Origin of the sequence: Brevundimonas sp. (genome assembly GCF_035626535.1) — a bacterium.
In the GTDB taxonomy this organism is placed as follows: domain Bacteria; phylum Pseudomonadota; class Alphaproteobacteria; order Caulobacterales; family Caulobacteraceae; genus Brevundimonas.
In genome coordinates this window covers 1-115,343 of sequence record NZ_DASPNO010000016.1, presented here as the reverse complement: position 1 = coordinate 115,343, position 115,343 = coordinate 1, and the positions used below count along the sequence as shown (strand labels likewise).

At 69.3% G+C, this 115,343-nt stretch carries 93 protein-coding genes, 2 tRNA genes and 1 other RNA gene (1 of these 96 running past the window's edge); 73 read left to right on the top strand and 23 right to left on the bottom strand.

Going from position 1 to position 115,343, the window contains the following annotated elements; all coding sequences use genetic code 11:
- A protein-coding gene (locus VEC04_RS02155; protein ID WP_324773385.1) for a TonB-dependent receptor crosses the window boundary here: on the bottom strand, nucleotides 1–2,698 show its 5' portion. 287 nt of this gene lie to the left of the window's left edge; the window shows 2,698 of its 2,985 coding nt (coding positions 1–2,698); the start codon lies at nucleotides 2,696–2,698; the stop codon falls past the left edge of the window.
- A gap of 230 nt (nucleotides 2,699–2,928) precedes the next feature.
- Here VEC04_RS02155 and VEC04_RS02150 point away from each other — a divergent pair, with 230 nt between their 5' ends.
- Nucleotides 2,929–4,233: a pectate lyase gene (locus VEC04_RS02150; protein WP_324773383.1), complete on the top strand. Its 1,305-nt coding sequence runs from the start codon at nucleotides 2,929–2,931 to the stop codon at nucleotides 4,231–4,233.
- Here VEC04_RS02150 and VEC04_RS02145 read toward each other — a convergent pair.
- The 6 genes from VEC04_RS02145 to VEC04_RS02120 form a co-directional block, all read right to left on the bottom strand.
- On the bottom strand, nucleotides 4,226–4,390 hold the full coding sequence (locus tag VEC04_RS02145) for a hypothetical protein (RefSeq protein WP_324773381.1): 165 nt from the start codon (nucleotides 4,388–4,390) through the stop codon (nucleotides 4,226–4,228). The two genes, VEC04_RS02150 and VEC04_RS02145, sit on opposite strands and share 8 nt — an antisense overlap.
- Before the next feature lie 82 nt (nucleotides 4,391–4,472).
- Nucleotides 4,473–5,228, bottom strand: coding sequence for a 2-dehydro-3-deoxy-D-gluconate 5-dehydrogenase KduD (gene kduD, locus VEC04_RS02140; RefSeq protein ID WP_324773379.1), 756 nt, complete (start codon nucleotides 5,226–5,228; stop codon nucleotides 4,473–4,475).
- Nucleotides 5,225–6,058, bottom strand: a complete 834-nt coding sequence (gene kduI / locus VEC04_RS02135) for a 5-dehydro-4-deoxy-D-glucuronate isomerase (protein ID WP_324773376.1) — start codon at nucleotides 6,056–6,058, stop codon at nucleotides 5,225–5,227. Before kduI ends, kduD begins: the two co-directional genes overlap by 4 nt.
- A 104-nt stretch (nucleotides 6,059–6,162) precedes the next feature.
- Nucleotides 6,163–9,222, bottom strand: a complete 3,060-nt coding sequence (locus tag VEC04_RS02130; protein ID WP_324773374.1) for a tetratricopeptide repeat protein — start codon at nucleotides 9,220–9,222, stop codon at nucleotides 6,163–6,165.
- A gap of 70 nt (nucleotides 9,223–9,292) precedes the next feature.
- The gene (locus VEC04_RS02125; RefSeq protein WP_324773372.1) at nucleotides 9,293–10,336 is read right to left on the bottom strand and encodes a LacI family DNA-binding transcriptional regulator; all 1,044 of its coding nucleotides are present in this window, start codon (nucleotides 10,334–10,336) and stop codon (nucleotides 9,293–9,295) included.
- 79 nt (nucleotides 10,337–10,415) lie between these two features.
- Entirely contained in the window at nucleotides 10,416–11,795 is a 1,380-nt protein-coding gene (locus tag VEC04_RS02120) for a pectate lyase (RefSeq protein ID WP_324773369.1), read from the bottom strand.
- A gap of 130 nt (nucleotides 11,796–11,925) precedes the next feature.
- Here VEC04_RS02120 and VEC04_RS02115 point away from each other — a divergent pair, with 130 nt between their 5' ends.
- The 5 genes from VEC04_RS02115 to VEC04_RS02095 are packed head-to-tail and all read left to right on the top strand — an operon-like array spanning nucleotide 11,926 to nucleotide 16,645.
- The gene (locus tag VEC04_RS02115; RefSeq protein WP_324773367.1) at nucleotides 11,926–12,738 is read left to right on the top strand and encodes a 2-keto-4-pentenoate hydratase; all 813 of its coding nucleotides are present in this window, start codon (nucleotides 11,926–11,928) and stop codon (nucleotides 12,736–12,738) included.
- Nucleotides 12,735–13,721, top strand: coding sequence for a TRAP transporter substrate-binding protein (locus VEC04_RS02110; RefSeq protein ID WP_324773365.1), 987 nt, complete (start codon nucleotides 12,735–12,737; stop codon nucleotides 13,719–13,721). The genes VEC04_RS02115 and VEC04_RS02110 overlap by 4 nt, the downstream gene beginning before the upstream one ends.
- A gap of 37 nt (nucleotides 13,722–13,758) precedes the next feature.
- Nucleotides 13,759–14,271 (top strand): TRAP transporter small permease, encoded by a 513-nt coding sequence (locus VEC04_RS02105; protein ID WP_324773363.1) that lies wholly within the window; start codon nucleotides 13,759–13,761, stop codon nucleotides 14,269–14,271.
- A gap of 2 nt (nucleotides 14,272–14,273) precedes the next feature.
- On the top strand, nucleotides 14,274–15,554 hold the full coding sequence (locus VEC04_RS02100; protein WP_324773361.1) for a TRAP transporter large permease: 1,281 nt from the start codon (nucleotides 14,274–14,276) through the stop codon (nucleotides 15,552–15,554).
- Nucleotides 15,530–16,645, top strand: coding sequence for a sugar kinase (locus tag VEC04_RS02095; RefSeq protein WP_324773359.1), 1,116 nt, complete (start codon nucleotides 15,530–15,532; stop codon nucleotides 16,643–16,645). The genes VEC04_RS02100 and VEC04_RS02095 overlap by 25 nt, the downstream gene beginning before the upstream one ends.
- A 471-nt stretch (nucleotides 16,646–17,116) precedes the next feature.
- On the opposite strand, the gene VEC04_RS02090 is transcribed toward VEC04_RS02095, so the two are convergent.
- Entirely contained in the window at nucleotides 17,117–23,392 is a 6,276-nt protein-coding gene (locus tag VEC04_RS02090) for a M10 family metallopeptidase C-terminal domain-containing protein (protein WP_324773357.1), read from the bottom strand.
- Between the two features lie 141 nt (nucleotides 23,393–23,533).
- Complete coding sequence (locus VEC04_RS02085; RefSeq protein WP_324773355.1) at nucleotides 23,534–24,820, bottom strand: cystathionine gamma-synthase family protein; 1,287 nt, start codon at nucleotides 24,818–24,820, stop codon at nucleotides 23,534–23,536.
- Nucleotides 24,821–25,071: 251 nt separating this feature from the next.
- On the opposite strand from VEC04_RS02085, the gene gmd reads away from it, so the two are divergent.
- The 24 genes from gmd (at nucleotide 25,072) to VEC04_RS01965 (ending at nucleotide 50,079) form a co-directional block, all read left to right on the top strand.
- Nucleotides 25,072–26,187: a GDP-mannose 4,6-dehydratase gene (gmd, locus tag VEC04_RS02080; RefSeq protein ID WP_324773353.1), complete on the top strand. Its 1,116-nt coding sequence runs from the start codon at nucleotides 25,072–25,074 to the stop codon at nucleotides 26,185–26,187.
- A gap of 3 nt (nucleotides 26,188–26,190) precedes the next feature.
- Nucleotides 26,191–26,667 (top strand): dTDP-4-dehydrorhamnose 3,5-epimerase family protein, encoded by a 477-nt coding sequence (locus tag VEC04_RS02075; protein WP_324773351.1) that lies wholly within the window; start codon nucleotides 26,191–26,193, stop codon nucleotides 26,665–26,667.
- Nucleotides 26,667–27,464 carry a glycosyltransferase family 2 protein gene (locus tag VEC04_RS02070; protein WP_324773349.1) on the top strand — a complete coding sequence of 266 codons (798 nt, stop codon included), beginning with the start codon at nucleotides 26,667–26,669 and terminating at the stop codon, nucleotides 27,462–27,464. Before VEC04_RS02075 ends, VEC04_RS02070 begins: the two co-directional genes overlap by 1 nt.
- On the top strand, nucleotides 27,461–28,213 hold the full coding sequence (locus VEC04_RS02065) for an acylneuraminate cytidylyltransferase family protein (protein ID WP_324773347.1): 753 nt from the start codon (nucleotides 27,461–27,463) through the stop codon (nucleotides 28,211–28,213). The genes VEC04_RS02070 and VEC04_RS02065 overlap by 4 nt, the downstream gene beginning before the upstream one ends.
- A gap of 3 nt (nucleotides 28,214–28,216) precedes the next feature.
- Nucleotides 28,217–29,389, top strand: coding sequence for an N-acetyl sugar amidotransferase (locus tag VEC04_RS02060; RefSeq protein ID WP_324773345.1), 1,173 nt, complete (start codon nucleotides 28,217–28,219; stop codon nucleotides 29,387–29,389).
- Between the two features lie 16 nt (nucleotides 29,390–29,405).
- Entirely contained in the window at nucleotides 29,406–30,026 is a 621-nt protein-coding gene (gene hisH, locus VEC04_RS02055) for an imidazole glycerol phosphate synthase subunit HisH (RefSeq protein ID WP_324773343.1), read from the top strand.
- Nucleotides 30,026–30,802, top strand: coding sequence for an imidazole glycerol phosphate synthase cyclase subunit (locus VEC04_RS02050; RefSeq protein ID WP_324773342.1), 777 nt, complete (start codon nucleotides 30,026–30,028; stop codon nucleotides 30,800–30,802). The genes hisH and VEC04_RS02050 overlap by 1 nt, the downstream gene beginning before the upstream one ends.
- 16 nt (nucleotides 30,803–30,818) lie before the next feature.
- Nucleotides 30,819–31,496 (top strand): hypothetical protein, encoded by a 678-nt coding sequence (locus VEC04_RS02045; RefSeq protein ID WP_324773340.1) that lies wholly within the window; start codon nucleotides 30,819–30,821, stop codon nucleotides 31,494–31,496.
- Nucleotides 31,496–32,431 carry a polysaccharide deacetylase family protein gene (locus tag VEC04_RS02040; protein ID WP_324773338.1) on the top strand — a complete coding sequence of 312 codons (936 nt, stop codon included), beginning with the start codon at nucleotides 31,496–31,498 and terminating at the stop codon, nucleotides 32,429–32,431. The genes VEC04_RS02045 and VEC04_RS02040 overlap by 1 nt, the downstream gene beginning before the upstream one ends.
- 187 nt (nucleotides 32,432–32,618) lie before the next feature.
- A complete protein-coding gene (locus tag VEC04_RS02035; RefSeq protein WP_324773336.1) occupies nucleotides 32,619–33,710 on the top strand; it encodes a GNAT family N-acetyltransferase in 1,092 nt (363 codons plus the stop codon).
- A 38-nt stretch (nucleotides 33,711–33,748) separates the two neighbouring features.
- Nucleotides 33,749–35,167, top strand: a complete 1,419-nt coding sequence (locus VEC04_RS02030) for a glutamate-1-semialdehyde 2,1-aminomutase (RefSeq protein WP_324773334.1) — start codon at nucleotides 33,749–33,751, stop codon at nucleotides 35,165–35,167.
- Nucleotides 35,167–35,967: an SDR family oxidoreductase gene (locus VEC04_RS02025; protein WP_324773332.1), complete on the top strand. Its 801-nt coding sequence runs from the start codon at nucleotides 35,167–35,169 to the stop codon at nucleotides 35,965–35,967. Before VEC04_RS02030 ends, VEC04_RS02025 begins: the two co-directional genes overlap by 1 nt.
- Nucleotides 35,964–37,226, top strand: coding sequence for a lipopolysaccharide biosynthesis protein (locus VEC04_RS02020; RefSeq protein ID WP_324773330.1), 1,263 nt, complete (start codon nucleotides 35,964–35,966; stop codon nucleotides 37,224–37,226). The genes VEC04_RS02025 and VEC04_RS02020 overlap by 4 nt, the downstream gene beginning before the upstream one ends.
- Nucleotides 37,223–38,206 (top strand): NAD(P)-dependent oxidoreductase, encoded by a 984-nt coding sequence (locus tag VEC04_RS02015; protein WP_324773328.1) that lies wholly within the window; start codon nucleotides 37,223–37,225, stop codon nucleotides 38,204–38,206. The genes VEC04_RS02020 and VEC04_RS02015 overlap by 4 nt, the downstream gene beginning before the upstream one ends.
- The gene (locus VEC04_RS02010; protein WP_324773326.1) at nucleotides 38,203–39,663 is read left to right on the top strand and encodes a hypothetical protein; all 1,461 of its coding nucleotides are present in this window, start codon (nucleotides 38,203–38,205) and stop codon (nucleotides 39,661–39,663) included. The genes VEC04_RS02015 and VEC04_RS02010 overlap by 4 nt, the downstream gene beginning before the upstream one ends.
- A gap of 39 nt (nucleotides 39,664–39,702) precedes the next feature.
- A complete protein-coding gene (locus VEC04_RS02005; protein ID WP_324773324.1) occupies nucleotides 39,703–40,881 on the top strand; it encodes a hypothetical protein in 1,179 nt (392 codons plus the stop codon).
- A gap of 40 nt (nucleotides 40,882–40,921) precedes the next feature.
- Nucleotides 40,922–42,274: a hypothetical protein gene (locus tag VEC04_RS02000; protein WP_324773321.1), complete on the top strand. Its 1,353-nt coding sequence runs from the start codon at nucleotides 40,922–40,924 to the stop codon at nucleotides 42,272–42,274.
- The gene (locus VEC04_RS01995) at nucleotides 42,274–44,277 is read left to right on the top strand and encodes an acyltransferase family protein (RefSeq protein WP_324773319.1); all 2,004 of its coding nucleotides are present in this window, start codon (nucleotides 42,274–42,276) and stop codon (nucleotides 44,275–44,277) included. The genes VEC04_RS02000 and VEC04_RS01995 overlap by 1 nt, the downstream gene beginning before the upstream one ends.
- Nucleotides 44,267–45,193: an NAD-dependent epimerase/dehydratase family protein gene (locus VEC04_RS01990; RefSeq protein ID WP_324773317.1), complete on the top strand. Its 927-nt coding sequence runs from the start codon at nucleotides 44,267–44,269 to the stop codon at nucleotides 45,191–45,193. The genes VEC04_RS01995 and VEC04_RS01990 overlap by 11 nt, the downstream gene beginning before the upstream one ends.
- Nucleotides 45,194–45,249: 56 nt before the next feature.
- Nucleotides 45,250–46,296 (top strand): N-acetylneuraminate synthase, encoded by a 1,047-nt coding sequence (neuB, locus tag VEC04_RS01985; protein ID WP_324773315.1) that lies wholly within the window; start codon nucleotides 45,250–45,252, stop codon nucleotides 46,294–46,296.
- A gap of 2 nt (nucleotides 46,297–46,298) precedes the next feature.
- Nucleotides 46,299–47,429, top strand: coding sequence for a UDP-N-acetylglucosamine 2-epimerase (neuC, locus tag VEC04_RS01980; protein ID WP_324773313.1), 1,131 nt, complete (start codon nucleotides 46,299–46,301; stop codon nucleotides 47,427–47,429).
- A 1-nt stretch (nucleotide 47,430) separates the two neighbouring features.
- Complete coding sequence (locus VEC04_RS01975; protein WP_324773311.1) at nucleotides 47,431–48,042, top strand: acetyltransferase; 612 nt, start codon at nucleotides 47,431–47,433, stop codon at nucleotides 48,040–48,042.
- Nucleotides 48,039–49,514, top strand: a complete 1,476-nt coding sequence (locus tag VEC04_RS01970) for an aminotransferase class I/II-fold pyridoxal phosphate-dependent enzyme (protein WP_324773309.1) — start codon at nucleotides 48,039–48,041, stop codon at nucleotides 49,512–49,514. The genes VEC04_RS01975 and VEC04_RS01970 overlap by 4 nt, the downstream gene beginning before the upstream one ends.
- Before the next feature lie 4 nt (nucleotides 49,515–49,518).
- Nucleotides 49,519–50,079 (top strand): sugar transferase, encoded by a 561-nt coding sequence (locus VEC04_RS01965; protein ID WP_324773307.1) that lies wholly within the window; start codon nucleotides 49,519–49,521, stop codon nucleotides 50,077–50,079.
- 17 nt (nucleotides 50,080–50,096) lie between these two features.
- On the opposite strand, the gene VEC04_RS01960 is transcribed toward VEC04_RS01965, so the two are convergent.
- Nucleotides 50,097–52,001, bottom strand: a complete 1,905-nt coding sequence (locus tag VEC04_RS01960; RefSeq protein ID WP_324773305.1) for a nucleoside-diphosphate sugar epimerase/dehydratase — start codon at nucleotides 51,999–52,001, stop codon at nucleotides 50,097–50,099.
- 446 nt (nucleotides 52,002–52,447) lie between these two features.
- On the opposite strand from VEC04_RS01960, the gene VEC04_RS01955 reads away from it, so the two are divergent.
- The 4 genes from VEC04_RS01955 to VEC04_RS01940 all read left to right on the top strand — a co-directional run bounded on the left by VEC04_RS01955 (nucleotide 52,448) and on the right by VEC04_RS01940 (nucleotide 57,301).
- Nucleotides 52,448–54,649 (top strand): AGE family epimerase/isomerase, encoded by a 2,202-nt coding sequence (locus VEC04_RS01955; protein ID WP_324773303.1) that lies wholly within the window; start codon nucleotides 52,448–52,450, stop codon nucleotides 54,647–54,649.
- Between the two features lie 117 nt (nucleotides 54,650–54,766).
- Nucleotides 54,767–55,561, top strand: a complete 795-nt coding sequence (locus tag VEC04_RS01950) for a tyrosine-protein phosphatase (protein WP_324773301.1) — start codon at nucleotides 54,767–54,769, stop codon at nucleotides 55,559–55,561.
- 20 nt (nucleotides 55,562–55,581) lie between these two features.
- The gene (locus tag VEC04_RS01945; protein WP_324773299.1) at nucleotides 55,582–56,280 is read left to right on the top strand and encodes a polysaccharide biosynthesis/export family protein; all 699 of its coding nucleotides are present in this window, start codon (nucleotides 55,582–55,584) and stop codon (nucleotides 56,278–56,280) included.
- A gap of 4 nt (nucleotides 56,281–56,284) precedes the next feature.
- Complete coding sequence (locus tag VEC04_RS01940) at nucleotides 56,285–57,301, top strand: M48 family metallopeptidase (RefSeq protein ID WP_324773297.1); 1,017 nt, start codon at nucleotides 56,285–56,287, stop codon at nucleotides 57,299–57,301.
- Here the strand turns inward: VEC04_RS01940 and VEC04_RS01935 are convergent.
- Entirely contained in the window at nucleotides 57,291–57,695 is a 405-nt protein-coding gene (locus VEC04_RS01935; RefSeq protein ID WP_324773295.1) for a hypothetical protein, read from the bottom strand. The two genes, VEC04_RS01940 and VEC04_RS01935, sit on opposite strands and share 11 nt — an antisense overlap.
- Nucleotides 57,696–58,090: 395 nt before the next feature.
- Between VEC04_RS01935 and VEC04_RS01930 the strand changes: the two genes are divergently transcribed.
- From VEC04_RS01930 to VEC04_RS01910, 5 genes are all read left to right on the top strand, one after another.
- A complete protein-coding gene (locus tag VEC04_RS01930) occupies nucleotides 58,091–60,361 on the top strand; it encodes a polysaccharide biosynthesis tyrosine autokinase (protein ID WP_324773293.1) in 2,271 nt (756 codons plus the stop codon).
- 50 nt (nucleotides 60,362–60,411) lie between these two features.
- The gene (locus VEC04_RS01925; RefSeq protein ID WP_324773291.1) at nucleotides 60,412–61,626 is read left to right on the top strand and encodes a hypothetical protein; all 1,215 of its coding nucleotides are present in this window, start codon (nucleotides 60,412–60,414) and stop codon (nucleotides 61,624–61,626) included.
- A 139-nt stretch (nucleotides 61,627–61,765) separates the two neighbouring features.
- Complete coding sequence (locus VEC04_RS01920; protein ID WP_324773289.1) at nucleotides 61,766–61,990, top strand: hypothetical protein; 225 nt, start codon at nucleotides 61,766–61,768, stop codon at nucleotides 61,988–61,990.
- A gap of 45 nt (nucleotides 61,991–62,035) precedes the next feature.
- Nucleotides 62,036–63,391, top strand: coding sequence for an O-antigen ligase family protein (locus VEC04_RS01915; protein WP_324773287.1), 1,356 nt, complete (start codon nucleotides 62,036–62,038; stop codon nucleotides 63,389–63,391).
- Between the two features lies 1 nt (nucleotide 63,392).
- On the top strand, nucleotides 63,393–64,904 hold the full coding sequence (locus VEC04_RS01910) for a tryptophan halogenase family protein (protein ID WP_324773285.1): 1,512 nt from the start codon (nucleotides 63,393–63,395) through the stop codon (nucleotides 64,902–64,904).
- Here VEC04_RS01910 and VEC04_RS01905 read toward each other — a convergent pair.
- The 3 genes from VEC04_RS01905 to VEC04_RS01895 form a co-directional block, all read right to left on the bottom strand.
- The gene (locus VEC04_RS01905; RefSeq protein WP_324773283.1) at nucleotides 64,901–65,530 is read right to left on the bottom strand and encodes a hypothetical protein; all 630 of its coding nucleotides are present in this window, start codon (nucleotides 65,528–65,530) and stop codon (nucleotides 64,901–64,903) included. The genes VEC04_RS01910 and VEC04_RS01905 overlap by 4 nt on opposite strands.
- A gap of 102 nt (nucleotides 65,531–65,632) precedes the next feature.
- Nucleotides 65,633–66,925, bottom strand: a complete 1,293-nt coding sequence (locus VEC04_RS01900; RefSeq protein WP_324773281.1) for a sugar MFS transporter — start codon at nucleotides 66,923–66,925, stop codon at nucleotides 65,633–65,635.
- A gap of 183 nt (nucleotides 66,926–67,108) precedes the next feature.
- Nucleotides 67,109–69,832: a TonB-dependent receptor gene (locus tag VEC04_RS01895; protein WP_324773279.1), complete on the bottom strand. Its 2,724-nt coding sequence runs from the start codon at nucleotides 69,830–69,832 to the stop codon at nucleotides 67,109–67,111.
- 290 nt (nucleotides 69,833–70,122) lie between these two features.
- Here VEC04_RS01895 and VEC04_RS01890 point away from each other — a divergent pair, with 290 nt between their 5' ends.
- Nucleotides 70,123–71,934: an alpha-amylase family glycosyl hydrolase gene (locus VEC04_RS01890; RefSeq protein ID WP_324773277.1), complete on the top strand. Its 1,812-nt coding sequence runs from the start codon at nucleotides 70,123–70,125 to the stop codon at nucleotides 71,932–71,934.
- A 2-nt stretch (nucleotides 71,935–71,936) separates the two neighbouring features.
- On the top strand, nucleotides 71,937–73,568 hold the full coding sequence (locus tag VEC04_RS01885) for an alpha-amylase family glycosyl hydrolase (protein ID WP_324773275.1): 1,632 nt from the start codon (nucleotides 71,937–71,939) through the stop codon (nucleotides 73,566–73,568).
- Nucleotides 73,569–73,570: 2 nt separating this feature from the next.
- On the opposite strand, the gene VEC04_RS01880 is transcribed toward VEC04_RS01885, so the two are convergent.
- A complete protein-coding gene (locus VEC04_RS01880) occupies nucleotides 73,571–74,602 on the bottom strand; it encodes a LacI family DNA-binding transcriptional regulator (protein ID WP_324773407.1) in 1,032 nt (343 codons plus the stop codon).
- A gap of 89 nt (nucleotides 74,603–74,691) precedes the next feature.
- Here VEC04_RS01880 and VEC04_RS01875 point away from each other — a divergent pair, with 89 nt between their 5' ends.
- The 5 genes from VEC04_RS01875 (at nucleotide 74,692) to VEC04_RS01855 (ending at nucleotide 82,871) form a co-directional block, all read left to right on the top strand.
- Nucleotides 74,692–76,767: a glycoside hydrolase family 97 protein gene (locus VEC04_RS01875; protein ID WP_324773273.1), complete on the top strand. Its 2,076-nt coding sequence runs from the start codon at nucleotides 74,692–74,694 to the stop codon at nucleotides 76,765–76,767.
- 74 nt (nucleotides 76,768–76,841) lie between these two features.
- Nucleotides 76,842–78,287 (top strand): MFS transporter, encoded by a 1,446-nt coding sequence (locus VEC04_RS01870; protein WP_324773405.1) that lies wholly within the window; start codon nucleotides 76,842–76,844, stop codon nucleotides 78,285–78,287.
- A complete protein-coding gene (locus VEC04_RS01865; protein WP_324773272.1) occupies nucleotides 78,284–79,219 on the top strand; it encodes an alpha/beta hydrolase in 936 nt (311 codons plus the stop codon). The genes VEC04_RS01870 and VEC04_RS01865 overlap by 4 nt, the downstream gene beginning before the upstream one ends.
- 11 nt (nucleotides 79,220–79,230) lie before the next feature.
- Complete coding sequence (locus VEC04_RS01860) at nucleotides 79,231–81,675, top strand: glucan 1,4-alpha-glucosidase (RefSeq protein WP_324773270.1); 2,445 nt, start codon at nucleotides 79,231–79,233, stop codon at nucleotides 81,673–81,675.
- A 176-nt stretch (nucleotides 81,676–81,851) separates the two neighbouring features.
- Nucleotides 81,852–82,871: an NAD-dependent epimerase/dehydratase family protein gene (locus VEC04_RS01855; protein ID WP_324773268.1), complete on the top strand. Its 1,020-nt coding sequence runs from the start codon at nucleotides 81,852–81,854 to the stop codon at nucleotides 82,869–82,871.
- A 59-nt stretch (nucleotides 82,872–82,930) separates the two neighbouring features.
- Here the strand turns inward: VEC04_RS01855 and VEC04_RS01850 are convergent, their stop codons facing one another.
- Both VEC04_RS01850 and VEC04_RS01845 read right to left on the bottom strand, forming a co-directional pair.
- Entirely contained in the window at nucleotides 82,931–85,741 is a 2,811-nt protein-coding gene (locus tag VEC04_RS01850) for a pitrilysin family protein (protein WP_324773267.1), read from the bottom strand.
- 175 nt (nucleotides 85,742–85,916) lie between these two features.
- Entirely contained in the window at nucleotides 85,917–86,669 is a 753-nt protein-coding gene (locus tag VEC04_RS01845) for a cytochrome c family protein (protein WP_324773265.1), read from the bottom strand.
- A 160-nt stretch (nucleotides 86,670–86,829) separates the two neighbouring features.
- Between VEC04_RS01845 and VEC04_RS01840 the strand changes: the two genes are divergently transcribed.
- Nucleotides 86,830–87,570 carry a 3-deoxy-manno-octulosonate cytidylyltransferase gene (locus VEC04_RS01840; protein WP_324773263.1) on the top strand — a complete coding sequence of 247 codons (741 nt, stop codon included), beginning with the start codon at nucleotides 86,830–86,832 and terminating at the stop codon, nucleotides 87,568–87,570.
- 62 nt (nucleotides 87,571–87,632) lie between these two features.
- Here the strand turns inward: VEC04_RS01840 and nudC are convergent, their stop codons facing one another.
- The gene (nudC, locus tag VEC04_RS01835; RefSeq protein WP_324773261.1) at nucleotides 87,633–88,562 is read right to left on the bottom strand and encodes an NAD(+) diphosphatase; all 930 of its coding nucleotides are present in this window, start codon (nucleotides 88,560–88,562) and stop codon (nucleotides 87,633–87,635) included.
- 54 nt (nucleotides 88,563–88,616) lie between these two features.
- Between nudC and ffs the strand changes: the two genes are divergently transcribed.
- The 3 genes from ffs (at nucleotide 88,617) to VEC04_RS01820 (ending at nucleotide 91,266) form a co-directional block, all read left to right on the top strand.
- Nucleotides 88,617–88,712, top strand: an RNA gene (gene ffs, locus VEC04_RS01830) — signal recognition particle sRNA small type.
- 194 nt (nucleotides 88,713–88,906) lie between these two features.
- Nucleotides 88,907–90,823 (top strand): DNA polymerase III subunit gamma/tau, encoded by a 1,917-nt coding sequence (locus VEC04_RS01825; protein ID WP_324773259.1) that lies wholly within the window; start codon nucleotides 88,907–88,909, stop codon nucleotides 90,821–90,823.
- A gap of 41 nt (nucleotides 90,824–90,864) precedes the next feature.
- Entirely contained in the window at nucleotides 90,865–91,266 is a 402-nt protein-coding gene (locus VEC04_RS01820; protein ID WP_324773256.1) for a cupin domain-containing protein, read from the top strand.
- On the opposite strand, the gene VEC04_RS01815 is transcribed toward VEC04_RS01820, so the two are convergent.
- Nucleotides 91,263–91,823 carry a GNAT family N-acetyltransferase gene (locus VEC04_RS01815; RefSeq protein ID WP_324773254.1) on the bottom strand — a complete coding sequence of 187 codons (561 nt, stop codon included), beginning with the start codon at nucleotides 91,821–91,823 and terminating at the stop codon, nucleotides 91,263–91,265. The genes VEC04_RS01820 and VEC04_RS01815 overlap by 4 nt on opposite strands.
- 128 nt (nucleotides 91,824–91,951) lie before the next feature.
- Nucleotides 91,952–92,566 (bottom strand): malonic semialdehyde reductase, encoded by a 615-nt coding sequence (locus VEC04_RS01810; protein ID WP_324773252.1) that lies wholly within the window; start codon nucleotides 92,564–92,566, stop codon nucleotides 91,952–91,954.
- A 158-nt stretch (nucleotides 92,567–92,724) separates the two neighbouring features.
- Between VEC04_RS01810 and VEC04_RS01805 the strand changes: the two genes are divergently transcribed.
- From VEC04_RS01805 to VEC04_RS01760, 10 genes are all read left to right on the top strand, one after another.
- Nucleotides 92,725–93,054: a YbaB/EbfC family nucleoid-associated protein gene (locus VEC04_RS01805; RefSeq protein ID WP_324773250.1), complete on the top strand. Its 330-nt coding sequence runs from the start codon at nucleotides 92,725–92,727 to the stop codon at nucleotides 93,052–93,054.
- Between the two features lie 13 nt (nucleotides 93,055–93,067).
- Complete coding sequence (gene recR / locus VEC04_RS01800; protein ID WP_324773248.1) at nucleotides 93,068–93,670, top strand: recombination mediator RecR; 603 nt, start codon at nucleotides 93,068–93,070, stop codon at nucleotides 93,668–93,670.
- Between the two features lie 72 nt (nucleotides 93,671–93,742).
- Nucleotides 93,743–93,967, top strand: a complete 225-nt coding sequence (locus VEC04_RS01795; protein ID WP_324773246.1) for a hypothetical protein — start codon at nucleotides 93,743–93,745, stop codon at nucleotides 93,965–93,967.
- Nucleotides 93,964–95,013, top strand: coding sequence for an SPFH domain-containing protein (locus VEC04_RS01790; protein WP_324773244.1), 1,050 nt, complete (start codon nucleotides 93,964–93,966; stop codon nucleotides 95,011–95,013). Before VEC04_RS01795 ends, VEC04_RS01790 begins: the two co-directional genes overlap by 4 nt.
- 138 nt (nucleotides 95,014–95,151) lie before the next feature.
- A complete protein-coding gene (locus tag VEC04_RS01785) occupies nucleotides 95,152–96,408 on the top strand; it encodes a DNA recombination protein RmuC (RefSeq protein WP_324773242.1) in 1,257 nt (418 codons plus the stop codon).
- A gap of 93 nt (nucleotides 96,409–96,501) precedes the next feature.
- A complete protein-coding gene (locus VEC04_RS01780) occupies nucleotides 96,502–96,948 on the top strand; it encodes a hypothetical protein (protein WP_324773240.1) in 447 nt (148 codons plus the stop codon).
- A gap of 10 nt (nucleotides 96,949–96,958) precedes the next feature.
- Complete coding sequence (locus VEC04_RS01775; RefSeq protein WP_324773239.1) at nucleotides 96,959–97,150, top strand: helix-turn-helix transcriptional regulator; 192 nt, start codon at nucleotides 96,959–96,961, stop codon at nucleotides 97,148–97,150.
- Between the two features lie 39 nt (nucleotides 97,151–97,189).
- Nucleotides 97,190–98,167 carry a TraB/GumN family protein gene (locus tag VEC04_RS01770; protein WP_324773237.1) on the top strand — a complete coding sequence of 326 codons (978 nt, stop codon included), beginning with the start codon at nucleotides 97,190–97,192 and terminating at the stop codon, nucleotides 98,165–98,167.
- A gap of 98 nt (nucleotides 98,168–98,265) precedes the next feature.
- Nucleotides 98,266–98,340, top strand: a tRNA-Gly gene (locus VEC04_RS01765).
- 114 nt (nucleotides 98,341–98,454) lie between these two features.
- Complete coding sequence (locus VEC04_RS01760; RefSeq protein WP_324773235.1) at nucleotides 98,455–100,554, top strand: TonB-dependent receptor; 2,100 nt, start codon at nucleotides 98,455–98,457, stop codon at nucleotides 100,552–100,554.
- Nucleotides 100,555–100,683: 129 nt separating this feature from the next.
- Here VEC04_RS01760 and VEC04_RS01755 read toward each other — a convergent pair whose 3' ends face one another.
- Nucleotides 100,684–102,630, bottom strand: coding sequence for an oligopeptide:H+ symporter (locus VEC04_RS01755; RefSeq protein WP_324773233.1), 1,947 nt, complete (start codon nucleotides 102,628–102,630; stop codon nucleotides 100,684–100,686).
- Nucleotides 102,631–102,862: 232 nt separating this feature from the next.
- Here VEC04_RS01755 and VEC04_RS01750 point away from each other — a divergent pair, with 232 nt between their 5' ends.
- From VEC04_RS01750 to VEC04_RS01700, 11 genes are all read left to right on the top strand, one after another.
- The gene (locus VEC04_RS01750) at nucleotides 102,863–103,819 is read left to right on the top strand and encodes a hypothetical protein (RefSeq protein ID WP_324773230.1); all 957 of its coding nucleotides are present in this window, start codon (nucleotides 102,863–102,865) and stop codon (nucleotides 103,817–103,819) included.
- Nucleotides 103,816–104,805, top strand: coding sequence for an iron ABC transporter permease (locus VEC04_RS01745; RefSeq protein ID WP_324773227.1), 990 nt, complete (start codon nucleotides 103,816–103,818; stop codon nucleotides 104,803–104,805). The genes VEC04_RS01750 and VEC04_RS01745 overlap by 4 nt, the downstream gene beginning before the upstream one ends.
- Nucleotides 104,802–105,533, top strand: a complete 732-nt coding sequence (locus VEC04_RS01740) for an ABC transporter ATP-binding protein (protein ID WP_324773225.1) — start codon at nucleotides 104,802–104,804, stop codon at nucleotides 105,531–105,533. The genes VEC04_RS01745 and VEC04_RS01740 overlap by 4 nt, the downstream gene beginning before the upstream one ends.
- Before the next feature lie 31 nt (nucleotides 105,534–105,564).
- Nucleotides 105,565–106,641: an isoaspartyl peptidase/L-asparaginase gene (locus VEC04_RS01735; RefSeq protein ID WP_324773403.1), complete on the top strand. Its 1,077-nt coding sequence runs from the start codon at nucleotides 105,565–105,567 to the stop codon at nucleotides 106,639–106,641.
- Entirely contained in the window at nucleotides 106,638–107,147 is a 510-nt protein-coding gene (locus tag VEC04_RS01730; RefSeq protein WP_324773223.1) for an isoprenylcysteine carboxylmethyltransferase family protein, read from the top strand. The genes VEC04_RS01735 and VEC04_RS01730 overlap by 4 nt, the downstream gene beginning before the upstream one ends.
- Nucleotides 107,138–107,410 carry a hypothetical protein gene (locus tag VEC04_RS01725; protein ID WP_324773221.1) on the top strand — a complete coding sequence of 91 codons (273 nt, stop codon included), beginning with the start codon at nucleotides 107,138–107,140 and terminating at the stop codon, nucleotides 107,408–107,410. The genes VEC04_RS01730 and VEC04_RS01725 overlap by 10 nt, the downstream gene beginning before the upstream one ends.
- Before the next feature lie 114 nt (nucleotides 107,411–107,524).
- Nucleotides 107,525–108,229, top strand: a complete 705-nt coding sequence (locus tag VEC04_RS01720) for a hypothetical protein (RefSeq protein WP_324773219.1) — start codon at nucleotides 107,525–107,527, stop codon at nucleotides 108,227–108,229.
- Between the two features lie 45 nt (nucleotides 108,230–108,274).
- Nucleotides 108,275–109,282: a fumarylacetoacetate hydrolase family protein gene (locus VEC04_RS01715; protein WP_324773217.1), complete on the top strand. Its 1,008-nt coding sequence runs from the start codon at nucleotides 108,275–108,277 to the stop codon at nucleotides 109,280–109,282.
- Nucleotides 109,282–110,094, top strand: a complete 813-nt coding sequence (locus VEC04_RS01710; RefSeq protein WP_324773215.1) for an energy transducer TonB — start codon at nucleotides 109,282–109,284, stop codon at nucleotides 110,092–110,094. Before VEC04_RS01715 ends, VEC04_RS01710 begins: the two co-directional genes overlap by 1 nt.
- 140 nt (nucleotides 110,095–110,234) lie before the next feature.
- A tRNA-Leu gene (locus VEC04_RS01705) sits at nucleotides 110,235–110,319 on the top strand.
- Between the two features lie 134 nt (nucleotides 110,320–110,453).
- Nucleotides 110,454–110,639: a hypothetical protein gene (locus tag VEC04_RS01700; RefSeq protein WP_324773213.1), complete on the top strand. Its 186-nt coding sequence runs from the start codon at nucleotides 110,454–110,456 to the stop codon at nucleotides 110,637–110,639.
- Nucleotides 110,640–110,734: 95 nt separating this feature from the next.
- On the opposite strand, the gene arsC is transcribed toward VEC04_RS01700, so the two are convergent.
- Complete coding sequence (gene arsC, locus VEC04_RS01695; RefSeq protein ID WP_324773210.1) at nucleotides 110,735–111,169, bottom strand: arsenate reductase (glutaredoxin); 435 nt, start codon at nucleotides 111,167–111,169, stop codon at nucleotides 110,735–110,737.
- Between the two features lie 53 nt (nucleotides 111,170–111,222).
- Nucleotides 111,223–111,648, bottom strand: a complete 426-nt coding sequence (locus VEC04_RS01690) for a hypothetical protein (RefSeq protein ID WP_324773208.1) — start codon at nucleotides 111,646–111,648, stop codon at nucleotides 111,223–111,225.
- A gap of 117 nt (nucleotides 111,649–111,765) precedes the next feature.
- Between VEC04_RS01690 and VEC04_RS01685 the strand changes: the two genes are divergently transcribed.
- Nucleotides 111,766–113,025 (top strand): multidrug effflux MFS transporter, encoded by a 1,260-nt coding sequence (locus tag VEC04_RS01685; RefSeq protein ID WP_324773206.1) that lies wholly within the window; start codon nucleotides 111,766–111,768, stop codon nucleotides 113,023–113,025.
- A gap of 76 nt (nucleotides 113,026–113,101) precedes the next feature.
- Entirely contained in the window at nucleotides 113,102–115,048 is a 1,947-nt protein-coding gene (locus VEC04_RS01680) for a M1 family metallopeptidase (protein ID WP_324773204.1), read from the top strand.
- Nucleotides 115,049–115,343: the final 295 nt, after the last annotated feature.

Here is a 115,343-nt window from a genome sequence, read left to right as displayed (position 1 = left end):
CATAATAGAGGGTGGCGTTCCAGGACTCGGGCGACAGGTTGATCAGGTCGGCGGTCTGGAAGGCCGTGCACAGGGCGTTGGCGCAGTAGTCGATCTCCGACTCCACGTGCGTGTAGTTCAGCTGCACGCCGGTGTTGCCGAGCGGGCCCGGCAGGAAGCGGAAGGGCTGCTGATAGCTGATCTCGAAGCCCTTCAGCGGACCGCCCTCGGTGTTCACCGCCGCAGTCAGCTGGAAGATCTGGCTGGGGGAGCAGGCGCCGGTGCAGTACTGCGGCGCGAAGGCCGACGGGTTCAGCGCGGTCAGGGCCGTATAGGGCAGGTCCTGGCGCAGGATCTGGATGTAGGTGTCGATGTCCTTGTAGAAATACGCGAAGGACAGCAGGCTTTCCTCGGCGAAATACCATTCGACGCTGAGGTCGTAGGTGTTGGCCCGGAACGGCTCCAGCTTCACGTTGCCGATGGTGGCTGTGAAGTTCGGACCGGTCGCCGCCAGTGAGGTGGTCGGCACCAGATAGTTCGTGCCGGCCAGGGTGTTGCCGATCTGCGGACGCGCCATGACCTTGGCCGCGCCGAAGCGGACGAGCAGGTCCTCCACGGGTTCGAAGGTCAGGTTCAGCGACGGCAGGGTGTCGGTGTATTCGTTCTCGCCGGTCACCAGGGTGCCGCCGCCGGTCGAGCTGTAGCCCTCCGCCTCAAGCCAGGTGGTGACGTGGCGGACGCCGAGGTTGCCGCGCACCGGCATGCTGAACAGCGTCGTGTCGAAGTCGCCCTGGAGATAGAAGGCCAGATCTTCCTCGTAGATCCGCCGGTTGCTGCCACGGGCGTTGCCGTTGGTGATGCTGGTCAGGCGGAAGTCGCCGCCGGGCACGCCGGTGTCGCAGTTGCAGTAGATGTTGAACAGCGACGCGATCGCGTTCAGGTCCGGGCGCAGCCAGGAACTGGCGGTGCCGTTCGGGATCAGATTGGATCCGTAGCCGGTCAGCAGGTTCGAGATGTCGGCGACGGTGACGCCCGGCGGCAGGGCCGGAACGACGGTTTCATCGGTGCGGCGGGATTCGAACGACACCGAGTCATAGGTCTTCCAGTTCACGCCGGCCTTGATCGTCAGCCAGTCCCGGGCGTCGTACTCGATGTCGGCCTGGGCGGAATCGAAGACCGTGTCGACGCCGTTCGGGCGCAGACGGATCTCGGAGCGGGGCACGGCGTTGCCGATCGCGCGCCATTCCCAGTTGGCCGGATCGGTGACGTCGAAGCCGTAGTCGATGACCGGCGCGTTCGGATTGCCGCGGAAGTCCCACGAATAGCCGTCAGTGTTCGAGCGATCGAGGGTGACCGTGGTCTGGATCGGGTTGTCGAAATTCGACTCCGCCCGGCCGAAATAATAGCGGCCGCGCAGGCGGTCGGAGAACTCGTGCTCGGCCGTCAGGCTGATCTGCAGGAATTCGGTCGACAGGACGTCGAAGCGGCTCTCCGAGCGGACGTCGACGTTGTCGAACAGGCCGTAGACCAGCATGCCGTTCTCGACCTCGGCGTCGAGGACGTGGACCTGGGGCTGGCCGCCGGCCGCGGCGTTGCGGCTGAACGACAGGGCCTCGAGGAAGTCCTCCTGACGGGTCGCGTCGAGCTTGGAATACAGCACGTCGAGCGAGAACAGGGTGCTGTCGGCGGGCCGCCACTGGAAGGCGCCGGTGACGCCGAGGCGTTCCTGGGTGTGGCTCAGACGGCCGTAGCGCGGCAGGCGCGGGATGAAGACGTCGGCCGAGTTGGCCAGTTGATAGGCGGCGATGTTGCCCGGCGTGTTGGCAGGACGGGGATTGCCCGTCGAGCAGTTGGCGGCGTTCGAGCCGTTGGCGCCACTGTTGCCCGGGTTCTGCGGGGCATAGCCGAACGGCGAGCAGAAGCCGCCGCTATTGCCGCTGCCGGGCGCGGCCGCGGGCGCCCAGCGGACCGAGCTGAAGCCCTCCTCGAGGGAGTCGCGCTCGCTCCAGGCCAGCGAGAGCAGGGCGCCGAACTCGTCGTTCGATCCGAAGGTGTCGCTGAGCAGGAAGGCCGTGCGCGGGCTCCAGCTTTCCGACAGGTCGTTGTAGCCGCCCTGAACCGAGGCGGCGGCGGTGAAGCCGCGGTAGTCGAAAGGCCGCGACGCCTGCAGGTCGACCGTGGCGCCCAGCGAGCCCTCCTCGGTCTCGGCGGCGGCGGTCTTGCGGACCGTGATGCTCTGGAAGAGCTCGGAGGCGAAGACGTTGAAGTCGAAGCCGCGGCCGCGGTTGGCGCCGCCCGAGGAGTCGGTGCCGCCGGCGGTGGCCTGGGCCTCCATGCCGTTGATGCGGGTGCGGGTGAAGTCGGCGCCGAGGCCGCGAACCGTGATCGAGCGGCCTTCGCCGGCGTCGCGGTCGATGGCCACGCCCGGCACCCGCTGGATCGACTCGGCCAGGTTCAGATCGGGGAAGTCGGCGATGTCCTCGGCGACGATGACGTCGACGACGTTGGCCTCGCGGCGCTTGGCGTCGAGACTGGCGCTCAGGCTGGCGCGGTAGCCGGTGACGACGACCTCGTCGACCTGGTCCGCCTGCGGATCCTGGGGCGCGGTCTGCGCGGCGGCGGCGCCGGCTCCCAGCGACAGGGCGACCGCGAGGCCCGAGGCGCCGGCGAACAGCGTACGACGCAGGGCGCGGGGCCCCGACTGAATGGCTTGCAACATATGCCTCCTCCCAATGGGCATACAGGACGCCGGAGTGACCCCGGTCTATCGATTTTTGCGGTTGGGCCCCGCTGAGTTCCGTGGGGCCATCCCGTTTGACACCGGTGTCATATTCGCATGGAATGCGTCCTGACACCGGTAGCAATCAAGAGCCTAACCCGATGATCCGCGTTTTCGCAAGGCCGGTTCGACACAAGGCGGTCACAAGCGCTGCGGTAACGGCGCTATGCGTGGCGTTCGGGGCACACCCGGCGGCGGCGCAGAAACCGGCGCTGGCCTTTCCGGGGGCGGAGGGGGCGGGCCGGCATGCGCTGGGCGGGCGAGGCGGCGCGATCTGGCGCGTCACCAACCTGAACGACAGCGGCCCCGGCAGCCTGCGGGCGGCGGTGGAGGCCGAGGGCCCGCGCACGGTGATTTTCGACATCGGGGGGACGATCCGCCTCGCGTCGCCCCTGACCATCCGGCGCGGACGCATCACACTGGCGGGGCAGACCGCGCCGGGAGGCGGCGTCACCCTGCGCGATCAGCCGCTGATCGTCGCCGCCGACGACGTGGTCATCCGCCATCTCCGCTCGCGGCTCGGCGACGAGAGCGGGGTCGAGGCCGACGCCATCTCGATCGAGCGCGGACGGCGCATCATCCTCGACCACGTCTCGGCCTCGTGGTCGGTCGACGAGACCCTGTCGGTCGGCAGCCGCTACGACCTGCCGGAGCGCGGAATCTACGATGTGACGGTGCAGTGGTCGGTGATCGCGGAATCGCTGAACGCCTCAGGCCACGGCAAGGGCGACCACGGCTACGGCTCGCTGATCCGGGGCGGCCATGGCGCGCGCATGACCTTCCATCACAATCTATGGGCGGCCCACCGGGCGCGCATGCCGCGGCCGGGCAACTATAATTCGCCCGCCGTCGATCCGGTCGGACCCCGTTTCGAGTTCCGCTCCAACGTCTTCCATGACTGGGGCGGGTCGCACGCCGGCTACAACGCCGACACGGAGAGCCTTTCGGCCTACGCCTTCATCGGCAACGCCTACCTGCCCGGGCCGGATTCCCGCGGCCGCTGGGCCTTCGAGGAGTCCAACCCTCTGGCCCGCGCGTGGTTCGAGGACAACGCCATGGCCGGGGTCGTTCCCGCCGATCCCTGGAGCCTGGTGCGGGACAGCGACCGGCCGGGCTACCGCCTGATTGCGCGGCCGGACTGGGCGGAGCCGGCCCGGGAGTCCCCGGACGAGGCGCTGGCCAGGGTGCTGGACCGCGCCGGAGCGGGACCGGTGAGAGACGCCGTCGATGCGCGGATCATAGCGGCGGTGCGCGAGCGTTCGGGCCGTATCATCGACAGTCAGGCACAGGTCGGCGGTTGGCCCGTATTGGACCCCGGCGAACCTTGGCGGGACGCCGACGGCGACGGGCTGCCTGACGACTGGGAGATCGCGCGGCGCCTGAACCCGTTGGACTCCGCTGACGGAGCGGCCGATCCCGACGGCGACGGCTTCACCAACCTCGAGGACTGGCTGAACGCCCTGGCGGCTAGTTGAGGATCTGGCCCGGCGGACGGCGGCGCGCCACCTCCATCCACTGATCGGCCAATTCGAGCAGCCCCTCCCTGCGATCACGGTCAGGCTCGCGCACGGCCTCGGCGATCAGATCCCTGACCTTCTGGCGGCATTGCTCGGCGGAACGGAGAGGGGTCATAAGTTGGGTTCGCGACATACCTGTCAGGCAAACCGCGGGTACGCCGGCCGGTTCCGTATGGCCCCGGTGTCAAAGTCCGCCGTTATCGGGCCAGCCAGCCGCCATCGACGGGCAGCACCGCCCCGTGCACGTAGGCCGAAGAGTCCGACGCCAGGAACACCGCCGCGCCCTTCAGATCGGCCGGATCGCCCCAGCGGCCCGCCGGAATGCGCGCGAGGATGTCGCGGTTGCGGCCCTCGTCGGCGCGCAGGGCCTCGGTGTTGTTGGTGGCGAAATAGCCCGGCGCGATGCCGTTGACGTTGATGCCCTTGCCCGCCCATTCGCAGGCCAGCAGACGGGTCAGCCCGGCCAGACCGCTCTTGGAGGCGGTGTAGGACGGCACGCGGATGCCGCCCTGGAAGCTGAGCATCGAGCAGATGTTGATGATCCTGCCGCCCCGCCCGGCCTCGACCCAGGTGCGCGCCACGGCCTGCGAGAGGAAGAAGGCCGACTTCAGATTGGTGTCCATCACCGCGTCCCAGTCCGCCTCGGTGAAGTCGAGGCTGTCGGCGCGACGGATGATGCCGGCGTTGTTGACCAGGATGTCGACGGCGCCGACCGCGCCCATCGCCTGGGCCACCACGTCCGCGATCGGGTCGATCGAGGACAGGTCGGCCGGTATGGCGTGCACGGCGCGTCCGGCCGCCTCGACCATCCGCGCGGTCTCCGTCGGAGCGGAGCGTCCGACGGCGACGATGTCGGCCCCCGCCTCGGCCAGGCCGACGGCGATGGCCTGCCCCAGGCCGGTGTTGGCGCCGGTGACGAGGGCCGTGCGGCCGGTGAGGTCGAAGGGGCTCATTTCAGCTGGCAGATGTCGAGGACGTGCATGTCGGTGTAGTCGAGATTCTCGCCGCCCATGGCCCAGATGAAGGTGTAGTTCGAGGTGCCCGCGCCCATGTGGATCGACCACGGCGGCGACACCACGGCCTCGCCGTCGGCGACCACGATATGCCGCTGCGCGTCCGGCTCGCCCATGAAGTGATAGACCCGGTCGTTCTCCGACAGGCCGAAGTAGAAATAGACCTCCGAGCGGCGGTCGTGCAGGTGGGGCGGCATGGTGTTCCACACGCTGCCGGTCTTGAGGATCGTCAGGCCCAGCAGCAGTTGGCACGACTGGCAGGTGGCCGGGACGATGTATTGGTAGATGGTCCGCTCGTTCGACGTCTCCAGCGCGCCCCTCTCCAGCGGCACGGCCTGCGCCAGCGAGATGTGCTTCGTCTCGTAGCGGGCGTGGGCGGGGGTCGAGGCGAGGTAGAAGCGGGTATCGCCGGCGAAGGTCACCGCCTTCGAGCCCATGGCGATGTAGAGGCCGTCATTGGCTTCCAGGGTGAAGGCCCGGCCGTCGACCGTGACCGTGCCGGTCGTCGCGCCGACATTGACCACGCCCAGTTCGCGGCGCTCGAGGAACGGGTGGCCCGCGGCCGAGGCCGGTTCGGTCTGGTCAGGCAGCTTCACCGTCGCGCCGCCCGGCTGGACGCCGCCGACCACAAAGCGTTCGTAATGGGTGTAGTTCAGCCGGATCTCGCCCGCCGCGAACAGGCCGTCGATCAGATAGCGATCACGCAGCTGGTCATTGGAGACCCCGTCCATCATGTCCGGATGGGTGGCGTGGTAGGTCTTGCAGTACATGAAACTCACCTTGTCGGGACCGGGCCGCCCCGTCTAGGTAACCGGTGTCATGACAAGCCGCAAGGCGCGGTCTGGCGTCCACGCGACGGCGCGAAGCCCCTCGCCTACTGCGCCCGCGCTTCGTAGGTCTCGAAGTCTTCCGCGATCCGCGCCGACAGCCGCACCGCCGCGGCCTTGTCCGCCGCCGCTTCCGCGGCCCGGCCGAGCGCCTGTTTGGCCAGACCCCGACCGTAGAGCGACGCCGCCTGCCGCGGCTCCAGCTCAAGAGCCCGGTCGTAGACTTCCAACGCCTCGGCGGGGCGTCCAAGATGCAGGAGCACGAGACCCCGGCTGTCCATGAAGCCCGCCACCTCGGGCCGCAACGCCAAGGCCGCGTCGCAGTCCTTAAGGGCCTGTTCGAGATCGACCCCCGCGACGGCCTGCGTCCAGCAGAGGTTGTTCAGAAGTCCGGCGCTTTCGCGGGCGATCGGCCGGACGACCGCCATATCCGCGCGTGCGCCCTCGAGATTCCCGCGCTGGAGGCGAATCGCGGCGCGGTCGAGAAGAAGGAGGGGGTGGTCGGGCTCCAGCGCGACGGCCCTGTCGAGCACAGCCTCGGCGCCGTCGAAGTCGTCCTTGCGCTGTAGAACCGAGGCCTGCAGCTGCATGACCTCCACGTCGGTCGGGTTCCGCTCCACGAGCCCGGCGGCCGCGGCGGCGGCCTCCTCGAGACGACCCGCCTCCGTCAGGATGGTGATCTCCTGGAGGTCGATTTCCTGGAGGTCGATTTCCGCCGACGCCGGCCTCAGCTCCCTGACCTTGCGCAGGTCGGCCAAAGCCTTCTCCCACTCGCCCATGTCGAGATAGGCCTGGCTGCGGACCCCGAGCACGAAGGGATCGTCGGGGTAGCTGCGAAGCGACATCGAGAACTCGACCACCGCGTCGAGGTGACGTTGCTCCGCGAGCGCGATCAGGCCCCGTCCGTTCATCGCGATGCGTTCGGCCGGATTGATCTCGCTGGCCTTGTCGAAGTCCTCGGCGGCGCCTCGGGCATCTCCCAGCCAGAAGCGGGTGATGCCCCGGTTGGCGTAAGCGTTCGCATCCGTCGGATCGAGCGCGATGGCGCGATCGAAGGCGGTGAGCGCTTCCTCCGACCGGCCGTTGCTGTTGAGCGCGAGGGCCCTGTTGACCCACTCCGAGGCGGTCCGGGGATCGTCGGACTCCAAGGCGGTTAGATCACTCGACGTCGCGTCATAGCTGTTCGGAGCGCGGACTTCCGCGACCGCACGGCTCAGCCGCTGAAGCGGTTCCTCAGCGGCGGCGCGTTCCGCCTCCGTCATCTCCGGGCGAAGGGTGAGCGTCTCGCGCTCCATGACGACCCGCGCGCCGTCCTTGGTCACCCGCCGGCGATGATGGTAGGCGGCCGCCTCCTCGTCGATGTCGACGGCGTCCACCACGAACCCTTCGCCGCCGTCGGGCAGAATGATCGTGGTGCGGAAGCGGCTGTAGAGCGGATAGTTGGTGACGATCGGAACGTCGCGGAACGGGCCCTCGTCGCGCCGTTCGCCGGCGTCCCACGACACCCGCGAGACCGGAATCTCGGCCCGTCGACTGCCGCGGGAGGCCCAGTCGATCGTCGTTTCGCCCGCCATGGTCAGACGGAATTCGTTGCGCTCGACGTCGTAGGCCGAGCCGACCTCCCGGATATCCACGTCGTCCAGCAGCGCCGGCCACATCGAGCGCATGTAGGCGTCGCGCTGTCCCTGCTGGGCGACTGAAAACTGGGACTGCAGGACGACGGCGGAATCGCCCCGGAGCAGAATCTCCCCGGTGACGGGCGCCTTGCCATAGAGGCCTTTGCTGAGATCGATTTCGAGCGAGGTTTCGCGCAGGGGCTGGCCCGGCGGCTGGCGCGGCATGCGAACCAGCGCCGCTCCGGCGCTCTCGACCGGAAGCACCCAGCCGTAGTCGAGCGCCGGCAGGGTGACGAGCGAGCGGTCGCCCGAACGGGTCCCGTCGAGCCAGACCGTCTGCCCGTCCACCTCGGCCTGGACGATCACGTGATCGAAGGAGGCGACGGTAGGCAGGCGCGTGTCGAGCCCATCGTTGAATGAATTGACGAGCACCGGTCGGGCTGCGACGCCCAGCTCACGCAACAGGGCGAGAAGCAGGACGGTCTTGCCCTTGCAGTCGCCGAGACGCCGGTTCCAGGTGTCGTCGGCGGTCGCCGGGACGAGGCCGCCCTCGCCCATGGCCAGCGCCAGGTAGCGCACCTCGTCCTGCACCAGACGGAGCGCGGCCAGCACCTGATCGGCCGGGGTGGGATTGGCGGCGCGGATGCGCTCGACCTCGGCCCTGAGCGGAGAGTCGGCCGCGAGCATCGAGGCCTCGGCATAGAGCGGGGCGAAGACGGCAGCGAGGTCGGCCCACGACCGGTAGTCCGTCCCTTCGAGCAGGCGGACCTGATGAAAGCGCAAGGGAGCGGTGTCCGGGACCAGCACAGGCTCCAGCCCGTTGAGGAGCACCTCGAACTCGGAACGGTCGCCTTGGCGCCGGACGGCGGGCGCGGCCCAGTCGTCGGAGGCCTGGATGCGCAGGCCGATCGCGGTCGGCCACGACCCGCGCAGATAGAACTGATCGGCCTTCGTTGGCACGGCCCCGCTGGCCACGAATTCCGCATGCGAGCCGAGAACGGGAATCCGGGTCGTGACGGAGTAGGCGAACTCCAGCCGGTCTCCGACGCGAAGGTCGTCCAGCTGGAGGGTCGCCGTGAGCACGCCGTCGACGATGGCGGCCTCGAGGTTGGCCTCGCGCCGCAGGATGGCGAACTCCTTGCCGGCGAGGGCGTCGATCCTTTCGCCGCCGCGGATGATGTCGAGGGTGTGCACCGTCACGTCCTGGCTGGCCGGGTTCCACGGCAGGGCGACAGTGCCGAAACCTGCGAGGGCCTGGGGCGCCAGGACGGCGGCCCGGGTGCGGATGTAGGTGTGCGTGCCCGCCTCGTCGAAGCGGAACTGCTGTTCGAAAAGCTCGATCCGGAAGGCGTCGCCGGCTGAAGGGCCGGCGGGCGTTGCGGCCGGAACCGCCTTGACCCAGGCCGGAGCCGGTCCGCGGGCGATGGTGTCGCCGGCATGCGCCACGGACGCGGCGAACAGTGCGAACAGAACTATCAGGATCGTACGCATGGTCCCCCGACCTCAATCTACGCGAGCGTGCCTTGTAGCACCTGAATCGCGCACGATGGGAATCGACCGCCTAACGCCCCGGCGCCGCGGTCGAGTCCCGGACCACCAGCGAGGGGTCGACCTCGGGCTGCACCAGCGTCGCCGGGTCCAGGCCGCGGCTGCGGGCGGTCAGCTTCTCGGCCGCCATCCGGCCCATGTCGCGGATCGGCAGGCGCACGGTGGTGAGGTTGGGCCAGACGCGCGAGGCCATCGGCAGGTCATCGAAACCGACGATCGACAGGTCTCGCGGCACGTCGAGGCCGGCGTCGCGCGCGGCCTTCATCACCCCGATGGCCATCTCGTCGTTGCCGGCGAAGATGGCGGTCGGCGGCTCGGACATCGACAGCAGGCTCTGCGCCGCCTCGACGCCGGACTCGAAGGTGTAGGCGCCCTGCCGCACATAGCGGTCGTCCAGCGACAGGCCGTGCTCGGCCAGGCCCTCGCGGAACCCGCTGCCCCGCTCGTGCGACGAGCGGAAGCTGTCCGGGCCAGAGATGAAGGCGACTCGTCGATGGCCGAGTTCGGCGAGATGCCGCGCCGCCTGGGCCGCGCCGCGGCTGTCGTGAGTGACCACCATGTTGGCCGGCTCGTCCAGCGACACCGAGGCGATCCGCACATAGGGGCAGTCCGCCTCCTTGAGGATGGCCACGACCCGGTCGTCCTCGGACACCGAAGGCGGCATGACCACGCCGAACAGCTTCTGACGCACGACGAAGGCGCGCACCTCGCTGAGGAAGCTGTCGGCGGCGCGGTTGCAGGGGTGGACGACCAGTTCGAGGCCCGAGCCGCGCACCGCGTCGAGCACGCCCTGCTGCATGTTGACGACATAGTTCGGGCTGGGGTTGTCGTAGATCATCCCCACCAGGAACGACCGCCGGAAGGCCAGGCCGCGCGCCTGGGGATCGGGTGTGAAGCCGTGCTCGGCGATGATCGCCTCGACCCGCTTGCGCGTCTCTTCCTTGACGAAGGGCGAGTTGTTGATGACCCGCGACACGGTCTTCTTCGACACCTCCGCCAGGCGGGCGATGTCGTTGATGGTCGCGGGCTTGCCGCCAGTCCGTCTGGGCTCGTTCACGCGTCTGGGTCTCTCTGGCCGAACACTGTCCTTAGGACAAAAACCCGGGCTTGTGCATTCCCCCGCGCTCGCGCGCCGATCAGGTCCCGCGGCGCCGGGCCGGACGGTCGAGGACGTCGTCGCGCAGCGGCGTCATGAAGCGCAGATCCCAGTCGGCCGGATTGAACGGCTTGCGGGTGGCCTCGACCACCGCGGGATAGCCGCCGACCTGGCGCTCGTGGTCGATGATCTCGCCGCGCCCCTCGGCCACCTCGGCGATCAGCAGCACGTCGCGCATGTCGCGGTCCCACGGCCGGGCGCCGACTTGCGACAGCACCGAGACCTGGACCTGTTCGGCGGGGATGGGCGAGAGCCCCTCCCACCAGACGGGCGGGCGGCGCATTTCGATGATCCGGGCGGGAGCGGTCGTGTAGCGGCCGAACATGCGCAGCGGCTCGCCGACCTGGTCCACCGCGATGTTGTCGCGGCCGTAGTATTCCACGTCGCCCGCGCCGCCGATCATCATGAAGGCCAGATGGTCGGTCGGCGTCGAGGGGCCGGCGCGCAGGACGTTCCCGACGACGGTCATCTTGCCGACCTCGAACGGCGTCGTCCCCCACTCCTCCGGGGCAAGGTTGTAGTGGATGGCGCGCGGGCCGGGATTGTAGATCAGGTTGTTGGCGATGATGCCGTGGACGCCGCCCTTGAACAGCGGGCTGCGCTCGTAGTTGTGGGCGTACAGATTGCCGACGATCAGCAGGTTGGTGACGTTGTCGTGGATCAGCGAGCCCTTGGAGTGCTCGCCCTTCGAATGGGTTGAATAGGCCAGGCTCTCGCCGACCAGATTGTTCGAGAAGGTGATGTCGTGGCTGGTGCCGGCGCGCCACTCTTCCGGCGTCGAACCGGTGAAGCGGGGACCGGAGGCCGACAGGTTCTCGTCCGTTGCCCAGGTCAGGCTGCAGTGGTCGATGATGACGTTGTGGGCGCCGACGGTGGCGATCGAATCCTCGTCCCATCCGCTCATCCACTCGCCGCCGGCCGAGCCGGGGCGGATGCGGATGTGCTGCACGATGACGTCGTGGGCGGTGATGTCCATGCCGCCCCGGATCAGGGTGACGCCCGGGGACGGCGCCGTCTGGCCGGCGATGGTGATGAAGGGGTTCTGCAGCTTCAGCGTCTTCTTGCCGAGATCGATGACGCCGCCGACCTCGAACACCACGATGCGCGGCCCCTCCGCCTCGATGGCGGCGCGCAGGGAGCCCGGCCCCTCGCTGTTCAGGTTGGTGACCCGGATGATCTCGCCGCCGCGTCCCCCGGGAGTTCGCGAGGCCCAGCCCAGCGCGCCGGGGAAGGCCGGCAGGGCCGCCTCGGTGGAGGACGGCGCGGCCGTCTGGCCGTTGGTCTGGGCGGCCGCGGCGGCCGGAGCCGTCAACGGCAGGACGAGGGCGGCCGCGACGGCGGCGATGCGGGCGAGCGTCATGTTTCCATCCTGTCACAGGGTCGCCTGTGGCCGCGACCTTCATCATCGGCGCCGCCGTGCAAGGCGTCGCCGGATTCAAATTGACACCGGTTTCCTTCCTGCGCAATGTCTGCCGCAACAGGGAGGCGGCGTGAGCCACGCACACGACAGTTCAAGCGGTTCGCAAGTCGCGCGGGCCTTCGTGGACGCGCGGCGGACAGGCCGGGCGCTGCCGTTCTATCCGGGCGCGGAGCCCGGATCTCTGGAGGCCGCCTACGCGATCCAGGACGAGGCCATCGCCGCCTGGCCGGACCGCATAGCGGGCTGGAAGCTGGGCCGGATCAATCCGCCGCATGACGTCCGCTTCGGGGCCGGTCGGTTGGCCGGGCCGATCTTCTCGCGCGCCGTCTGGACCGCCGGCTTCCTGCCCACCCCGTTCGGCGTCATCGAGGGCGGCTTCGCGGCGGTCGAGGCCGAATATGTCGTGGAGCTCGGCGACACGGCGCCGGATCGCGGCAACTGGAGCCCGGTCACCGTGGAGCCGCTCGTCTCGCGTGTCTTCATCGGCGTCGAGATCGCCGGCAGCCCCTTCGCCGGCATCAACGATCATGGTCCGGCAGTGACGGCGTCCGACTTCGGCAACAACGCCGGCCTGATCCTCGGCGCCGAGATCTCGAGCTGGCGCGAGCGTCTTCCCCTCCTGACCTGCGCCGTAACCATAGACGGGGTTGAGGTCGGCCGGGGCGGGGCGGCTGCGATTCCCGGCGGCCCGCTCGATTCCCTCGCCTTCCTGCTCAACCTGCTGCACCGTCGCGGGCGGCGGCTGGAGGCGGGGCAGCTGGTCTCGACCGGGGCCGCCACCGGGGTGCACGACATCGTCGCCGGCCAGGCGGCGGTCGCGGACTTCGGCGCCGATGGCCGTATCGAATGTCTCGCGGTTCCTGCAACGGGAGAAGCGCCGTGACCCTGACGCGCCGAACACTCGGTCTGGCCGGGCTCGCCGGTCTGGCGGCCTGCGCGCCCCGCACAAGCACCGGCGGGCGGACGGTGTTCGACGCCGTCGATGTCCATCCGGGCGATTTCCCCACCGTCACGGCGGTCAAATGGATGGGCGAGGAGTTGGGCCGGCTGACCGACGGCCGCCTCGGCATCCGCCAGTTCCCCTCCGGCCAACTGGGGTCGGAAGACGACTCGATCGGCCTCGCCCGCTTCGGCGCCGTGGACATGTGCCGCGTCGCCGTGGCGGCCCTGAACAACGCCTTCTCCGAGACCCGGCTGCTGGCCCTGCCCTATGTCTATCGCGACGTGGCCCACGTCCGCGCCGTCGTCGACGGGCCGATCGGCACCGAGCTGCTCAATGTGTTCGAGCACCGCGGTCTCGTGGGGCTGGCCTATTACGACGCCGCCCCGCGCTGCTTCTACAATGTGCGCCATCCGGTCAGCGAACCCGGCCAGCTGCGCGGCCTGAAGATCCGCGCGCCGCAGTCGGACATCTATCTCGACGCGATCCGGGCCATGGGCGCCAATCCGACGCCCCTGTCTTTCGGGGCGGTGTTCTCATCGCTGCAGACCCATCTGATCGACGGGGCCGAGAACAACTGGCCAGCCTACCAGTCGAGCCGCCAGTTCGAGGTGGCCCGCTACTGGAGCCAGACCGAGCACTCGTTCTCGCCCGACGCCCTGCTGATGTCGAAGTCCGCCTTCGACGCCCTGACGCCCGCCGACCGCGAACTGGTCCGGGACGTGGCAAGGCGCTCGGTGCAGGTGATGCGGACCGACTGGGACCGGCGCGAGGCCGAGGCCCGCGCCACCGTCATCGCCGGAGGCGTACAGGTGACCGAGGTGGACAAGGCCGCCTTCGCCGCCACCGTCCGCCCCGTGCTGGACAAATATCTTGCCGAGCCGCGCCTGCGCGCGCTCCACGAACGTATCGCAGCGGTCGCCTGAACGGCCGCGCAAACCTCGGCGCTCAGGGAGGGCCCGAATGTCTGAACCCCGACGCGGCTCCGTCCGCGCCCTCGATGGTCTGGCCAGCCTCGCCATAGGCCTGGCCGGCGCGGCTCTCGTGGGCATGGCCCTGGTCCAGGCCTGGCAGGTCTTCGCCCGCTATGTGCTCAACGACAGCCCCGGCTGGACCGAACCGCTGGCGCTGCTGCTGATGAGTTTCGCCGTGATGTTCGGGGCCGCCGTGGCGGTGCGGCGCGAGACCCATTTCGCTTTCCAGACCTTCCGCGACGCCGCCCCAAGGCGGGCGCAGTGGCTGCTCAAGTCCATCTCGCGTCTCATCGCGGCCGCGTCCGGGGCCGGCCTGATGGCGCTGGGCGGGATGCTGATGGTCGACGAATGGCCGGTGGCCATGGCCGGCGCGCCCCTGCCCTCGGGGCTGAAATTCGCCGGCCTGTGCATCGGCGGGGCGCTGATCCTGCTGTTCGCCCTCGAGCGGCTGCTGACCGGCGACTACCGCGCGCCCGAAGCGCCGACCGGGGCGGAGACCTGAGCATGGAATACCTCATCCTCTTCGGCCTGCTGGCCATCCTGCTGGCCATCGGCGTGCCGGTCGCCTTCTCCCTGCTGGCGGCGACGCTGGCGACGGTGCTCTACCTCGCCCTGCCGCCGATCGTGGTGTTCCAGCAGATGGGCTCCGACATCACCTCGGTGGCCCTGCTGGCCATTCCGCTGTTCATCTTCACCGGCGAGCTGATGATGAAGGGCGGCCTTTCCGACCGGATGATCGCCCTCGCCTCGTCGATGGTCGGCCATGTGCGCGGCGGGCTGGGCCAGGTCACCGTCGTCGGCTCGACCCTGTTCGGCGGCGTCTCGGGCAGCGCCATCGCCGACGTCTCGGCGATCGGCGGCACCATGATCCCGCAGATGCAGAAGCGGGGCTACGACGCGGACTACGCCGTCAACGTCACCATCTCGGCGGCGCTGGTGGCCCTGCTGGTGCCGCCCTCGCACAACATGATCCTGTATTCGGCCGCGGCGGGCGGCGGGGTCTCGATCTCGGACCTGTTCGCGGCCGGCATCGTTCCGGCCCTGCTGCTGGCGTCCGTGCTGATGGTCACCTCCTACGTCGTGGCCCGCCGGCGCGGCTATGCGGCGGAGGCCTTCCCCGGATTCCGCGCCGTGGCGGTTCGTCTGGTCGCCGCCATTCCCGGCCTGCTGCTGGTCGGCATCATCTTCGGCGGCATCCGGGCCGGCGTCTTCACCGCCGTGGAGAGCGCGTCGATCGCCGTGGTCTATGCGACCGTGGTGACCGGCCTGGTCTACCGCCACATGACCTGGGCCGCCTTCAAGGCCGCCTGCGTCGGCGCCGCCCGCACCTCCGGCATGGTGCTGTTCATCATCGGTTGCGCCGGGGCGTTCGGCTGGCTGATGGCCTTCCTGCAGGTGCCCAGCATGATGGTCAGCCTGCTGCAGACCCTGACCGACAACCCCATCCTGATTCTGCTGCTGATCAACGTCATCCTGCTGATCCTCGGTACCTTCATGGACATGGCGCCCCTGATCATCATCTGCACCCCGATCTTCCTGCCGGTGGCCAAGGCCTTCGATGTCGACCCGGTCCAGTTCGGCGTCATCCTGCTGCTCAACTGCGGCATCGGCTTGATCACGCCGCCGGTCGGATCGGTGCTGTTCGTGGGCAGCGCCATCGCCGGCATACCGATGACGCGGGCGCTGAAGACCATCTGGCCGTTCTGGCTGGCTTGCGCCGCGGTGCTGATGCTGGTCACCTTCATCCCGGCGCTTTCGCTGTGGCTGCCTTCGCTGATGAAATGACCGATCCGCTGGCGCTCCGCAGCGCCGAAGACTGCCGCTGGGACTGCGTCGCGCTCGGCGAGGTCATGCTGCGCCTCGATCCCCGCGAAGGCCGCATCCGCACCGCGCGCAGCTTTCAGGTCTGGGAAGGCGGCGGCGAGTACAATGTCGCGCGCGGCCTGAGGAAGACTTTTGGCCTGCGCACCTCGGTGGTCACCGCCCTGCCCCGAAGCGAGACCGGCGCGCTGGTCGACGACCTGATCCTGCAGGGCGGCGTCGACACGTCCCATATCCTGTGGCGCGAGGCCGACGGCATCGGCCGCAACACCCGCGTGGGGCTGAATTTCACCGAGCGCGGCTTCGGCGTGCGCGGCGCGCTGGGGGCCTCCGACCGGGCCAATTCGGCGGCCTCGCAGATGCGGCCGGACGAGGTTGACTGGGACGGCCTGTTCGGGGGCGAGGGCGTCCGCTGGCTGCACACCGGCGGCATCTTCGCGGCCCTTTCGGAGAGCACGGCGGAGACGGCGCTGGCCGCGATCCGGGCCGCGAAGCGACACGGCGTCGTGGTCAGCTATGACCTCAACTACCGCGCCAGCCTGTGGTCCAGTCATCCGGATCCGGACGCCGCGCGGCGGGTCAACCGCGAGATCGCCGGCCTCGTCGACGTGCTGATCGGCGACGAATACGCCTGGGCCTCCTGCCTTGGCGTCGAGACGGCGGAGGTCCGCGCCGATCCCTGCGACAGCGGGCCGTTCGACCGGCTCGTGGGGCGGATCGCGGGCGACTTCCCGAACGTGAAGGTCTTCGCCGCCACCCTGCGGGATCCGCTGTCCGCCTCGGTCAACCGCTGGGGGGCGGTCCTGTGGTCGGGCGGTCAGCGCTACGAAACCCCGGCGCGGGAGATCGCCGTGCTGGACCGCGTCGGCGGCGGCGACGGCTTCGTCTCGGGCATGGCCTGGGCCTTGCTGAACGGGCGCGGGCCGCAGATGGCGGTCGACTACGGAACCGCTCATGGCGCCTTGTCCATGACCACGCCGGGCGACAACGCCATGACCTCCCTGGCCGAGGTCGAGGCGCTGGTCGGCGGGCGGGGCGCCGCCGCGGTCCGCTAGGACATCAGGATCGTTCCACCGCCGGCGAACGTGCTACAGTGGGATGAGATGTCCCGTGTTTGTTCGAGATAGCGGTGGGATGATGTCGCGCCCGAGAAGCGTAGCCGGCGCCCGTCTCTGCGTTCATTGCCTCGATGCGGCGGCACAGGGCGACTACTGCCACGAGTGCGGCCCGGCCTTCCGGAGCCTGAGTTCGTGGGGCTATTTCAGGATGCCCGACGAGACAGGAGTGGTCCCCCCGCAGGAACGCGACGCCTATGGCGATTTCGGAGGCGGCGCGACCTTCCGCCCGCGATTCCGCCGCCAGCCGGACGGGACTCTCGCAGACAGCGGCGCGCAGGCCGTCGGCGCGGAGGATGAACGAACCCGGCTTTCGTCGGTCTGACGACCCCGCCGACGCCTTGAAGGCAGGAGCCCGGGGAGGCCGCCGGGGTCCGGCCCGCAGACCGCACCCCAGCAAGCTTCCAGCGCTTAGGCCCAGGGATCGAGGAGGTCGCGGACCTGTTCGAAGCCGTGACCCGTCGGGTCGAACCCGCCGGCGAAGGCCGGGAGGCTGTCCGACGAGGCCAGCAGGTGCTCGAGCACCAGCAGGGTCTCCTCTTCGCCCGATCCCGGCAGGACCTGGACGTCGTCCCAGTCCTTGGCTACGGCGCCTTCGAAGGCGTCTGTCGGGAGCAGGAAGTCGTCGTCGGAGACGGGCAGGACCTCCAACTCCAACCCCTTGACCGCGGCTCCGTCGAAGGGCCTCGGCGCGGGCAGGAGATCCTCGGAGACGGGCAGGACCTGGACGTCCTCCCAGCCCTTGTCCAACGCCCCCTCGGCGGAGATCAGGAAGTCGTCGTCGGCGAGCGGCAGGACCTGCACCTCGTCCTGACCCTTGGCCACGACGGCGTCTTCCGCCCACGGAACCACGAGCGGGGCGACGTCGTCGGTTTCCGCGGGCGACACCAGCGCCTGGTCATCCTTGCTCTCAGCCTCGGCTCCGGCCGGGGCCGCGGGGCCGGACAGCACCGTGGTGGTGTTGCCGGTCAGGAAGCGCAGCACCTCGACGCTCTCGACGTAGGTGGAGCCGTCGCGGCCCGCCACGCTGTCGACGACGCGCCAGCCGGCCCCTTCGGCGGTGACGGTGTACTGGGCCTTGGCGCCGCGCAGCTGCACCTCGTCGGTCCCGAGGCCGCCGTACAGGCTGTCGTTGCCGCCGCCGCCGCGCAGCATGTCGTTGAGGGCGCCGCCGGTGATGACGTTGTTGAGCGCATTGCCCGCGCCGACGAAACTGCCCGGCCCGGTGTAGAGCAGGTTCTCGAGGTGCGCGCCCAGGGTGTAGGTCCCGACCCGGGCCTCCACCGTGTCGATCCCTTCGCCGGCGTATTCGATGCAGCTGTCGAAGGCGTCGAGCACGTACCAGTCGTTGCCGGTCCCGCCGAACAGCTGGTTGTTCATCCCGCCCGAGCCGCCCATCAGGATGTCGTCGCCGCCGAAGCCGGCCAGCACGTCGGAGCCGCCCGCGCCCATCAGGAGGTTCGCCGTCCCGTCGCCGTAGATCACGTCGTTGAAGTTCGAGCCGGTGGCGTTCTCGATCGAGGTGAAGGTGTCCGTCGCCCCGTCGCCGTCGTTGGTGGCGCGTTGCAGGTCGAGGCGGACCGTCACCGCCGCGGCGGCCAGGCCGTAGTCGGCCGTGTCGATCCCCGAGCCGCCGTTCAGCGTGTCGACCCCGCCGCGGCCGCGCAGGGTGTCCGCCCCGGTTCCGCCGGTGATGACGTTGGCGGCCGCGTTGCCGGTGCCGGCGAAGGCCCCGGTCCCGCCGAAGATCAGGTTCTCGACGTTGTTGGCCAGCACATAGGTGTTGATGCGGGCATCGACCGTGTCTGTCCCCTCGCTGGAGAACTCGACGATGCTGTCGGCGGCCTCCAGCACATAGGTGTCGTCGCCCAGACCGCCCTGGAGGGTGTTCAGGGCTCCGGCCCCGCCCCAGATCACGTCGTTCCCGGCCAGACCCAGCAGGGTGTCGGCGCCCAGGCCGCCCCTGAGGACGTTGGCGTTGGCGTCGCCGATCAGGGTGTCGTTGAAGGCCGAGCCGGTCAGGTTCTCGATCCCGGAGAAGGTGTCGGTGCCGCCGTCGCCGTCGTTGCTCGAGGCGTTGGAGTTCAGCTGGGCCCACATGCCCGCGGCGGCCAGGCTGTAGTCGGCCGTGTCGATGCCACCGCCGCCGTTGAGCACGTCGACGCCCGCGCCGCCGACCAGCACGTCGTCGCCGTTCAGGCCGTCGAGGGTGTCGTTCCCGGCGCCGCCCGACAGGCCATTGTTCCCGCCATTGCCGGCCAGGACGTCGTTGAAGGCAGAGCCGATCAGGGTCTCGATCGACGAGAACGAATCCGTTCCGCCGTCGCCGTCGTTCGAGGCGATGCCCGTAGTCAGGCTCGCCGTGACCGCCCCCGCGGCGGCGGAGTAGTCCGCCGCGTCGAGCCCGCCGCCGCCGATCAGGGCGTCGGTCCCGGCTCCGCCGCGCAAGACGTCGTCGCCGAGGCCGCCGTCCAGGGTGTCGCCGCCGGCGCTCCCGCGCAGCACGTCATTGCCGCCGAGGCCCTCGAAATCGACCGAGAACGAGCCGTCGTTGCCGAGCGCGCCGACGTCAAAGCGGTTGTCGGCGCTGTTGCCGTCGACCGAGCGTAGGCCGGCGCCCACGCCTTCCACGGTGACGTTCTCGGTGGAGAAGATGCTGACCGCGGTGGAGCCCACCGTGCCGGTCCCCGTGGCCAGGTTGATCGAAAGCGAGGCGCCGCGCAGCACGGCGGTGTCCGTCCCCGCGCCGCCGGAGATCAGCGAAGCTGTCGCCGCCGCCGATCCCGTGAAGATGAGAACGTCGTCGCCGTTCTCCCCCTCCAGCTGGTCGCCGGCGTCGCCCTCGATCTGGTCCGCCCCGTCGCCGCCGAACATCTGGTCCGCGCCCGTTCCGCCGATCAGGGTGTCGGCGCCCAGCGCGCCGGTCAGCACGTCATCGCCGCCGCGACCGTCGAACATGACGCCGAACGCGGAACCCGCCGCGGCTGTCAGCCGGTTGGCGCCGCTGCTGCCCAGAAGCGTGCGGACGGCCGCGCCGGCGCCCTCGACCGTGACGTTCTCGGTCGTGAACACCGAGACGGCGGTGGACTCGGCCAGTCCGGTCCCGGCGGCCAGATCCAGGGAGGCGGAGGTCCCCCGCAGGATCAGGGTGTCCGTTCCGGCCCCACCGGAGACGAACACGCCCGCCGCGGTGGCCGATCCCTGGACGACGAGGGTGTCGTTGTCGTCGTCGCCCCACAGCTGGTCGCCGGTATCGCCTTCCAGCCGGTCCGCGCCCGCGCCGCCGAACAGCTGGTCGATGCCGCCGCCGGCGGTCACGGTGTCGTTTCCGTCGCCGCCGCGGACGACGTCATTGCCGGCCAAGGCGTTGATCGTGTCGTTGCCGCCGGCGCCTTCGATCTCGTCGCTGAAGACGGTGGCGTTGATGGTGTCGGCCCCGGCCGTGCCGGCGAAATACTGGCCGCCCCCGGCGCCCACGATCAGGGTGACGTCGTCGAAGCGCAGCCGCTCGACCGTGGTCAGGGTGTCGGTCCCGGCCGGGCCACTGACCGTCGTCGTGCCGCCCGACGTCGTCACCGTATAGGCCGAACGGAGTCCGGCGAAGACCGCCGTGTCGATCCCGGCGCCGCCGCTGATCGTGTCGTCGGACGCGTTGCCGGTGATGACGTCATCGCCGTCACCGCCGCTGATGTTGTCGAACCCGGAGGTGCCGACCAGGTTGTCGTTGCCGGACGTGCCGTTGATCGGGTTGAGGATCGGAGCGCCGGCGATGGTGTAGAGCCCGTCGGCGAACTGCAGCCGCTCGACATTGGTCAGGCTGTCAGAGCCGTCAGGCCCGGCAACCGTGGTGACCGGTCCGGCCGCGCTGATGGTGTAGGCCGAGCGGGGGCCGGAATAGACCGCCGTGTCGGTGCCCGCGCCGCCATCGATGGTGTCGTTGCCGGCGCCGCCGGTGATGCTGTCATCCCCGTCGAGCCCGTTGATCGTATCGCCGTTCGCCGTGCCGTTCAGGGAGTCCGCATTCGCGGTTCCGTTGATGGCCGCGTTCAGCGGCGCACCGCTCGCGTCGTAGAGGCCGTCGTCGAACTGGAGCCGTTCGACGTTGCTGACTGTATCGGTGCCGTCGGGTCCCACGACCGTCGTGACGCCCGAGTTGACGGTGATCGTATAGGCCGACCGGTTGCCGCTGAAGACCGCCGTGTCCAGGGTCCCGGCGCCGCCGTCGATGGTGTCGTTCTCGGCGCCGCCGGTCAGCAGGTCGTCGTCGCCGCCGCCGTTGAGCGTGTCGCGGCCGACGCCGCCGTTGAGCGTGTCGGCTCCGGCCTCGCCGTTCATGGTCGCGCCGAGGTAGACCAGCGGAACCACGCTCGCGCTCGGCACCGAGACGTGCAGCGTGTAGGCGCCTCCCGGCGGCGGCGGGGCCGTCACCAGGGTCGCATCGGCGCCCGACTGCCACTGCGAAACCTGAACATAGTAGGTGCCGGCGGCGGCGAAGGTATGGCTAAGGGCCGAGTCCGTCGCCGCGCCGCCGTCGCTGGCGGAGTCGTCATTCTGGGCCAGTTGCGTGCCGCCGGCGTCGTAGACGCGCAGGACGCTGTCGAAGCTGGCGTTGTCGATGTCGAAGACGACGGTCTCGCCCGCGGCCACGGTGAAGGCGTAGTATTCGACGCCGCCGTGGCTGGTCGCGACCACCGTGGCGTGGGGGATGGTGCTGGAATTGGCCACGTCGGAGCGCGTGCCCAGGTCGAAGCCCCCAGCCAGGGACACGGCGGTCCCGATCGTGCTGTTGGCCGTCCCCTGCCCTTTGACGATGTCCGGAGCGCCGCCGCCCTCGCCCGGGGCGCCGGCGAACAGCTGGTCCACCCCGCCGCCGCCGTTCAGGGTGTCGATGCCGCCGCCGCCATGCAGGACGTTGGCGTTGGCGTCGCCTGTCAGGGTGTCGGCATAGACCGTGCCGCGCACCTCTTCGATCCCCGACAGGGTGTCGGCGCCGGCGCCGCCGCTGGCCGTTCCCGCCGCGAGGTTGACGGTGATGCCCGCTCCGGCCCCGATGTAGTCGGCGAAATCGTGGCCCGCTCCGCCGTTCAGCGCATCGTCGCCCCGACCGCCGATGAGAGTGTCGTCATTGTCCCCGCCGTTGAGGATGTCGTTGCCGGAGCCGCCGTCCAGGGTGTCCGTGCCGGCCAGGCCGTTGATGGTGTCGTTGCCGCCCAGGCCGCCGATGACGTCGGCGAAGACGGTGCCGCCGATGGTCTCGTTGGTGATGTCCCCACCGACGAGCAGGCCCCCGGTCGGGGCCGCCGCGATCGTCTGGTCGGAAAACTGCAGGAATTCGACATTGCTGACCGTGACGGTCTGGCCCAGCCCGGAGATGGTGCCGACCTGACCGTTCCAGACGACCGTGTAGTTGGCGCGCGCGCCGGCGAACACCACCGTGTCCGAGCCGAGGCCGCCGTCGATCTCGTCATTGCCGCCGTTGCTGGTGATGACGTTGCCGGCCGAGTTGCCGCGGATGGTGTCCGCGCCCTGGCCGCCGACCACGTTTTCGATGACCACGCCGATAGCGATGGCGACGTTGCCCAGCAGGCCGCCGACGCTGGAGAAGGCGCCCTGCCGCAGATCGATGGTCTGGGCGACGCTGTAGCCCGAGAAGTCAAAGGTATCGACTCCGCCGGCGTCCCAGACCGCGAAGATCAGGGCGCTGAGGCTGGTGTTGGCGTTGAACCACGGCTGGCCGGCGTTGGAGTTGAAGCCATAGGTCGTGTCGCCGGTGCGGGTGGTCATGTTGGCGCCGTACAGGCGCTGGGCGGCCGCGATATCGTCGAGCAGCGGCACCGCCGAATAGCGTCCCCCGAAATTGCCGCCCGTCAAGGTTTCTCCGAAGTAGCTCATCACCGTGTACTGGCGCGAATCCTCGAAATAGATCGCGCTGCCGTCATAGGTGATCGCGCCGCCGGAGCCGGCGTTGTAGGCCGCCGGGTGGCTGAGACCGATGGCGTGGCCGATCTCGTGCAGCAGAACCTGCTGGCCGTAGGCCTGCATCACCGGAGAGGCGTTGTAGGACAGGGAGTTGTTGACCCACACGTCGCCCTGGACGGCCCCGGCTCCGGTCGCGCCGGGCATGCCGCCGGGCAGGTAGGCGAAGGCGGCCGCGCCACTCATGCCGGAGGCGTAGTTACCGAACAGCATGGTGGCGTTCTCGGAGTAGCCCGTGGCTCCGTCGCTGACGCGCTGGAAGGTGATGTTGGCCACCTCGGACCACGCCGCCAGCGCCAGCAGGGTCGCTGAAATCTGGGCGGCGCTGAAGGCGGTGTGACCGGAGGTGTCCGACGGTATGGTCGACACGAAGGTGTCGCGGAAGGCGAAAGTCACCGTGGCGGCTTGACCCAGACCCGTGGCCCAGCTGGTGTTGGACCGGGTGATCTGGGCGCCGGCGTCGGTCGGATCCAGCGAGGGCTTGCCGTTCGGGCCGAACACGCCGCGGTCGTCAGCATTGAGGATTACGCCCTGGCCGCCGCCGTCGGTTCCGTCCGTGGCCGCGTGGAAGCGCCCGCAGCAACCACAGATCTGATAGCTCGCGATGGCCCCGAAGAACGGGTCCAGCATCGGCTCGGAAACGCCTGAATTGTCGGTTTCGACGCGCTGCGACGGGGTCGAGCCGAAGCTCCGCGAGAAGGAATCGAACATGAGAGTTGGCCCAACCGACGAAATTATGGGCCGTCACCGTAACGCGGCTTCGCGAAACGACAAGCACTGCCATTTCAACTCGCAGTGATCCTGAATCCGGATACCGCCTATGGTTGTGACAGCCAGATGGGCGCCGCCGGTCTAGATCGCCCCGAGCGCCTGCTCGAGATCGGTATAGAGGTCGTCGACATTTTCGATGCCGACGGACAACCGCACGAGGTTGTCGCCGATGCCGCAGCGGGTCTTGGCCTCTGCGCTGTAGTCCGAATGCGTCGTGCTCGAGGGGTGGGACACCAGGCTTTCGGTGCCGCCGAGACTGACGGCCAGCTTGAACAGCTGCAGCGCGTTGAGCATGCGGAAAGCCTCGGCCTCGCCGCCCTTCAGGCGCAGCGAGAAGGTCGATCCGGGCCCGGAGCACTGGCGGGCGAAGATGGCCCGCTGGGCCGGCGAGCTCTCGGCGCCGCCGGCGTCCAGCACCGCCTCGATCTTCGCATGCCCGCGCAGACGTTCGACCAGTTCGACCGCGTTGGCCTGCGACCGCTCCATGCGGATGTGCAGCGTTTCAAGGCTGCGCATGAGCAGCCAGGCCGTGTGCGGATCGGTGACCGTGCCGCAGATGGTGCGCATCTCCGCGACACGGCCCATCAGGTCGGCCCGGCCCATGCAGGCCCCGGCGATCAGGTCCGAATGGCCGCCCACGTATTTGGTCAGCGAGTAGAGGATCAGGTCGGCGCCGTGTTCGAGCGGCTTCTGCCACAGCGGCCCGAGGAAGGTGTTGTCCACCACCAGCGGCGGCGCCTCGGCCTGGTCCAGCGCCTTGATGGCGGCGGCGGCGGCCTCGAGATCGATCAGCTGATTGGTCGGATTGGCCGGGGTCTCGACATAGACCGCGGCCAGCCGCCCGCCCCGGCCTTTCGCCCGTTCCACGGCCTCGCCGATGGCGCGGGTCAGGGCCTCGCCTCCGTCGCAGTCGGCTACGCTGACCGTCTCGACGCCCATGCGCGGCAGGATGCGGTCGAACAGGTATTCGGTGCCGCCATAGGCCGGAGCCGTATAGACCACCACGTCGTTCGGCCGGCTGAGCGCCAGGATGGTGGTCGAGATCGCCGCCATGCCGCTGGAGAAGACCAGCGCCTTGTCCGCCCCGTCCCAGACCGCCAGCCGATCCTCGAGGATTTCCAGGTTGGGGTTGTTGATCCGGGAATAGATCAGGCCCAGCGCCTCGTCGGGGTCCTTCTCCCTCAGCCCGTAGGCGACCTCGAAGAAGCGCTTTCCGTCCTCGGCCGAGCGGAAGACGAAGGTCGAGGTCTGAAAAATCGGGGCCTTGATCGATCCCTCTGACAGGGCGGGATCATAGCCGTAACCCATCATCAGCGTTTCGGGAGACAACGGGCGATCGCCGAGGGTGCGGCTGCGGTGACGACTCATACTGAACGGCTCCTTCGGCGCGGCTCCTAGAGCACGCCGTCGGTCCGGTCACCTTGCAGTGCAAAAAGGACAATTTCCGTCTGGCCGCTCGACTGGCCATCGTCACATTTCCCGCCTAGACAGGCGACGGCCATGGATCGCCGTCGGCAACAACGCGTTCATGGCCGGCAATTGCCCGATGCGGGGGGTCACCCGGGCCGCGCTTCCACGCGCCCATGCGCCCTCCGACCGCTCTGTGTCTGGAAGGCCTGATGACGAAGAAGACTGCGCTGATTACCGGCATCACGGGCCAGGACGGCTCCTATCTGGCGGAGTTCCTGCTCGAGAAGGGCTATGACGTCCACGGCATCAAGCGCCGCTCGTCGCTGTTCAACACCGAACGGGTCGACCACATCTACCAGGACCTGCACGACGCCGACGTGCGCTTCCAGATGCATTTCGGCGACCTGACCGACACCTCGAACCTGGTGCGCATCATTCAGCAGGTGCAGCCGGACGAACTCTACAATCTCGGGGCCCAGAGCCACGTCGCCGTCAGCTTCGAGACCCCGGAATACACCGCTGACGTCGACGCGCTCGGCACCCTGCGCCTGCTCGAGGCGATCCGCCTGCTGGGCATGGAGAAGAAGACCAAATTCTACCAGGCCTCGACGTCGGAACTGTACGGCCTGGTGCAGGAGCCGATCCAGAGCGAGACCACGCCCTTCTACCCGCGCAGCCCCTACGCCGTGGCGAAGATGTTCGCCTACTGGATGTGCGTGAACTACCGCGAGGCCTACGGAATCTTCGCCTGCAACGGCATCCTGTTCAATCACGAGTCCGAGCGCCGCGGCGAGACCTTCGTCACCCGCAAGATCACCCGCGGCCTCGGCGAGATCGCCCAGGGCCTGTCCGACTGCCTCTACCTCGGCAACATGGACGCCCTGCGCGACTGGGGCCATGCGAAGGACTACGTCCGCATGCAGTGGATGATGCTGCAGCAGGACACGCCCGACGACTACGTCATCGCCACCGGCAAGCAGTACAGCGTGCGCCGGTTCGTCGAGGTCTCGGCCGCCCGGATCGGCGTCACCCTGCGCTGGGAAGGCAAGGGCGTGGACGAAGTCGGGATCGTGGACGCGGTCGACGCCTCCCACGCCGTCACGCGCTGCCCCGCGATCAAGGAGGGCCAGGTCATCGTCCGCGTCGACCCGCGCTACTTCCGCCCGACCGAGGTCGAAACCCTGCTCGGCGATCCCTCCAAGGCCAAGGCGAAGCTGGGCTGGGAGCCCGAGATCACTTTCGAGCAGATGGTCGACGAGATGATGGAGGCCGACCTGCTGGCCGCCCGCAAGGCCGTGCTGATCAAGAACGCGGACTGGAGCTGAGGCTTGGATCCGTTCGTTCGGCTGGACCAGACCACCCGCCGCCGCGAGGACAACCGCGGCTGGCTGGAGGTGCTTTACGAGAGCGACAAGGCTGTCCTGAAGCGCTCCTTCTCGAAGGCCGGAGTGTTCCGCGGCCTGCACGTCCAGCGCGCGCCCTCCGAGCAGACCAAACTGATCCGCGTCGTCTCCGGCGCCATCGTCGACGTGGTGGTGTCCATGAACGATCCGGCGCGGGAACTGCGCACCACCCGGCTGACGCCGGAGGACGGCTGGGTCCGCATCGGCGCCGAATACGCCCACGGCTTCTACGCCTTGCAAGATACTGTCTTTGAATATGTTTGCGACGGCGGTTACGATGAGGCGTCGGAACAGGCCTTCTCGATCGCGGACCGCCTCCCGGCCCTGCTCGGGGTGGATACGGTGATCCTGTCGGACAAGGACCGCGCGGCCCCGCCGCTGACGGCGGCTGGAACTGAGTGATGAAGACGCTTTCCCTGATCACCGCCTCGTACAACAGCGCCCGCACCATCGGCGACACCCTCCGCTCGGTGAACGCCCAGACCTATCCGGCCATCGAATATCTCGTCGTCGACGGCGGATCGAAGGACTACACGATGACGATCGTGGCGAGCGAGGGTCAGCGCGTCACCTCGGCCGTCTCCGAGCCCGACAAGGGCATCTACGACGCCTACAACAAGGGGCTGAGCCGGGCGACCGGCGAGGTCATCGGCTTCATCAATTCGGACGACTACTACTGCGCGCCCGACGTCCTCGAGAATGTGATGAAGGCGTTCGACGACCCGACGGTCGAGGCGGTGCATGCCGATCTGGTCTACGTCGACCCGGAAAACACCGGCAAGATCGAGCGGCACTGGAAATCGCGGCCGGCCACGGTCGAGAACCTGCGCCGCGGCTTCATCCCGGCCCATCCGACGCTGTTCCTGACCCGCGCCGCCTACGACAAGGTCGGCGAGTACGACACCCGCTACCGGCTGGCGGCCGACTACGACTTCATGCTGCGGGCCTTCTACGTCCACAAGCTGAAGTCCGTATACGTGCCGCAGATCTGGGTCCGAATGCGTTCGGGCGGAGCGACCGGCGGCACCGCGGCCAGCATCATGAAGCAGAATGACGAAATTCGCGCCTCGCAGGCCGCGCATGGGTTGAACTACCCGAAGGCCCTGTTCTTCGCCCACAAGGTGCTGGACCGTTCGGTGCAGCGCGCCCGCGCGCCGTTCGTGAAGGCGCCCGACATCGCGGGGACGGCCGGCAAATGATCGACGGCAAGCGGGTCCTCGCCATCGTTCCGGCGCGGAAGGGCTCGAAGGGCCTGCCGCTGAAGAACATCCGGCCGCTGGCGGGCAAGCCCCTGCTGGCCTGGCCGATCGCCGCCGCGCGGGCGTCGCGCCATGTCGACCGGGTCATCATCTCCACCGACGATCAGGAATTCGCCGACATCGCCGTGGCGCACGGCGCCGAGGCGCCCTTCCTGCGGCCGGCGGAATTGGCCTCGGACGCCGCCCCCTCGATCGGCTTCATCCTGCATGCTGTGGAAACGCTGGCGGCGGCGGGGGACGTCTATGACTACGTCGTGTTGCTGGAGCCGACCTCGCCGCTGACCGAGGGATCGGACATCGACGCCGCGCTGGAGCGACTGGCCGCCGCCGATGCCGACGCGATCGTCGGCGTGACCGCGCTGGTCACCCAGCATCCCGCCTATGCGGTCCGCATGGACGCGGGCGGCGCGATCGAACCGCTGCAGCCCGGCGGCTTCGCGGCCATGCCCCGGCGTCAGGACCTCGAACCCGTGTTCGGGCTCGACGGCAGCCTGTATATCTCCACCGTGGAGGCCCTGCGGCGCGAACAGGGCTTCTGCCATGGCCGGACGCTCGGCTATGAAACGGCGCGGTACAAGGCGAACGAGGTCGACGACCTGATCGATTTCCTTTGCATCGAGGCCATCGCCGCCAATCTTGACGTCATACTGCGAGAGGAAGGCCGGACCGCTCCGCCGGCCGCGAGATGATCAATGCGTAAGTGCACCAAATGCCTGGTCCCCGAGACGGTGGACACGATCACCTTCGATGAGGAGGGCGTCTGCTCGGTCTGCCGTCAGGTCGAGACCAAGAAGGACCGGATCGACTGGGCCGACCGCCAGCGCCAGCTCGATGAGATCGTCGCCGAGTACAAGGGCAAGGACCTGTACGACTGCATCGTCCCCTATTCGGGCGGCAAGGACTCGGTCTTCCAGCTCTACTACATCGTCAAGACGCTGAAGATGAAGCCGCTGGTGGTGCGCTACAACCACTGGGGCTATCGGCCCAAGATCGAGGACAACAACACCTCGGTTTTCAAGCAGCTGGGCGTCGACGTGGTCGAGTTCACGCCGAATTTCCACGTCGTCCGCGAGCTCATGCTGGAGAGCTTCAAGCGCCGCGGCGACTTCTGCTGGCATTGCCACACCGGCATCTACTCCGGCGTCATGCACATGGCGGTGCGGTTCGGCATCCCCCTGCTGTTCTGGGGCGAGAGTACGGCCGAGTACCACAGCTGGTACACCTTCGAGGACATGGAGGAGGTCGACGAGAAGCGGTTCAACCGCCTCATGAACCAGGGCATCACCGCCGACGACATGTACGAATTCCTGCAGGGGCGCGTGGAGCGCCGCGACCTGTGGATGTTCGACTATCCGAAACGCAAGGATCTGATGGCGCTGAAGGTCCGCTCGATCTGCCTCGGCAACTATATCGAGTGGGACACCAAGGCCAACGTGGCCCTGATCGAGAAGGAGCTGGGCTGGAAGGGCCAGCCGGTCGAGGGCGTGCCGCCGGAGTACGACTACGAAAAGGTCGAATGCACCTTCCAGGGCATGCGCGACTGGTCGAAATTCGTGAAGCGCGGCTACGGGCGCGCCAACCACCTGCTGTCGATCGACATCCGCAACGGGCGCAAGACCCGCGAGGAGGCCCTCGAGATCGAGCGCCAGTACGACGGCAAGCGGCCCGCCTCGATGGACTGGTTCCTCGAGACGCTGCAAATGACCGAGGACGAGTTCTACAAATACCTCGAGCCACACCAGGTGCATCCGTGGAAGTTCGACAAGTCGAATTTCGAGACCGGCCCGGTGATGCCCGATTTCGACAAGTGGGACCGCACGGACCTGAGCCACATTCCCCTCGGCCCGCCCAAGACCCCCGCGTAACAGGAACTCCCGTCTGATGACCATCGCCATCATCGACTACGGCATGGGCAATGTCCGATCGCTGATGAACGCTTTCGAGTACATCGGCGAGGACGCCGTCGTGACCGCCGACTTCGATGAACTCGAGGCGGCGGACCGGCTCGTGCTTCCGGGCGTGGGAGCTTTCGGCGACGCCATGGAGGCCATCGACGCCAAGAACCTGCGGCCGGTGCTCGACCGGTTGGCGCTCGAGGTGAAGAAGCCCGTGCTGGGCGTCTGCCTGGGCATGCAGCTGTTCGCCAAACGCAGTCTCGAGCACGGGGCCCATGAGGGGCTCGGCTGGCTCGACGCCGAGATCCGTCCGCTGGAGGTGCAGCGCCCCGCCAAGGTGCCGCACGTCGGCTGGAACGCCGTCGAGTTCGCGCCCGACGAATGGCTGTTCAAGGGGCTGCCGTCCGGCGAAAGCGACTACTATTTCGTCCACTCGTTTCACATGGTCTGCAACGATCAGGCCGATGTGGTGGGTGTCTGCGACCACGGCGGCCCGTTCACCGCCGCCGTGCGCCGGGGCAATCTGACGGCGACCCAGTTCCATCCGGAGAAGAGTCAGGACAACGGCCTGCAGCTGCTGCAGAACTGGCTGGCGCACGCGTTCTGATGCTCAAGAAACGGATCATCCCGAAATTCCTGATCCGCGGCGGCCGTCTGGTGAAGATGCGCCGCTTCGTCGACGACCAGCGCGAGGCGGGCAATCCCGTGTCGACAGCCAAGGTCTATGACTCCTACGGGGTCGACGAGCTGATCTTCGTCGATATCGACGCCAGCGCGGAAGGCCGCGTGGTCACGGGCAACATCATCGAGCGGGTCGCCGAGGAGGTGTTCGTGCCGCTGACCGCCGGCGGCGGCGTGAAGACACTCGGCCACATCGAGGCCCTGCTCAAGAGCGGCGCCGACAAGGTCAGCATCAACTCGGCCGCCATCGAGGATCCGGCCTTCATCACCCAGGCCGCCTCGCGGTTCGGGGACCAGTGCATCGTCGTGTCGATCGACTACAAGGCCGATGAATTCGGTCGCAAGCGCGTACACGGGCGCGGGGGCTCCGTCCCGACCACTCACGACCCCGTCGAGTTCGCCCAGCGCATGCAGGACCTGCACGCCGGCGAGATCCTGATGACCTCGATCGACCGCGACGGGATGATGAACGGCTACGATCTCGAGCTGATCAGCGACCTCTCGAACAAGCTCAGCATCCCGCTGATCGCCTCCAGCGGCGCGGGCAGCCTCGACGACTGCAAGAAGGCGCTGGAAGCCGGCGCCTCGGCGATCACCATCTCGTCGATGTTCATCTTCACCGACCACAGCCCGATCAAGGTGCGCACCTATCTGGCCACCAACGGCGTCCACGTGCGCAATCAGAAGGGTAGCCGGTCGTGACCATGGGGTCCGCGTTATGAGCCTGAGGGTCCGCTCCAGCCTCAACGCCGCGGATCTCGCCGCCTATGCGGCCGCGCAGGTCAACGCCATGTTCCCCGACCCGGATCCGGTCACGGCCGACGGTCTGCGGCCCGCCGTGGACGCCGCCCTGCCCCGTCTGGAGCACTGCTTCAGCCACGTGGCCAACAAGTATTTCTTCGACGGCGAAGCGGCGGTGTTCCACCACCTGCACGGTGACCAGTACGCCATGTGGCTGTATCTGCTGGCCAATACGCTGCATCGCCAGGGCGGTCCCGCGGCGACCTGTTCGAAACTGTTCCTGCTGAACAAGGCGCTGCACGGGCTGGACGCTTTCCACGAGGTGGAGTTGCCCAGCGTTTTCCTGTTCGTCCACCCGCTGGGGACCGTGCTGGGCCGGGGCGCCTACAGCGACTTCTTCGTGGCCTACCAGCGCTGCGGCGTCGGATCGAACAACGACATCTACCCGAGCTTCGGCCGGCATGTGACGCTGCGGCCCGGGGCGGCGGTTCTGGGCGCCTGCACGATTGGCGACCACTGCCAGATCGCGACTGAGTCCCTCGTTCTGGACCGGGATCTGCCGGACCACACCCTGTATATCGGCCGTCCCGGGGCCGCCACGCTGAAGCGCCAGGACCGGACCTATCCGCTGTGGCGGAAAGCCGGGCTCGACTGATGTCGCTGACCATCGTCATGTACCACTACGTCCGTGACCCGGCCCTGTCGCGCTACCCGGCGGTCAAGGCCCGGACGCTGGAGACCTTCCGCGGCCAGCTCGATCACATCGCCGCGAACTATGAAGTCGTGACCGCGGCGCAGGTGGCTGCGGCCACACGCGGCGAGGACGACCTGCCCGACAACGCCTGCTGGCTGACCTTCGACGACGGCTATCTCGACCACTACCAGAACGTCTTCCCCCTGCTCGAGGCGCGCGGATGGGAGGGCGCCTTCTTCGCCCCGGCCCGCCCGATCCTGGAAGGGCGGGTGCTGGACGTGAACAAGATCCACTTCATCCTCGCGTCCGAGGCGGACGCGATGAAGATCGTCGAGGAACTGCGGCGGCAGATCGAGAAGGCGCGCGAGCTGGGCGCGGAGCTGCGTCCATGGGACGACTACGTCGCGGAGTACATGACTCAATGCCACCTCGACACGCCCGAGGTGCTGTTCATCAAGCTGATGCTCCAGAAGGGCCTCCCGGAGGCGGTGCGCAACAGCGTCTGCGAGGAGCTGTTCGCGCGCTTCGTCAGCGCCGATGAGGCCGCCTTCGCCAGCGAGCTCTATCTGTCCGTCGATCAGGCCCGGACCATGATCGGGTCAGGCATGGTCTTCGGCGGCCACGGCTACGCCCACGAGTGGCTCGGCTCGCTCGACGCCGAGGCCCAGGCCCGTGACATCGACCGCTCACTGGAGTTCCTGCGCCTGCTGGGCGTCCCCGCCGAGGACTGGTCGATCTGCTATCCCTACGGCAGCTACAACCAGACCACCGTCGACCTGGTGCGCGAGCGCGGCTGCGCCCTCGGCCTGACCACCCGCGAGGGGGTGGCCGATCTGGGCCGCGACGGGGCGCTGGAGCTGCCCCGGGTCGACACGATCTTCCTCCCGACCGCCTGAGAGGCGGGATTGCGGAGGGCAGGCGGCGCTTCATCCCGACGGCCGCGGGCCCGGGTTGTCAGGCCTGAGGAAACTATCTATCCGCTTGGTCGGCTCTGACGCACAGCGCCGCCTGAAGTTCGATCCCGGCCTGACCCTTGTCGTCAGCCGGCGATTCTTTGTCGGACAGCGTCGCAGGGGGAACTGAATGGACGTCATCCGTACGGGTTCCGCGGCCGACCTCGGCGTTTCGGCCGCCGACATCGCGGCCTTCTACGACCGTCACTGGCCGCGCAAGATGTGCCTCGGCCTGCCCGGCTTCACGACATGGCAGTTCGTCGACGCCCCTGAGCAGAAGGGGCGTTGTTCGGTCTGCGTTTCCGTGAGCGGCCCGGACCTGGTGGGGGTGATGGGCCTGCACGAGCGGGCCTTCCACCTGAACGGCGTCGAGCGGCCCGGGGCCGAACTCACCACCTGGATCGTGGCGCCGGAAGCCAAGGGCAAGGGCATCGGGCCGCGGATGCTCGACTACCTACAGGCTACGTACGACGTCATGCTGGGCAGCGGCATCAGCGACGAAGCGCTGAACGTCTATCTGCGCAAGAACTTCAACTACTGGCGTCACATCCCCCGGTTCTTCCGGGTCTGGGACGTGGCGGCGGTGGAGCCCTACAGCCGGATCGACGCGCTCGGGCACAAGCTGGCGCGGCACCGGATGGGTGCGGTCGAGCCCGACGCCTCGGGCGCGAGACGGATCGCCGCCGGCGACGTCGCCGTGCCCGACCGCGGCCTGGCGGACAAGAACGGCTATGTCCGCACCGCGGCGCATCTCGCCTGGCGCTACGACCGGCACCCCGTCTACGCCTACGAAACCTGGGCCGTCGGCGAGGCGGCTTATGTGATCCTGCGGCGCGACGCCATCGAAGGCATGACCTTCGCCCACGTCGTCGAACTGGGCGCGACGGCGGACGAGATGCCAGCCGTGATCGCCTTCCTCGAGGCCTATGCGCGCGAGCACGGGCTGGCGGCGATGGACTTCACCTGCACCTCCTCGGATTTCGGGCGGCACTTCATCGCCTCCGGCTGGTTCTCCTCGGTCGACGAGCCGATGTTCGCCTTCCTGAGCCTGTTCCATCCGCCCGAGCTGCGAGATCCCCAGACCACCTCGCTGATCTACTGGGCGCGTGACGCCCAGGCGGCGCTCGCCGACCTCGGCCGGATGCACGTCGTCAAGGGCGACCTTGATCTGGATCGACCGACCATCGCCTACTACGAAGCCAACAACCTGCCCCAACTGTGAGCGGCGCTCCCGCCACGCCTCCCCGATCCCGGCCCATCATGTCCAATGCGTTTCCCTCCGCTCCCGATGCCGACGACAGACCGGGCAATGCCGAGCTGGACTTCGCCAATCTGAGGGCGCGCCTGCACAAGGCCATCCCCGGCGGGGCGCACACCTATTCGCGCGGGGACGACCAGTTTCCCTCGATCGCGCCGCCGGTGCTGAGCCGGGGCAAGGGCGCCTACGTCTGGGACACCCACGGCAATCGCTACCTCGACTACGGCATGGCGCTGCGGGCCGTGACCATCGGCTACGCCGACCAGCGGGTGAACGCCGCCGCCATCCGCCAGATCGAGAACGGGGTGAACCTGACCCGCGCCACCGAGATCGAGCTGGAGGCGGCCGAGCTGATCTGCGACCTGATTCCGTGCGCGGAGATGGTCAAGTTCGGCAAGAACGGCTCCAACGTCACCACCGCGGCGGTGAAGATCGCGCGCGCCTATACCGGCCGCCGCTACGTCTGCGTGCCGCGCCAGCATCCGTTCTTCTCGTTCGACGACTGGTTCATCGGCGTCACGGCGATCAAGCGCGGAACCCTGCCCGACCACGCGGCGACGACGCTGGTGTTCGACTACAACGACATCGGCTCGCTGAAGGCCCTGTTCGACCAGTATCCGGACCAGATCGCCGCGGTGATGCTGGAGCCCGCGACGCACATCTGGCCCCATCTGGCGGACGGGACGCCCGGCCTGCCGCCGCAGCCCGGTGACAGGCCCGATCATTTCGCCGGCGGTTTCCTGCACCAGGTCCGCGATCTGGCTCACGCCAACGGGGCGCTGTTCATCCTCGACGAGATGATCACCGGCTTCCGCTGGAACCTGCGCGGGGCGCAGGCGACCTTCGGGGTCGAGGCGGACCTCGCCACCTACGGCAAGGCCATGGCCAACGGCTTCTCGCTGGCGGCCGTTGTCGGCAAGCGGGAGTATATGTCCGTCGGCTCGATCGACACGCCCGGCATGGAGCGCACCTTCCTGCTGTCCTCGACCCACGGCGCCGAGATGCCGGCGCTGGGGGCCTTCGTCGAGGCGACGCGGATCAACGCGGAAGAGGACGTGCCGGCGCACCTGTGGACCTATGGCGCGAAGCTGAAGGCCGGTCTGGCCGAGGTCGCCGGCGGTCACGGGCTGCAGGACCATGTCTTCATGGAAGGACCGGCCATCGCCCTGAATTACGTCACCCGCGACGCGGACGGCGCGCCGTCCCTGCCGATGCGCACCCTGTTCGCGCAGGAGATGCTGAAGCGCGGCGTGATGATGCCGTGGCTGGCCATCTCGCAGTCCCACGGGGACGCTGAAATGGCCCTGACGCTCGAGGCCTTCGACGGGGCGCTGGCGGTCTATCGGCAGGCGCTGGACGCCGGCGTCGAGACGCAGCTGAACGGCCCGGCCATCAAGCCCGTCTTCCGGACCCACAACTGATGACGCAGGACGCGACGCGACTGGACGGGCAGGTCGCCCTGGTGACAGGCGGCGCGGGCATCCTTGGCCGCGTGTTCTGCCGCGCCCTCGCCGACGCCGGAGCGCAGGTCGCCGTGCTGGACCTGGTGGAGGCGGATGCGTCAGCCGCCGCCTCCGCGATCGGCGAGGCCGCCCACGGCTTCGCTTGCGACGTTTCGGACCCGGCTTCGGTAACCACCGCCGTCGAGGCGGTGATGGCCCGCTACGGCCGCATCGACGTGCTGGTCAATAACGCCGCCACCAAGACCGCCGACGTCCGCGCCTTCTTCGAGCCGTTCGAGACCTACAGTCTGGAAACCTGGCGCGAGGTCATGGGCGTCAACATCGACGGCATGTTCCTGATGGCCCAGGCGGTCGGGCGCGAGATGCTCAGGGTCGGGTCGGGCCGCATCATCCAGACCGCCTCCATCTATGGTCTCGTCGGGCCCGACGACCGCATCTACGAAGGCTCGGAGTATCTGGGCGGACCGATCAATACGCCGGCGGTCTATTCGGCGTCGAAAGCGGCGGTGATCGGCCTGACCCGCTGGCTGGCGACCCACTGGGGCGACAAGGGCATCCGCGTGAATTGCCTCGTCCCGGGCGGCGTCTCGTCGGGGCAGAACGGGGTGTTCAGCGACAACTATTCGGCTCGCACGCCCATGGGGCGGATGGCCCGCGCCGAGGAGATGGCCCCGCCTCTGCTGTTCCTCGCCAGCGAGGCCTCATCCTATGTGACCGGTCAGGTGTTGGCCGTCGACGGAGGCTGGACGGCCTGGTGACCAGCCAGAAGGTCAGGGACTTCTACCTCGTCGCCGTCAAACTGGTCGACGTGGGAACGCGGGCGGGATTCATTCTCACCGCGACCTATGGCCTGTCTGTTTCCGAAGCCGGCCGGTTCGGCCTCATCGCCACCCTGGTCGGGCTGTTCGCCTTCGCCTTCAATTTCGAGCGTCACATCGACATCCAGCGCCGCAGCGCCGGCGAGGACCACGCCGTCTTCGACCGCTACGTCGTCCAGGCGCTGAAATTCTTCGCCTTCAACTGGGCCCTGATGGTCCCGCTGTTCGTCGTGTCGGTGGCGTTGTGGACCCAGGCGAGCTGGATCGTCCTGCTCCTCGCGGTGGTCGTGGTGATCGGCGAACACCTGTCCAACCAGGCCTACCAGTTCGCCCTGATCAACCACCGCTACTACCCCATGCTGGTGGTGGTCGCGGCCAAGAACAGCCTGCTGGCCGCGGTGGTTCTGTACTACGCCCTGTTCGCCCGGAGCGGTTTCGACCTGGCCTTCGTGCTGCAGGCCTGGGCCGCCGGGGCGGTGCTTTGTACAGTGGGCCTCGGACTGATCTTCGTGCGCCTGAACGGCGCGGCCGCCAAGGCCGAACCCTTCCACTTCGGGACCGATATCCTCGGTCAGCACAAGGCCTCCTGGACCCATTTCCTGATCGGGCTGGTCGCGATCCTGATCCTGCAGTTCGACCGACTGGCCGTGGGAGGCTTGCTGACCTTCGCCGAGACCGGCGTCTACTATCGACACACCCTGCTGGTGGCCTTGGCCTATCAGGCCTTCAGCATCGCCTCCTACAACCGGATCACCCCGGCCGTCTTCGCCGAGGCCAAGACCCGGGACATTCTCCACCTGCGCCGCAGGGTGTTGCGGGAGTATCTGAAGGCGCCGATCGGGGCGCTGCTGCTGATGCTGGTCGCATGGGGCGCCGATGTCGCCACCGGTCACGTCTGGTCGGAGCGGTTTCAGCTCAGCCTCGTCCTGATGGGCGTGCTGCTGCTCGGCTTCACCGTGCGCGCCCTGGCGGATTTCCACGCCCTGATCCTGAACGCCCGTCATGAAGAGCGGTATATCCTGAGGTCGCAGGGCGCGGCCTTCGTGGTCGGCTTCGGCCTGCTGATCTTCCTGACCTGGAGGTTCGGCGCCTATGGAGCGGCCATCTCCACCGTGGTCACCTCCGGAATCTACCTTGTACTCGTGAGCGGAGCCGTCCTGCGGGTGCAGAACCAATCCGCCGAAGGAGCCTGGCCGTGAGAGTTCTCGTCACCGGATCCAGCGGCTTCGTCGGCGGCGCGCTGGTTGATCACTTGAGGTCACGAGGTGTCGATGTCCGGGGGCTGTCACGGAAAGCGGCTGCCGGCAGCCTCGTCGGCGATCTGCTCGATCGCCCCTCGCTCGACGCCGCGCTGGCGGAGTTCCAGCCGGCCGTGGTGGTCAATCTGGCGGCGGAGACGGATCTCAAGGGCGCGCCGAAGAACGGATACCGGGCCAATACGGAGGGGGTCTCCAACCTCCTTGACGCGGTTCGCAGCTCCAGATCGGTGGAGAGGGTCATCTGGGCCTCGTCGCAGCTGGTCTGCCAGCCCGGCGTGCTCCCCGCGTCCGACACCGATTTCGACCCCGTTGGCGGCTACGGCGCGTCCAAGGCCGAGGGCGAGCGGCTGGTGCGGGAGGCCGACGGCGCCGGACGGACCTGGACCATCGTCCGGTCGACCACGATCTGGGGCCCCGGCATGAGCGAGCACTATCTGGGCATCCTTCGCCTCATCCAGCGGGGCCTCTACTTCCACGTCGGCCGCAAACCGCTGCGCAAGTCCTATTCCTACATCGAGAACCTCACCGCCCAGTTGGCGACGCTGATCGCGTCGCCGGCGACGTCGGTGCACGGCCGGGTTTTCTATCTCGCCGACAGCGAGCCCGTGGAGCTACGCGCCTGGGCGGACGGTTTCGCGCAGGCGTTCGGGCGGCGCATTCCGACGTTGCCCCGTCCGGTGGCGGCCCTGCTGGCGCGGGTCGGAGATGTGATGGCGGCCTTCGGTCTGCGCGCGCCGCTGACCACCGCCCGGCTACGCAACATGCTCACCGAATATCTCTACGACACCTCGCCGATCGAAGCCCTGCACGGCCCCACGCGCATCGACAACGCGGAAGGCGTCAGGCGCACCTCCGCCTGGCTGTCCAGCCAATCCTCCAGCCGCGCGAGCGGCTCCGAAGCCGACGCTCCAGCTGCATGAACACGCCCTCCCGCGCCCTGATCTGGGCGGTCTACCGCACATCGCCGTTCTGGACCTACGTCGGCCAGCACCTGGGTTACGACGAGGTCACGGTGCTGACCGCCAGGCGCGGCGACGGCGACCGCTGGCTGACGGACGACTTCTACGCCGCCTACCGCCAGTTCCGCGCCACGGGCGCAACGGCGTCCGCCCTCCTCACAGAGGCCGAGATCACCGACGTGATCGCCCGCTGCCGCGTCCTTCGCTGGAAGCCCCGCGCTCAAGCGACGGCCATGGCCCTCGCCATGGCGGAGGCTGCCGAGAAGGTGCTCGTCGACGTGCGGCCCGAGGTGCTGATCGGCTTCCCGATCGACAGCTATGTGTCGGATGTGCTGTCCAGGCGCGCTCGTGTCCACGGCGTGCCTCATTTCGAGATGACGGCCAGCCCCCTGCCCGGCATGACGATGCTCATTCATCGCGGCAGGCTGATCACCCGGCGCACACCACCCACGCGGGACCAGATCGAGGCGGGAGTGCGCGACATCGCCGACCCGAGCTTCACACCCGCCTATGTGCAGGGCCAGGCGCCGTTCACCCGCGGGCGCTTCCTGAGGACCCTCGGCTATTTCCGCCTGCGCGCGCTGGTCTTCCGCATCATGGGCTTCCTGGCCCGTGACCCGCTGAACCAGCATTATCTCGACGCCCAGCCCGACCTGGGCCACAAGGCGCGGTGGCGTGACATGCGCATCGTCGACATGGTCCAGGCGGACTGGGAGAGCCTGCTGGCGGCCTTTCCCAAGGAGCGCCGGGTGCTGTTCGGGCTGCAGCTGTTTCCCGAGGCGGCGATCGACTACTGGCTCGACAATCTGGCCCTTCTCCAGCACGAGGACATGCTGGTCGAGATCGCCCGCCGCCTGACCGGAGCCGGCTACCAGATCGTGGTCAAGGATCACCCGCTCCAGTTCGGGTTCCGCCAGGCGGAGCTGTTGGAGAGGTTGAAGGCCTTCCCCAATGTCGTGGTCGTCCCCTACGACGTGAGCGGCAACGCGCTTCTGGCGCGCTGCGGATTGAGCGTGACTGCGACCGGCACGCTGGGCCTCCAGGCCGGGCTGCTGGGCAACATCTCCATCACCGGCGAGGCCTATTACGCCTCCGACGAGGATTTCGTGATACTTCGGGAGTGGGACGATCTCGACCGGGTCGTCGAACTGATCGAACAGCGCGGTCCGTTCAATCTTCACGACCGGCAGGCGCGGATCATCGAGACCCTGCTGCGGGGCAGCTTTCCGGCTGACATCCTGTCCTTCCGCGGCTTCGACGCGGGCAATCCCAATCCGGCGGCGGCGGAGCTCGGACGCGAACTCGGACGCCACATCGCGACGGTGGGCCCGCGCGGGGAGTACTGGCATCGCGAGCATCTGCCGCCGGGCGGCGGACGAGGTCCCGGCTCCCCGCTGAACTGGGTGCCGCTCGCTTGACCTGCGCCGTCACCGCCGCCTATTTGAACTGTCGAATTCATGGCCCGGATTGAGGCGATCCGGGCAAATTTCGGCCCCTCGGTCGAGGGATTGGCCTTCAGGTTGAGGAACCCCGCGCACATGGCCGTCTCCGGCTATCTGACGATCGAACCCGACCAGGCCGTCAAGCCCGTGTCCGACATCGGCTGGACTCCGGCCCTGGTCGAGTACGAGAAGCACGCCGCCTATCGCGAACTGATCGACCGCGCCCCGCTGAAGCTGCGCCTCGAGGCGCTGGCTATCTTCGGCGTCAGCATGGCCAGGCTGCTGCTCAAGCGGCTGATCAAATACGAGTTCATTCCATATGACGTGCGCACCGACCGGTCGGTCGGCGGCCGTCTGCGCTTCGCGGGCGCGGCGCTCCGCAACATGGTTCGCGGCGACGCGCGGTCCCGCCGCCTGTCGGCCGTCGAGGCCGACGCCGGCAAGATCGCCCGCCACGGCATTCACGTGGTCACCATGCCGGCCGACCGCTTCGCTGCGCTCGAAGAGGCGTCGCGGGCCGAGTTCGACCGGCTGGCGGCGCGCCGCGGCCACTCCAACGGCCAACGCCGGTTCGAGGAATCCCGCGGTCAGGCGAGCCGGGCGGAGCAGCGCGAACTGTTCGACGTCATCGAGACCACGCTACGGGAGGCGGGCGTCCTCGACGTCGCCTCGGCCTATCTGGGTCGCCGGGCAGGTCTGATCGACGTCAATCCGCAGATCAACGACACCTCCGACACGTTCTGGCGCGACATCTTCCCGGATGCGGAGCTCAAGACGCTGCCGCCGACCGCCTATTGCCACCGCGACGCCTCGGGCGGCGATCTGAAGGCCATCATCTACATGACCGACGTCGACGACCGCACCGGTCCGTTCAGCTATGTGGTCGGCTCCAACCGGATGAAGATCGACCGGCTGGACGATCTGATCTGCGAGGCCAACGACTCCAACGGTCTGGCCGGCACTGACGCGCTGTCGAGAGCCAGGTTCGCCGCCCTGCCGGCCAAGCTTCGCCAGAAGGGCGCCTTCGGCAATGACCTGACCCCCGATTCCGCGCTGGGCCGGGAGATCGGCCAAGGCCTCTGGGCGGTGAAGGCCGGCAAGGGATCGATCGTGCTGTTCGACACCAAGGGCATTCACCGGGGCGGCATGGTTGAGGAAGGCGAACGCCGGGTCATCACCTGCGTGATCGGATGACGGCGGCCGACCGTTCCGCTGCGGCAGCGGGTTCTTCCAGATGAGATTCCATCCCGCGGTTCTGATGCTGCTGGTGTGGGCGGGCTGTATCGCCGCCTTCTACATCTTGCCGTTCCAGCTCGAGGGACGGGTCATGACGCTGTACGGCTTCATGATCTTGCTGCTGTTCATCGCCGCGTTCTGCTTCGGCGCGATGGTCGCAGCCCGGCCCCAGCCCCAGAGACCGCGGCCGCCGGACGTGACGGTCGACTTCCGTCTGACGGACCGATGGCTGATGGCGGCGGCCGGGATCGCGGTTATCGCGTCCCTGCTCGACGTACAGGGGCGAAATCTTCTGGATCTGGCGGAGGCCTACCAGATGCGCTCGGAGCGTGCGGGGGCGCTGATGATCGGCGGCGCGTCGGAGTCGACCATCTGGTTCCAGCTTGGCTTCCTGACCTATCCAGCCGGCTATGTGTACCTCGTACGCGAGGTCGCCTATCGCCCGCGCCCGGTTCTGTGGCGCATCGGCCTGTTCGGGCTGGCGCCCGTCGTCCTCGCCTCGCTGGCCATGGGCGGACGGGCGCCCATGTTCTACGCCCTGGTGATGCTGGTTTACGGCTTCGCGCTCAGGAACCAGTTGTTCAAGACCCGACCCGGGATCGCGCCGGTCCGCCGCGGCCCCGGTCCGCAACGGCGCAGGCCGTTCAAGCTCGGCCTGCCGGGCAAGATCGCCATCGGCGTGATCGGTGCCCTGGCCTTCGTCTATTTCGTCCAGGTTTTCATCGCCCGGGCCGACGTGGTCGGCGGCGTCGAGGGGATGTTCGGTGTCGCCGGAGGCGTGTGGGGCGTCAACTTCAACGGCCGGTTTTCGGGGCTGATCTTCAGCGCCTTCGGCGCTGACGGGGCCTATCTGATCTTCATCTTCGTCTGGTACCTGGTTCAGGGCCTGGTGATGTCGAACGCCATCTTCACCGAATACGACGGATCTATGCTCCTGGGCGGCTACGGCATCGATCTGATGTCGGCGCTGATGCGCCGGGTCAACGGCGAGTTCATCGCCAACGGCTATGCGGTCCTGCTGGACATGAACGTCTACGGCTTCCTGCCGTCGGCATTCGGCTCGCTCTACGTCGACCTGAAGTTCTTCGGGCTGATCCCGTGCGTGATCTGGGGCTGGCTGGCCGGGAAGGTGTACGGCCACGTCAAGGCGGGCCGCGACCCGCGCTGGCTGATGGTCGTCCCGTTCATCACGGTCGGCATCTTCTTCAGCCTGATCAACACGCCGATCGGGTTCTCGAACGGCTTCGTGACCCACCTCTGGCTGATCCTCGCCTTCATCACTGCTCGCCCGCTGCGCCAGCCGGTGCAGGCTGTTGCGCCGGTCCAACAGCGACATCGGCCCGCCAGCTGATGGGCGCGGGGGGGGCGTACTACCGGCCGGAGATCGACGGCCTGCGGGCGATCGCCGTGGTCGCCGTCATCCTCTTTCACACCAATCTCGGCGTGGCGACCGGCGGCTACATCGGCGTCGACGTCTTCTTCGTGATCAGCGGCTACCTGATCTCGTCCATCATCCTGCGCGAGGTCGGGGAGCGGCGCTTCACCTTCCTCGGCTTCTACGAGCGCCGCATCCGGCGGATCTTTCCGGCCCTGTTCGTCGTGCTGGCGGCGACAACGGCGGCCGCTTGGGTGATCCTGCCGCCGCAGCACATGCAGACCTATGGCCAGAGCCTGGTCGCCACGACGGCCTTCGCTTCCAATGTCTTCTTCTGGCTGAAGAGCGGCTATTTCGGCGGCGACGCCGAACTGTTCCCGCTGACCCATATGTGGAGCCTCTCGGTCGAGGAGCAGTACTACGTCTTCTTCCCCTTCCTGGCGCTAATCGCCGGCTGGGGGCGGCCGAAGCTTCTCAACGGCCTGATGGCGGCGGCGCTGCTCGTCTCGCTGGCCCTGTGCCTGTATTTCGCCCCGCGCGACCAGATGCTGGCCTTCTTCATGACGCCGATGCGGGCCTGGGAGTTGATGTTCGGCGTCTTCATCGCCCTGCACGAGAAGAGTTGGCGGCCGGCCGTGGCCCGCATCCGCTTCGCCACGCCGCTGATCGAACTGGCGGCGGTGGCGATGATCGTCGTTCCGATCTTCCTCTACGACAGCAGCACCCTGTTCCCGGGCGTCAGCGCCATTCCGCCGGTGCTGGGCACGGCCCTGCTGATCCTGATGACCCGGCCGGACACCCCCGCCGGCGTGGTGCTCGCCAGCCCGGGCTTCGTGCTCGTCGGCCTGATGTCCTACAGCGCCTATCTCTGGCACCAGCCGCTCTACGCCCTGTCGCGGATGCAGGGGCTGACGGAGGCGGGCTGGCCCGCCTATGCGGCGCTGATCGCCCTGACTTTCGTCCTCGCCTGGCTGTCGCTGAAACTCATCGAGGCGCCGTTCCGCGAGCGGCGGCGCTTCACTCGCCTCCAGGTCTACGCCGGCTTCTTCGTCGGCTCGGCCCTACTGGTCGCCATCGGCCTGGCCGCCCATGTCCGGCAGGGCTTTCCCGAGCGATTCAGCGCTGAAACCCTGGCCGTGGCGGCCACCGGCGCCCCGAGTCCCAGGCGCGACGCCTGCCACGTGGAGGGCGCGGACGCCCGCGGGCCGGAGCAGGCCTGCCGCTACTTCACCGGCGATGTTCGCTGGGCGGTGCTCGGCGACAGTCACGGAGTGGAAATCGCCTACGCCCTGGCCGAACGCCTGCGGCCGGCGGGACAGGGGGTTCTTCACCTGACCTTCAGCGCCTGCCAACCGGCGCTGACCTTCGAGTCGGACAATCCGGGCTGCAGCCGCTGGACCCGCGACTCTGTCGCCTGGCTCGAGAAAGACCCGCGCATCACCGACGTCGTCCTCGTCTACCGCCACAGCCTCTATCTGTTCGGGGACCAGACGAAATCGTACCCGCATCTCCCGTCCGCCGATCCCAACTTCCTGACCAGCCTTCCGGCGGATGAGGCCCGCGCCCGCTACGCCGGGAGCCTTGCGCGCATCGTTGAACGGCTGACCGCGTCCGGAAAGCGCGTGCACCTCGTGGCTCCCTTCCCCGATCTGCCGACGCATGTGGAGCGCTACACCTTCAAGGGCGATCCGACCGACCCTGATCGGGTGACCGGCACGACCCTGCAGTTCCATCGCGAGCGGAACGCCTTCATCCGGCCCGTGCTCGACCGGCTGGGCCAGATGCCCGGCGTCGATGTGCTCGATCCGGCCGACGCGGTCTGCGCCGACGGCCGCTGTAGCTCCCTGATCGGCGGCGTCTCGATGTATTTCGACGACAATCACTTCAGTCTGGAGGGCGCCCGCCGGTTCCTCGATCTGGAAGTCCGCCGGGGCGGGCTGGCCCTCCCCCCGCCAGCGGAGCCCGCGAATGGCGGCTGACCGCATCCTCGCCACGGGCGCGAGCGGCTTCCTCGGCCGGGCCGTCGTCGACCACCTCGCCGCGCGCGGCCGCACGGTCAGGGCCGCCGTCCGCCACGACACGGGCCGCTGGCCGACAGGGGTGGAAGCGGTCATGACCGGCGACCTGTCCGGTGCGACCGACTGGTCCCGGGCCCTTGAGAGCGTGGACACCGTGGTCCACTGCGCCGGCCGGGCGCATGTGCTGAAGGAGACCGCGGCCGATCCGCTGACCGAGTTCCGGGCGGTCAACACTGAGGCGACACTGGCGCTGGCCCGGCAGGCAGCGACGGCGGGAGTGCGCCGGTTCGTCTTCATCTCCAGCATCGGCGTCAACGGCGCGGCGACGCGCGGCGATCCCTTCCGGCACGACGATCCGCCGCATCCGCATTCGCCTTACGCCGTGTCGAAACACGAGGCGGAACTGGGGCTGCGCGCCCTCGCCGCCGAGACCGGTCTGGAGGTGGTCATCATCCGTCCTCCGCTGATCATCGGGCCCGATCCCAAGGGCAATTTGGCCACCCTGCAGCGCCTCATCGACAGGGGCCTGCCGCTGCCGTTCGGGCTGGCGACGGGGAACCGCCGCGATCTGGTGTCCCGCGACACCCTGTGCGATCTGATCGACGCCGTGATCGACCACCCCGCCGCAGCCGGCGAGACCTTCCTGGTCAGCGATGGCGAGCCGATTTCGACCCGGACGCTGCTGGAGCGGATGGCGACCGGTCGGGGCCGGTCCGTGACGCTGCTGCCGGTTCCGCCGATCCTGCTCGCCCTGCTCCTGAAGGCGATCGGCAAGGGGGCCATGGCTTCGCAGCTGTTCGGCGATCTGGAGGTCGACATCGGCCATACCCGCCGGACGCTGAACTGGGCCCCACCCGGGCAAACTGCGGCTACCTGAGCCGGAGCGGATGGGCTAGGGATCGGCAACGCCGCAATCGCGCGTCGGAGGGTCGTTTGAGCGTCTTCATCATTGCCGAGGCGGGCGTGAACCATAACGGCGACGCCGAGCGCGCGCTGGCCATGGTCGACGCGGCGAAGGCGACGGGCGCCGACGCGGTCAAGTTCCAGACCTTCTCGGCCGACAAGCTCGCCGCCCCTGGCGCCGAGAAGGCCGACTACCAGAAGCGCGAGACGGGCGACGGCGGCCAGCACGGCATGCTGAAGGCGCTGGAGATGTCGGAGGACCTGCACCACCGGCTCATCGCCCGCTGCGTCGAGGTCGGCGTGGAGTTCATGTCGACGCCGTTCGACGAGGAGGCCGCCGACTTCCTCATCGCCGCCGGCATGAAGCGGATCAAGGTTCCGTCGGGCGAGATCGTCAACCATCCCTTCCTGCGCCACCTGGCGGCGCTGGACCGGCCGATGATCGTCTCGACAGGCATGGCCACGATGGAAGAGATCACCGAGGCCGTCGCCGTCATCGCCGAGACGCGGCGGAAGCAGGGTCTGACCGCGCCGCTGGATCAAGTCGTGTCGATCCTGCACTGCACGTCGAACTATCCAGCCGCCCCCTCTGACGTGAACCTGCGGGCCATGCGCACGATCGGAGAGATCACCGGCCTGCCCGTCGGCTATTCGGATCACACCCTGGGTCTCGCCGTCTCGACGGCCGCGGTCGCCTTGGGGGCTGCGGTGATCGAGAAGCATTTCACCCTCGACCCTACCCTGCCCGGCCCGGACCATCGCGCCTCGCTGACCGTGGCCGAGCTGACGGCTCTGGTCCGCCAGATCCGGGACGTCGAGGCGGCGTTGGGTTCAGCAGTGAAAGCGCCGACCGCGGCGGAGATGCCGGTGCGCGCCGTCGCCCGGCGCTCGGTCATGGCCCGGCGCGACCTCCCCGCCGGCCATGTGCTGTCCGCGGACGACCTGATCCTGCTGCGTCCGGCGAACGGCATACAGCCACGCTTCCTTGACGCCCTTCCCGGCCGCACGCTGCGGGCGGATGTCGAGGCGGGCCAGCCGCTGAACTGGGACCTCCTGTCGGGCGAGGCGATGTCCTGAGCATGCGCCGGATCTGCTACATCAGCGGCACCCGGGCCGACTTCGGCCTGATGCGCTCGACGCTCCAGCTGATCCGCGACCATCTGGAACTGGATCTGTCGGTGATCGTCACCGGCATGCATCTTTCGCCCTTCTACGGCAATACGGTCGAGGAGATCGCCGGCGCCGGCCTGCGCATCGCCGGGCGCGTGCCGGTCCTGCTGGACCCGGCCACCGGAGCGACCATGGTCCGCAACATCGGAACCATGCTGGGCGCCTTCACCGACGTGCTGGAAAGCGAGCGCCCGGACGTGGTCCTGCTGCTCGGCGACCGCGGCGAGATGCTGGCCGGCGCCTTGGCGGGCATTCATCTGAACATCCCGGTGGCTCACATCCACGGCGGCGAACGTTCCGGCACCGTCGACGAGCCGGTCCGCCACGCCATCTCGAAACTCAGCCACCTGCATTTCGCCGCCACCGCCGAGGCCCGCGGACGCCTGATCCGCATGGGCGAGGACCCCGCCCACATCCACGTCACCGGCGCCCCCGGTCTGGACGGCCTCACCGACGCGGAGCTCCCGAGCCGCGAGGAGGTCGCGCGTCTGCACGGGCTCGATCCGGCGCGGCCCTTCGCGCTGATGGTCTACCATCCGGTGCTGCAGGAAGCCGCGACCGCCGCCGACGACACCCGCGCCTTGCTTGCCGCCCTGTCCAGCGCGGGCGTGCAGGTGCTGGCCCTGATGCCCAACGCCGACGCCGGCAGCGACGGCGTCCGCGCCGCCCTGTCGGAAGCGAAAGGCGTGCCGGGCTTGACCGTCCGGACCCATCTCGCCCGCCCGGCCTTCATCGCGGCCATGGCGCGGGCGGACCTGATGGTCGGCAACTCCAGCGCGGGCATCATCGAGGCGGCCAGCTTCGGCGCCCCGGTGCTGAACATCGGCCCGCGCCAGAACCTGCGCGAACGCAACGCCAATGTGGTCGACGTTCCGGCCGAGAGCGCGGCCATCGCCGAAGGCGTGGCGCGGCTGCTGGCCCATGGCCGCTTTCCGTTGCAGAACGTCTACGGCGACGGTCGCGCGGGAGAGCGCATCGCCGGCTTGCTCGCGACCGCGCCGCTGGACGCGGCCCTGCTGATGAAGGTCAACGGGTACTGAGATGATCCATCTGATCGGGGCCGGTGGCCACTGCAAGGTCGTGCTGGACGCCCTGCTGGAAAGCGGGACGGATCTCGCCGCGATCCGGATCCGCGACGGCCGGCCCGGCGGGGAACTGCTCGGCGTGCCGGTAGAGACGCCCGAGATCATCGACGCCCTGTGCGGCCACGACTTCCATGTCGCCATCGGCGCGATCGAGGCGCGGGCGCGGCTGCACGCCGAAGCCGAAGCCATGGGCGGACGGCCCCTGACCGTGCGCCACCCCTCCGCCCGCGTCTCGCGCTTCGCCACCCTCGCCGACGGCGCCTTCGTGGCCTCCTTGTCCGTCATCGGCCCGTCGGTCCGCATCGGCCGGGGCGCCATCATCAATCACGGGGCCGTCGTCGATCACGACTGCGAGGTCGGCGACTTCACTCATGTCGCGCCCAACGCCAGTCTGGGCGGCGGGGTCCGGGTCGGCGAGCGGTGCCTGATCGGAGCCGGCGCCGTCGTCCTGCCGGGGCTCAGTCTCGGCGACGGCGTGATCATCGGCGCCGGCGCGGTCGTGACCCGCGATGTCGCCTCCCACCAGACCTGGACCGGCGTCCCCGCCGCTCCGAGAGTTCCTGAATGACCAATATCGAAGCCTTCAGCGCCAAGGCGGACAGCACCATCCGCGACGCCATGGCGATCATCAACGCCTCGGGCATGCAGATGCTTCTGCTGCTTGACGACGCCGGCCGGCTGTTGCGCACGGTCACGGACGGCGACCTGCGCCGCCTGCTGCTGGCCGGCGCCGAAATGGGGGACACGCTGGAGAGCCTGCCGCCGCTGACCTCGGTCACGGCGCCCGAAGAGATCAGTCGCAAGGCCGCGCTGCAGCTGATGGACCAGCACGAGATCAACCACCTGCCGCTGATCGACGGTACCGGCCGGGTGGTGCGGGTGCTCGACCGCCGCGACATCGGCGCGCCGATCCTGCTGTCCACCCCACACATGGGCGAGGCCGAGCTGCACTACATCGAGGAGGCCTTCCGGACCAACTGGATCGCGCCTCTGGGACCCAACGTCGACGCCTTCGAACGCGAGATCGCCGACCTCGTGGGCGCCGGCCACGCCGCCGCCGTTTCATCCGGCACCGCGGCCATCCACCTGGCGGTCCGCATCCTCGGCGTGAGGCCGGGCGACAAGGTTTTCTGCTCGACCCTGACTTTCGCGGCCTCGGCCAATCCGATTGTCTACGAGGGCGGCGAGCCGGTGTTTATCGATAGCGAGCCCGGCAGCTGGAACATGTCCCCACAGGCGCTGGAGCGCGCCTTCGACGCGGCGACGGCCGAAGGCTGGCTGCCCAAGGCCGTGATCGTGGTGAACCTGTACGGCCAGAGCGCCGACATGGACGCGCTGACCGCCATCTGCGACCGCCACGGCGTGCCGGTGATCGAGGACGCCGCAGAGAGCCTTGGAGCCCGCTACAAGGGCAAGCCGTCGGGCGTGTTCGGCCGCATGGGCGTCTACTCGTTCAACGGCAACAAGATCATCACGACCTCGGGCGGCGGCATGCTGGTGTCCGACAACGAGGATCTGATCAAGCAGGCGCGCTTCCTCGCCACCCAGGCTCGCGATCCGGCGCCGCACTACCAGCACAGCCAGATCGGCTTCAACTATCGCATGTCGAACATCCTGGCGGGGGTGGGCCGCGGCCAGCTACAGGTGCTCGAACAGCGGGTCGAGGCGCGCCGCGCCGTCTACCAGGCCTACCGCGACGGCCTGGCCGACATCGAGGGGCTGGAGTGGCAGCCGGAACCGGACTGGAGCTATTCCAACCGCTGGCTGTCGGCCCTGACCGTCGACCCGACGATCACCGGCTTCACCGCTTCGGAGCTGATCGCTCGCCTCGCCGACGAAATGATCGAGGCCCGGCCGGTGTGGAAGCCGATGCACCTGCAGCCGGTCTTCGCCCATTGCCGTCACTTCGCGCACGGCAACGAGCCCGTGGCGGACCGCATCTTCGATCAGGGAATCTGCATGCCGTCGGGCTCCAACATGAGCCTGGGAGAGATCGCCCGCGTGGTGGAGGCCATGCGCGCCGCCCTGAGGGCCCGCTAAGGCGATGAAGCGCGCCTTCGATTTTCTGATGGCGGCGGGCGCCTTGATCGTGTTCGCCCTGCCGATGCTCGCCATCGCGGTCGCGGTGAGGGCGACCTCCAGGGGACCGGCGATCTACTGGTCGGACCGCGTGGGGCGGGACAACAAGCTGTTCCGAATGCCCAAATTCCGCTCGATGCGGATCGAGACGCCGGCGGTCGCCACCCATCTCCTCAGCGACACCACGGCCTGGCTGACGCCCATCGGCGGCTTCCTCAGGAAGAGCAGCCTCGACGAGTTGCCGCAGCTGTGGAGCATCCTCGTCGGCGACATGTCGATCGTCGGACCCCGTCCGGCCCTGTTCAACCAGGACGACCTGATCGCACTTCGCACCGAGCACGGCGTCCACCGCCTGCGCCCCGGCCTGACCGGCTGGGCCCAGGTCAACGGCCGCGACGAACTGCCCATTCCGGACAAGGTCAAGCTGGACGTCGAATACCTTCAGAACCGCAGTTTCGGTCTCGACCTGAAAACCATCTGGCTGACCGTCGGCAAGGTCATCCGGGCCAAGGACATCTCGCACTAGGCGAGAGGGCGCCCGGCTCAGGCGCGGCGCATCGGCAGGATTGAACCCGACATTTCGTCGGAAGAAACGGCCCGCACCTTGGCCAGTATCTCGAAGATCAGGGCGCGGGTTTCAGCGGCATCGCCGGAGCGGGCGACCTTCTCCAGCTTGTGCACCGTATGCTCGGTCATGCGCACGCCCTGGATGCGGTCGGTGACGCACATCAGGCTCTGGCCGCACATCTCCGAAACCTCGCTGGAATCGACCAGCTCCTCGAACAGTTTTTCGCCGGGGCGCAAGCCGGTGACCTCGATCTCGATGTCGCGGCCGGGCGTCTTGCCGGACAGTTCGATCAGCTGGCGCGCCAGATCCATGATCTTCACCGGCTTGCCCATATCGAGCACGAAGACGCCGAGCGGGCCGTCTGGCTGGCGCGCCGAGTGGGCCGTGGCGTGCAGCACCAACTGCACGGCCTCGGGGATGGTCATGAAGTAGCGCTCGATGTCGGGATGGGTGACCGTCACCGGCCCGCCGCGCTCGATCTGGGCGCGGAAAGTCGGCACCACCGACCCCGCAGACCCCAGGACATTGCCGAAGCGCACGACGCTGAACCGGGTGTCGCCGGCGCTGGTCTGCTGCGCCCGCACCACCGCCTCGGCCAGCCGCTTGGTCGCGCCCATGACGTTCGGCGGGTCGACGGCCTTGTCGGTCGAGATGAAGACCATGTGCTTCACCCCGGCGGCGTTGGCGGCCTCGGCGACATTCCAGGTGCCGACGACATTGGTCAGCACGCTTTCGCACGGGTGGCGCTCCATCAGCGGCACGTGCTTCAGGGCGGCGGCGTGGAAGACCACGTCCGGCCGGACCTCCTCAAAGCAGCTGTTGAGAAGGGTCCTGTTGCGAACGTCGTGGAGATACTCGTGTCGCGACAGGGTCGGCCAGCGGTCGCCGATTTCCTGATCGATCCTGAACAGCCCGAACTCCGAGTTGTCGAGCATGGCGAGGTGGCCGCAGCCGAGGCTGGCGACCTGGCGGCAGATCTCCGAGCCGATCGATCCCCCGGCCCCGGTGACCAGCACCCGACGGCCGGCGACCAGGGCGCGGAGCGGCGCATCGTCGAGACGCACCGGCGGACGGGCCAGCAACTCCTCGAGCTTGAACTCGCGCATCGAGTGCTCGTCGCCGGCGCCTCCGACCTCGACCAGACTGGGCGTGCGCAGCAGCTTGACGCCGCGCGACCTCAACTGGCCCAGCCGCTCGACGCCGAAATCGGCGGGCGTGATCGAATCGTCGAGGAAGACGATGGCCGGTTCCAACGCGCGGGCGGCGTAGTCTTCGAGCATGTCGGCGGCCGCCCCGACGCCGGAGAGGACCTTGACCCCGCGCAGTTCGCGCGCGGCGGCGCCGGCCGCGTCCGTGACGATGCCGGCCGGGCGGTAGTCGTCATGGCTCCGCGACAGCTCGCGCAGGAAGGTGTCGGCCCGGTCCATGCCCCCGACCAGAACCAGGGGCGTCCGCTCGTCCTGTTTGCCGAGGAACGGGATCAGGCTCTTCAGGGCCTCCCGGTCGTGGGCGATCCGCCGCGCCAGCACCAGCGCCAGCGTCATGACGATGTCGAGCACCGGCAGGATGAGCAGGGCCGCTCGCGGCAGGGACGCACCGCGCTCGAGGAAGAAGTTGAAGGCCAGGAACACGAAGGCGGATAGCACCGAGGTCCGCACGATCGGCCCGATATCGACGATCGACACATAGCGCCACAGCGCGCGGTCGGTGCGGAAGGCCAGGTCGAGCCCAAGGCCCAGGATGGCGAAGGCCAGGCCCTGGATCCAGGCCGCTTCAATCACCGCCCCCAAGACCTCGAGGCTCAGCCCGCCCCCGGAAAGCAGCAGATAGGCGCCGATCACCGCCGCGAAGCGGATGCCCGCTCGGGCCGCAATTTTCAATGCCCGGATAACCAGTGTTGTCGCAGTCGCCAAGTCAGTCCTGCCGATGATTCCTGTTCCCTGCGCTTGGGCCGCTCGCAGTATATCCGCGCGCGATCTCAGTAGGGTGACGAAAACAAGCGGTCCCTTCACTTCAATACCGTTCGGATGAAAACGGCCGAGGCTCCCCCTGCGGCATTCCCCCGAACGGCCTTCAATGGTTAAAGGCCGAAAAAAGTTCCGGCCTCTTAGACCCTTCCTGCCAAGCTGTCACCCATAAGCCTCAGTCAGGCGTAACGCCGCTCGCTAAAAGTATACTCGCGAGTGATAACCATTCCGAAAAGCGCGATTTCTCAAATGTACGGGCCCGGAAACGGAAACCGGTTACCCGTTCTGGCGAGCGCGAGGCGAGACGCCGGATCGTCGAGGCGCTAGAACAGCCGCTGGCGAGCGTCCATGGGGGGATGATGACGATCTATCCGGTGATCATGTGCGGCGGGGCCGGATCGCGCCTGTGGCCTGCCTCCCGTCCCGGACGGCCGAAGCAGTTCCTCGCCCTCACCGGAAAGCACTCCCTGTTCCAGAACACGGTTCTGAGGGTCGCGCCACTGGCCGACGACGGGCGCGTCATCGTCGTGGCCGGGGCCGGACACGCCGACGCCGTCGCCGCCCAACTCGCGGAAGTGGGCGCCGAGGCGATCGTCCTGCTGGAGCCCGAGGCCCGCGATTCCGGTCCGGCCATGGCCGCCGCCGCGGCGTTCATCGAGGCTCTTGATCCGGACGGGGTGGCCGCGATCGTCGCTTCGGACCATCACATCCCCGATGCCGGGGCGTTCCGCGACGCCGTCGGAATTGCGGCGGACGAAGCGGCGAATGGCCGTATCGTGACGCTGGGCGTCACCCCCACCTCGCCCTCGTCGGCCTATGGCTACATCTGTCCGTCAGGGCCCGGGCTCTCCCCGGTCAGCCGCTTCGTCGAAAAGCCGGACCCCGAGACCGCCGCCCGCTACCTGGCCGAAGGCCATCTTTGGAACAGCGGCAACTTCATCGTCGCCGCGCGCACCCTGATGGAAGAACTGGTCCTCCATGCGCCCGGCATCGCCGGACAGGTGCGCGCCTCGCTGCCCGACCATGGGGAGACCGGACCGGTCATCCGGCTGGGCGACGCCTTCCGCTCGGCCCCGAAGATTTCGATCGATTACGCCGTCATGGAGAAGAGCGACCGAACCTCGGTCCTTCCCGTCGGCTTCGCCTGGTCTGACGTCGGGGCCTGGGACTCCGTCATGGAAACGGGTGAGGGCCAGGCGGGGGCCCATATTGCGGTCGACAGCGACCACTGCCTCGTGCGCGTGCCGGAGGGTATGGTCGCGGCCACGCTGGGCGTGTCGAACATCGCGGTGATCGTCGAGCCGGACGCCGTGCTGGTCTGCGCGCTCGACCGGGCGCAGCAGGTCAAGACAGTGGTCGACCGCATCAAGATCGAGGCGCCGGCCCATGCCGACATTCCCGAGCGGCGGGAGACGGCCCCGTTCGCCCGTTTCGGCGACTGGATGCGAACCGCCGCCCTGCCGCTGTGGACCACGCTCGGCGTTCACCCGGACGGCGCCTTCGTGGAGGCGCTCACCCTCGAAGGCCGTCCGCGCGAGACGCGCCGCCGGGCGCGGGTGCAGAGCCGGCAGATCTTCGTGCTGTGCCGGGCCGGCGCCCTCGGCTGGGGCGGGCCGTGGCGCGCGCTGGCGGAGACCGGTCTCGACCGGTTCCTGGACGGCTATCTCCGCCCCGACGGCGCGGTCCGAAACGCCCTCAATCCGGACGGGAGCCTGCTGGACGACACGGCGGTGCTCTACGAGCAGGCCTTCGCCCTGCTGGCGCTGGCGACCGCCCACGCGGCCGGGGTCCGCCCCGGGCGTTGCGAGGCGCAGGCCCGCATCCTGCTGGATCGGCTGGAGGCGGAGCGCCTGTCCGCCGGCGGATGGCGCGAGAGCGGGGATCATCCCTTCCAGGCCAACGCCAACATGCACCTGTTCGAGGCCGCCCAGGCCTGGGCGGCGCGGGGGGTTGACGACCGCTGGAACGGCATCGCCGACGCCGTCGCCGAGCTCGCCCTGACCCGCCTCATCGACGCGAAGGGGGGATTTCTGCGCGAGTTCTTCGACGCGGACTGGCGCCCGGCGCCCGGCGAGGACGGGCGTCTTGTCGAGCCGGGGCACCAGTTCGAGTGGAGCTGGCTGCTGTCGCGCCACGCGCTGGCCCGCGGCGACGACCGGGCCATGGCGGCGGCGAAGCGGCTCTATGGCCATGGTCTGCGCGGAATCGATCCCCGACACGAAGTCGCGGTCGATCAACTGGATGACGCCCTGAAGGTGCGCAGCGACGGCGCCCGACTGTGGCCGCAGACGGAATGGCTGCGGGCCGCACTCGCCATGGCCGGGCTCGCGGAGGGAAACGCGCGTGAGGAGCGGCTGGCGGAGGCCGGCAAGGCTATGCGCGCCCTCAACCGCTACCTGCGCCCCAACGGAACCTGGCGGGACAAGCTTCAGGGCGATGGCGGCTTCGTCGAGGAGCCTGCCCCGGCCAGCTCGCTGTATCACATCGCAGGCGCTTTCGATGAGGTCTGTGAAGCGACTCGCAACGGGCTTGTCGCCGACGGACCGGTCGATCTGGCCTGACGATCTGAACCAACCTTCACGGTTCGCGTTCAGGGTAACCGGCCGGGGGCCGGGGCTTCATCCCCTGTTCACCGGCGGCGCTGTCCTCTAGAGACGGCTTCCGCATGCGAGACTGACGTGATCGACCTGCATTGCCATATTCTGCCCGGCATAGATGACGGGGCGCCGGACCTGGACACCTCGCTGCAGATGGCGCGGATGGCCGTGGCCGACGGGATCACCGTCACCGCCTGCACCCCGCACATGATGCCCGGCTATTACGAGAACACCTCCGACGGCGTGCGGGCGGCCGTGGTCGCGCTGCAGGCTGAGCTCGACGCGGCCGGCATTCCGCTGCGCCTCGTCACCGGCGCGGACGTGCATCTGGTTCCCGGCCTGGCCTCCGGGCTGCGTGACGGCTCCAAGCTGACCCTCGCCGACACCCGCTACTTCCTGTTCGAGCCGCCGCACACCACCGCTCCGCCGCGCATGGCCGAAGCGGTGTTCGACTGCATGGCCGCGGGCTTCCACCCGCTGATCACCCATCCCGAACGGCTGCGCTGGATCGAGGATCAGTACGAGCTGATGGTCCAGCTCGCCGAAGCCGGGGCGTGGATGCAGATCACCGCCGGCTCCGTCACCGGCCGCTTTGGCAAGCGCACCCAATACTGGGCCGAGCGCATGCTCGACGACGGCATCGTCCATATTCTCGCCACCGACGCGCACAACCTTCGCAGCCGTTCGCCGGTGCTTTCGGAAGCCGTCGAGGCGGTCGCCGGCAGGCTCGGCGAGCAGGCGGCGAGAGACATGGTGTTGACCCGACCCCTCGCCGTGCTCGAAAACGCTACGCCTGCCTCGGCTCCGGCCGCGGTCGGCGCTCCGCGCCAGGCTTCCCGGCCCGGCTTCTTCAAACGGCTTTTCAACGCCGCCTGAGTTTCAAGGTACTGTCGCCCATGATGCGCGCCCTTTCGCTGGTCCTGATCGCCTCCGCCACTTTCCTCGCCGCCTGCGGGGGAGGGCCGAAGATGGACATCAGCCAGATGACCGCGGCCCAGCCGGTCGATCTTCAGATGGCCATGGTCCCGACCTCGGTGCAGACGGAGTACCAGATCGGCGTGGGGGACAAGCTGAGCGTCCGGGTCTTCCAGGTGCCGGACCTGTCGTTCGACGAACTGACCGTCGACACCTCGGGCAACCTGCAGATGCCGCTGATCGGCGCCGTCCGCGCCGCCGGCCTGACCTCCGGCCAGCTGTCGGCGGAGATCGCCGAACGGCTCAGCGCCGAATATCTGCGCAACCCGCAGGTCACCGTCACCGTCACCGAGGCGGCCAGCCAGAAGATCACCGTCGACGGCGCAGTCACCAAGCCCGGCGTCTATGAGATGCGCGGCACCACCTCGCTGCTGCAGGCGGTGGCCATGGCCGAAGGCCCCAGCCGCGTCGCCGACCTGACCAAGGTCGCGGTGTTCCGCACCATCGACGGCCAGCGCTCGGTGGCCCTGTTCGACCTCGCCGCCATCCGTCAGGGCCGCGCCGAGGATCCCCGGGTGCTGGGCGACGACATCATCGTGGTCGACACCTCGCGAATGAGCTCCACGATGCGGGAGATCATCAACGCCCTCCCGGCTCTGTCGATCTTCCGTCCGTTCTGATCCCGTGCGGGCCCCCGCAGGCCTGATCGCCGTCGGCTCCCTCACGCTGGCGCTCGCCGCGAGCGGCTGCGGCCATCCGGCTCCGGACGCCGGCGCGGCGACGCTGCAGGACACCGCGGCGGTGCGGCTGGAGCGGCTGACCAATCTCGATGTCCGGGTCGCTGACGTGGCCTGGAAGCTCGCCCTCGCCAACGCCGACCTGTGCCCGGTGAACCGTCTGCGCGCGGGGTGGACACTTCAGTCGGCCGGGCAGTACGGCGCCGCGCTCCGCCCTCTGGCCGAAGCGCGCTACGGCCTCGCCGGCGATCTCCCGGGCATCCTGGCGGCGCCGCCCGGCAGCCCCGCGGCCGAGGCCGGCCTCGCGCCCGGCGACCTCATCCTTTCGGTGAACGGCCAGGCGCTCGCCGAGGGACAGGCGGCGGCCGTTGAATCCTACGATGGTCTGCAGGCCAATGCGGCGACCCTCGACGGGGCGCTGGCGCGCGGCCCCGCGACCCTGACGGTCCGCCGCGCCGGCGCCGTCCGCGAGCTCACGGTGCGCCCCGTCCTCGCCTGCGCCTGGCCGACCCAGATCGAGGTCACCGGAACCTTCCGCAGCCGGACTGACGGACGCCATATCTTCATCTCCGACGGGATGGCCAACCTGGCGCAGAACGAGGATGAACTGGCCTTCGTCCTGGCGCACGAACTGGCCCACGCCGTGCTGGAGCATCGAACCCAGCCGGACGTCACGGGCGTTCGCGGCGGCCTGAACTGGGCGCTGTCCATGCGCCGGGGATTGTCGCTGGGCGCCGAGGCGGACGCCGACCGGCTGGGACTGTTTCTGCTGGCGCGGGCCGGGTTCGATCCTGCCCGGTCGGTTGAATTCCTGACCCGCTACGAAGCCGTCTCGGGCGCGGGCGGGCCCCAGATCAACGCCGGGGGCGTCTATGAATCCGCCAGCGGCCGCCTTCGGACGTTGCAACCGGTGCTGGCGGATATCGCCGAACGCACAGCCTCCGGGCGGGCCCTTATTCCCTGATATCCGGACGGTGGCGGCGCAGCCAGGCCATCGCCGCCAGCCCGGCGCAGATCCCGACCGCGTCGGCCACCACATCCCAGACGTCCGCGTCTCGTCCGATCTGCGGCAGGCCCTGCACCAGTTCGACGCCCACGCCGGCCGCCAGCAGGATCAGCGTCAGCAACCGCCGGTGCAGATCCGGCCACCCCCGGCCGGCCAGAACGGTCAGGACCAGGAAGGCCGCCGCGTGGTTGGCCTTGTCCCACGGCAGGCCGCTCGTCGCATCGGTGGTCGGCCGAAAGGCCAGCCAGGCCACCGTGATCGCACAGACAAGCGTGGCCGTACGGAACAGCGGAAGGAGGCGATCGTTTCGCGGTTCTGGGCCGGGGCGGGCGTCCTGATTCGCGCGTGTCATGGATCTGGGTTAACGTCTCTTCAGGAGGGATGGGACGATGTCGACACGCAAGACCGACAGTCTGGATCAGGCCCGGCTGGAACGCCGCCGGGCGCCTCAGCCCGTATCCTTCGCCCCACGAACCGCCGGGCTATACAGCGAAGTCGTCTGGGATCGAAGCTGGACCACGACCTCCCCCGTGCGGGGGCCGGACATGGCCGGGGCGGACCGCCAGACGGCGCCGACGGAGCGACCTCCGGCTTGACCTCCCGGCGCCCCCCGCCGACAAGAACCGGGCGCAGACTTGCGACGCCCGTCCAGGGCGGAATTCGTGTGCGCCCCGCGAGGCTTTGCGATATCAGCCTCAACCTACCGTGACCGGCGGCCCGGGCCGCTAACGTGTGAGCGACTGAATGATGCTGGGCGATCCCTCCTCCGCCGACGATCGTAACCCCCGCGCCGGCCGCGCCGCCGGCGGCTTCGGCGATGCGGTCTTCGACGACGGTCAGGCCGCCATGTGGGCCGACGAGCCGCAGGAACCCGCCGCCTTCGATCTGGCGGTCTACTGGCGGCTGGCCCTCAAGCATCGGATCCTGATCCTCGGTTGCTTCCTCGGCGCGCTCGCCATCGGCGCGGCGCTGACCCTGCTGATGACGCCGATCTACACCGCGACGGCGACCCTCCAGATCGACCGGGAGTCCGCGCGCATCGTCAACTCCGAGGATGTGACGCCCCGCGAAAACATGGCTATGGGGGAGGAGTTCTTCCAGACACAGTACGGCCTGCTGCGCAGCCGCTCGCTCGCCGAACGCGTCGTCGAAAGCCTCGGGCTGGCCAGTTCCGACCAGGCCCTGGCCTCGCTCGGCGTGGAGCCGCCGGCGCGCACGGGCACGGCCGCCGCCCAGGCCGAACGCCGCCGCGCCGTCGCCCTCGCCGCCGTCCAGGAGGGCCTCGGCGTGACGCCGGTGCGGGGCTCGCGCCTCGTCGCGGTCAGCTTTGACAATCCCGATCCGGTCGTCGCGGCCCGCGTCGCCAACGCCTTCGCCGAGAATTTCATCCAGTCCAACCTGGACCGCAAATACGAGAGCTCCTCCTATGCGCGGGAGTTCCTCGAGGAGCAGATCGCCCAGACCAAGGGCCGTCTGGAGGAGGCCGAGCGGCAACTGGTCGCCTACGCCGCCAATCAGCAGATCATCAACGTCGGCGGCGCCGATGAGGATGGAGAAGCCGAAGGCGGCGGCACCCAGTCGCTGGCCTCGAACAACCTCGTCGCCCTGAACAGCGCCCTCGCCTCGGCCCGGGCCGCCCGCGTCGCCGCCGAGGAGAAGTGGCGTTCGGCCCGCACCACCCCGCTGATGACCCTGCCGGAAGTGCTGCAGAACCCCTCCGTCCAGCGGCTCACCGAACAGCGCGCCCAGCTGGACTCCGAATATCAACAGAAGCTGAGCGTCTATCAGGAGGACTATCCCGAGATGGTCCGCCTGCGCGCCCAGATCACCGAGGTCGACGGTCAGATCCAGGCGCTGGCCGCCAACATCCGCAGCTCGATCCAGAGCCAGTACGTCATCGCCGCCAACCAGGAGCGCTCGCTCCAGGCGCAGGTCAACGGCCTGAAGGGCGACGTGCTCGACCTGCGCGACCGGTCGATCCAGTACAACATCCTCCAGCGCGAGCTGGACACCACGCGGACCCTCTATGAGAGCCTGTTGCAGCGCTACAAGGAGATCGCGGTCACCGGCGACGTCGTCGCCAACAACATCTCGATCGTCGACAGCGCCCGGCCGCCGGCCGAGCCGTCAAAGCCCGACATCCTGATCAACCTCGCGCTCGCGGCCCTGTTCGGCCTTGGTCTCGGCGTCGTCGCCGCCCTGGTCCTGGAAGCGCTCGACGAGACGGTGGCCACCCCCGACGACGTCGAGAAGAAGCTCGGCGTCCCCGTGCTCGGCGTCGTTCCGCTGCTGGACAAGGGCCAGACCACGGCGGCGGCCCTGGCCGACATCCGATCCGGCTTCTCCGAGGCCTATTACTCGCTCCGGACCGCCCTGCAGTTCTCCACCCCGGACGGCGCGCCCAGCAGCATGCTGGTCTCCAGCGCCCGGCCGGCGGAAGGCAAGTCCACGACCGCCTACGCCGTGGCGCTCAACCTCGCCCGCGTCGGCAAGCGGGTGCTGCTGATCGACGGCGACCTGCGCAATCCGTCCATGCACCGCGTCGTCGGCGTCGAGAACGAGCGCGGCATGAGCAATCTGCTGTCGGGCTCTTCGGACCTGCAGAGCGTCGTTCAGCGCACCCGTCAGGAGAATCTGTTCTTCATCCCCTGCGGCCCGCTGCCGCCCAACCCGGCTGAGCTCTGGGGCAGCGACCGCCTGCGGCAGTTCCTCGCCGAGGCGCGCAACAGCTTCGACCACGTCATCGTCGACGGCCCGCCGGTGCTCGGCTTCGCGGACTCGCCGCTGCTCGCCGCAAGCGTCGGCGGCGTCCTGTTCGTGCTTGAGTCGCGCGGCACCCGTCGCGGTCAGGCCCGCGGCGCCCTCCGCCGCCTGAAGGTCGGCCGGGCCCACCTGCTAGGCGCCGTGCTCACCAAGTTCAACGCCAAGACCACTTCGTACGGCGGCTACGACTACGCGTACGACTACAACTACGGCGCCGAGGGCGAGGCCCGGACCAAGAAGGGCAAGAAGGCTTGAGGGATCAGGCGGACGCCGCAGCCGCCCCCCGCGCCAGCGGGCGGAGCCGGGTGGCGGAGTACGCCCCCTATGCCCTGACCGTCGGGGCGGTGTGGCTGGGCTGGCAGATCCTGCTCCAGCCCGTCGTTCAGCGCGCGCCGCCCGAGATCGCCGTCCGCGTGGCTCCAGGGTCGCCCCTGGTGCTGCGCCGCGCCGCCGAGGCGGAGTTCGCGGCCGGTTACGAGAGCGACGACCTCCGCCGCCTCGGCAACGCCGCCTCGCTGGCCCGCGACGCTCTCGCCCGCGCTCCCTTCAACGTCCGGGCCCTCCGCGTCATCGGCCTGACCGAGGCGCGCGCCGGCCGCGAGCTCGAGGCGGATGAAATCCTGACCCTGGCCGGAAACTGGAGCCTGCGGGACGACCCGACCCACGCCTGGCTGGTGGAGTATCGTCTGAGGCGCGGCGACTACGCCTCCGCCTTCGCCCACGCAGACACCCTCGTCCGGCGCCGCGAGGACATCCGGCCGTCGGTGTTCCGGCTGTTCACCGCCGCCGCGACCCAGGACGCCGCGCGCGCCCTGCCGGAGGTCGCCCGGCTCGTCGACGCGCGGCCGCCCTGGCGGCAATCCTATCTCGACAGCCTCTATGCGAACGTCGAGGGCCTGCAGGTGGCGGCCAATCTCGCGGTCCTGCTGCAGCGTGGCGACGCGCCGCTCACCAATCAGGAACTCACCCAGCTGTATATGCATCTGCTCGACAAGGGGCAGATCGAGGCGCTGCGCACGGTTCGCGCCCGCCTGAACCGGCCGCCCGCCGCGGCCGTGGCCAACGGCGGCTTCGGCGACGCCGCCGCCCCCGAACCCTTCCAGTGGCGGCTGGCCCAGGAAGCCGGCGCGGTCGTCGAGATCGTGCCCGACGAGGTCCGGCCCGCCGATCCGGCCCTGCGGATCGACTATGACGGATATTCAACCGTCCGATTCGCGGAACAGTTGTTGTTCCTGGCGCCCGGCCGCTACAGGCTGACGGCCGAGGCGCGGGCCGAGGCGGGGCAGCCGGGCGAGCGGATGGTGTGGTCCCTGACCTGTTCGCCGGGGGACCTGCGTGTGTTGTCCGTCCCCGCCGTGGCCCGTTCGGCCACGGTATGGAGCCCGATTTCTGAGGAGTTCACGGTGCCGGCGGCCTGTCCCGGCCAGTGGCTCAGGCTCGAGAGCCGCGGCGACGACCGGCGCAGTCCCACGGTGGCCTGGATCGACCGCGTCGCCATAGCGAGGCCTGGCGCGCCCTGACCGCAACCGGTGGACTGTACGTTTCCGAACCAGAGTGTCGTTGAATCGTATTGCTTTTGAAACCTTCGCCGCCTATACCCATTCTCGATACGTCGCGGGCCAGCCCGTACCAAAGACCTGTTCAGAAGGGGATTAAAGCATGCGTAAGACCATCGCCGCTGTCACGGCGGGCCTGCTGCTCGTGGCTGGCCAAGCCGCCGCCGCCAACAATTCCGCCGTCGCTCGCGTCGGCGACCGCGTGGGCGCTCGCGCCGACGCTTCGTCCGAGTTCGCCGGCATCCCGCTCCCGGTCCTGCTGATCGGCACCGCGGTGATCATCGCCACGATCGTTGTCGCCACCGACGACGACTCCGAGAGCGACTAAGCCGACCTGGACCGCGAAACGCCCGCCATTGCGCTGACGTAACGCGTGCCAAGCAAGGTTTCGAAGGGCCAGTGGGACATCGCCGCGATCGTGGCGATCATCCTGCTGGCCCTTTCTGTCGTTCTGGGCGGCGCCAGCCGTGAGCACACGCTTAGGCTCGCCATCGTCGAACTGGCCGCCCTGCCCGTCCTCGTCATCGGCGCCGGCCGTCTGATCCGCGCCGGTCTGTGGCGTCAGCACCGGTTCGCCCTTGGGCTGCTGGCCGCGGTGGCGGCCATTCCGCTGATCCAGCTGATCCCCCTGCCGCCGGCGGTCTGGACCGGCCTCGCGGGCCGCGATCAAATGGTCCTCGCCCTGGAGTTGGCCGGCCTGCAGCCCGGCTGGGCGCCGCTCAGCGTCACCCCCGACCTGACCCTCGCCTCCGCCCTCGCCCTGATCCCGCCGGCCGCGGTCTTCCTGCTGGTCCTGACGACGCCGTATCCGCTGACCAGTCGTCTGGTCGGCGTCTATCTGATCGCCGCGGTCGTCGGCGTGCTGCTCGGCGCGGCCCAGCTGGCCAGCGGCGGTGAGCGGCTCTATCCATGGGAAACCACCAGCGCCGGCTCGGTGACCGGCTTCTTCGCCAACCGTAACCACCTCGCCAACCTGCTGCTGGCCTGCCTGCCCTTCGCCGCCGTGTTCGGGGCCGCGACCCTGCGCCACCGCTCCGACGACCGCCGTCTGGCCCTGTGGTTTGGCGCCCTGTTCATGGGCGTGGTGGTGGTCGGGCTCGCCGCCATCCGCTCGCGCGCCGGCATCATCCTGCTGGGCCCTGTGGCGATCATCAGTCTTCTCGCGGCGTGGATCGCGGCCGGACGCGGCCGTCCCGGACCGGCCCTGATCGGCATGGCGGGGGTTCTGGCCGCGGCGATCGGCGCCGTCGCCCTGTTCGCCCTGCCGCCCATTCTGGAGCGGTTCGACGTCCAGTCGGCCCCCGAGGGGCGCTTCGAAGGCTGGCCGATCGTCGCCGGGGCGGCTGAAACCTATCTCCCGCTCGGTTCGGGCATCGGCAGCTTCGACGCGGTCTTCCGATCGGTGGAGCCGCTGGAACAGCTGGACCCCACCTTCTTCAACCACGCCCACAACGAGTATCTGGAAACCTGGCTGGAAGCCGGCTGGCCCGGCGCCATTCTGATCCTCGCCTTCTTCGTCTGGTACGGTCGCAGGCTGTGGAGCGCCTGGCGGGCGGCGCCGTCTCGCGAACGCGACCTGCAGCGCGCCGCCTCGATCGCCCTGCTGGTCATGCTGGCCCATTCCGTCGTCGACTACCCGCTGCGCACCGCGACGCTCGCCTGTCTGTTCGCCCTGTGCGCCGCCATCCTCGAGAAGGCGGGCCGTCCCACGGACAGGGAAGCGGCCTGACATGGCCGAGCCGATCCGCAGCATCCTGATCGTGGGGGGCGGAACGGCGGGCTGGATGGCCGCGGCGGCGCTGCAGCGATCGCTCGGCCCGCACGCGGCGGTGACCCTGGTCGAGTCCGACGAGATCGGCATCGTCGGCGTCGGCGAGGCGACCGTCCCGCCGATCCGCGACTTCAATACCATGATCGGCCTCGACGAAGCCGAGTTCATGCGCGAGACCAAGGCCACGCTGAAGGTCGCCATCGTGTTCCAGGACTGGGGCCGGGTGGGCGCGCGCTACACCCACCCGTTCGGCACGTTCGGCCCCGGCCCCACCCTCGGCGATTTCCAGCAGACCTGGCTCGCCCTCCGCTCGAAGGGTCAGGCCGGTCCGCTCGCCGACTATTCGATCTGCTGGCGGGCCGCAGAGGCGGGCAAGGTCGGGTCGCGCGACCCGGACCTGCGATCGCCGCGCAGCGGACTGTTCACCGCCTACCATTTCGACGCCACCCTCTACGCCCGCTACCTGCGCCGGGTCTGCGAGGGGCGCGGCGTCCAGCGCGTCGAGGGCAAGGTCGTCGAGGTCGTCCAGCGACCCGAGGACGGCTTCGTCGACAGCATCACCCTTGAGGACGGCCGCAGCCTGTCGGCCGATCTGTTCATCGACTGCACCGGCTTCCGCGGCCTGCTGATCGAGGGCGCGCTCAAGGCCGGCTACGAGGACTGGTCCCACTGGCTGCCGGTCAACCGCGCCATGGCCGTCCCCTGCGCCAGGGTCGGCCCGGCGACGCCCTACACCCTGTCCACGGCGCGCGAGGCCGGCTGGCAGTGGCGCATCGCCCTGCAGCACCGCACCGGCAACGGCTACGTCTACTGCTCGGATCACCTGACTGACGACGCCGCCCGCGAAACCCTGCTGGCCAACCTCGACGGCGAGCCGCTGGCCGAGCCCCGCGCCCTGCGCTTCGTCACCGGACGCCGGAACAAGCTCTGGGACCGCAACGTCGTCAGCCTCGGCCTGTCCAGCGGCTTCATCGAACCACTGGAATCGACCAGCATCCACCTGGTCCAGGCGGGCATCACGCGACTGCTGCAGCATTTCCCGGACCGCGACTTCAGCCCGGTGAACATCGCAGGCTACAACCGGCGGCTGGGGCGCGAGATCGAGCTGATCCGCGACTTCGTCATCCTGCACTATCACGCGACCCGGCGGGACGACACGCCGTTCTGGCGGCAGGTCGCGGCCATGCCGATCCCCGACAGCCTGGCGGAACGGGTCGAGGCCTTCCGCGACCGCGGCATGCTCTATCAGGTCGGCGCCGACGAATATTTCAGCCAGGGCTCGTGGCTGGCGGTGATGTACGGGCAGGGCATCGAGCCGCGCAGCTTCAACCCGCTCTACGCCTGGCAGGATCAGGCGCGGACGGCGGCGCGGCTGCGCAACATCTCCGACGTGCTCGCGCGCACCGTCGACGCCCTGCCCGACCACGAGACCTTCCTGAAGGCCAACAACATGTGGTCCGGCGACGCCTAGGAGACGGGTTCGGAGCCCGGCGCGACGATCACCGAGGGCGCGATTGCGGGCGGCGCGGTCATGGGCGGCGCCGTCACGGGCGCAACGGCCGGTTCTTCGCGCCACGCCGCCGCGGGATTGAGCGCCGCCGTCGCCTCGAGAAAGGTCCCGGGCTTCATGGACGGTTCGGGCGGGGTCCGCAGCCCGACCACCCGCGCCAGATCCGCGATGAAGGTGATGCAGTTGCGCCGCCTCAGGTCATAGACCGAGCCTTCCGGCGAGTTCCACCAGTCGGCCCGGGCCTTCAGCGCGTACCAGGTGGCGTCGTCGACCGTCACCTCCAGGAATGGCCGTCCCTCGTCGACGTAGCGGGCGTCGGGGCTGGCCACCACGCCGCCCCCGCGGGTGAACAGCAGGTGCGGGCCCGGGCTCTTCGCCGTGAACCCCGCCGACCAGTCAACCGGTTCGCCGGTCGCCTCGACCGTCCCTTCCGCGTGCACATAGGCGTGGGGAAACAGCAGATAGCCGCCGCGCACCCGCGCCCCCGGATGAGCGTAGAAGGTTACCGTCACCTCGGCCCAGGCGTGGCCGGCGATCAGGGCCAGCGCCAGGGCGGGCGCCAGCGAGCGAAGCAGTCTGCGGATCATGCGGCCTCCCGACGTCGACCCACAGTGGGGCGCTCCGGCCTTAACGTGCAAGGGCCGCCGGAGGATGCCCCCGGCGGCCCCTTGTGCCGTTCCGCGACGCGTCTAGTGCGGCGAGGGCTTGGCCACGACGTCCGCGTCGTGCGTCCTCGTTCGCGCGCAGGCGATGGCGAAGACGGTCAACAGCACATAGCCGGCCAGCGGCACGTAGAAGGCCGGGTTGAACAGGGCCGCCGCGTCGTCGACGATCCGGCCGGCGATGTAGGGCAGCACGGCCCCGCCGACGATGGCGGTGCACAGCAGGCCAGAGGTCGCTGAGGCCGGCGCGTTCGAGCGCTCCAGCGTCAGGGTGAAGATGGTCGGGAACATGATCGAGTTGAAGAAGCCCACGGCGATGGCCGCATAGGCCGCCGTTTCGCCGGAGGTCTGTGTCACGACGAGGCACAGGATGGCGGCGATGGCCGTGTTGACGGTCAGCAGCACGCCAGCCCGGATCTTCGTCAGCAGCAGGGCGCCGATGAACCGGCCCACCATGGCGCCGCCCCAGTAGAGGCTAACCATCTTACCGGCGTCGGCCTCGGGGATGTCGAGGATCGTCGGGCTGGCGAGGAAGTTGGTCAGCAGGCCGCCGATGGTCACTTCCGAGCCGACGTAGATGAAGATCGCCAGTCCGCCGAACAGGGCCCACGGGGAGGTGAACGCCTTCAGGGGCGAGGCGACGCCGCCCGCCTCCTCGGCCCCGGCTGCCGCTGCGTTGATCTTCTTGCGGGCGGTGAAGATGAAGAAGGCGACGACGGCGAAGAAGGCGCCGAGCCCGAGGAAGGCGATGTCGATGCTGCGCAGCGATTCTCCGCGGGTCGCGGAGGTCACCACGGCGCCGGCGGCGAAGACGCCCCCGGTCAGCAGGACAGTCGAACCGAGGTAGGGCCCGACGGTGGTGCCTAGCGAGTTGAAGAACTGCGAGAAATTCAGCCGCGCATGCGAACTCCTGCGCGAGCCGAGCGCCGCGACGAGCGGATTGGCCGCGACCTGCAGCAGGGTCACGCCCGAGGCGATGACGAAGAGGGCGATCAGCACGCCCGGATACCAATCCATGATCGTCGCCACCGGCACGATCAGACAGCCCAGCACCATGACCCCCAGGGCCGAGATGATCGAGCGGCTGTAGCCCAGCTTGCTCAACACGGCTGCGGCGGGCACCGACACCACCGCATAGGCGATGAACCAGGCCGACGCCGTCAGCATGGCCTCGGCGGTGCTGAGGTCGAACACCTTGCGAACCGCCGCGATCAGCGGGTCGATCAGCGAGGTGGCGAAGCCCCAGGCGAAGAACAGGGTGGTCACATAGGCGAAGGCCAGGTTCGTCCCGCGGCCTGCCGGCGATTGGGTTTCGGTCATCTCTCTCCCCGGAGTTGCCGCGCGTCCGAAACGCGCGCGGCGCTTGGTGAAAACGGTTTCATCATCATCCGGTCGCGTCCAGCCGTTTTACCGAAGCCGTAACCAAAAGTGGCCGGCGCGCGATTGAAAAAGGGCCGCCCCGGATTCCCGTGACGGCCCAGTCTCGCTGATCGGTTGGGACGATCAGTAGCGGAAGTTCAGGCCGATCATGAAGGTCCGGCCATAGCGCTGGTGGTTGATGACCCGGCGCTCGTCGCCGTTCTCGTAGGTGAAGAACGGCTCGTCGGTCAGGTTGTTGACCTGGGCGAGGATCGACAGGCCCTCGGCCGGACCGGACTGGAACTCGTAGCCGACCTGGGCGTCGAGCACGGTCTCCGCGGCCACCTGGCGCAGGGTGCGGCCGTTGGCGAAGCCCGACATCTCGCCGAGGAAGTCCGAGCGATGCCGCGCGCTGATCCGGCTCTGGAAGCCGTAGCGCTCGTAATAGAGCGTCAGGTTGCCGACGGTCTCTGACAGGCCGGGGATGGCCGTCCGCACGCCGGTGCCCGGGCGTTCGATCTGGCTTTCGTTCTGCGAGATGCTGAACTGGGCGCCGAAGCCCTCGAGGGCCGGGCTGAACAGGTCGAACGGAACCGAGGCGGCGAACTCGATGCCCCACATCGTCCCGCCCTCTCCGTTCTGGGGCGAGTTGTAGAGGCCTTCGTTGATGACAGGCACATGGCCGGGCGGCACCGGGAAGCCGGTGAAGTCCATCGGACGCTGCTGATCGTAGACGAAGGTCTCGAGGTACCGGTAGAACGCCGCCAGCGACACATAGCCGGAACGGCCGAAGTAGCGTTCCACCGAGACGTCGGCGACGTCGGCGATCCACGGCCGGAGCTCGGGGTTGCCGCCGCCGCCGCTCCAGGGCGAGTTGCTGATCGTCGCGCCCGGCACGTTGAGCGTCGGGTTGAACCCGAAGCCGCGGCCGGCCTGCATCTGGTCCATACGCGGGCGGGCCATGGTGCGGGCCAACGCCGTGCGCAGATAGAGGTCGTCACCGAGCTCGAAGGCCAGGTTCATGCTGGGCAGCAGTTCGATGTAGTCGACGCCGCCGTCGATCGGGATGTACTGCAGCGTCGGACCGCTGCCGGTCGCCGCGAAGCCGGTCGAATACTGGTCGGTATAGACCACCTGCATGCCGAGGTTGCCAGTGACCGGGATGCTCCCCGTCATGGCGTCGACGTCGACCTTGATATGGGCGATCGCCACATCTTCCTTGACGGTCCAGTTCTTGCGCTGGACGTCCCCATAGGGGTTGCGCACCAGATCGTAGAAGCCGCTGTCGAGCAGGGCCTGGGTGTCGTAGCTGAGAATGCCGTCGATCCCGGCGTAGGACAGGGAAGTCGGCTCCATCAGGAATTCCGCCGGAACCGGAACGGCGCCGCCGCCCGGAATCGACAGGTACCATTCGTCCGCGATCATCTGCTTTTCGCGGTTCGAGATGTAGAGGCCCACTTCGATGCCGCTGAAGGCCCGTGCGTCGAGTTCGCCGTGCAGGGTCACTCGCGCGGCCTGCAGTTCATCGAGGATGGTCGGCTTGTTCAGATAGCCGTCCTGGCCGCCCGGAACGACGTCGCCGCCCCAGCCCTGCGGCGCCGTGAGCAGCATCGTCGTCGGGTCGGCGTAGTCGAGGCTCGAGGTGAACTGCGGCACGCCGTCATCGCCCATGACGAAGTCGACCGTGGCCGTAGGTCCCGTGCCGTTGCGGCCGGTGCCCCAGTAGGTTTCGAGGATCTGATCGGTGCGATCGACCTTGGAGTAGCTGAGGTCGGTTTCCAGCATCCAGCGGTCGTTCAGCTCGATCTCGGTGTTCCAGCCGACGGAGGTCAGCTTCGATTCCCGCGAGGTGATGTCGCCGCGGCCGATGCCGCGCACATTCGAGAAGGTGCCCGCCACGACGAGGCCGTCCTCGACGGTCGCGTTCGACAGGGGCGAACCGCCCCACAGCAGCGGCAGCTCGATGCCGCGCACCACCTGGGTGTTGTCGAACTCGGAGTAGAAGGCGTCGATCGTCGAGTGGAAGCGGTCGTTGGGACGGAACTCCAGGGTGCCGAAGAAGCCGTCACGCTCCAGTTCCGACGACATGATGAACGGCTTCGCGCCACCTATCACGACATTGCCGCCGCCAGCGTCGGCGTAGCCCCAGGCCTCATAGCGCTCGGCCTGGTAGGGCGATGACATATGCGCATAGCCCAGGGCGAGACCGATCGTGTCGTCTGCGAACTGGTCGATGTACGAGAGCGTGAAGCGGTTGCCGTTGTCGGTAGTGCCCTCGTTCAGGGCGCCGATGTCGTTCCACTCGTAGCGCGCGTTCGCCGCGATGGTGCGACGGCCATGCTGCAGCGGGCGGATGGTGCGCAGGTCGACGGTGCCGGCGAGCCCCTGACCGACCAGGGAGCCGTCCGGCGTCTTGTAGACGACGACGCTGGCGAGAGCCTCGGACGGATACTGGTCGAACTCGACGCCACGGTTGTCGCCGGTGGTGACCTGTTCGCGGCCGTTCAGCAGGGCGGTGGTGAAGTCGGGCCCGAGGCCGCGGATGGTGATGACCTGGGCGCGGCCATCCTGGCGCTGCGCCGCGAGACCGGGCAGTCGGGCCAACGATTCGGCGATCGACATGTCCGGCAGCTTGCCGATGTCTTCGGCGGTTACGACCTCGACGATCGAGGAGTTCTCACGCTTGGCGGCGATGGAGCTTTCGATCGAACTCCGGATGCCGGTGATGACCACTTCCTCGACCTGGGTCGCCTCCTCGTCCTGCGGCGCATCCTGCGCGGAGGCGACTCCGGCGAACGCCAGGGCGGCGACGGCACCGAGGCCGGCGCTCCCGAGCAGGCGGGCACGGCGAGTGATCTGGGCTCTCATCTCAATCTCCCTAAGGCCGGCGCATTTCTGCCGAAGCGTCCGGCGGCATCGCAAAGTTATGCAAACTTATGGAAAGGATGCAAGCGTCCTCGCGTTCGACCGCCACCATCCGTGGCGAAAATGAGACGGCAGGGTAGCTCGTTTTGCACTGCACAACGGCAGTTTGCCTTGAAGCGCCGCAATTTGGACGTGCTCCATGGACCGGTTGACATCATGCGGCTCCGCTGCAAAATCTTGCAAACCGATCCGCTGGCCACGCTGTCTGCGGACAATCCGAAGGGACGGAGACGATGACGGAACGTTGGAGGCGGCCGATACGGGCGGGCGCGACCGTCCTGTCCGCGGTGTTCGCGGTGCTGGCCGCGATTGCGCCGGCGCAGGCTCTCGCCCTTCAGGACCCTGTCCGCGAGCGGCCGGCCGAGGACGAAGTCATCTATTTCCTGCTGCCCGACCGTTTCGCCAACGGCGACCCCGCCAACGACCGCGGCGGCCAGCAGGGCGACCGGCTCCAGACCGGCTATGATCCGACCGATCCCGGCTTCTACCACGGCGGCGACCTGCGCGGCCTGACCGACCGCCTCGACTATATCCAGGGGCTGGGGGTCACCGCCCTGTGGATCGCGCCGCCCTTCGTCAACAAGTGGGTGCAGGGCCCGCCGGGCCAGGAGAGCGCCGCCTACCACGGCTACTGGATCACCGACTTCACCCGCGTCGATCCGCATCTCGGGACCAACGACGACTTCCGGGCCTTCGTGGCCGCCGCCCATGCCCGGGGCATGAAGGTCTACCTGGACATCGTCATCAACCACACCGCCGACGTCATCCGTTACCGGGAATGCCCGAACAACGACTGCGGCTACCGCTGGAAGGGCGACTATCCCTATCAGCGCCGCGGCGGGCTGAACGGCGACCCGATCAACCCCGGCTTCACCGGCGAGCCGGGAAGCGACTTCTCGACCCTGACCAGCCCCGACTACGCGTACACGCCGTGGAACCCGCCCGGCGAGGAGACGATCAAGGTCCCGTCCTGGCTCAATGACGTCAGCCTGTACCACAACCGCGGCAACAGCGCCTGGTACAGCGAAGCCCGCATGGACGGCGACTTTTCCGGCCTCGACGACCTGTTCACCGAACACCCGCGCGTCGTTCAGGGGTTCATCGACATCTACGGCGGCTGGATCGACGAATATGGCGTCGACGGTTTCCGCATCGACACGGCGCGCCACGTCAATCCGGAGTTCTGGCAGGTCTTCGTCCCCGCCATCCTCGAGCGCGCCCGCGCCCGGGGCATCCCGAATTTCCACATCTTCGGCGAGACCTTCGACTTCCAGACCGGCACGGCGGCCATGCACACCGTCGTCGACGGACTCCCCACGGTCCTCGACTTCGCCTACCAGCGCGTCGTCCAGAACATGGTCACCGGCGTCCAGCACCCGGACGCCATGGGCTATCTTCTGATGGAGGACGCCATCTACGCCGGCGGCGTGGAGACGGCGCGCAAGCTGCCGACCTTCACCGGCAACCACGACATGGGCCGGATCGGGCATCTGATCCTCAAGGCGATGCCGGAGATTTCGGACGCGGAACTGCTCGACCGCTCGACCCTGGCCCACGCCCTGATCCTGCTCGGGCGCGGCGTGCCGGTGATCTACTACGGCGATGAACAGGGCTTCACCGGCGACGGCGACGACCGCCGCTCCCGCCAGGACATGTTCGAAACCCGCACGCCCTCCTACGCCGACGACCGGCGCATCGGCCGCGCCTCGGGTCCGTTCGACACCGACGCCGACATGTACCGCCGCATCGCGGAGATGACCCGCGTCCGCGCCGCCGACGCCCGGCTGCGCCGCGGCCGCGTCGCCGTCCGCATCGCCGATCAGACGGCCGGCATCCTGGCCATTTCCCGTCTGGATGATGACGGCGAGACGCTGGTGGTGTTCAACACCGCCACCGAAGCTCGCGACGTCAACGTCCCGGTCGAGACCGGGTCGACGAACTGGCGCGCCCTGCTCGGTCAATGCCCTGCCCGCGCGGCCGCGCCCGGCGCCGTTTCCGTTTCCGTGCCCGCCCTGGGCTATCTTGTCTGCGTATCCGAAGGTTGAGCTTGACCGTCCAGATTCTCGAGTCGCCGCATGCCGGGACCGACGCCGCCGAATGGTGGCGCGGCGCGGTCGTCTATCAGGTCTATCCGCGCAGTTTCGCCGACACCAACGGCGACGGCGTCGGCGACCTGAAGGGGATCACCGATCACCTCGACCATATCGCCTCACTCGGCGTGGACGCCGTCTGGCTGTCGCCCTTCTTCACCTCGCCGATGAAGGATTTCGGCTACGACGTGGCCGACTACTGCGACGTCGATCCGATTTTCGGAACCCTGGCCGACTTCGACGCCCTGATCGACAAGGCGCACCGGCTGGGTCTGCGCGTCATCACCGACCTGGTCTTCGCCCACACCTCCGACCAGCATGCCTGGTTCCAGGAGAGCCGCCAGTCGCGCACCAACGCCAGGGCTGACTGGTACGTCTGGGCCGACGCCAAGGCCGACGGCACGCCGCCGACCAACTGGCAGTCGGTGTTCGGCGGCCCGGCCTGGACCTGGGACGCCCGGCGCGGCCAGTACTACATGCACAATTTTCTGCCCGAGCAGCCGCAGCTGAACCTGCACCTGCCGGCGGTTCAGGACGCCCTGTTGGACGTGGCGCGGTTCTGGCTGGAGCGGGGCGTCGACGGCTTCCGTTTCGACGCCATCAATTTCTCGATGCACGACCCGCTGCTGCGGGACAACCCGCCCCTGCCGTCCGGCGGCAAGCGGACGCGGCCGTTCGACTTCCAGGACAAGGTCTACAACCAGTCCCAGCCGCAGATCGCCGACTTCCTCAAGCGCGTCCGCGCCCTGACCGACAACTATGGCGGCCGCTTCACCGTCGCCGAGGTCGGCGGCGATCACGCCGAGCGCGAGATGCAGGCCTTCACCGCCGGCGACGATCACCTGAACAGCGCCTACGGCTTTCTCTACCTCTACGCCCCGGCCCTGAACGACCAGCTCGTACGGGAGGGGGCCGAGGCCTGGCACGGCCGCGACGGTCAGGGCTGGCCGTCCTGGACCTTCTCCAACCATGACGCGCCGCGGGCCATTTCCCGCTGGGCCGGCGACCGCGACCTCACCGCCTTCGCCGGCATGGCCATGCTGCTGCTGATGTGCCTGCGCGGCAACGTCTTCATCTACCAAGGAGAGGAACTGGCCCTGCCCCAGGCCGAGGTGCCGTTCGACCGGCTGGTCGATCCCGAGGCCATTGCGAACTGGCCCCAGACCCTTGGCCGCGACGGCGCCCGCACGCCCATGCCGTGGTCGGCGGAGCGCCCCCACGCAGGCTTCTCGACGGCCGAGCCGTGGCTTCCCGTCGATCCGCGCCATGTGAGCCTCGCCGTCGACCGCCAGGAGGACGATCCCGACTCGATGCTCAATCTCACGCGGCGGCTGGTCGCCCTGCGCAAGGCCCACCCGGCCCTGACCCGCGGCGACATGCGGCTGGTCGACAGCGCCTCCGGGCTGCTGTGCTTCGAGCGCGCGCTGGCCGGCGAACGCCTGCTCTGCGTCTTCAATCTCGGTGAACGGGCTGTGGACTGGACTGCGCCGGGAGGATGGCGCGTCGTCGAGACGGTCAACCTGCCGGCCGGGTCGGGCGGCGTGCTGCCGCCGATGGCCGGGCTGGTTCTTTCAGACGCCGCGGGATGACCTCAGCCGCCGCAACTCTCGCGCACTATCAGATCGGTCGGAATCCGCTCCGACCGGCCGACGGAATCGCCGGGGTTGTCGAGCAGCTTGGAGACCAGCAGCCGTCCCGCCTTCATGGTGTCCTGGGCGATGGTCGTCAGGGCCGGGCGCGAATAGCGGCTGAACGGCACATTGTCGAAGCCGATCACCGACACGTCCTCCGGCACGCGCAACCCGGCGTGCAGCAGGGCGCGCACGGCGCCCAGGGCGATCTGGTCCGAGGCGCACACCACGCCGTCGAAGCTGACGCCGCGGCGGATCAGGCTGTCGACGGAGGCCTCGGCGGACTCGACCTCGAAATGGGCTTCCATGATGAGGTCGGGGTCGACCTCGATGCCGGATTTGGCGAGCGCTTCCAGATAGCCGCGATGGCGCTGCATGGCCTCGGGCGGATCGAGATCGCCGAGAAAGACGATGCGCTTGCGCCCCAGCCGGGCCAGATGCAGCGTCGCCCGGCGGCCGCCCGCCAGATTGTCCGAGCCGACCGAGCAGTACAGCTGGTCCGGCATCTGGGCGCCCCAGACCACGAAACGCCCCTCGGTCTCGGCCAGCCGGTTCAGGCTTTGATGCAGGAAGGACTGTCCGAGAAAGATCACGCCGTCCGCCCGGCTGGTGTTCATCGCCGCCGACAGATCGTCATAGCTGGTCGGGGCGAAATGGCTCATGATCACGTCGCAGCCGCGCTCCCGCGCCGCCTCGCCCACGCCAGCCAGCAGCTCGAGGAAGAAGGGGTCGCTCAGCCGCCCCTCGCGCCCCTGCGGCCGGGGCGTGACCAGGGCGATGACGCCGTCGGCGCCGATCGGGCCCGCCGGCATGTAGCGGCGGAACGGATAGTCGTGCTCGCGCGCCAGCTTCCAGATCAGCTGCTTGGTCCGCGCATTGACCGCCGGGCTGTCGTTCAGCGCCCGGGACGCGGTGGAAATCGAGACGCCCGCCAGCTTGGCCAGATCCTCAAGACGGGTGTTGCGGCGGCTCACGTTTGGTTTCCTGCTGATGGCATGGCTGCAAAATTTGCTGCAAACCTTGCTCGTTCTGCGCCGCTCCGGCGGCGTCTGGCAAGTCCCCATGCGTGGAGTAAGTCGCGATGCTGAACCGCCGTTCGTTGATCACCGCCGGCGCCGCCGTCGCCGCCGTGCCCGCCGCCGCCGAGGCCCAGGACGCCGCCGCGACCGGTCCGCAGCCGGGCTCCGCGACGGCTTCTTCGCCGGAGGGGGTGATCTCCGTCGAGGTGACCGCCAACAACGACGGCTTTGTCTCGTATTCGGTCAGCCGCCTCGGCCGCCAGATCATCGCCCCCTCGCGCCTCGGCTTCCTGCTCACCGACGCCCGCAAGCTGGAGCGCGCCTTCGGCATCGCCGCGCGGACCGTCACCTCCCATGACGACACCTGGGAGCAGCCGTGGGGCGAGCGCCGCTTCATCCGCAACCGCTACAACGAACTCCGCGTCCAGCTGCAGGAACGCTGGGGCGACGGGCGGCGCATGGACGTGGTCTTCCGCCTCTATGACGACGGCCTCGGTTTCCGCTGCGAGTTCCCGGAGCAGGACAAGCTCGAGACCGTCAACATCGGCGCCGAACTGACCGAATTCACCATCGCCGGCGAAGGCACGGCCTGGTGGATCCCGGCCTTCGAATGGAACCGCGAGGAGTATCTCTACAACCGCACGCCGATCTCGGCGGTGGGCGTGTGCCAGACCCCCGTCACCATGCGGCTTGAGGACGGCCTGCATCTGTCGATCCACGAGGCGGCCCTGGTCGACTATTCCGCCATGAACCTGCGCCACGTCGAGGGCGGCAAGTTCAGGGCCATGCTGACCCCGGGCCTGACCAGCGCCGCGGTCGTGCGCGAGACGCCGTTCCACACGCCCTGGCGCACGATCCAGATCGCCGACCAGGCCGGCGGCCTCGTCGAATCCAGCCTGATCCTGAACCTCAACGAACCCAACCAGCTGGGTGACGTGAGCTGGTTCAGGCCGATGAAATACGTCGGCATCTGGTGGGACATGCACCTCGATACCCGCAGCTGGAACTCGGGTCCCAAGCACGGCGCCACCACCGAATACACGCTGAAGCATATCGACTTCGCGGCCGAGCACGGCTTCGGCGGCGTGCTGGTCGAGGGCTGGAACGTCGGCTGGGACGGCGAGTGGTTCGGCACCGGCTGGAACTACAGCTTCACCCAGCCCTACCCGGATTTCGACATCGAGCGGGTCGCCGCCTACGCCCGCCAGAAGGGCGTCGAGATCATCGGCCATCACGAAACCGGCGGCAACGCCTTCTTCTATGAGCAGCAACTGGACGCCGCCTTCGCCCAGATGCAGCGCTTCGGCTGGCATTCGGTGAAGACCGGCTACGTCGCCGACGCCGGCGGGGCGCGCGTGGCCGACGGCGCCGGCGGCTCGGCCCTGGCCTGGCACGAGAGTCAGCCGATGGTCCGCCACCATCAGAAGGTGGTCGAGACCGCGGCCCGCTATCAGGTGGCGGTCAACGCCCACGAACCGCTCAAGGACACCGGCCTGCGCCGGACATATCCGAACATCATCAGCCGCGAGGGCGCGCGCGGCATGGAGTATTCGGCCTGGGGGCAGCCCTCGAACCCGCCCGAGCACGAGCCCAACCTCGTCTTCACCCGTCTGCTGGCCGGGCCGATGGACTATACCCCGGGCATCTTCGGCATGCAGACCCGTGTGCCCGAGGGCGTCGCCACCACCTGGGCCAAGCAGCTGGCGCTGTACGTCGTCATCTACAGCCCGATCCAGATGGCCGCCGACCTGCTGGAGAACTACGAGAAGAACCCCGCGCCCTTCCAGTTCATCAAGGACGTGGCCGTCGACTGGCACGAAACCCGGGTGCTGAACGGCGAGGTCGGCGACTATGTCACGATTGCCCGCAAGGACCGCAACTCCGACCAGTGGTTCCTCGGCGCCGTCACCGACGAGGAACCGCGCGTGCTGACGGCCTCTCTCGGCTTCCTCGATCCGGGGCGCCGCTACCGGGCCGAGATCTACGCCGACGCGGCCGGCGCCAACTACACCACCAACCGCGAGGCCATCGACATCTCGACGCGCGAGGTGACCTCGACGGACGTCCTGACCCTTCGCCTCGCCCCCGGCGGCGGCCAGGCCATCCGCTTCGTCCCGCTCGGAAGGGCCCGCCGGTGACCACCAGCACGCCTGACGCCCACGCCAGCCTCGCCTCCGCCCGCCCGCGCCTCAGCGGCTGGGCGATCTGGAACATGTGCGTCGGCTTCTTCGGCATCCAGATCGGCTTCGGCTTGCAGAACGCCAACACCAGCCGCATCTTCCAGACCCTCGGCGCCGAGGTCGACAGCCTCGCCATCCTGTGGATCGCCGCCCCCCTGACCGGGCTGCTGGTCCAGCCCATCGTCGGCCATTTCAGCGACCGGACCTGGGGCCCGCTGGGCCGCCGCCGGCCCTATTTCCTCATCGGCGCCATCCTGACGACGTTGGCCCTTGTGGTCATGCCGCACTCGCCGTGGCTGTGGGTGGCGGCGTCGATGCTCTGGATCATGGACGCCTCGATCAACATCACCATGGAGCCGTTCCGCGCTTTCGTCGGCGACAACCTGCCGGAGGAACAGCGCACCACCGGCTATGCGATGCAGAGCTTCTTCATCGGCGCCGGCGCGGTGTTCGCCTCTTGCCTGCCGTGGGTTCTGACCGAGTGGTTCAGCGTCGCCTCGACCGCGCCCGAGGGCGTGGTGCCGATGGCGGTGCGTATCTCCTTCTACGTCGGGGCCGCCGCCCTGCTGGCCGCCGTCCTCTGGACCGTCTTCACCACCCGCGAATACAGCCCCGAACAGATCGAGGCCTTCGAGGCCTCTCGGGACGCAACGCAGGCGCCCGCCGCCGCCCGCTCGCAGAACGCCTGGTACACAGGGGGCCTGCTCTGGGCCCTCGCCGGTTCGCTCGGCGTGGCCGCGGTCAACCTCTTGGACCTGCAGAAAGAGCTCTACGTCCTCGCCGGCTTCGTGCTCGCCTTCGGTCTGATGCAGATGGCGGTCGGCGCGCTCGCGGCGGCGAACCGCTCCAACGCCCTGACCGAGATCGTGGGCGACATCTTCGCCATGCCGAAGACCATGCAGGGCCTCGCCGTGGTCCAGTTCTTCAGCTGGTTCGCGCTCTTCGCCATGTGGATCTATCTGACCCCGGCGGTCACCGCCGTCCACTACGCCTCGTCCGACCCGACCTCGGCCGGCTACGGCGAGGGGGCCAACTGGGTCGGCGTGCTGATGGGGATCTACAACGGCGTCGCGGCGCTGGCCGCCTTCCTGATCCCGGTGATCGCCTACCGCACCGGCCTGCGCGGGGCCCATGCCCTCAACCTCACCCTCGGCGCCGCCGGCTTCCTCGGCGTCTTCCTGATCCGCGATCCGGCCCTGCTCTGGCTGCCGATGATCGGCGTCGGCTTCGCCTGGGCGTCGATCGTCTCGATGCCCTACGCCATCCTCGCCAACGCCGTGCCGGGCCGGAAGATGGGCGTCTACATGGGCGTCTTCAACATCTTCATCGTGGTGCCCCAGCTGGTCGCCGCCACCATTCTCGGCGCCGTGCTCAACGGCGTCTTCGGCGGCCAGCCGATCTGGGCCCTCGTCCTCGGCGCCGCCAGCTTCCTGATCGCCGCCGGCGCCAGCCTGCTGGTGCCGAAGGAGGGCGCGTGACCCCCGACCGGCGCGCTGTCCTGACCGCGCTGGCGGTCCTGCCGCTGGCCCGCGCGGCCCGCGCCGAGGCCCCGACGCAGGGCCGCCTCGTCGAGCACCCGGACATGGCCTCGGCCCACGTCCGGCTCCGCGACGTCACCGTCTGGCTGCCGCCCGGCTACGACACCTCCGACGCGTCGTATCCGGTCCTCTACATGCACGACGGCCAGAACCTGTTCGACGCCTCCCGGGCCCCCTACGGCGCCGAATGGGGCGTCGACGAACACGTCGTCCGCCTGAACGCGACCGGCCAGATCCGCGCCCCGATCGTCGTCGGGATCGGCAACACACCCTTGCGGCTGCGCGAGTACATCCCGGCGAACCTGATCCGCGCCCTGCCCGACGACATGCGCGCCGACATCCAGGCCATCTACGGCGGCGAGCCCCTGTCGGACGGCTATGTCCGCTTCCTCGTCGAGGAGCTGAAGCCGTTTATCGACGCCGCGTATCGCACCCGTCCCGGCCGCGACGACACGGCAGTCATGGGAAGCAGCATGGGCGGGCTGATCTCCATGTACGCGCTGATGAAGCATCCTGACGTCTTCGGCGGCGCCGGCTGCGTCTCGACCCACTGGCCGATCCGGATCGACGCGCTGACCGACCCGGAGGCGCTGGCCGCCTGGCGCGAGCGGCTGACCGCCGCCTGGACCGGCGTCGTCCGCACCGACCTGCCGCCGCCCGGAAACCACCGTGTCTATTTCGACCGCGGCGACGAGACGCTCGACGCCTTCTACGGCGAGTTCCAGACGCGGGTGGACGACACCATCCGCGCCGCCGGCTGGGGGCCCGACCGCTTCCGCTCGCTGGTCTTCCCCGGCGCCGAGCACAACGAGAAGAGCTGGAACGCCCGCCTCGACGTGCCCCTCACCTTCCTGCTTCCGCCTTCAGCCTGACGAGCCCTCCCATGCGCCTGATCTCCAGCCTCCTCGCCGGCGCCGCCGTGATCGCCCTCGGCGGCTGCTCCACCCTCCAGGGACTGATGCCCTCCACGGATGCTCCGGCGGGGTCCGACCCTGCCTCCGAAGGGGTCTCTGTCGCCCCCGGCGCGCCGGGGGCTGCGCCGACCTGGGTCAACGCCGCCAAGACCGGCGCCGGCGCGTCCTACGAGGCCTATGTCGACGGCCGGTACCGCGACGGCGGCCCGACCGGCGAGGTCTCCCGCGTCTGGTTCTCCATCGCCGACGGCGTCCTCACCGAGACCATGTACGGCCTCATCCACGAGGCCCAGATCAAGCAGCTGCGCTTCGCCGTGGTTACCGGGGACGGGCTCTCGGTCGAGGGAACCGACACAACCCACCGGACGGAATACCTGCACGCGGACGCGCAGGGTCGCCCGCTGTCTCCGGCCTATCGCGTGATCACCACCGACAAGGCCGGGCGCTACGAGATCGAGAAGCGAATCTATACCGACCCGGACCGTCAGGCGCTGGTGGTGCGCACCACCATCCGGGCGTTACGCGGCGACGTCGCCCCCTACCTGCTGCTCGAGCCGCACATGGCCAACACGGGAGTCGGAGACAGCGGCGAGGCGATCGCGGGCCCGAACCATGCGGGCCTTCAGGGCCTGTTCGCCGCCGAGGGCGACGTGCACCTTGCCCTGATCGCCGACACGCCATTCGAAGCCGCCAGCGTCGGCTTCGGGGGCGCCTCCGACGGGCTGACCGACCTCGCCGATGGCCGGCTCAACCAGCTCTACCGCACCACCGGCGACCAGACGGGCAACCTGATGCTGACGGGCGCCCTGCCGACGATCCGCCGGGGCGAGAGCCTGTCCCGGGATTTCGTCATCGGCTTCGGTCCGAGCCGCAAGGCCGCCGCCGACGCCGCGATGGGCAGTCACACGACGGGCCTCGACGAAGTCCTCCGCCGCTTCAACGGCGAGGGCGAGCACGTCGGCTGGGAGGACTATATCGCCTCCCTCGACCAGCTCCCCCGCCTCGCCGAACAGTCCACCGACGGCGGCAAGCTGGCGTACGCCTCGGCCCTGATGCTCAAGGTGCAGGAGGACCGCACCCACGCCGGCGCCCTGATCGCCTCGCTCAGCAACCCGTGGGGCGACACCGTCGACGCCACCAACCCCTCGACCGGCTACAAGGCCGTCTGGCCGCGCGACTTCTACCAGGTCGCCATGGCCCTGCTGGCGCTCGGCGACGAGGAAACGCCGCTGGCCGCCTTCCGCTACCTGCCGCAGGTGCAGGTTGACGCCGACACCCCCGGCAACACTGGCGCCACTGGCTGGTTCCTCCAGAAGACCTGGGTCGACGGCACGATCGAATGGGTCGGCGTCCAGCTCGACCAGACCGCCATGCCGATCATGCTCGGCTGGAAGCTGTGGAAGGCCGGCCTCGTCTCCGATGCCGAGATGCGGACCACGTACGGCCAGATGATCAAGCCGGCCGCCGACTTCCTCGTCGACGGCGGCAAAGTCGGCCTGCTGTGGAACGACCGCCAGATCATCCCGCCATGGACCCAGCAGGAACGGTGGGAGGAGCAGGAGGGCTATTCCCCCTCGACCACCGCCGCCGTCATCACCGGCCTGACCGTCGCCGCCGACATCGCCCGCGCCTCGGGCGACCCTGCGTCCGCCGCCCGCTACCAGGCCGCCGCCGACGACTATGCGTCGAAGGTCGAGGCCCGCATGTTCACCACCAACGGCGAGTGGGGCGACGGCGACTATTTCGTCCGCATCACCCGCAACGAGGACCCCAACGACAAGGCTCCGATCGGCGAGAACAACGGCCAGCCGGCCCACGCCGAGGACAAGATCGTCGACGGCGGCTTCCTCGAACTGGTCCGCTACGGCGTGCGCGCCCCGGACGCCGCCTCGATCCTCGCCAGCCTGCCCGAATATGACGACCAGACCCGCGAGGACCGCTTCCGCGTCCGCTACGACATCAACGGCGTCCCGGCCTTCCGCCGCTACGGCAACGACGGCTACGGCGAACAGACCGACACCGGCGGCAACTACGGCGTCGGCGGCGAGATGCACCCCAGCCAGCGCGGCCGCCTGTGGCCCTTCTTCACCGGCGAGCGTGGGCACTACGAACTCGCGGCGGCGCTGCATAATCCGTCCGCCGCCCGGGACGGGACCGAGGCCCGGCTGAATGGCGTCCGCCAGACTTACGTGCGCGGCATGGAGTCCTTCGCCAACGGCGGCCTGCTGCTGCCCGAACAGGCCTGGGACGGCGTCGGCCACCCCACCGCCCACAACTACCGGCCCGGCGAAGGCACCAACTCCGCCACCCCCCTCGCCTGGACCCACGCCGAATACATCAAACTGCTCCGCTCCCTGGCCGACCGCGCGGTGTGGGACCGCTACGCCCCGGTCGAGGAGAGATACGCCCGATGATCACTCCATAACCGCCATCTCCCTCGGGCATGACCCCGAGGGGCAGACGCAGGTGCACGCTCAGTGTTTGTGACGGCACGCCTGCAGGGCCGCCTTGCCTCTGATCCTTGGGTCAAGCCCGCGGATGACGACCGTGGGAGTGGCGGTCGGACCTAACTGGCGCTAACGATCCCCGGATGAGCAAGGGCCCCGTCCTCGTCACCGGTTCGGCCGGCTTTATCGGCTTCCACACCGCCCGGCGGTTGCTGGCGCGCGGCGAGACGGTGATCGGCGTCGACAACCTCAACGCCTATTACGATCCGGCCCTGAAACACGCCCGGCTGGAGCGGCTGCAGGCCGAGCCCGGCTACGTCCACCACACCCTCGACCTCGCCGATCGCGCGGGCATGACGGCCCTGTTCGGCGAGCACTCGCCACGCCGCATCGTCCACCTCGGGGCCCAGGCCGGGGTGCGCTACAGCCTCGAACACCCGGAGAGCTACGTCGATTCCAACGTCGTCGGCTTCCTGACCATCCTCGAGGGCGCCCGCGCGGTGGGCGCCGAGCATCTGGTCTTCGCCTCGACCAGTTCCGCCTTCGGGGCCAACGGCGCCCTGCCCTTCTCGGTGCGTCAGGGCGCAGCCCACCCGATGACCGTCTACGCCGCCACCAAGATCGCCAACGAGGCGATGGCCCACTCCTACTCCCACCTGTTCGGCTTTCCCTCGACGGGGCTGCGCTTCTTCACCGTCTACGGGCCGTGGGGCCGCCCGGACATGGCGCTGTTCAAATTCACCAAGGCCATCCTCGAGGGCCGCCCGATCGACGTGTACGGCCACGGCGAGATGGAGCGCGACTTCACCTATGTCGACGACGTCGTCGACGGCGTGGTCGAGGCGCTCGACCGCCCCGCCGTCGTCGATCCCGACTGGGACGCGACCAGGCCGAACCCCTCGACCAGCGGCGTCGCGCCGTGGCGCATCCTTAACCTCGGGGCCGGCCGCCGCGAGCAGCTGATGCGCTACATCGCCGTGCTCGAGGAGGCGCTGGGCCAGAAGGCCGAACTGAACCTGATGCCGGTCCAGGACGGCGACGTCGCCCGCACCGAAGCCGATGTCACCGAGACCCGCGCCGCCCTCGGCTACGCTCCCTCGACACCGATTGAGGTCGGGGTGAAGCGGTTCGTCGACTGGTACCGCGACTTCTACGGCGTCTAGGCGAACGAAAGGGCGGAGCCGTCGCCTGGCCCCGCCCCGTCGATGCTGTTCAGTGCGGCCTAGGGGACGGGGTTGCCGTCCACATCGACCACCTGCACCTCGCCGATGTTCAGCGCCCGGATCTTCGGCTCGATCGAGGCCCGGTCGCCGACGACGACCCAGGTGGTCGGCCCCGGCCCCACGACCTCGCGCGCCGCCTCGGTCGCCTGCTCGGCGGTCATGGCGGAAACCCTGTGGGCGTAGGTGTCGTAGTAGTTTTCCGGCACCCCCCAGACGACCATGTTCTGGAGCTCGCCGGCGATGGCGGCGTTGGTCTCCCAATTGCCGGCCATGCCCTGCACCATGTTGGCGCGGGCCGCCGCGATCTCCTCCTCGGTCAGCGGGCGCGAACCCACTACCTCGGTCAGCTCGCGGCGCAGTTCGGCCAGGCTCTCGGCCGTCTTGTCCGACTGGACCCCGGCGCTGACGGAATAGATCCGCTCGCCGCGGCCGTAGGGCACGCCGCCGCCGGCGCCGTAGGACCAGCCCTTGTCCTCGCGCAGGTTCATGTTGATGCGGCTGGTGAAGGCGCCGCCGAGGGCCGTGTTCATGGTGTCGATGGCCGGCTCGCGAGCCGGATCGAAGGCGTCCACGACCCGTCCGCCGAGGATGGTCGACTGCGGTCCGGCCCTATCGACGATCAGGATGCGCGGCGGTCCGGCCGGCTCCGGCGCGTCGGCCGGTCCCGGCTTGGCGGGCATCGGCTCGGCCGGCGCCTGCCAGCGCGAGAAGGCCCGCTCCAGCTTCGGCGTCAGCTCGGCCAGGCTGACATCGCCGACCACCACCAGGGTGGCGTTGTCCGGCCGGAACCAGGTGCGGTGCCAGGCGTCGGCGTCGGCGGGCGTGATCGAGGCCACCGTCGCCTCGGTGCCCGATATCGGGCGGCCGTAGGGGCTGTCCGGCCCGTAGAGGTCGCGATTGAGCACGTTTCGGGCGATGGCCCCCGGGCTGCGCCGGGCCTGCTGGATGCCGGCGATCTGTTGCGCCTGCACCCGCTGGAAATCATCCTGGCGGAAGGCGGGGTTCAGGATCACGTCGGCGTAGAGATCCAGCGACGGGTCCAGCCGTGCGGTCAGGGCGGTCATCGACACATTGGTCGAATTGGTCCCCGAGCCGGCGCCGAGGGTGGCGCCCAGCAGCTGCAGCCGGTCGCTGATCTCCAGCGCGGTCAGCTCGTCCGTACCGTTGGTCATCACCTGCGGCGCCAACTGCCCGATGCCGGCCTTGTCGTTCGGATCGACCACGGCGCCCGCGTCGAGGATCAGGTTCATGCTGACCGTCGGCACGCTTTCGCGCCGCACCAGCATCACCTTCAGGCCGTTCGACAGCTGCGCGCTCTCGACGTTGGGGAACACCGCCTGCGGCGCGGGGCCCGCCGGCGGCAGGCCGGCGCTGCGATCAACGCCCGTGGCGGCGACCCGGTAGTCGGGGAAGGGCAGGACCTCGAGGCTGTAACTGCCATCGGTCAGCCAGCGCCGGCCGGCGTCGGTCAGGTTGCGCGGCGTGGCGTCCACGACGCGCTGATAGCTCTGACGCCAGGCGCCCGGGTCGCCGAGGAAGACCTCGGACTGGGCCAGACGGTCGGACTTGCCGCCGAAGCCGCCGATCCGCTCCAGGCCGCGGATGTAGCCGGCGGCCGTCTGGGTACGCACCCGCTCAAGCTCCTCGGCCGTCGGTCCGTCCCGCAGCAGGCGCGCCATCTCCTCGTCGACGATCTCCTCGATGCGGGTCAGGTCGCCCCCGGCCTTGGCCGTGGCCACGACCATGAACTGGCCGGCGATCTCGCGGCCGCCGGCGTTGGCTTGCACCGCCGTCGCCAGCTGCTCGTCGATCACCAGCCGCTTGTAGAGGCGCGACGAGCGGCCCGAGGACAGCACGTCGGCCAGCATGCCGAGGTAGTCCGTGTCCGCCTCGCCGGTCGGGGTGATGTTCCACACCTTGTAGAGGCGCGGCTGGCCGACGCGGTCGTACATGATCTCGCGCTGGGCTCCGACCATCGGCACGACCATGCGCCGCGGCTGAGTCACCGGCGGGCCCGAGGGGATGTCGCCGAAGTAGCGCTGGACCTTCTCACGCGCCACTTCCGGGGTGATGTCGCCGGCCAGCACGATCACCGCGTTGGCAGCGCCGTAATAGTCGCGGAACCACTGCTGCACCGTCGGCAGGTCGGCCGCGTTCAGGTCCTCCATCGAGCCGATGACCGTGTGGCCATAGGGATGCTCGTCCGGCCAGGTCGCGGCGGTGATGGCGTTGAAGACGCGGCCGTAGGGCTGGTTCTCGCCCTGGCGCTTCTCGTTCTGGACCACGCCGCGCTGCTCATCGAGGCGCGCCTGGTCAATGGCGCCGAGCAGGTGTCCCATCCGGTCGCTCTCCAGCCACAGGATGGAGTCCAGCGCCGTCGTCGGGACGTTCTGGAAATAGTTGGTGCGGTCGCTGTTGGTGGTGCCGTTCTGGTCGGTGGCGCCGAGCAGCTCCGTGCCCTTGAAGAAGTCGGTGTTGTAGTTCTCGGACCCGTTGAACATCAGGTGCTCGAACAGGTGGGCGAAGCCGGAGCGGCCCTCGGGCTCGTTCTTGGAGCCGACGTGGTACCAGATGTTCACCGCCACGATCGGGGCCTTGTGGTCCTCGTGGACGATCACGGTCAGACCGTTGTCGAGCGTGAATTTCGTGAACGGGATGTCGACGTCGGGCAGCGGGGCCAGCTGTTCGCGCGACTGCACTGCGGCCGCGGCGGGCGCGGCGGCGACCTCGACGGTCTGGGCTTGGGCGGCGGTGGTCAGAAGGACGGCCGAGGCCACACCGCCGAGCAGGGCGAAACGGTTGTTGCGCATGGGAAAACCCCCTGAAGGACACGGCGCATGGGTGCGCCTGCCGACAGTGGTAACCACCGATCGGCGGCTGGCAAGACTGCTCATGCAACGAGACCGTTCAGCCGGTCGGCCATGCACGAAAAACGGGCGCCCGCGAAGCACGGACGCCCGTTCGAAAAACAGCGGGGATGAATCCCTAGCGCTCTGTGTTGTTCGACTGGTTGCTGTCGGTCGGCGGCGGCGCGACGGGGCTGGTCTGCATGTCGGGACGGGCCGCCGGACCGGTGTCCGGAGCGCCGCCGGTCTGGCCGCCGGACTGGGCGGCCGCCTCTCCGGCGCCGGGCGCCGGCGTCTCGGCCGCGCCCCCGACCGGAGCGGCCGCGCCCGGCTGGCGGGCCGGGTCGGGCGCCGGGACGGCCACGCCGCCCGAGCCCTGCGAGCGCAGCCAGGCGATCAGATTGACGCGGGTCTGGGTGTCCCGGATGCCGGCGAAGGACATCTTGGTGCCCGGCACGTGGCGGCCCGGGGCGGTCAGGAACTGGTCCAGCTCGTCATAGGTCCAGGTCGGCGCCTCGGCCTTGTGGGCGACCAGGGCCTCGGAATAGGCGAAGCCCGGGTGTCCGGCGACCGGGCGGCCCAGCACGCCGTACAGATTCGGACCGGTGCCGTTGGCCCCGCCGGCGTTGACCGTGTGGCAGGCGACACAGCGCGCGAAGGCGGCCTCGCCGGCGGCCAGGTCGGCGGTCGGCAGCACCGTGCCCCAGTCGGGCGGCAGTACGGCCTCGGCCGCCCCACCGGCGGCTTCTTCCGGCGCATCGACGAAATAGCCCATCTTTTCAGGGGCCTCGGTGTGGTAGATCGCGCCCGTGACCTGCTGCACGCCGACGATGACGAAGGCGGTCGCCAGCACGGCGCCCAGAATCTTGTTCGCGTTCAGATCGCCGCTCATGCGCGTCGTCGCATCCCGTTCTTGAGGCCCGGGCCGCGAGTGCGGGCGGGCGAATTCTTGCGTGGGCGTCTCTTACACGCTAGCGCGGCCTTCGCAACCGGCCCCGGACGTCCTGACGGAGTCTTGCCAGCGTCGGGGCGTCGCAGGCATGGAAGCAACGATGAACCCCCTCGTTCTGATCCCGGCGCGCATGGCCGCGACCCGCCTGCCCGGCAAGCCGCTGGCCGACATCGGCGGCCAGCCGATGATCGTGCGCGCCTGGCGTCAGGCGACCACTTCCGGCCTGCCCGTCGCCGTCGCCGCCGGGGACCCCGAGATCGTCGCCGCCATCGAGGCCGCCGGCGGCGTCGCCGTCCTCACCGACCCCGACCTGCCGTCCGGTTCCGACCGCATCCGCGCCGCGCTCGACGCCCTCGACCCGGACGGTCGCCACGACGCCGTGATCAACCTGCAGGGCGACATGCCCTTCGCCGATCCCGGCCTGGCGGTGACCTGCGCCGGCCTGCTCGACGCCGAGCCGGCCTGCGACATCGCCACTCTCGTCGCGCCGGAGGCTGACGCGTCCGACCGGGCCAATCCTGACGTGGTCAAGGCCGTGCTCGCCCTGCCCGAAGGCGCCCGCCACGGTCGCGCCCTCTATTTCACCCGCTCGACCCTGTACGGCGACGCCTCCGTCTGGCGCCACGTCGGCCTCTATGGCTACCGCCGCGCGGCCCTCGAACGCTTCTGCGCCGCCCCGCCCTCGCCGCTTGAGCGCCGCGAGAAGCTGGAGCAGCTCCGCGCCCTCGAAATGGGCCTGCAGATCTGGGCCGCGATCATCGACGAAGCGCCCCTGTCGGTGGACAGCCCGGCGGACCTCGCCGAAGCGAGGCAGCAGGCAGCAGGCAGCAGGCAGCAGTAGGTTCGTGGCGCGGATCGACCCGGCCACCGGCATTCCTTTGCCTGCTGCCTGCTGCCTGCTGCCTAGACGTCAAACCCGTCCACCCACGCCTGAAGCAGCGTTCGCGCGATGGCGATGCCCGGCGGCGCCTTGATGGTCGGATGCTCGCCCGCCAGGCACGCCCGCGCCTCGTCCCGGGTCAGCCACGCCACCGCCTCCAGCTCGGTCTGGTCCGGCGCCGCATTCTCGGAGTCGACCTCGCAGATCAGGCCGATCATCAGCTGCGACGGAAACGGCCACGGTTGGCTGGAGTGGTAGCGCACCGCCGTCACCGTCAGCCCCGCCTCCTCCTCGATCTCGCGCGCGCAGGCCTCCTCGATGGTCTCGCCGGGCTCCAGGAAGCCGGCCAGAGCCGACATCCGGCCTTCGGGCCAGCTCGCCTGCCGCCCCAGCAGACAGCGCGGTTCGTCGCCGCCGCGATACACCGCCAGCATGATGGTCACCGGATCGACCCGTGGGAAATGCTCGGTCGCGCAGGCCGGGCAGACTCGTTTCCAGCCCCCGCACGCGTTCTCGCTCTGCACCCCGCAGGCGGCGCAGAAGCCATGCCGCCGCCGCCAGTCGAACAGCGACCTCGCCGTCCCCGCCATGGCGGCGTCCGGCCCCGGCAGCAGCGCCGCCGCCTCGCGCATCTCATGGAACACGCCGACGCCCCGCAGCGGCCCCGCCGTCGGATCGATCGCCCCCTCGACCTCCACCGCGAACACCGGCGCGCCCTTCCACAGCCCGAGGAACAGCTCCCTGTCCGGCGCCACCGCCCGGGCCTGCCCCATCGGCAACCACGCCAGCCTGGGCTCGTCGCCCGCTTCCAGCAGCGGCCGCCCCTCCCACAACACCAGCGCCAGAGCCTCCGGGTCGGCCCCCCGCTCCGCCAGCCACTCGGGGTCGTTCCTCAGGTCCCCCGCCCGGTCGAGCGGATTGCCGGCGAAGGTGTTCAGGGCGGGGAGAGGCATGACGCTCTCTAGCAAGGCGCCGCTTGCATCGGCGAGCCGGAATCGTCATATCCGCCTTGGAGATCGCGGGCGAAGGCTTCGCCAACCTGGTCAGGGCCGGAAGGCAGCAGCCACAACGAATCCCCCTTCGGGTCGCGGTCTCCACCTTCCCTTCTCTTGGTGCGCTAACGCTCGGCTCGCGGAGCCTCGCTGCTTGAGCGCGTGCTTTCCTCCCCACGCAGTGGGGAGGGGGACCGCAAAGCGGTGGAGGGGCGAAGAGGCCGCACAGGTTCCGGCGACGCCACCCACAGCTCCCTTCCCCTCACCCCCTTCGCCGCCGCGCCCCCCCGCGCTAAGACGGTTCCATGAGCGACGCCGAACCGAGTCTCGAAGGGCCTCCGTGGGAGGAGGACGCGCCTGAAGTCGAGGAGCGCGATCCCAACACCGACGACATGTTCGGCGCGCCCGAGCCCGCCGGCATGCGCGAGGCCGAAGCCGCCTCCGCGCCGCTGGCTGCGGCCCCCGACCCTATGGCCGATCCGAAGCCCGCCCAGCCGGCCCCGAAACCTGCGAAGGCGGCCGCACCCGCCGACGACGGCCCCGCAGCCCACGCCGACGACGGCGCCGCCTATACCGTCCTCGCCCGCAAATACCGGCCGCGCACCTTCGAGGACCTGATCGGCCAGGAGGCCATGGTCCGCACCCTGACCAACGCTTTCGCCACCGGCCGCATCGCCCACGCCTTCATGCTCACCGGCGTCCGCGGGGTCGGCAAGACCACCACCGCTCGCCTGCTGGCCCGCGCCCTGAACAACGAAACCGACAGCATCGACCGGCCCTCGCTGGAACTGACCGGCCACGGCCGGCACGACGCCGCCATCATGGCCGGCCAGCACATGGATGTGGTCGAGATGGACGCCGCCTCCCACACCGGCATCGACGGTATCCGCGACATCATCGAGAGCGTCCGCTACGCCCCGGTCGAGGCGCGCTACAAGGTCTACGTCCTCGACGAAGTCCACATGCTGTCGAACCAGGCCTTCAACGCCCTGCTGAAGACGCTGGAAGAGCCGCCGCCGCACGCCAAATTCATCTTCGCCACCACCGAGATCCGCAAGGTGCCGGTGACCATCCTGTCCCGGTGCCAGCGTTTCGACCTGCGCCGCGTCGAGCCCGAGGTCCTCGTCGAACACCTCGCCCGCATCGCCGACCGCGAGGGGATGAAGATCGAACAGGACGCCCTGGCCCTGATCGCCCGCGCCGCCGAGGGCTCGGTCCGCGACGGCCTGTCCCTGCTCGACCAGGCGCTGGTGCAGGGCGAGAAGGGCGAGACGGTCCAGACTGCCGTGGTCCGCGACATGCTCGGCCTCGCTGACCGCAGCCAGACCATCGCCCTGTTCGAGGCCATCATGGCCGGCCGCACCCCCGAGGCGCTGGAGCTGTTCCGCACCCTCTACGGCTACGGCGCCGATCCGGTGCAGGTGACCAACGACCTGCTCGAACATTGCCACGCCGCCTCCGTGGCCAAGATGCTCGGCCCGCAGGCCACCCGTCTGCCCAACGACCAGGCCCAGAAGCTGACGGCACTGGGCGCGGTCATCTCCGCCGGCACCCTGGCCCGGGTCTGGCAGATGCTGCTCAAGGCGCTGGACGAGGTCCGCCGCGCGCCCAGCCCCGCCGACGCGGTGGAAATGGCCATCGTCCGCCTTGCCTACGCCGCCGACCTGCCCGGCCCCGAAGAGGCGCTCAAGGCCCTGCGCGACGGCGAACCCATGCCCGGCGGCGCCGCCCCCCGCGGCCCGTCCGGCGGCGGTGGAGGCGGCGGCGCCTCGGCGCAGCTCGCCGCCCGACCCGTGCAGGCGCCCGCCCTGCCCGATCCACAGTCGTTCGAACAGGTCGTCGCCCTCATCGGCGAAAAGCGCGAGGTCGGCCTGCAAATGGACGTGCAGCGCTACGTCCGTCCCGTCGCCTTCAAGCCCGGCGCCATCACCTACGAAAGCATCGAGGGCGCGCCCATCGATCTCGCGCGCCGGCTGTCCTCGCGCCTGAAGGAATGGACCGGCCGCACCTGGCTGATCGCCGCCAACGGCCAGGGCGGCGGCGAGACCATGATCGAGGTCGACCGCCGTAAACGCGCCGAGGAGCGCGCGCAGATCGAGGCCGATCCGTTCGTGGTGGCGGTCATGGACGCCTTCCCGGGGGCGAGGATCGGCGAGATCAAGACGCTCGCGGCGCCCGTCGAACTCCCGGTGATCCCGGACGAGCCGGGCGACGAGGACTAGGCCGGCCGCTCGTCGAAGACCGCTGACAGGGGAAACACGGCATGGCGCGCAGAGACTTCGACCCGGCGACTGTCCACGCCAATGGCCGCCCCGCGACCAAGGCCCGGCTCTTTGACCCCGCCAACGGCGGCCCCTGGCGGGGCTCACTTCCCGGCCTGACGCTGGGCGGACAGAACACCGTCCTGGCCTATGGCACGGACACGATCGGCGCCGGCCCGCGGCTCCACGTCCATCCCTATGATGAGACCTTCATCGTCATCGAGGGCCGCGCCCGCTTCTACGTGGGCGAGACGACGCTGGACGCCGCCCAGGGCGATGTCGTGTTCGGACCCGCGGGCGTTCCGCACCGGTTCGAGAACCTCGGCCCCGGCCGCCTCCAGACGATCGACATCCATCATTCTCCCGAGTGGATCCAGACGGACCTCGACGAGGGCCAGGGCTAGCGCGCCGGCCGCAGCATCGGGACGAGCGTCGGCGACAAACCGACCTGGATCGCGCCGAGCCGTTCGAAGCCGTGGCGTTCGTAGAACGGAATGTTGCGCGGGTTCGAGGATTCCAGATAGGCCGGAGCATGATCGCGGTCACAGCGGGCGAGCGCGTAGGTCATCAGGACCTCGCCGAGGCCTTCACCCTGATGCGCCGGATCGGCTCCGATCAGGGGCAGGTACCAGTGCGGTTCGGTGGGGTGGTAGGCGGCCATCTGCTCGAACAGCGCGTCGGTTTCCGGGCGAAGGGACTTCTCGACCGTGCTGTCGATCACCGCGCCGAGCCCTTCCTCGTCGGAATTCACCCCTGGCGGCAGCCACAGCGCCACACCGGCGTAGCCATCGGTGCAATAGGCGCTTCCGCTGGAGTACGCCTTGCTTGCGAATGCCCGGACCATTCGCGGCATGGCCGCAAGGTACTGATGAGCCTGCGGCCAGGTCCATCGCGCCATGGGATCGGCCGCGAACGCAAGCACGATCGTTTGCGCCGCCGCATCTTCATCAGCCGAGGTCATGACGCCTATTGTCGGTGATCTCACGCTGGCCTCCAGCGGTGCAGGTGTTCGACGAGGATCGCCACTCTCACACGCCGCAGTCCCGGATGGAATGGCGGCCGCCGTGAGCGTCAGCGGCGGCCGCCCGTCTACAGAAGCCGCGCCGCTTCCTCGAACGCCAGCCGCGGCGACCGCGGGAACAGGTTCTCGTCCGTGCCGTAGCCGAGGTTGACGATGAAGTTCGGTTCCACGGTCGTGCCGGCGAAGAACTCTGCCTTCACGCCCGCCGGATCGAACCCGGACATTGGCCCGACATCCAGCCCGAGCGCCCGCGCCGCGAGCAGGAAATAGCCGCCCTGCAGCGAGCCGTTGCGGAACGCCGTCTCTCGCCGTCCGGCCTCGTCGGCGAACCAGTCCTTCGCCGCCGGCGCGTGCGGGAACAGCACCGGCAGGGTCTCGTGGAACTCGACATCATGGCCGATGATCACATTGACCGGCGCCTGCAGCGTCTTCTCCCGATTGGCGTCAGCCATATGCGGAGCCAGCCGCGCCTTCGCCTTGGGGGAGGTCACGAACACGAACCGCGCCGGCGTGGCGTTCACCGCCGTCGGGCCGAACTTGGTGAGATCGTACAGTTTGCGCAGCAGGTCCTCGGGCACCGGCCGGTCGGACCAGGCGTTGCGCGTGCGTGCTTCGGTGAACAGCTGGGCCAGCGCGCTGTCGGACAGCGGATGGTCGCGGACGGGGGTGGCGTCGAATGCCATGGAAAGTCCTCCTAATTAGTATTAGCAACGGTGGCAGATGCTAATTGGGGAAGCTTCGGGACCTTGCCAAGGGGATCAAGCACAAAAACTGTTGCGGATAGAACGGCGCTTGCGCGGCTCCCTTGCGGGGCCGGGGCGGCGAGGCCTATCTAGGCCTCATGAAAGACCTCAACGCCCTCATGCAGCAGGCCCAGGCGATGCAGCAGAAGCTGCAGGACGCCCAGGCGAAAATGGCCGAAACCACCGCTTCCGGCAGCTCCGGCGGCGGGCTGGTCACCGTCGACCTGAAAGGCCCCGGCGAGGTCACCCGCGTGACCATCGACGACAGCCTGATGGTCCCCGGCGAGACCGAGATCCTCGCCGACCTGATCGTCGCCGCCCACGCCGACGCCAAGCGCAAGCTGGACGAGGTGAACTCCGCCCTGATGCGCGAAGCCGCCGGCCCCATGGCCGGGATGAACATCCCCGGCATGCCCAAGCTGTTCTGACGGCATTCCTGTTTTGGCAGCCTCCGCCGGACCCGAGATCGAACGCCTGATCGGCCTGCTCTCGAAGCTGCCCGGCCTCGGCCCCCGCTCGGCTCGGCGCGCCGCCCTCGCCCTTCTCAAGAAGCGCGAGCAGCTGCTCGTCCCCCTCGCCGCCTCGCTTCAGGAGACGGCGGACAGGGTCACCTCCTGCTCCGTCTGTGGCGCGCCCGACACCCGCGATCCCTGTTCGATCTGCGCCGACGGCTCGCGCGACAACGGCCTGATCTGTGTCGTCGAGGAGGCCGGCGCCCTGTGGGCCATGGAGCGGTCCGGGGCCTTCCGGGGCAAATATCACGTCCTCGGCGGCCTGCTGTCGGCGCTGGACGGCGTCGGCCCCGACGCATTGCGCGTCGCAGAACTGGTCGGCCGGGTCCGCGGCGGCGAGGCGAAGGAAGTGGTCCTCGCCCTGCCCGCCACCGTCGACGGCCAGACCACCGCCCACTACCTGGCCGAACGCCTCGCCGGCTCAGGCGTCGAGATCACCTCCCTGGCCCGCGGCGTCCCCGTCGGCGGCGAGCTCGACTGGCTCGACGACGGCACCATCATCCAGGCCTTGAGGCAGCGCCGGCCGGCCTGACGGTCAAAGACGCTTGAAGGCCCGGGTGAAACGCGCTCCACTCGCACCGTTCAGGGGGAGCGTGTCGCACAGATGAAGGTCGCACTCGGCTCGGTGGCGGGCATCGCCGCCCTCGTCATCGCCTTCATCTTCCTGATCCGGTACGCCGTGCCCGCTATTCTGGAGGCGCATTTCGCCGGCAGCCTGATCACCGCTTCGGTGGTCGGCATCGGCGGCATCCTGGTGCTCGCATGGGCCGCCTGGCGGCTGTGGCGCTGGGCCGCCGCCAATCTGAAACACGACGGAGACGCCCGGTGAGCTCGATCGGCCCCAACTTCCCCCGTCCCCGCATGCCGAAGATCGGCGGTGGCGGCTCCGTCGGCCGCACCGTCAGTATGATCCTGCTCCTGCTGGTCGTGATCGCCGCCTCGGCGATGACCGTCTCCTCGTGCAGCGTCACGGTCGAAAGCGGCTACATGGGCATCAAGACCACCAAATTCGGCCCCAACCCCGGCGTCCAGCGGACGGAGCTCGGACCCGGCTTCCACTGGGAAGGCATCGGCGAGAAGATCCGCACCTACCAAACCCTTCAGCGCACCTACAGCTACACGCGCGAGGCCAACTCCGATGGCCGCGAGAACGAAGAGATCACCTTCTCCGACGTGCTCGGCCTGCCGATGACGGCCGACGTGGCGCTGACCTTCAAGGTCCGCGAGGACAAGGCGGCCGACCTCTACGCCACCTGGCGGCAGGAGTTCGACGCCTTCATCGACGGCCCGCTGCGCACCTCGGTCCGCGCCGCCATCGCCCGCGAGACGGAAAAGCTGCCGGTGGCCTGCAACGCGCAGCAGTCGGCCCAGGCGGGCGTGCAGCCAGTCGTCGCCCCCGGCGGCCCGGCCCAGATCGTCGCTGCGCAGGACGCGGACGACTGTCCCGGCCAGTTGATCGGCCCCGGCCGCCAGGTCGTGCTGCAGAGGGCCATGCAGGCGCTGCAACGCGAGTGGACGCCGCAGGGGCTGGAGATCATCCGCATGGAGTGGGTCGGATCCATCCGCTACCCCGAGACGGTGCTGACGGCGATCCAGTCGCGCACCACGGCCGAGCAGAACACCCGCGCCGCCCTCGAACGGGTCAATCTCGAACGCGCCAACGCCGAGGCCCGCGTCGCCCAGGCCCGCGGTCAGGCCGAGGCCAACCGGCTGCTGGCCGAGTCGATCCGCTCCAATCCCGAGGTGGTGCGCCTGCGCGAGATCGAGCGGACGCTCGGCATCTGCCCGCTCAGCGCCGACACCTGCGTCGTCGGATCGGACATCAATGTCTCGGCCCTGATCGCCGCCCGGGACGGAGCCGCCGCGGCGCGCTGATCCGCCTGCGACCGATTCTGACGCAGGCGCGGCGCATCCTCCGGTCATGACGCCTGGGCCGAACCGACTCCACCGACCGCACTTTTCCGCTGCTCCCCGCCATGGCGGCTCCGGCCGACTCCCGGTAAGGAACGGAGCATGAACGCTTCGCTCGTCGCCTTTTTCGCTGCTTCGGTGGTCGCCGTCATCGCCCTCGCCTGGGCCCTGATGGAGCGCCGCCGCGCCGCCGCCGCCGAAACCCGGGCATGGGAGCTGCGCGAGCGCCACGCCGAGACCGAAGCCCATTTGCGGGTCGCCCAAGACTCCGCCGCGGCCAACGCCGAGCTGCTTCGGGCGCAGGCGCGGGAGACCGCGAGCACGGCCGCCGAGGAGTTGCTCAAGCGCACCGACGAGACCTTCCGCAACCGCGAGGAAATGGCCCGCCAGCGCATTGAGGCCCAACTCAAGCCGGTCGCCGACACCCTCAAGCAATTCCAGGAACACGTCGCCGCCCTCGAGAAGGTCCGCGCCGAGGAGACGGGCGGCCTCAAGGAGCAGTTGCAGCTGCTGATGACCGCCTCCACCGCCACCCGCGACGAGGCGCGCCGCTTGACCGAGGCGCTGAAGGGCAACACCGGCCGGCGCGGCCGCTGGGGCGAGCAGACCTGCCGCAACGTGCTCGAGGCCGCCGGCATGGCCGGCCGCTTCGACTTTGAGGAACAGACCTCGGCCGTCAACGAGGAAGGCCGCCAGTCCCGCCCCGACTTCGTCGTGCGCCTGCCCGGCGGCGGCATGTTCGTGATCGACGCCAAGGTGTCGCTGGCCTTCGGGGACGAGGCCGACGGCGACGAGGAGGCGCAGGCCCGCGCCGCCTCGCTGCGCACCGCGACCAGCATGAAGACCCACGTTCGCCAGCTGTCGTCCAAGGCGTATCAGGACCAGTTCAAGCCCAGTCCGGACTTCGTGGCCATGTTCGTGCCGGGCGACGCCTTCCTCGCCGCCGCCCTCGATCACGAACCCGACCTGATGACCCAGGCCATGGCCTCGCGGGTGGTCATCGTCACGCCCACGACCCTGTTCGCCCTGTGCAAGGCCGTCGCCTACGGCTGGCGCGCCGAGGAGCAGGCCCGCAACGCCGAGGACGTCGCCAGGCTGGGCAAGGAGCTCTACAAGCGGCTGTCGGTGATGGGCGGCCACGCGGCGGACGTCGGGACGGCTCTGGGTCGGGCCGTCGATCGGTACAACAAATTCGTCGGTTCGCTGGAGAGCCAGGTCATGGTCTCGGCCCGCCGCTTCGAGGACCTGCAGGTCGACCACGAGGGCAAGGATCTGCCCGGCCTGCCGCCGGTGGAGACCGCCCCCCGCTCGCTGTCGCGTCCGGAACTGGCCGCGCCGGCCGAAGTCGCCGCCGAATAGCCACGACAAGTCTCACGGACCTTTTGACAAGCCTGCTTGACATGAGGCGCGGTCGATGTAAAACACCCTTGTCACACGACGAGGAAACCGCCCATGAACCCCGCCAGCCGGCCCAAACGCCCCTTCGGCCTCGGAACCTACATCCTCATGATTCTCGCCGTCGCCGTCGTCGGCGGGATCGCAGGTGCGGCGCGCGGCCTGGTCGGCGACATGACGGGGCCGATGGGGCTGGCGCTGACCGCCGCCATTATGACCGCGGCCATGGCCGTCGCCTTCGCCGCCTGCATCTGGTGGTGGCGCGGCATCGACGAGGCGGCGCGCGAGGCCCACAAATGGGCCTGGTGGTGGGGCGGCTCGGGGGGCATGTCCGTGGGGGTGATCCTGCTGCTCACCCTGACCTTCGGCGACGACGGTTCGACCTCCGCGGATGTCGGTCTCAGCGCTCCGGATCTCGTCGCCGGCGGCATGTGGACGATCCTGCTGTTCCAGATGGCCGGCTACGCCGTCGCCTGGGCGGTCTGGTGGCTGAAGCACCGCTAGGAGCCGCCGCATGAACAACCGCCTCAAGGTGCTGCGCGCCGAACGCGACTGGAGCCAGGCCGATCTGGCCGACCGGCTCGGTGTCTCGCGCCAGACCGTCAATGCGCTGGAGACCGGCCGTTACGACCCGTCCCTGCCCCTCGCCTTCCGCATCGCCCGCGTCTTCGAACAGCCGATCGAAGCCATCTTCATCGCCGAATGACGCCCCGATTCACTCACCTTCTCTCGCTACGGACCTGACATGACCTTCAAGGAACGCCTCAAGACCACCGTCTCCACCTTCGCCCGTCTGGCCGCCGGGGCGGTTCTGGGCCTCGGCCTCGCCGCCGCCGTCGTCGCCCCGGTCGACGCCCAGGTGGTTCCGCCGGTCGCCGAAGCGGCGCCCGCCATCCGCGCCGTCCCGCCCGCCGAGGGCCGGGGCCCGGCCCTGTGGGTGATCAAGGACGAGGACTCGACCCTCTACCTGTTCGGCACGGTCCACATGCTGCGCCCGACCACCGGCTGGGGCACGGCCCGGGTCGACGCCGCCTTCGACAGCGCCGACACGCTGGTGCTCGAGATCTCCAATCCGGACGATCAGGCCGCCATGGTTCCGCTGATCATGCAGCACGGCATGTCTCCGGCCATCCCGCTCTCCAGCCTGCTGACCGCCGGGGAAATCGCCGACCTCGACGCCGCCGCGAAGACGATCGGGCTCAGCGCCGCCCAGCTCGACCAGTTCCGCCCGTGGCTCGCCGCCCTGACCCTCGCAGTCGCGCCGCTGGCCAAGGCCGGCTACGACCCCGCCTCCGGCGTCGAGCTGATCCTCAAGGCCCGGGCCGAGGCCGCCGGCAAGCCGGTCACCGGCTTCGAGACGATCGACGAGCAGGTCCGCATCATCGCCGGCTTCCCGCAGGAGGACCAGTTGGCCTTCCTGCGCAGCACGCTGGAGGCCTTCGAGGACGCCACGGTCGAACTGGACCGTCTGGTCGCCTCCTGGGCCGCTGGCGACGTCGCGGCCATCGAGTCGATCGGCGTGCAGCCGATGCGCGAGAGCAGCGAGGAGGTGTACCAGGCCCTGCTGGTCCGCCGGAACACCAACTGGGCCAACCAGATCGAGACCATGCTCGAAGGCTCCGGCACCGCCTTCATCGCCGTGGGCGCCGCCCACCTGGCCGGAGACGACAGCGTCCAGGAAATCCTTGAGCGCCGCGGCGTCGACGTCGAGGTCGCGCAATAGGCCGGCGACGGCTCGCCACGGAAGGGCCCGGCCGCCGCGCCGGGCCTTTTCTTTTGACGACGCGAAGTTATGGTCCGCCTCCGATCGGCGATCCGGTCGCGGCCGTAGTTCAGAGGTAGAACGTCAGCTTCCCAAGCTGAATGTCGCGGGTTCGATTCCCGCCGGCCGCTCCAGGACCGGACACTCGCCCGCCGCAAGCCTGTCCGCGAATTAATCCACCTGTCCAGCTTGTAACTGGAGCCCTCCCGGGGGCGGGGGCACGGTCCGCTCACTTGGGAGAGGGACCTATGAAGAAGAGCATCTGGCTGGCCACCGCCGCCCTGACCGTCCTGGCCGTTCCGGCCCTGGCGCAAACCACGCCGAACCAGTCGCCGACGCCCGACAGCGCCGCCCAGGCGCCGGTGCCGACCGGCCCGGTGCAGTCCGCTCCGGAAGTCGACGCCGCCCAGCAGGGCGTGCTGATCTTCGAGCCCGCCTTCTTCGCCGACTCCCGGCCCGACACCGCGCTGGACATGATCGCCCGCCTGCCCGGCTTCGGGCTCGACACCGGCGACACCGGCCAGCGCGGCTTCGCCGGCGCCGCCGGCAACGTCCTGATCGACGGCGACCGGCCCTCCTCCAAGAGCGACAGCCTCGACCAGGTGCTGCGACGCATCTCCGCCGACAGCGTTGAACGGATCGAGCTGATCCGCGGCGGCGCGCCGGGCATCGACATGCAGGGCCAGTCAGTCGTCGCCAATGTCGTCCTGCGCCGCACCGTCACCGTCGAGCGGGTGCTGGAGCTGAACACCTACTTCTATCCGGACGGCTATCTGGGCCCGATCATCGCCGGCCAGTATTCCCGCCGCGAGGGCGAGAACTCGATCGAGGGCTCGTTCAGCGCCACCACGGACCGCACCGACGGCACCGGCGAGGGCTTCCGCCGCCGCTACGACTCTTCGGGCGCGCTGATCCAGGACGCCGACCTGGTCCTGTGGGACCGCTTCCGCAACGCGCGCGGCACCGGCGCCCTCCAGCGCCCGTTCGCCGGCGGCAGCCTGAAGGTCAACGGCCTGCTGGGCTGGTTCGGCAGCGAGAGTTCGCAGGATCTGCTGATCCGCTCCGGCCCGGGCATCGACAGCTTCAACGACGAGGACGTCGAGTCGGTCAACGCCGAGCTGGGCGTCAACTGGACCCGCGACCTGTCACCCCGGATGGGCCTCGAACTGGTCGGCCTGCAGCGCTACGGGACCCAGGACTATGTCGGGGTCTCGGAAAGCGGGCCGAACACCTCGACCTTCTCCGAAGACAGCAGCCAGGGCGAGTCAATCGCCCGCGCCGTGCTCCGCTTCCGACCGAACGACCGCTGGGCCTACGAAGGCGGCGGCGAGATTGCCTATAACTTCCTCGACAGCTCCACGGCCTATGAGGAGAACGGTGTGGCGATTCCGCTGCCGTCGTCCTCGGTCAAGGTGGAGGAGCTGCGCGGCGAGGTGTTCGGCCAGGCCACTTGGCGCCCCAGCCCCAAGCTGACCCTCGAGGCCGGCCTGCGGGTCGAGGTGTCGGAGATCAGCCAGTCGGGCGACAGCGACCTGACCAAGTCCTTCGTCTATCCCAAGCCGCGCTTCCAGCTGACCTGGACGCCGTGGGAAGGCCACCAGTTCCGCTTCCGCGCCGAACGTCAGGTGGGCCAGCTCAACTTCGGCGATTTCGTCGCCTCGGCCGACATCGACATCGGCCAGGTCGAGGGCGGCAACCCCGATCTCGAGCCTGACAAGACCACCATCGTGGAAGCGGTCTACGAACGCCGCTTCTGGGGCGAGGGCGTGCTGGAGCTGTCGGCGGCTCACGGCGAGGTCGAGGACGTCATCGACATTATTCCGCTGACCGGCGGCTTCGACGGCGTCGGCAACATCGGCGACGGCTCGTTCGACCAGTACCAGGTGCGCCTGACCCTGCCGATGGACAGGCTGGGCATCCCCAATGCCCGGTTGCAGGCCCGCGGCAGCTGGGCCCATACGGAGGTCACCGACCCGCTGACCGGCGAAACCCGCCGCTTCCAGGGCAATCAGGCCTTCGGCTGCGGCGTCGCCTTCAACCACGATCTGCAGGGCGGCAAATGGTCCTACGGCTTCGACCACGGCTGCAATACCGACAAGGGCCGTCTCTTCCGGGTGCGGGAAGTCCGCTCCATGATCCAGGAGCCGTTCGTCACCCTGTACGCGCAGTGGAAGCCGTCGTCGGACCTGACCATCAAGGTCGACCTCGCCAACGTCACCGATCGGGAACGGGGCTACGACCGCGAAATCTACGCGGGCCCGCGCGATGTCTCCCCGGTGGCCTTCCGGGAGGTCCGCAGCACGAAGATGAGCCCGTGGCTGTTCCTGCAGATCCGCAAGAGTTTCTGAACATCGCGCTCAAGCAGGCCGAAGGCCGGTAGCGCCAAAGGATGCGCTCAAGCAGGCCGAAGGCCGGTAGCGCAACAAAAAAGGGCGGAGCCGCGAGGCTCCGCCCTTCTCTTTTGCGTCCGCGCCGGATCAGCCGGGCGTGCTGGCTCCCGGCTGGGCGACGTTGCCGTCCTCCTGGCCGCGATCGGTGACGCTCGGCCCCGGGTGGTTGTCGGCGTCATTGGCGCCGTGCGACCAGCCCTTGATCACGAAGCTGATCAGGATGAAGCCGACGCCGATGCCGACGCCCCACCAGCCCAGCTTGCCGAAGCCCTCCAGCGAGGTGGCCAGCGCCCCCTGCGGGTCCAGCACCTGGCCGCCGACGGTCTCGGTGCCCATCAGACCGGCGATCCGGCCGCCGACGAACTGGGCGATCGAACTGGCCAGGAACCACACCGCCATCATGAAGCTGACCACGGAGGGCAGCGACAGCTTGGTGATCTCCGACAGGCCCACCGGCGACAGGAACAGCTCGCCGGTGGTGTGCAGCATGTAGAGCAGGGCGAGGATGATCAGCGGCATCTGGAAGGCGCTGTTGACCATGCCCGAACCGGCGGCCCAGACCACGACCAGGAAGCCGAGGCCGACCTGCAGCAGGCCGAGACCGAACTTCATCGTCGGGTTCGGATCCATCTTCCGGCTGGCCAGCCAAGCCCACATCGCCGCGAAGATCGGCGCGAAGATGAGGATGAAGCCGGCGTTGAACGACTGCACCTGCGCCGCCGTGATGGTGGCGTCGATCCAGAAGCCCGAGGGCGTGATGCCCGCCGCCGCCAGCTGGGCCGGCGTCCCGACCGTGAGGCCGAGGATCTGCATCGCCTGCGGGACGACTGTCAGGTCGACGTTGCGGTCGGCGAATAGGTTCAGCGATGTGCCGGCCTGTTCGAACAGGGTGAAGAACACCACCGCGCCGAAGATCAGCACCACCGCCAGCATCATCCGCTGGCGCTGCGCCCAGGTCTTGCACAGGAAGGCGATGACCCAGGCGATGAAGACCAGCGAAAGCAGGGTCGAGACGCTCAGGACCGTGCCCACGAGAGCATTGCGCTGGACCATGAACCAGACAATGCCGACGCCGAGGACGGCGAGGATGTAGATCAGCCACTCGCGGTTGATCGGCCCCATGATCGGGCGCTTGATCAGCTCGGGGTTGGGCGGTTCGCCCTTGCCCTGCAGCAGCGGCTTCCCGAGCACGAAGACGACGAGTCCCAGGGCCATGCCGACGCCGGCGAGGCCGAAGCCCGCCCACCAGCCGACCGTCTGCCCCAGCAGGCCGCACAGCACCGCGGCCCAGAAGGCCCCCAGGTTGATGCCGTAGTAGTACAGGGTGAAGCCGGAATCCCGGCGCGGATCGCCCTGCGGATACAGCTGTCCCACGATCGTCGAGATGTTCGGCTTCAGGAAGCCGACGCCCATGATGATCAGCGAAACCGCCAGATAGAAGATGTTGACGCCGTTCTGGTCGCGGGTCTGCTCGAGCTCGTACGAACCCTCGGGCAGGACCGCCGGCAGGCTGGCGTTGGCGGGCAGATCGGTGAGGGACAGGCCTCCGCCCTCGGCGGGCGTGAAGGCGTAGCGCTGGCCGTCGACCATGATTCCGACCTCGCGTGCCGCGCCGCGGCCTTCGCTGACGACTTCATACTGGGCGCCGCCGTAGGTCAGGGTCTCCGTAGCCGGACGGCCCTCGAAGGCCATCATGCCGTGGCCGGCCACCAGCAGCACGGCGCCGAAGGCGATCGCCTTGCGGGTGCCGATGTAGCGGTCCGCCATCATGCCGCCGATCAGCGGCAGCAGATAGACCAGCGAGGTGTAGGAGCCGTAGGTGGCGCTCGCGGTCGCGTCGTCGAACAGGAAATGCTGGGTCAGGAAGAAGATCAGGATGCCGCGCATCCCGTAGTAGGAGAACCGCTCCCACATTTCGGCGAAGAACAGGATGATCAACCCTCTCGGGTGGTTCTTCAGGATCTGCATCAGGACGGGCACGCCCGTCAGCAAGGTGATGACCAGACCCGCGATAATGACGATGTTGAGGCTCATGACCCGGTTCCCCCCGTTCGCCAGGCCAGACGCCCGGCCGAAGCGCCAACGGCGCTCCCTCCATCCGTTCTACTCAACGGCTCACTCCCGAATTGCTGCGCCCCACCTGACGCGCGAAGGCGCATAAGCAGCACGGCGCGCAAGACCCGACAAGAGTTAAGGGTAAATTGCCCGTGAGGTGGCGGTCGGCGGATGCTCGCGGCAGGATAGCCGCAAACGGGGGATTCGACTTATGAGGACGCCGGGACGCCGGTCCGTGCTGCTGGGGCTGGGCGCCGCCGTGGCCGCCGGACCCGGTCTGCTGGCCTGCGCGACCGCGGCGCGGCGCCCAGCCGGCGACGTCGTCGCCGCCGGCCAGCCCGCCGCCCTGCTGATCTGGGCCGTCGCCCGCGAGCGCCTGGCCGGCTGGCCGCGCAGGCCCGACGCCCGGGCGCTGGCCTCCCTGCCCCCGCGGGCCGCCGAACTGCCGGAGACCGGGGCCTTGGCCAGCGGCGGCCGGCCCGCCACGCCCGAGGCCATCGCCGCGCTGAAGCCGCGGCTGGTCGTCGACTACGGCGACGCCGATCCCGAACATCAGGGACTGGCGGCGCGCATGACGGCCCGGCTCGGCGTCGACTGGCGGCTGATCGACGGAACCCTGCCCCGGATGCCGGACGCCTTGCGCGAAGCCGGCCGTCTGCTCGACGCCCCGGCCCGCGGCGAGGAACTCGCCGAAGCCGCCGCGGCGGTGATCGCGCGCTGGCGCCGGGCGCCGGCCGGGCCGTCCTTCTACTACGCCCGCGGCGCCGACGGCCTCGAGACCGGCTTTCGCGGCGCCCTGGCCACCGAGGTGCTGGAGGGGGCCGGCTGGATCAATGTGGCGGAGGGCTCGCGCCACATCGGCCGGGTCAGCCGCGAACAGGTCGCCGCTTGGGATCCGGAGGCGATCGTCACCCTCAGCCCCGAATTCGCGCGCGCCGCCGCCCATGATCCGGTCTGGCGCCGGCGGCGCGACGGTCGGCGCCGCCGCGTGCTGCTCCTGCCGTCGACCCCGTTCGGCTGGATCGACCGCCCGCCGTCCGTGAATCGTCTGCTCGGCTGCGCCTGGCTGGCCGATCCCGAGGCCGGCTGGATGGGGCTGACCCTGCTCAGCCGGAAACTCTACGGCCTCGCCCCGGCCGAGGTCCCCCGGCCGCAGTGGATTCCGTGACCGGGCTCCGCACCAGGGGCGCGCCGCTGGCGCTGGCGCTCGTGGCGCTGGCCGGCGCCTTGACTGTGCTGGCGACCGGTCCGCTGGCGGTCCCGCCCGACGCCCTGTTCGCCGCCCTGTTCGGCGCAGGTCCGCCCGAGGCCGAGCTGGCCCTCGCCCTGCGCGGCCCCCGCCTGCTCGCGGCCCTGACCTGCGGCGCGGCACTCGCCGGCGCCGGAGCCGGCTTCCAGATCCTGTTCCGCAATCCGCTGGCCTCGCCCGACCTGCTCGGCGTCACCTCCGGCGCCGGGTTCGGCGCGGCTTTCGCCCTGCTGCTCGGCGCCGGCGCCTTCCTGACCCAGAGCGCCGCCTTCGCCGGCGGCCTCGCCACGGGCGCCCTCGCCGTCGTCTGCGCCGCCCTGACCCGCAGCGGCGACGGCCGCCTCGCCCTGATCCTGTGCGGCATCGTCGCCGGAGCCCTGGCGACCGCCGGCCTCGGCCTGGTGGTCATCGCCGCCGAGCCCTATTCGCAACTGCCCTCGATCACCTACTGGCTGCTCGGCTCATTCACCCGCGCCACCGCAGGCGAAGCCGCGCTCGCCCTCGCGCCCGTCGGCCTCGGCGCGGCCATCCTGCTGGGCCTCGGCTTCCGCCTCGACGTGCTGTCGCTCGGCGACGAACAGGCCCGCTCGCTCGGGCTGAGGGCCGGGCCGCTGCGGTTGCTGGCCCTCGCCGCCGCCGCCCTGATGACCTCGTCGGCGGTGGCCGTGGCCGGCGTGGTCGGCTGGATCGGTCTGCTCGCGCCCCACGCCGCCCGCCGCGTCGTCGGCGAGCGGGCCGGACAGCTGATCCCGGCGTCGATGGCCGTCGGCGCCCTGTTCGCCCTGCTCATCGACCGGCTGTCGACCGCCTTCGGGCCGGCCGAACTGCCCGTCGGCCTGCTCTCCGCCGCCGTCGGCGCCCCCGCCTTCCTCGCCCTCTTCGTCGCCACCTCGAGGCGGGCATGAGCGCCCTCGTTCTCGACGCCCTCGTCGGCGGCCGCGCCCCTCGCGGAGGCCCCGGCTTCCGCCTGCCGCCGCTCGACCTGACCGCCCGGCGCGGCGAGATCGTCGCCCTGATCGGTCCTAACGGATCCGGCAAGACCACCCTGCTGAAGACCGTCGCCGGCCTGATCCCACCCCTCTCCGGCCGCATCGACCGCCCTGGCCCCGTGGCGTATCTGCCGCCACCCGGCGCCGTCTCCGCCGGCTTCTCCGCCCTGCACCTCGCCGCGCTCGGACGAGCCGGACGCCGCCGCTGGTCTCCCGGCCTGACCCCGGACGATGTCGAGGCCGCCCGCGCCGCCCTCGCCCGGCTCGAAGTCTCCGACCTCGCCGACCGGCCTTTCGACCGCCTGTCCAGCGGCCAGCAGCAGCTGGTCCTGATCGCCCGCCTGTTCGTACAGGACGCCCCGGTCTGCCTGCTCGACGAGCCGCTGGCCCTGCTCGATCCCACCCACGCCCAGGCGGTCGAGACGGCCATCCGCGCCTTGGCCGACGAGGGCCGCGTCGTCCTGGCCTCCAGCCATCACCTGCCGTTTGCCGCCCGCGCCGACCGGGTTCTGGCCATCGGACCCGACTGGATCGAGGCCGCGGCCGCGGCGCATGCCCTCGGCCCCGACCGCGTCCGCGCCCTGTTCGGCGTCGAGACGTCCGGCTGTCCCTGCTGCGGCCAGCCTCTCGGTTTCGGCTCTTGAGTTGAGCCCGCGCTTGGCCGACGTTGCGGCCATGACCCTGACCCGCCTCCTTCCCCTCGCCACCGCCCTCGCCCTGATCGCCGCGCCCGCCGCCGCCCAGGACGCCGCCCCGCAGCCCGCCGGCTGGTCCTTCGCCATCCATGGCGGCGCCGGGGTCATCGAGCGCGACAGCCTGACCCCTGAACAGGACGCCGCCTACCGCGCCGCGCTCAAGCGGGCCCTCGACGCCGGCTCGGCCGTACTGGCCCAGGGCGGCTCCGCCCTCGACGCCGTCCAGGCCGCGATCCAGATCATGGAGGACGACCCGCTGTTCAACGCCGGACGCGGGGCGGTCTTCACCGCCGCCGGCCGCAACGAGCTCGACTCCGCGATCATGAACGGCGCCGACCGCACCGCCGGGGCCGTCGCCGGCCTGACCACCACCCGCCACCCGATCGCCGCCGCCCGCGCCGTCATGGAGCAGTCGCCGCACGTCATGCTGATCGGCGAGGGCGCCGATGCGTTCGCCGCCTCGGTCGGGCTGGAGCAGGTCGACCCGTCCTTCTTCTTCACCGAGCGCCGCTGGCAGGGCCTCGAGCGCGCCCTGGGGCAGCAGAACCAGCCGATGCCCGGACGCCCCGCCGGCGCCCCCCGTCCGCAAGCGGCGGCCGACCTTCCCGCCCCGCCCCTCAACGAGCGCAAATTCGGCACCGTCGGCGCCGTCGCCCTCGACAGCCAGGGCCGCCTCGCCGCCGGCACCTCGACCGGCGGCATGACCGCCAAACGCTGGGGCCGCGTCGGCGACGTGCCGGTGATCGGCGCCGGCACCTACGCCTCCAACGCCGACGGCTGCGCCGTCTCGGCGACGGGCTCGGGCGAGTATTTCATCCGCGCCACCGTCGCCCGCGACATCTGCCATCGCACCGCCGCCGGCGCCGACGTGCAGTCCGCCGCCGATGCCGAGATCGCCGACGTCGGCTCCATCCGCGGCGACGGCGGCGTCATCGTCATGGGTCTCGACGGCACGCCCGCCTTCGCCATGAACACCTCCGGCATGTACCGCGGCGCCGTCTCGGCCAGCGAGCCCGCCCGCGTGGCCATCTACGGCGACGAGGACCTGCGCCCGTGAGCGCATCCCGCGACACCGCCGGCGTCATCGCTCCGCCGCCGCTGATCTACATCGGCTTCCTGCTGGTTGGCTGGGCCATCTTCCGCTTCGCCAACCCCGCCGTCGTCGGGTCTGACGTCGCGAACTGGCTGAGCCTCGGCTTCGGCATGGAGACCCTGACGCGCCGCTTCGTCTCCCTGCCGCTGATCATCGGCGGCCTGCTGCTGGACGGCGCCGCGGCCGGCTATTTCCGTCGCCTCGGCACCGCCGTCGAGCCGTGGAAGCCGAGCACCGTGCTGGGCACGGACGGCCTCTACCGCTTCAGCCGCAACCCGATCTACCTGGGCTTCGCCATCACCTACGCCGGCCTCGCCATCGCCATGGACAGCGTCCTCGTCCTGCTCCTGCTGATCCCCTGCCTCCTCGTTGTCGACCGCTTCGTCATCCAGCGCGAGGAGCGCTATCTGGCCGCCAAATTCGGCGCCGACTACGAGGCCTACCGCGCCCGGGTGCGGCGATGGCTGTAGCGCCCGACCCGCGGGACGAACTCTCGCTGATGGCCATGGAGGAGCTGGACGCCGCCTGCGGTCTGGCCTGGCAGGAGATCAAGGCCATCACGCCGTGGGGCGACAGTTTCACCGGCTTCGCCCCCTCGGGCCGCGAGGTCGAGATCGAGCGCCGCTACCTCTGGGCCCACGAGCCTGAAGGCTCCGTCTCGGTCGAGGTCGAGGTGCGCGACGTCGGGGCCCGCACCGGAGCCGAGGCCAAGGCCTTGATCACCCCCGACTGACCGGTTCGCGCGGCGGACGAATCCGCGTCGCCGTTAACCTTTACCGTTGCCAAGCAGGTCGGTCGGGGCAAGATGCGCCGTCCGCGAACGGCGGTCGGCCCAGCGGGGAGCAGCATGTCCTACAGCGACGATTTCGCCACCGTCGATACGGCCGGCGCCCCGCTCGACCCGATCATCATGATCGGCGCCGACCCGATGTTCTGGGGCGCGATCCTGCTCGCGCTGCTGGTCGCGGCCATGATCGGCTGGCTGATGGGCGGAGGCTCCCGGCCGAGGCGCAGCGACGCCGCCGCCGGTCCCATCTGGGAAGCGATCGACGAGGCCGCCAAAGCCGCCATGAAGGCCGACACGGAGTCGCTTCCGGCGCACGCCGCCCACCTCCAGCGCGTGCTTCGCGCCCGCCTCGGCAAGACGCTGAAGTTCGGCGGCGAGTTGAGCGCATGCGCCGACGACCTCGACCGGGCCCTCAAGGGCGAGGCCGGGCACGGCGACGGCCACGACGGTCACGACCATCCCGAGGAGGAGGAGACCTCCACCGCCGGACACGACGACGCGGCGCCTGCCTCGTCCGGCGCCAACGTCACCATCGTCTCGATTCACCCGGGCCAGGCCCGCCCCGTCCGGGCGCCGGCGAAGCACGGCAAACGCGCGATGACCACGAAGGAGCGCAACGACGCCTTGCGGCTCGCGGTCGCCGACTTCAACGACTACTGGCGCCACCGCTCCGCCCGCGAGAACGACATGCGCGCCGTGGTAGCCGAGCTGTGCAATCCGGGGCCGCGCCGTCCGCGCCTCAGCCACAGCGGCGACCATCACTGACGCAGACGGTTTCCCCGGTTTGAGAAACCGCCTAAGCCTTGGGGCATGAAACTCGCCTCCCTGAAGCACGGCCGCGACGGCCGCCTCGTCCTCGTCTCCAGTGACCTCGCCTGGTTCACCGACGCCTTTCTGATCGCCCCGACCCTGCAGGCGGCGCTCGACGACTGGGACCGGGTAGAGCCCGACCTCCGCGCCCTCGCCGAAAGCCTCGAACACGGCGGCGTGCCGCGGGGCCGCTTCCATGAGCGCGAGGCTGCCTCGCCCCTGCCCCGCGCCTATCAGTGGGCCGACGGCTCGGCCTATGTGAACCACGTCGCCCTCGTGCGGCAGGCCCGCGGCGCCGAGATGCCTGACAGCTTCTGGACCGACCCGCTGATGTACCAGGGCGGCTCCGACGGCTTCCTCGCGCCCCGCGATCCGATCCCGCTGGCCGACGAGAGCTGGGGCTGCGACCTCGAGGCCGAGGTCGTGGTGGTCACCGGCGACGTGCCCCAAGGCGTGTCGCGCGAGGAAGCCCTGACCCACATCCGCCTCGTCGGCCTCGTCAACGACGTCAGCCTGCGCAACCTGATCCCTGCCGAACTGGCCAAGGGCTTCGGCTTCGTCCAGTCCAAGCCCGCCTCGGCCTTGTCGCCGGTCTTCGTCACTCCCGACTCGCTCGGCGACCGGTGGGCCGACGGCAAGCTCAAGGGCGAACTGAGCGTCCAGCTCAACGGCCAGGATTTCGGCAAGGCCGACGCCGGGACTGACATGACCTTCGACTTCGGGACCCTGATCGCCCACCTGGCGAAGACCCGCAGCCTCTGCGCCGGGACCATCGTCGGCTCGGGCACCGTTTCCAACCGCGACGCCGGCGGCGGTCCCGGCAAGCCGGTCAGTGAGGGCGGCCTCGGCTACTCCTGCATCGCCGAGGTCCGCACCGTCGAGACGATCCTGCGCGGAAAGCCCGAGACCGAGTTCCTCAAACACGGCGACACCGTCCGCATCGAGATGCTGGACGACCACCACCACTCCATCTTCGGCGCCATCGAACAGACGGTGGGGCCGGCGTGATGTGGCGGGCAGCCATCGTCGCGGCCGTCATCGCTCTCGTCGCCGCCCCCGCGAACGCGCAGCAGCCCGGCGACGACTGGGATCTGATCGTCGACGAAAGCCAGGACATGATGCTGGCGGTAGTCGGCTATTCGAGCGGCCAGACCCTCGCCGTCCGATGCCGCGACGGCGATCTCGAACTCCTGCTCTCCGGCCTGCCGCCGCTGGAGGGGACAACCCCACAGACGCTGGAGGGAGGGACCCGGCGGATCGAGGCGGCCTACAGCGACGGCCGGGTCGAGGCGGGCTACTGGTTTTCGAGCGGGGACGGTTCGCTTGTGTTCAGCCCCGTTCCCCGTCTCGATGCGCGCCGACTTCGTCAGGGCGGAGCGCTGCAGTTGTCGGTGGCCGTCGACGCCGACCCCACGGCGCCGCTGCGCCGCTACGCCCTCGATCTGCCAACGGACACCGCCAACCTCGATCAGGTGCTGGCCGCCTGCGACGCCGGCCGTCCCGAGGCCCGCGACGAGATGGCCCGCTGGAGCATCCCTCCGGAAGCGGGCGTGGATTTCTGGAGGCGTCACCCGGCTCCCCGCTATCCCGAAACCGCGGCCCACCTGGGATCCGGTTTCGTCGTGTTCAGCTGCATCTCCGCCGGCAACGGTCGGTTGACCGATTGCCGGACCGAACGCGAGAGCCACCATCGCCGGTTCCGGTTCGGCGAGGAGGCGCTGAAATCCCTGCGCGACGCCCGGATCGCCCCCGCGGATGAAGGCGGCCCGCCCGCAGGGCGGCTGATCATTGCGACCATACGCTTCCGTCTGGTGTCCTGAGCGCCGTCAGCTCCCGACCCGCCGCAGAGCTTTCGACAGGTCGGCGCCCGTTTCCGGGCCGACCGGCCTCACCTGTGCGATTGCCTCACGGACAGGCGCGCGCTATCTGGCGGGCCTGCCGGAAGGACCAGACGGCCTGTGCGGGCGTGGTGGAATTGGTAGACGCGCCGGACTCAAAATCCGGTTCCGAAAGGAGTGTCGGTTCGAGCCCGACCGCCCGCACCAGACGGCGCCGACGTCCCTTGAGACCGTCGTTCGCGCAGGAACCCGCCCGTCCGCCCGCACGTTTCCCCTCCGTGGCGTCGCGCGCCGCGGCGCCCGTGTTCACGAGGTGTCCAATGCGATCACTTCAGCTTCACATGCCCCGCCTTCGCCGCCACAACACGGCGGCGCACGGGGCGGATCATCATCATGTCTCGACCGGGGAGCGCTTCTGGCGCCTCGAGCGGGTGTTCGACTATCTGGTCGTCGCCGGCATCGTCATCCTCGGCGGCGTCATGGTCTACGGCTTGGCGACGGCGTCCGGCGACGCGTCCTGGTTCTAGCGAGCCCCCGCCGCCGCCCGCCTGTAGCGGAGCGTGTGGAGAACGCCTGGCGCGCCCTCTCCACACGCGATTTCGCTTTACAGGCGAGTCCGTGACTAACCTTGAGGGGAATCCCTGCCTCGCCCGGCGATCCGCTCCCCGTCTTCCTTGACGAAGCTGTCCGGCGTCCGCTCCAGCAGGTCGAACACCCGCTCCGACGGCCGGCACATCGCCGCGCCCTTCGGCGTGTCGACGATGGGGCGGTTCACCAGCACCGGATGCTCGACCATGGCGGCCAGCAGAACATCGTCGCCGACGCCGGGGTCCAGCAGCCCCAGTTCGGCCGCCAGAGCCTCCTTGTCGCGCAGCGCCTCGCGCGGAGTCAGCCCCGCCCTCCCGAACAGCGCCCGCAGCTGATCCGCCTCCCAGCCGGTGTTCAGATACTCCACCACCGCGGGCCGGTAGCCCGCCGCCTCGACCATGGCCAGCACGTTGCGCGAGGTGCCGCAGGCGGGGTTGTGGAACACGGTGACGGGGAAGGCTTCGGTCATCTCGGCGGTCCTTGTCTCTGAACGCCCCCTCCTGCCAGCCCCGCCGCCGTTTTTCAAACCGCCGCGGCCGGCTTCCACATTTTGACCACGACCCCGGCCACCCAGCCGCCGGCCAGCGGTCCGGCCACAGCCCCGATCTGCATCCACAGCGGGTGCGGGATCATGAACAGGGTGGCTACGGCCGCCGCCGCTACGAGGGCCGCGATCACCCATGCGGCCCAGCCCCGGCGCGAGATCAGCGCCGCCGCCACGCCGCCGCCCGTGGTCGCCAGCGTCCAGGCCGCCACGACCCAGATTTTCGCCGGCAGCGGAACCTGCGCCATCATCGCCCCCAGCTGTTCCGGATCGCTCGCGTCCAGCCCCGGCGGCGGCGGGAACAGCAGATGCCCCAGCATCTCCAGACCGGCGACCAGGGCCACGGCCACGACCGCCCCCGCCAGCACGCCCAGCACGATCCTCAACATGGTCAGCCCCCGCATTGATCGGCCGATCCTGCCACGCCCGCCGGATCGCGCCAATCGGCGCTCCCCCGCCGCCCGCCGGTATTTCTCGCCCCCGAGGTTGCGCCCGCCGCCGCGCGTTCGCATCTGGCCCCGATGACCTCCCCCGCCGCAGATGCCGCCACGCCCGCCGTCAGGGGCCCCGGCTTCCCCGAATTCGTTGCCCTGATCGCCATGATGATGGCGCTCAACGCCCTCGCCATCGACGCCATGCTGCCCGCCCTGCCGGCCATCGGCGAGGCCCTGAACGTCGTGGACGAGAACAGCCGCCAGTGGGTCATCACCGCCTATCTGCTCGGCTTCGGCGTGGCCCAGCTGATCTATGGCCCGCTCGCCGACCGCTACGGCCGCAAGCCCGTGCTGATGATCGGCCTGTCGCTCTATGTCCTGTTCAGCGTGCTGGCCGCCTTCGCCACCAGCTTCGAACTGCTCATCGTCGCCCGGGTGGGCGCCGGAATTGGCGCCGCCGCCCTGCGCGTGCTGGCCGTCTCCATTGTGCGCGACCGCTACAGCGGCCGGACAATGGCCCGCGTCATGTCGCTCAGCTTCCTCGTCTTCCTCGGCATTCCGATCATCGCGCCGACGCTCGGCCAGCTGGTCCTGGGCGTCGCGCCGTGGCCGTGGATCTTCGGCGTCCTGGCCCTGGCTGGCGGTTCCTTCATGCTGTGGGCGGCGATCCGCCTGCCCGAGACCCTGCATCCGGAAGACCGCATGCCGATCCAGGTCGGCCGCATCGCCTCGGCCTTCCGCCAGGCCGTCACCAACCGCCAGTCGATCGGCTACACCCTGGCCATGACGGCCATCACCGGCGCCCTGTTCGGCTTCATCAACTCCAGCCAGCAGATCTTCTTCGATGTATTCGAGGCGCCCGGGCTGTTCACCACCGTCTTCGCCCTCGTCGCCGGCGGCATCGCCGTGGCCTCCCTGCTCAACGCCCGGCTGGTCGAGAAGCTGGGCTCGCGGCTGATCTCGCACTCCGCCCTGCTCGGCTTCATCGCCATGGCCGCGATCCATGCGGCCGTCACCCTGTCCGGGCACGAGACCATCTGGACCTTCGCCGTCCTGCAGGGCCTGACCATGTTCTGCTTCGGCCTGATCGCCGGCAATTTCGGCTCTATGGCCATGGAGCCGATGGGCCACATCGCCGGCACCGCCTCCTCGGCCCAGGGCTTCATCTCGACCACCGCCGGCTCGACCCTTGGCTTCCTGATCGGCCAGCAGTTCAACGGCTCGGTCGCTCCCATGGCGCTGGGCATGACCGTCATGGGCCTGACCGCCCTGGTCTTCGTGCTCGTCGCCGAGCGCGGCCGCCTGTTCAAGGCGCGCCATCTGGCTCCGGCGCCCGCCAAGGGGTGAGGACCGGCGGACCGGGGGGTTGATCTTTCCGGCCTCTCGGGGCGTTGTCCGCGCACAATCGCAAAGGACGCCCCCGATGATCCGCAAGCTCGGCCTCGTATCCGCCCTCGCCCTCGCCACTGCGGTCGGAGGTTGCGCCGCCATGAACCCGTTCGGCTCCGACATGCCCGCCGTCCCGGCCACCGCCACGGCCCCCGTCGACTACGTTCGCGACATCCACTCGTACGCGCGGCCCGAGATCGCCCGCGTCAACCACGTCGCCCTCGACCTCGCCGCCGACTTCCAGGCGAAGACCCTGTCGGGCACGGCCGCCCTCGACATCACCGGCGAGCCTGGCGCCAACGAGATCATCCTCGACGTCCGCAACCTCGACATCCAGGACGTCCGCGACACCGCCGGAAACCCGCTGCAGTTCGAGACCGGCGCCAACGATCCGATCCTCGGCCAGCCGCTGACCATCCGCTTCCCCGCCCTCGCCGCGGGCGAGCGCCGCCGCATCGTCATCCGCTACGTCACCCGGCCCGACGCCGCCGCCCTGCAGTGGCTGACGCCGGCCCAGACCGCCGGCGGCCAGAAGCCCTATATGTTCAGCCAGGGACAGGCGATCCTGACCCGCACCTGGGTGCCGACCCAGGACAGCCCCGGCATCCGCCAGACCTGGGACGCCCGCATCACCGCGCCCTCCGACCTCAAGGTGGTGATGAGCGCCGAGGCCGTCGGCGCCCCCGAACCGGCCGGGGCGGGACGCACCGCCACCCGCTTTCGCATGACCAATCCGGTGCCCCCGTATCTGATCGCCATCGGCGTCGGCGATGTCGCCTTCCAGGCCATCGACGAGCGCACCGGCGTCTGGACCGAGCCGTCGATGCTGCACGCCGCCCATAACGAACTGGTGCCGACAGCAGAGATGGTCGACGTGGCCGAGCGGCTCTACGGCCCCTACCGCTGGGGCCGCTACGACATCCTCGTCCTGCCGCCGTCCTTCCCCTTCGGGGGCATGGAGAACCCGCGCCTGACCTTCGCGACGCCGACCATCATCGCCGGCGACCGCTCGCTGGTCTCGCTGGTGGCGCACGAGTTGGCCCACAGCTGGTCGGGCAATCTCGTGACCAACGCCACCTGGGCCGATTTCTGGCTCAACGAGGGTTTCACCGTCTATTTCGAGAACCGCATCATGGAGGCGCTCTACGGCCGCGAGCGCGCCCTGATGCTGCAGTCGCTCGGCTGGGGCGACCTGCAGTCGACCCTCGCCGACCTGCCGCCGGCCGACACCCGGCTCAAGCTCGACCTGACCGGCCGCGACCCCGACGAGGGCCTGACCGACGTCGCCTATGAGAAGGGCGCCGCCTTCCTGCGCACCATCGAGCGCATCGTCGGCCGCGAGCGCTTCGACGCCTGGCTGAAAGGCTATTTCGAGCGCAACGCCTTCCGGCCCATGACCACCGAGCGTTTCCTCGAGGATATCCGGACCCATCTGGTCACGACGCCGGAGCTGGAACAGCAGCTGATGATGGACGCCTGGATCTATCAGCCGGGCATGCCGTCCAACTGGCAGCCGCCGGTCTCGACCGCGTTCGCCCCCGTCGACGCCGCCGCCCGCGCCTTCTTCGCCGACAAGGGCCCGGCCTCGGCCATCCCGTGGTCTGGCTGGTCGACCCAGGAGCGCCAGCGCTTCCTCGCCTGGCGTCCGGACGGTCTGCGCGCCGGCGCGGACTGGCTGACGGACGCCCAGCTCTCCGACATCGAGGCGACGCTGAACCTGCGCGAGGAGGGCAACGCCGAGGTGGTCTTCTCGTGGCTTCAGATCGCGGTCCAGCATCGCTACCAGCCGGCGGTGCCGACGCTGGAGAAATTCCTCACCACCATGGGCCGGCGCAAATTCGTCCTGCCCCTGTTCACCAGCCTGTGGGCCGAGGGCGACTGGGGCCGCCCGATCGCCACCCGCCTCTACGCCCAGGCCCGCCCGGGCTATCACCCCGTGACCACCAACTCGGTGGATGCCGTGGTCGGCCGGCCGAACTGAGCCTCACCTCCCCATTCGCGCCAGGCGAATGGGGAGGTGAACGCCACGCCGCCCATTGCTGCGCTGCAAATCCGCCGTCTGTCCGCATACTTTCCGCGGCCAATCCGCTGTTTCCGAACGACATCACCTCCGGTCCAGCGTCACGAACGCGCCTGGGAAGAAACCCGGCCCATACTGGTCCCATCCCGTCGGACGGGGAGGGCGTCGGATCCACGTTCTCGATGGCGGCGGGCTGTGGTCGAGCGATGAAGCCCGGGCGATGGAGAGTCCGGGGGTCCTCGCGGAGGTCGATGGA

Excerpts from the sequence above, each read along its gene's own strand:
- VEC04_RS02145 (WP_324773381.1), bottom strand. The coding sequence starts at position 4,390 with ATGACCCCTCTCCGTTCCGCCGAGCAATGCCGCCAGAAGGTCAGGGAT.
- kduD (WP_324773379.1), bottom strand. The coding sequence starts at position 5,228 with ATGAGCCCCTTCGACCTCACCGGCCGCACGGCCCTCGTCACCGGCGCC.
- kduI (WP_324773376.1), bottom strand. The coding sequence starts at position 6,058 with ATGTACTGCAAGACCTACCACGCCACCCATCCGGACATGATGGACGGG.
- VEC04_RS02130 (WP_324773374.1), bottom strand. The coding sequence starts at position 9,222 with ATGCGTACGATCCTGATAGTTCTGTTCGCACTGTTCGCCGCGTCCGTG.
- VEC04_RS02120 (WP_324773369.1), bottom strand. The coding sequence starts at position 11,795 with ATGACGCTCGCCCGCATCGCCGCCGTCGCGGCCGCCCTCGTCCTGCCG.
- VEC04_RS02105 (WP_324773363.1), top strand. The coding sequence starts at position 13,759 with ATGTCTGAACCCCGACGCGGCTCCGTCCGCGCCCTCGATGGTCTGGCC.
- VEC04_RS02100 (WP_324773361.1), top strand. The coding sequence starts at position 14,274 with ATGGAATACCTCATCCTCTTCGGCCTGCTGGCCATCCTGCTGGCCATC.
- VEC04_RS02090 (WP_324773357.1), bottom strand. The coding sequence starts at position 23,392 with ATGTTCGATTCCTTCTCGCGGAGCTTCGGCTCGACCCCGTCGCAGCGC.
- VEC04_RS02085 (WP_324773355.1), bottom strand. The coding sequence starts at position 24,820 with ATGAGTCGTCACCGCAGCCGCACCCTCGGCGATCGCCCGTTGTCTCCC.
- gmd (WP_324773353.1), top strand. The coding sequence starts at position 25,072 with ATGACGAAGAAGACTGCGCTGATTACCGGCATCACGGGCCAGGACGGC.
- VEC04_RS02070 (WP_324773349.1), top strand. The coding sequence starts at position 26,667 with ATGAAGACGCTTTCCCTGATCACCGCCTCGTACAACAGCGCCCGCACC.
- VEC04_RS02065 (WP_324773347.1), top strand. The coding sequence starts at position 27,461 with ATGATCGACGGCAAGCGGGTCCTCGCCATCGTTCCGGCGCGGAAGGGC.
- VEC04_RS02060 (WP_324773345.1), top strand. The coding sequence starts at position 28,217 with ATGCGTAAGTGCACCAAATGCCTGGTCCCCGAGACGGTGGACACGATC.
- hisH (WP_324773343.1), top strand. The coding sequence starts at position 29,406 with ATGACCATCGCCATCATCGACTACGGCATGGGCAATGTCCGATCGCTG.
- VEC04_RS02050 (WP_324773342.1), top strand. The coding sequence starts at position 30,026 with ATGCTCAAGAAACGGATCATCCCGAAATTCCTGATCCGCGGCGGCCGT.
- VEC04_RS02045 (WP_324773340.1), top strand. The coding sequence starts at position 30,819 with ATGAGCCTGAGGGTCCGCTCCAGCCTCAACGCCGCGGATCTCGCCGCC.
- VEC04_RS02040 (WP_324773338.1), top strand. The coding sequence starts at position 31,496 with ATGTCGCTGACCATCGTCATGTACCACTACGTCCGTGACCCGGCCCTG.
- VEC04_RS02035 (WP_324773336.1), top strand. The coding sequence starts at position 32,619 with ATGGACGTCATCCGTACGGGTTCCGCGGCCGACCTCGGCGTTTCGGCC.
- VEC04_RS02030 (WP_324773334.1), top strand. The coding sequence starts at position 33,749 with ATGTCCAATGCGTTTCCCTCCGCTCCCGATGCCGACGACAGACCGGGC.
- VEC04_RS02025 (WP_324773332.1), top strand. The coding sequence starts at position 35,167 with ATGACGCAGGACGCGACGCGACTGGACGGGCAGGTCGCCCTGGTGACA.
- VEC04_RS02010 (WP_324773326.1), top strand. The coding sequence starts at position 38,203 with ATGAACACGCCCTCCCGCGCCCTGATCTGGGCGGTCTACCGCACATCG.
- VEC04_RS02005 (WP_324773324.1), top strand. The coding sequence starts at position 39,703 with ATGGCCCGGATTGAGGCGATCCGGGCAAATTTCGGCCCCTCGGTCGAG.
- VEC04_RS02000 (WP_324773321.1), top strand. The coding sequence starts at position 40,922 with ATGAGATTCCATCCCGCGGTTCTGATGCTGCTGGTGTGGGCGGGCTGT.
- VEC04_RS01995 (WP_324773319.1), top strand. The coding sequence starts at position 42,274 with ATGGGCGCGGGGGGGGCGTACTACCGGCCGGAGATCGACGGCCTGCGG.
- VEC04_RS01990 (WP_324773317.1), top strand. The coding sequence starts at position 44,267 with ATGGCGGCTGACCGCATCCTCGCCACGGGCGCGAGCGGCTTCCTCGGC.
- neuC (WP_324773313.1), top strand. The coding sequence starts at position 46,299 with ATGCGCCGGATCTGCTACATCAGCGGCACCCGGGCCGACTTCGGCCTG.
- VEC04_RS01975 (WP_324773311.1), top strand. The coding sequence starts at position 47,431 with ATGATCCATCTGATCGGGGCCGGTGGCCACTGCAAGGTCGTGCTGGAC.
- VEC04_RS01970 (WP_324773309.1), top strand. The coding sequence starts at position 48,039 with ATGACCAATATCGAAGCCTTCAGCGCCAAGGCGGACAGCACCATCCGC.
- VEC04_RS01965 (WP_324773307.1), top strand. The coding sequence starts at position 49,519 with ATGAAGCGCGCCTTCGATTTTCTGATGGCGGCGGGCGCCTTGATCGTG.
- VEC04_RS01955 (WP_324773303.1), top strand. The coding sequence starts at position 52,448 with ATGACGATCTATCCGGTGATCATGTGCGGCGGGGCCGGATCGCGCCTG.
- VEC04_RS01945 (WP_324773299.1), top strand. The coding sequence starts at position 55,582 with ATGATGCGCGCCCTTTCGCTGGTCCTGATCGCCTCCGCCACTTTCCTC.
- VEC04_RS01935 (WP_324773295.1), bottom strand. The coding sequence starts at position 57,695 with ATGACACGCGCGAATCAGGACGCCCGCCCCGGCCCAGAACCGCGAAAC.
- VEC04_RS01930 (WP_324773293.1), top strand. The coding sequence starts at position 58,091 with ATGCTGGGCGATCCCTCCTCCGCCGACGATCGTAACCCCCGCGCCGGC.
- VEC04_RS01920 (WP_324773289.1), top strand. The coding sequence starts at position 61,766 with ATGCGTAAGACCATCGCCGCTGTCACGGCGGGCCTGCTGCTCGTGGCT.
- VEC04_RS01910 (WP_324773285.1), top strand. The coding sequence starts at position 63,393 with ATGGCCGAGCCGATCCGCAGCATCCTGATCGTGGGGGGCGGAACGGCG.
- VEC04_RS01905 (WP_324773283.1), bottom strand. The coding sequence starts at position 65,530 with ATGATCCGCAGACTGCTTCGCTCGCTGGCGCCCGCCCTGGCGCTGGCC.
- VEC04_RS01900 (WP_324773281.1), bottom strand. The coding sequence starts at position 66,925 with ATGACCGAAACCCAATCGCCGGCAGGCCGCGGGACGAACCTGGCCTTC.
- VEC04_RS01895 (WP_324773279.1), bottom strand. The coding sequence starts at position 69,832 with ATGAGAGCCCAGATCACTCGCCGTGCCCGCCTGCTCGGGAGCGCCGGC.
- VEC04_RS01890 (WP_324773277.1), top strand. The coding sequence starts at position 70,123 with ATGACGGAACGTTGGAGGCGGCCGATACGGGCGGGCGCGACCGTCCTG.
- VEC04_RS01875 (WP_324773273.1), top strand. The coding sequence starts at position 74,692 with ATGCTGAACCGCCGTTCGTTGATCACCGCCGGCGCCGCCGTCGCCGCC.
- VEC04_RS01870 (WP_324773405.1), top strand. The coding sequence starts at position 76,842 with ATGTGCGTCGGCTTCTTCGGCATCCAGATCGGCTTCGGCTTGCAGAAC.
- VEC04_RS01860 (WP_324773270.1), top strand. The coding sequence starts at position 79,231 with ATGCGCCTGATCTCCAGCCTCCTCGCCGGCGCCGCCGTGATCGCCCTC.
- VEC04_RS01855 (WP_324773268.1), top strand. The coding sequence starts at position 81,852 with ATGAGCAAGGGCCCCGTCCTCGTCACCGGTTCGGCCGGCTTTATCGGC.
- VEC04_RS01850 (WP_324773267.1), bottom strand. The coding sequence starts at position 85,741 with ATGCGCAACAACCGTTTCGCCCTGCTCGGCGGTGTGGCCTCGGCCGTC.
- VEC04_RS01845 (WP_324773265.1), bottom strand. The coding sequence starts at position 86,669 with ATGAGCGGCGATCTGAACGCGAACAAGATTCTGGGCGCCGTGCTGGCG.
- VEC04_RS01840 (WP_324773263.1), top strand. The coding sequence starts at position 86,830 with ATGAACCCCCTCGTTCTGATCCCGGCGCGCATGGCCGCGACCCGCCTG.
- nudC (WP_324773261.1), bottom strand. The coding sequence starts at position 88,562 with ATGCCTCTCCCCGCCCTGAACACCTTCGCCGGCAATCCGCTCGACCGG.
- VEC04_RS01825 (WP_324773259.1), top strand. The coding sequence starts at position 88,907 with ATGAGCGACGCCGAACCGAGTCTCGAAGGGCCTCCGTGGGAGGAGGAC.
- VEC04_RS01820 (WP_324773256.1), top strand. The coding sequence starts at position 90,865 with ATGGCGCGCAGAGACTTCGACCCGGCGACTGTCCACGCCAATGGCCGC.
- VEC04_RS01815 (WP_324773254.1), bottom strand. The coding sequence starts at position 91,823 with ATGACCTCGGCTGATGAAGATGCGGCGGCGCAAACGATCGTGCTTGCG.
- VEC04_RS01810 (WP_324773252.1), bottom strand. The coding sequence starts at position 92,566 with ATGGCATTCGACGCCACCCCCGTCCGCGACCATCCGCTGTCCGACAGC.
- VEC04_RS01805 (WP_324773250.1), top strand. The coding sequence starts at position 92,725 with ATGAAAGACCTCAACGCCCTCATGCAGCAGGCCCAGGCGATGCAGCAG.
- VEC04_RS01795 (WP_324773246.1), top strand. The coding sequence starts at position 93,743 with ATGAAGGTCGCACTCGGCTCGGTGGCGGGCATCGCCGCCCTCGTCATC.
- VEC04_RS01785 (WP_324773242.1), top strand. The coding sequence starts at position 95,152 with ATGAACGCTTCGCTCGTCGCCTTTTTCGCTGCTTCGGTGGTCGCCGTC.
- VEC04_RS01780 (WP_324773240.1), top strand. The coding sequence starts at position 96,502 with ATGAACCCCGCCAGCCGGCCCAAACGCCCCTTCGGCCTCGGAACCTAC.
- VEC04_RS01775 (WP_324773239.1), top strand. The coding sequence starts at position 96,959 with ATGAACAACCGCCTCAAGGTGCTGCGCGCCGAACGCGACTGGAGCCAG.
- VEC04_RS01770 (WP_324773237.1), top strand. The coding sequence starts at position 97,190 with ATGACCTTCAAGGAACGCCTCAAGACCACCGTCTCCACCTTCGCCCGT.
- VEC04_RS01760 (WP_324773235.1), top strand. The coding sequence starts at position 98,455 with ATGAAGAAGAGCATCTGGCTGGCCACCGCCGCCCTGACCGTCCTGGCC.
- VEC04_RS01755 (WP_324773233.1), bottom strand. The coding sequence starts at position 102,630 with ATGAGCCTCAACATCGTCATTATCGCGGGTCTGGTCATCACCTTGCTG.
- VEC04_RS01750 (WP_324773230.1), top strand. The coding sequence starts at position 102,863 with ATGAGGACGCCGGGACGCCGGTCCGTGCTGCTGGGGCTGGGCGCCGCC.
- VEC04_RS01740 (WP_324773225.1), top strand. The coding sequence starts at position 104,802 with ATGAGCGCCCTCGTTCTCGACGCCCTCGTCGGCGGCCGCGCCCCTCGC.
- VEC04_RS01735 (WP_324773403.1), top strand. The coding sequence starts at position 105,565 with ATGACCCTGACCCGCCTCCTTCCCCTCGCCACCGCCCTCGCCCTGATC.
- VEC04_RS01725 (WP_324773221.1), top strand. The coding sequence starts at position 107,138 with ATGGCTGTAGCGCCCGACCCGCGGGACGAACTCTCGCTGATGGCCATG.
- VEC04_RS01720 (WP_324773219.1), top strand. The coding sequence starts at position 107,525 with ATGTCCTACAGCGACGATTTCGCCACCGTCGATACGGCCGGCGCCCCG.
- VEC04_RS01715 (WP_324773217.1), top strand. The coding sequence starts at position 108,275 with ATGAAACTCGCCTCCCTGAAGCACGGCCGCGACGGCCGCCTCGTCCTC.
- VEC04_RS01710 (WP_324773215.1), top strand. The coding sequence starts at position 109,282 with ATGTGGCGGGCAGCCATCGTCGCGGCCGTCATCGCTCTCGTCGCCGCC.
- VEC04_RS01700 (WP_324773213.1), top strand. The coding sequence starts at position 110,454 with ATGCCCCGCCTTCGCCGCCACAACACGGCGGCGCACGGGGCGGATCAT.
- arsC (WP_324773210.1), bottom strand. The coding sequence starts at position 111,169 with ATGACCGAAGCCTTCCCCGTCACCGTGTTCCACAACCCCGCCTGCGGC.
- VEC04_RS01690 (WP_324773208.1), bottom strand. The coding sequence starts at position 111,648 with ATGCGGGGGCTGACCATGTTGAGGATCGTGCTGGGCGTGCTGGCGGGG.
- VEC04_RS01685 (WP_324773206.1), top strand. The coding sequence starts at position 111,766 with ATGACCTCCCCCGCCGCAGATGCCGCCACGCCCGCCGTCAGGGGCCCC.
- VEC04_RS01680 (WP_324773204.1), top strand. The coding sequence starts at position 113,102 with ATGATCCGCAAGCTCGGCCTCGTATCCGCCCTCGCCCTCGCCACTGCG.